The sequence below is a fragment of the Rhodohalobacter sulfatireducens genome (genome assembly GCF_022012475.1).
Taxonomy (GTDB): Bacteria; Bacteroidota; Rhodothermia; order Balneolales; family Balneolaceae; genus Rhodohalobacter; species Rhodohalobacter sulfatireducens.
Window position 1 is genome coordinate 1 of sequence record NZ_JAKLWS010000020.1, and the last position, 81,056, is coordinate 81,056.

The following is an 81,056-nucleotide window of genomic DNA, read 5'->3' on the forward strand; positions in this document are numbered from 1 at the left end:
CGAGTAGACGGCCGTGAGCAATAAGCCCACGGTGCGCCTCTCCCACCACCGTACATACGGGTCGCGTATACGGCGGTTTGCTACGTTGACCTGATCTGGTGATAGAGTTCCAACATAGCAATATAGCCCCGTTTCTTCAGTCCGGCCAAGGTGATGGTCGTTTTCAGGGTGGGGCTTTGTGCGACTCGCCAGCCTCCCATCCTGACAGCTGTCGGGACTCCATGCATAGCGTCTTAAGGATTTACTCCCGGGCGCATCAGGTTCTTCCGTTTGCATTCCGATTTCTTCTCCCGAGGCCTCCCGAACCAGATGCAGTAGGTCGTATGCTGAATGTGGCTGATCCGTTCTGCCCGTTTGCGTATGAAATGGTTTCGCAGTCGCATTCGATATCCGAATACGATTGGATAACAAAGCAACTCAACCTGGCACCGCCTTGCTTATTCGAATGATTCTGATAGATTGAGACATCACCCTTTATCAACTAAATTGACAACTGTGCCGGTTATTTTCGAAACTGTTTGAGAAAAAAAGTAAATAGATCCCTCATAAATCTGATTACTTAAACTCTCAACTAGAAGCTCAGTAAGCTTACTCAAAATTAGATCACAAACAAGTTACTATTTGGTTAGATTTAAGGAATAAAGCAGCTCCTGGAAATTACAACGTATACAATAAAGCCAAGTTCAATTAATGCTGTCAGTTGTAAAAGATTTTATCATAAGAAATAGCATAAAGCATTTGAGGCATAACGCCGGGCCGTAATTGAACTTTAAAATTTTTCAAACCTTTAGCTTTCTAAAAATGATTCATTGAAGTAAACTAAGGGTCTATTCCTATTTTAAGATGAATCGGCTTTATTCATGCTACTATTGAATTTTTAGTAGTAACATGAATAAAACTTGTTCAACTACAAAAATGATCAAAAAAGGCTGTAAGCATGAAAATCTTAGAACTGCTATTCATTATTTTGAGCTTTAGCCTTTTATCAGCATGTGGGGATAACAGCACGGGTGTAGATGATGGAGAAGAAGATGAAAAAAAGGAAGAAAAATACGAGGCCATTATTGAAGATTTTGATGGCCCCACATATTCTGATAATTATACACCGGTTGCTTCCTGGGGAAACCGAACACAATGGAACCTGGCAAATGTGCATGATCCAACTGTAGTAAAGGATGGTGAGTATTATTACATGTATCAAACAAACGCCTCCTATGGTAATGAGCATGAAGGGCACGGAAACTATCCCTATCGCCGATCCAAAGATTTAGTGAATTGGGAGTATTTAGGTGCAGCATTTCAGGATGTTCAGTCATGGGTAAAGGACTCTTTAAATAACATCAGAGCAGAAGTGGAACCGCCATTGTCACCAATTGAAAATCCCGACTACGGGTTTTGGGCGCCACACATTACAAAGGTTAATGATACATACAGGTTGTATTATAGTGTTGTAATCACGAATCCAATCGTCGGTTCGAATAGTAACAGATACTGGACAGAACGGGCCTTTATCGGACTTGCAGAATCAACGGATCTTTCTGGAAATCATTGGGAAGACAAAGGAATGGTGATCCATTCTGTAGCGGATCGCAAAGAAACCTACCAACGCGATGGGGATTCGGACTGGAGTGCTTATTTCAAGTATAACACGATCGACCCGTCATATGTGGCCACTCCGGAAGGGGAACATTGGCTGGTGTATGGTTCATGGCATTCGGGGATTGCTGCTGTACAACTTGATCCTGAAACCGGTAAAACCTTTGAACTGAATGATCTGGGAGACTATGGTGTACGAATAGCCGGACGCGGAGATGTACATTCCAACAGGTGGCAGGCTCTTGAAGCGCCCGAAATTATTTATAACGAGAACACCGGTTACTACTACCTGTTTTTGGCCTATGACGAGTTGTCGATAGCTTACAATACCCGTGTAGCGAGATCCAAAAATATCACCGGTCCGTATTATGGAATTGACGGGGGAAATGTGACGGATGGCGCAGAAGCATGGCCTGTTCTAACCCATCCATACAGGTTTAACGGTCACTAAGGATGGGTTGGAATTTCGCACTGCTCGGTTTTTCAGGACACGGAGACGGGTCAATGGTACTACTCCTCACAAGGGCGTTTACCTCCGGATGCAGGAGGGATCAATGCCTCAAATGCTGTAATGATGGGCCATATACGTGAAATTTACTGGACAGAAAGTGGATGGCCGGTTCTTGCCCCCGAACGCTATGCCGGTACTCCCGATATTACCATAACGAAAGAGGATATTGTGGGCACATGGGAGGAAATCACATTGAGATACGAATATCAAACCATGCAAACATCTTATACAGTTGTTTTCAACGAAGATCAAACAGTAGGTGGTTTTTTGAACGGCACATGGTCATTTGATGTGGATTCTCAAACACTAACCGTTAATGATACCGAATTGATTATAGACACCGCCTGGGACTGGGAAGCTTCACCACGGCGTGCAACCATAACCTATGCCGGCCTTACGGATTCCGGGCGGTCTGTTTGGGGTAAAAAGGTGAAATAATATGAGTATTCTAAATAGGAAAATTTCAAGGGCTGTGAATACATTCCTTGAGGGCTTTGCAAAACCCTTTTGGTCATTCTGAATTTTGCCCTGGGCATCCCAATGGGGGAATTCAGGATCTCCATTTTTGGGTTCTCAGCAGGATTTGGAGATTCCGGATCAAAGCCTGTCCCGACTACTGTCGGGGTCCGGAATGACGGAATCACGGGGTTTTGCAAAGCCTTCCCCTTTTCAAATCAATTATTCGATGCCATTTAATGTATATGCTGAGTTGTGACCGATACCCTCCAAGGCTTCACTGCCTTTGATAACCATTGTGCACCTTCATGCCGCATCTCTTTATTTGCACGATTTAGATAAAGACCGGTAGTATCTTTTGATCGTTCCACGACCAATTTGTATATACTCTGCTCGTTGGTACAGCAGCTTTTCTGTTTGATAATTTACTGCCGGGTGGGTGTCAATTGCATTAGAGAATAAAATAGTGCTGTTTAATAGAAAAGTGTAGATAACATTGTATCAACATCATTAAAATGACAGCTTACACTGAACGCTATCATTCCTTATTATAAAGATCAACAGTTGCAAAGTGGACCCCGAAGACTCAAGGCCGATTCAACCACTGACTATTAACTCCTCCCCTGAAATGAAACATATAGCCCTCAAAAAAACTGACCACCGCCCCTGGCCGCTTCCGGATAAACCCTGGAGATGGCGGCAATCATGGTGTGATCTTCTTTTTGCCCACTGGCCTATCCCCGCTGCTGACCTCAGACCATATGTACCGGAAACACTAAGCATCCAGGAGTTTGACGGGACTTCGTGGGTAGGAATTGTGCCCTTTCGAATGGAAGGTGTGATGCGCCGTCCATTTCCTGATTTGCCCTGGATTTCTGCGTTTCCGGAATTGAATGTACGTCTTTATGTAGAGTATGAAGAGAAACCGGGAGTTTGGTTTCTAAGTCTCGATGCAACGAATCCATTAGCGGTCTGGGCTGCTCGAAAATTTTTTTATCTGCCTTACTACAGAGCGCAGATGAGCCTTAAGAAACGCGGGAATATCTATAAGTATCATTCACAAAGAGAAGGTGAAAATGGGATTGAATTCGAAGCAACTTATCAGCCAGCCTCTGACACCTATGAAGCTAAAACAGGTTCATTGGAACACTGGTTAACGGAGCGCTACTGTCTGTATGCTCAAAATTCCAATGCAGATCTGTACAGGACAGAGGTGCATCATCTGCCCTGGCCTCTTCAAAAAGCAGAGGTTGAAATTATGACAAACAATATGCTTTCACCATTTGATATACAACTTCCGGATTCCCCTCCGTTGTTTCACTTTTCATCCCGCGTTGATGTCGTAATTTGGCCTCCTGAAAAATTAGAAACTTCAACGAATTGATAATCCTCCAGATCTGAAGTAAAACCGTTTAATCACAGGTCCACAAGTCTTTATATTACCCTTTAAATTATGTCGCAAATAGAGATCTTCATTACCAAAGAGACAGGCGATGATGATTGACTCAGAAAAAGAGATAAAAAACTTGTACAGCACTGCTATTATTTGCCATCACCAACGGTGTTTATTTAATCAAACCAACTAAGAAATGAAACATCTGAACACAGCTTTTGTAGTATTGGCAGCTCTGTTCTGGGGGTTATCCGGCGGAATCGGCGGGATACTCATTGAAAATGGCTGGGATGCATTCGTGGTTTCATTTTACCGGGGTGGAATTGGATTACTGTTTGTTTTCATTTGGCTTCTACTGCGTCCTCAAAGGAGTGGTTTGTCAAATTACCGTTTATGGTTTTGGTCGGCAATTGCGGGCTTGGGTGTGGCCGGCAACTTCGCATTCTATTTCATAAGTATTTCGGAAGGAGGAGTGGCTGTTGCGGCTTCGTTGATGTACACCGCACCTGTGTTCGTATACCTGGCCTCGTTCACACTAAAGCTGGAAAAATCTACTCCGCTTAAGTGGGCTGCTGTTATTCTCGTAATTATGGGTATTATTTTACTCACAGAGGTATATGATATCAATGCGAGCAGTTTGACTCCAATGGGTGTTCTTGCCGGGTTACTTGCAGGATTCTCGTATGCAGTATTTATCTTCGGTTTTAAGTTTGCAGCACCACACGGCAGTCCGCAGGCGATCCTGTCAATAGCGTTTACAGTGCTTGCCGCAATTCTTGTCTGGCCAAGTGACGGGAACCAGATCGTTGCAGTACTCAGTACGCAGGATTGGTTGCTTTTTGCAATATTAGGCGTCCTTGGAGCAGGACTATCTTTTATAATTTATATCATCGGGTTGAAGAACACCGCCCCCGCTGTGGCTTCTGTTGTAGCCATGGCAGAACCGGTTACTGCATCTCTGTTTGGTGTCTTTATTTTGAATGAAAACCTGGCCGGTTTTCAAATCCTCGGTGTGGGCCTGATATTGATCACAGTAACTACACTGAGCATTCAGTCGGGACCGATGTTGGTAGATTCACAATCTAAGTAGTACCGGTTGACAAAATCTCGGCATTTCCTTTTTGTTTGTGAGTACAGCCATTTGGGGTGTACCCAATCAGGGGCGCTGCTTTTAACAATCCTTTCGCATTCAATTACTTCCTTGAGGTGGATCTAATGATGCTTATTCTTCGTCCCGCGCCATAAAGTAGGATACACCACCTGTAATAAAGACCAAAATCCCCAACCACGGTGCCCAATTTGCAGCGTATGACGTTGAACCTATATCGGTCAAAAAGCTAAATAATATGATAAAAATCCCCGACAACAGTAGTACAATTCCTAATGGTTTCATAAGCTCTCCCCTTCCATTCGTTTAAACTATTTACTATAATTTAAGAACAATAAATACAATCTCATACCGGTAATAGTTTTAAAAAGATATCCCGGAGTATTCATTACAAATGAAACAGTATTTTCGCAATACTTTTAAATTTTTGTATTCGATTGTGTCTTGAGAGAATTGAAAAAAAATACAGACTTTTATGTTTTCTAATGCAATTATCCGAAAACCCGGAAAAAGTTTTGAAAATGGGCTGACCTCAGCGGATCTGGGGGCACCTGACCTTGAACTCGCACTCGTTCAACACCAATCGTACCAAAATGCACTTGCAGACTGTGGTTTAGATGTAACAGTATTACCAAAAGATGAAGATTTTCCGGATTCTACATTTGTTGAAGATACAGCTCTTTTGACGCCGGATTGTGCAGTTATTACAAATCCGGGTGCTCCATCCAGGAAAGGTGAAATAGTAAAGATCAGGGAAATAATCAGTGAGTTTTATTCAGAAATCATGGAGATAAAAGACCCCGGCAGGTTAGATGCCGGGGATATATTAACAGTTGGCAACCATCATTATATTGGACTCTCGAAGCGTTCGAACAGGGAGGGTGCAGATCAACTGATCCGTATTTTAAACCAATTTGGAATGACCGGTTCTGTCATTGAAATAGATAAGATTCTTCATCTAAAAACAGGAGTTTCCTACCTGCAAAACAACAACCTTGTTGTTTGTTCAGAATTGGAGCACAAATCAGAGTTTAATAATTTTCATAAAATCGTAGTTTCGGAAAAGGAGGCCTATGCTGCCAACTGTGTCTGGATCAACGAGTATGTACTTGTTCCCGCCGGTTATCCAACTACAACTCAAAAAATATCGGAGTTAGGATATCCGGTGATTGAACTTGAAATGTCTGAATTTCAAAAAATGGACGGTGGTTTGAGTTGTTTATCGCTACGCTTTTAAATATGAAACACCTAATCATTGTTTTAGAACTTTGGCATGACCTAATAAGTTGAATAACTAGTAGATATTTTTACCCTTTGATCCCACACCTATGTGGTATAAAAACGTAAGAGCACAAAATATTTTGATTCTTGCCCTCTCATTCATTGGTTTGATGGGCTCGGTATATGTTTTTAATCTGAATTGGGAATTAAGTACTAAGGAACGAAACCAAATTGAGGTAGAGGTCTTTTCCAGTTTGGTTGATTACCTGACTTATCACCCTAAAGTAGAGATCGATTATCTGTTTATTGGTACAACCGGTAAAGATCCTTCACCTGAAATTCTAAACAAATTTGAAGACCACATCTCCAATGTTGGACCAATCTCTTCCTCAAGAAAATCGTTTGGTTTTTCAGCCCCTGTTGTTCACAAAGAGGATGTTAATAAGCGTGGTATTCAAATCAACCTGGAAAGCCTGGAGAGAGAATCGAATGGAGATGTGAACGTACGAACGGTTATTTACCAAGACAGAGCTGCTTCAGCTACTTACGTTTTCACGCTTAGTAAATATGATGGAGTATACCGCGTGAACCATGTGAGTTTTCCTGACCGAGGAATTTTTTAAAAGTATAAAACGGCTCAATAATCGAAGGTAATTTAATCAGGAAAAAAGCTTGCTATCCCGCCTGATAGCGAATAAAGATACTGAATCTCTTCAGTACTCAACGCCCGGTCAAACAGAGCCAGTTCATCAAAATAGCCCGTATAGTTATATCCAAGCCAGATAGCTGAGGATTCTTTATCCCAAACCAGAGTTTGTTCTCTGCCACTCAGCGTATCATAATATTCTCCGTTGATATAACAGTCAACCTCTCCATTTTTTTCTCCCGTATTAAAATTTCGAAAAGAAAACGCTATGTGAACCCATTGTTCTCTGCTAAAAATCTTTTCTTCAACCTCTACCATCGGACGCTCTTCCATCGGAATCTCCTGCCAGTTACGAAGTTGCGGATCCCAGATCTCACGCTCAGCAAAGAAAGCGAATCGAAATGTTCGTGGAGTTTTCGTGGTAAAATCAACGTAAAGTGCACCGTCATTCCAGGCACTGTCCGTAAGTTGAATAGGATCTGAATAACCCTCCGTCAAATCTTCATCAGGGGAAAGTCTAAGCCAGAACGAAACCGTTCCCTCCCAATTCATTTCAGAATAGTTGATATTTTCCTTCCCCTGGTAGAAATAGACCGGCCTGTCAGCGTTTTCAATCCACAATGCATCTCCATGTCGCCCGTCACCTTTTTGGATTTGCAGATGATCTCCGCCTGAGTACAATTCCCGGCTCATTTCCCTCTCTTCCCAGCTTGGGGCAACATAAAAATGTGGATCACCTGCTGAGAGTTCAGCTTCAAAACCTTCATCAAATGAAGAAAAAAATGTTAATGATTGTTTTATTTGCAGATCCATTTCCCCACTCGATGATTGTGCACAAATTACCGTATTTCCAACGATCAGGGTGAGTAAACTCAGTGCAAATTTAACGTAATTCATAGTTTCAGTTTTGGTTAAAGAGTTCTAAATCATAACACAAAACAAAATACCATGCCAATTCTTGCTTGAAAGTTTCATAGTTTTAGCTGTCAAAAAAATAATCAACCATCAAAAAATGCTTCGTAAATACTTCGTCCGTAGTTCGTACCACTTTATCATATTTTCTTTGATTTTCTGCGTGAGCTTGTCCGCACAAGAATTGAAGGGAAACCAAAATTCTGAGTTCATAAATCTTTTTAACAGTGCAGATTTAGAAGACGGATGCTATCGAATTCCCGCCCTGATTACAGCATCAAATGGCGACTTAATTGCAGCCATTGACGAACGAGTTGAAAATTGTGGAGACTTGCGAAGCAATCGGGATATCAACATCGTCATTCGAACAAGCTCCGACAATGGAGAGACCTGGTCGGAGATCGAAACTGTGGTTGACTATCCTTTTGGACAATCCGCTTCCGATGCCTCCATGATACTCGATCGGCAAACCGATACCCTATGGATGTTCTATAACTATATGGATCTTGATAACGAGCAAGATATCTACTACCTGAAAGCTGTTTCAAGTAATGATAACGGCAAAACCTGGAGTGATCCTGTTGACCTCACCTCACAAATAACTAAACCGGAATGGCATGACGATTTTAAATTTATCACCTCCGGAAGAGGCATTCAATCGTCAGACGGAACCCTGTTGCACACTCTTGTGAACCTGGACGAGGGAGTATTCCTGTTTGGCAGTAAAGATCATGGACAAAATTGGTTTTTTATTGATTCGCCCATCAATCCCGCGGATGAATCCAAAGTAATAGAATTGAGTGATGGATCCTGGATGGTCAACAGCCGCGTGGCCAACATTGGCATGCGGTACGTTCACACATCTACAGACCATGGAGAGACATGGATAAGTAAACCGGATTCAACTCTTATCGATCCAGGGTCCAATGCCAGTTTGATCCGGTACACCACCCAAGAAGATCAAACTATACTGTTGTTTTCAAATTCAAAAAATCCGGATGAGCGTAAAAACATGACCATCCGCACCAGCCTCGATGAAGGAAAAACCTGGACTGAGGGTACAACTATCTATCCGGGCAGTGCAGCATACTCATCTATGACAATTTTGGAGAATGGAAATATTGGTCTCTTCTTCGAAAAAGATAATTATTCCGAAAACGTGTTTATAACCGTTTCGCTTGATTCACTGACGCCTGGGCAGTGAACATTTTGAATAGATCTGTTTTAAAAATATTTTCAACGGAAGGGATGTAATCATGAATATTATTGATATGAAAATCGTATGACGATCCGACATCAATTTCATCCATCAACGACACTACTTCTCCTTTCATGACCATTCTATTCTTTATTTTAGGATTAGTTTTTCTAATTGTCGGGGCCGAAATTTTAGTTAGTGGAGCTTCAAAAATTGCTGCCGGGCTTGGGATTACTCCTCTGATTATCGGACTTACGGTGGTAGCCTTCGGCACCAGTTCACCCGAGCTTGCTGTTAGCATCAAATCATCCATCGCCGGCCAGGCAGACATTGCACTTGGAAATGTATTAGGAAGCAATATCTTCAACATACTTTTTATCCTGGGACTCTCCTCCATCATTGCCCCTCTTTTTGTATCCAAACAGCTCATACGGTTTGATGTCCCCATTATGGTCCTGCTTTCAGTTGCGGTTTTATTGATCTCATTAGATCAAGTTATCAGCGGATTGGATGGTTGGTTCATGATCATTGGGCTTGTAGTATACCTCGGGACCCTGGCATATTTTAGTTTACGAAAGAAGAAACAGTCCACTTTAACAGAATCATTAGATGAGCCCGAAGAAGTAAAATGGGGTTTAAATATCATCTTTGTTACTGCCGGATTACTTATGTTAATTTTCGGATCAAGATGGCTGGTTAATAGCGCTGTGACCTTTGCCGAACAACTTGGAATCAGTGAACTGATTATAGGACTTACCATCGTTGCTGCAGGTACCTCAATGCCTGAAGTTGTAACCTCCATCATTGCCGCAATTCGGGGAGAACGTGACATAGCAGTAGGAAATGTTGTGGGAAGTAACATTTTTAACATCCTTGCAGTACTTGGTATCTCGAGTGTCCTGGCACCGGCTGGGCTACCGGTTTCTGAAGCGGCAATTGGCTTGGAAATCCCGCTGTTAATTGCTGTTTCAGTGGCCTGCCTGCCCATCTTTTTTACCGGAGGTACAATAGATCGATGGGAAGGGGCTCTTTTCCTGGGCTATTATATTGCTTACACACTGTATCTTATTCTGAATGCTGCACAACATGATCTCCTCCCGGCCTTCAATTATGTGATGTTTTATTTTGTCGTACCAATTACAGTCATTACAATTGGAGTAATTTTCTTCCAGGAGTTCAAAAAACCTACAGACCAAGCTTCACCCTAGCGATCTATTTTTTTTATACTACGGGCTCATTTTTAATTAAATAGATCGAATTCATGAAAAATCTCAGCAAAACTATTCTGATTTCGAGTGGTGCAATAAACGGAATTATCGGCTTTTTCATCACATTTTTGCCACAGGAAACGGGAAAATTTATTGGTACTACAGATATGAACAGTGCTGATCTGGCCCTCATGCAGGTTTTAGGCTCGGCTTTGATAGGAATTGCCATCATCAACTTTATGAGCCGTGGTTTAACAGTTGGCGGTATTTACGGGAAACCTATTCAATTGGGGAATCTTGTATTCCATCTTGCGACCGGGCTGGGATTACTGAAATATGTTTTTAGCTCGGAATCTTGGATTATCTTTGGAATCCCCGCTCTGTTGTACTTGGTTCTCACAGCCGGATTTATCAAACTGAATTTTACTTCGCCGGTTTGAGTAGTACGGATGCTTTTGCCTTCGTCGTATCAATGAAGCAAGAGTTTAAGAATTCATAAAAAGTGTTCAAATTTTCCAGAGTCTCTTTGTCTATTACGGCTCTGGCAAGTCGCGTTACATAGATCGGCTCGCCTTAACACTATATTCACCTCGTTAAACTTGCGTTGTATAAAGAGAAAATCTTTTCTAAAACCCTTCTTAAACGGGGAAAGTGAGCAGAGTGAGCTGGTGTATGACCTGTTGATTATAGATTGGTGCTTTGTATGCAAGTTTTTCAGTGAAACCCCAGTTCTTTTCATCCCCCATTGCCCCCTTCTCCCAAAGGGATCCCGATGGGGGAAAGGGGGACACTCCTCAACTAATATTTATCCTGGTTCAGGTTAGATTAATCTCGAAATCTGGAGAAAACAGAGAAGTAATACAAGATTATGATGTATTGGGCTTTTAAAAAATCAAATGACATTTTTGGAAGTCTGGTACTCTTTTCGCAGATTTTGTATGAATCCATACAAAAGGAGAACAATTCATGGAAGATACTGACAGAAAACCCGGAAATGCCGGTGTATCCTACGATCTCGAGCGTACGTTTAATCAGAGAGATAAGATTGAACCCCTTCGCGTACTGTCAGAAGATGACTGGTCGTTTTGGCAAAAGAACGGTTATCTGATTATTTCTGATGCAGTTCCAAAAGAGAATGTAAAAGCTGCAACTGATTTAATCTGGGAGTTTGAAGAAAAAGAACCCGGTGAACCCTCCAGTTGGTATCGCCCACCCCGGCGTGAGATTGAAATGACCGAATTAGTGAACAGTGGCATGGTGGAAGTGTACAATCACCAGGCTTTGTGGGATAATCGACAACACTCTAAAGTATATCATACATTTGTAGATATTTGGGGAACGGAGAAATTGTGGGTATCAATCGATCGTATGAATTTGAATTTTCCCGTCAGAGAAGGATATGAATTTGAGGGATTTATCCACTGGGATATTGATACTTCCAAGAACCCTCTGCCTGTGAATGTTCAAGGCGTGCTTGCACTTTCCGATACCGATGATGAAACCGGTGGTTTTCAATGCGTGCCCGAACTCTACCGCAATTTTGACGAATGGGTGAAAGATCAACCCGATGACCGTGATCCATTTCAACCAGATATCTCCGGGTTTGATATCAAAAAAGTAAATATGAATGCCGGTGACTTGTTGATATTCAACAGCATGTTACCTCACGGAATACGACCCAATCACTCTGACCGGCCCCGAATTGCACAATATCTTTCGATGACTCCTGCCGAAGAAGACAATGAAGCGTTGAGAGAATGGCGAATTAAATCCTGGCGCGATCGAATTGCACCCCAAGGATATGCGTTTCCCGGTGATCCAAGAAAATGGGAGCAAAAACATGCTAAAACAGCAGAATTGACGGATTTGGGTAAGAAATTACTTGGGTTAAAGGACTGGTGATACGCTAACCCAACAAACACTCTGCGGTCCTCAGCGCTCCCAGTGGTTTATTTGAACCGCGGGGTTCGCAGGGATATGCTGAGAAAAGTTGGCCTAAAAATTCTTTATCCGGATTGAAATTGACGGAATTATATCTTGATGATAGGTTAAGCTACCGTAACTCCGCAGACGCTTAATTCGACCTACCCTACTTTCACACACCACTCAACGCTTGACGAAACAAACATTCTGCGTTACTCAGCGCTCACAGCGGTTTATTTGAACCGCGGGGTACGCAAAGATGCGCTGAGAAAAGTTGGCCTGGAATTCTTTATCCGGATTGAAATTGACGGAATTATATCTTGATGATAGGTTAAGCTACCGGAACTCCGTAGACGCTTAATTCGACCTACCCTATTTCACACACCACTCAACGCTTGACAAAACAAACACTCTGCGTCCCCCAGCGTCCACAGCGGTTAAATTGCGGAGTTCGCAGGGATATGCTGAGAAATTTTGATCGTTCAATTCTCCATTCGGCTCCAATCTTCGATCTCTATATACTTGGTTTTACCGTCGGCAGTTGTAAACACAAGCCGATCCGTAAGTTCAACCCTATCTGAGGTTTGCTCTAAAACGGCAGAGCTTCGAATAATTCTTGCAAAAATAACAACTCCTGTTTCTGTTGTGTCAGTAATCTCAGCGGGAAATGATCTCATTTTTCGATAAACAACATGGGTCGGCTCTGCCCCTTCAGGCCAGCTTTCTGCAACCAACTCGAGATCCGTACCTCTCTCCGGTACACCCGATTGAGTTGCCGGGGCGTCTCTCCAGTGTATGTATTCAGCTTGAATGATGTGAATATCTTTATCGTTCATTAATTTTTCTCCTGATGAGCAAGCCATCAATAAAAGAAAAAATGATAGTATCGTAATAAATGTTGTCCTCATAAGTTTTACTTTTAAACGATAGACTATTTGTAATAGATAACGCTAAAAATACTACCAGATTTTAACGAATATTCTCATGAAAAAAAGATTTCATCTATTTACCACCCTGTTAGTCATTGCCCTAATCTTCTGGGGATGCGATGACAACTCCACCGGATCAAATGTGGAAGAAGCACCTTCCCAAAGACAATTTGTTTGGGAGGCGTTGAATTATTGGTATTTCTGGCAGGCCGATGTCCCGAAACTGGCCGATAACAAAGATTTTTTCGACGGCGAACAAGCCTACCACGATTATTTGATGGATTTCCAGGATGCTGAGGGCGTCTTTGAAGACCTTTTATTTACCCCGGAAAATTTCGGCCAGGGCATTGGCGAAGATGATTTCTCATTTTTTATAGATGATTATGAAGAGTTCCTTCAGTCAAGGCAAGGTATTTCTCAAGATTTTGGGTTTGAATATGGCCTTGTTCAACTTGATAGAAATAGCAGCGACATATTTGGATACGTACAATATGTTTTGGAAGATACTCCAGCAGATGAGGCCGGTTTAACACGCGGTAATATCTTTACGGGTATCAACGGCACAGCCTTAACAGTGAATAACTTCCGATCTCTACTCGCAAACAATCCAATTGAACTTAACTTAGCTGAGTCTATAGGTGGTGAAATCACGGAAACGGGCGAAACGGTGACTGTAAATGCCACTCAAATCCAGGAAAACCCGATCTATCTGTCGAAAGTGATTGACACAGGAACTTCTAAAGTTGGGTATTTGCTCTACAACTCTTTTCAAACAAACTCTCACCAAGATCTAAATGATGTTTTTGGGAATTTTATGTCTGAAGGAATTGATGAACTCGTTTTAGATCTTCGATATAATGGCGGGGGTGCAGTAATCACAAGCGCCACACTTTCCAGCATGATTTCCGGACTTGGAGAATCAGAAACTTTTGCCGAGTACACGTTTAATGAAAAACGATCTCAGCAAGGCACGAAAGTTCCGTTCCAGGATGATTTGAGGATATATAACGAAGCCGGTGAAGAAACTGATCAAATCACTATGAATAAACTTTCCTCATTGGACAGGTTATTTGTTCTAACAGGATTTAGTACGGCCTCTGCAAGCGAATCTGTAATTAATGGTTTGATGCCATTTATGGAGGTAGCCTATATCGGCCGCCAAACCGTTGGAAAAGATGATGCTTCCCTGACACTCTATGACGCTCCGGCTCCTTACACCGACAGAGAACAAGCAAATCCATCTCATGAATATGCCATTCAACCTATTATTCTGAAAATTAGAAATACAAACGGGCAATCGAATGGCGAAGGTTTTCTCCCTGAAGGTGATAATTTTATAAGAGAACTCGATTATTTAGATAACCTTCCTCCGCTTGGAGATGTAAACGACCCTCTTCTCGCGAGAGCATTGGAACTGATCTCCGGAGAACCTGTAGCGAAACAACTCGCCGCCCCAGTACCCTATAGGGGAGATATCTTCAAAGATAGTCGAGACCTGGAACAGTTCGGTAAAGATATGTACATCCTTCCGGGAGAAGCAAAAGATCTTGGGTTGACTCCCAGCCAATAAAAGTAGTAGAAACATGGGCTTCAAGCATATATTTTAGAAATTTTGGGCCATTTTATTCCTGTTTTTTGTAATATGGAATTACGGAGTCGTTCTAATTGCAATCAAATGAGAGGGAATAGAACATGCCGAGACCAAAAACAAAGGAGCAGCTTTTTAAACTCAGCCGGGGGAATTACAAGAAGCTGATTGATCTGATCGACTCTTTACCGGTTGAAGAGCAGCGAGCTGATTTTCCGGAAGGCACGATGAATCGCAACATCAGTGATGTGCTTGCCCACCTGCATCACTGGCACCTGATGTTCCTGGATTGGTATTATGTGGGAATGAAAGATGAAAAACCGGAGATGCCCGCATCAGGGTATTCATGGAAATCACTTCCAGATCTCAATAAGAAGATTTGGGAAGATTACAAGGATATGGAGTTGGATGATGCTCGAAAATTACTGAGAGAATCATTTGACGAGGTTCAAAAAATCATTCAACGCCACACCGAAAAAGAACTTTTTGAGAAAAAAAGATACCGCTGGACCGGTTCCACGTCATTAGGTGCATACCTTGTGTCAGCCACATCCAGCCATTACGACTGGGCATATAAACTGATCAAAAAAGCCACTAAGTCTTCACCATTTGTGACATAATTTCTTAGTATAACGACTTCTGTTCGATGTAAAAACTTTGAGAATCATCAGTTTGTGCGCAACTCTTATGAGAAATAGAATTCTCAATACTGGCGCAAGTTTGTAACTTGTACCATTTACAATCACTTCTTTAGCGCAGGCGGGCTTGTCCTCCGTAGCCTTGGCGCAGGCGGACTTGTCCTCCGTAGCCTTAGCGCAGGCGGACTCAATGTGACGTATTCAATCTATTTAATTCATCATTGTATCGAACTGACGTAAATATAGATCCAAGGAATCACCTCCCTACTCAAAAAGGATTCTCCTTAAACCCGGAACGACAGCCACCACAACACCATTTTCTCCCTGGTCCAGGAACCTAAGTGTCTCCTCAGCTTTCTGATGATCGTACTCAAAGCTTCCATCCTGAAGCTTATTTCTTACAATATTTGAAATCTCTGCCAATTGTTCTGAAAGCTTTTCAACATCCTGCAATTTTTCTGAATCCTCAAAGTGTGGATCAAGTTGCTCGAGGATGATTGCCCAGGATTCGAGGTGTGAAAGTATCTGTTCTTTTTTTTCTTCTGACGGCTCCTCAATAAAACTGTTCACCAGGTTGTTAAATTCTCTCGCTTTCATACTCTCCGGGTATGCTGCATCTGCAATATTGCGGAGCTCTAAGTCCGGCAAGTACACTTCATCAAATTCCATCAAAAATTGAAGCCTGTTGTAGTATTTTGCCTCTTCTAAAATAGATACGAGTTCTTTCAAAGGTTCGTAAGCATCATCCCCAATCTCTTTCAGAATGGGGATTCGGTATGATCTGTGCTTCAAACCCAAATCCTCTAACTGCCCAGATACAAATTCGAGCCGCCTGTACATATCTTCAACATCTGCAGTCAACTCCCGGGGTGACCAGAGTTTCTCAGCTATTGCCGCAGTTCTGGGCCATATTCTGGAGTCGATTGTTTCGGCAGATACCACCTCGGTCCACATAGCTGCCTCACCCCCTAATATCCTGCCCTTCTCTGCTTCAGTCAGCGGCTCCATAACTTCTACCTGCGGCATCTCGGTTCCCGGCATTTCATGGCCACCTGAAAGATGTCCGTTTGCAGAAAAACTCAACGGACCCAACGAAATCGATCCGTCTAATGAATCATCAATTAACTCGGCATTAAAAGACAGGTTGCCAATATTCCCGGCTTCAAATTCAAATGAAAGTTCATTTCCATTAATGGACCCCCCGGTGAAGCCGGATCTCTGATCAAACATGGCAAAAAAACCGTAGACATCCTCCGGGTTTCGATCAAACAATACCATCTTCGTTTCAGTCTGATTACCCGGAACATCCAGTGCTACATCATACATTTTCCAGTGAGATGTATCCGGTTCAATCTCTACGGCGCCGGGTAAAACGTGCGGATCGACAGCGTAATGAGTGCCTGCATGAAGTTTGTGATCGAGATAAAGCCCGGCTGAAAGAATTCCATAGTAACCCGATTGAACCGCTTCAAATAAAGATTTCTGATTAATCCAGGACTGAACCACAACATTCTCCGGCAGATCTGGTGAAAGAATCTCCTCCCAACCGACCATTTTCTTCCCATGATCAGCTAAAATTCGGTTGATTCTCTTGTTGAAGTAGAGTTGAAGCTCGTGGGCTGTCTCAAGGTCATTCTCTTCCATAAACGCCCGGATGCGATCACTCTCTTCCCAGTATTTGGGATTCACCTCGTCACCGCCGATGTGCATATATGGATCGGGAAACAGGCTTGCCATCTGCGCAAAAAATGCATCCAAAAATTCGTAAGTATCTTCGCTGGTTGGATCCATCGGAACAGAGAATATCTCATCTCCTTGTTTCCTGCCGAAGGTAAATTCCTTTTCAACCGAGGCATACTGTGGATAAGCAATCAGCCAGCTTTTAGTATGTCCAGGCACATCGAACTCAGGAATAATTCGAATTCCACGATCTGCCGCATACTGAATGATATCCTTTATATCCTCCTGCGTAAAATATTTTCCATTGCTTCCTACTTCATGAAGTCTCGGAAACGTTTTGGACTCGACACGAAATCCCTGGTCGTCTGACAGATGCAGATGAAGTACATTCATTTTCAAAGCGGCCATCGCATCCAGGTTTCGAAGAATGACCTCTTTCGGTATCCAGTGCCGGCTCACATCAATCATCAAGCCCCGCCAGGAAAATCTCGGTTGGTCCTCAAGTGTAAGTGTTGGAATGGATGAACCCTCAACCAATTGAAGCATTGTTTCCAGTCCATGAATGGCTCCATAGTCTGAATTGGAATGAAGCTCCATTCCCGATTCGGTCACACTTAGTTCATAGAATTCTTCTTCCTCTCCAACAGGAATCGGGTTACCGACGCTTTCATTGATGATTGTCATTTTCGCAGGTTGAATCCCCTCACTAAAATTGATCCCTGATTTTCGAGCTAATTTTGCTTTGAATCGATCAATCGCCCGGCTTAGTTTCTCACTCGATTCCCCCTGAACCGAAACGCTAAAATCCTGTTCGATCTGAAACCGTCCGCCTGTAAATTCCATTTTGGCGGGCAGAGGCATCACATTCAGATACTTTCGGTCTTCCTGAGAGATAAGCGGCGGTTCATAGATTACAAAACGGTAGTATCCATATCCTCCAATGAGCAAAATCACAAACAAGAAAAGTAGACCCAACAATACTTTTTTTAACATATTCTCCCGGATGGTTCTCTTCGTTCAATTCTAAATATTTTGTAATCAGATGATATTGTAAAATAGAAAAATCTCAAGATGATGTTCGTTCAATTATTACCCTTCTGCACCTAAAAAATGTAAAATCTATCTATAATACTCATATCTTTATAGATAGAAGGATTTTGGGGAGGCCAAAAAAAATCAGGGAGAACTTCTATGAAAAATAATATCACCAAAGAGGGGAAAGTAGTTGTTGTTATCACCGGGGCGAACAATGGCATCGGATATTACCTGGCTAAATCACTTTTGGAAGAAGGTTATTATGTGGCGGGATTAGACTTGGAATGTGAACATCTGAAGGATTTGCAGAAATCATTTCATGATACACTTTTGGTTTGTCAAACGGATGTTACCCGGGATGAAGATATCCAGCGGGCGATTCAGTCCACTCTTCAAAAATGGAATAAAATCGATATTCTTGTAAATAATGCCTGCCTGGCCCTGTTTTCTCCTTTTGATGAGAAGTCCCTCCAAGAGTTCTACAAAGAGTTTGAAGTCAATTATTTCGGCTACGTTCGCATGATCCGTTTAGTATTACCTGCGATGAAGGAAAGAGGTCGTGGTACAATTCACAATGTCGGTTCCGGAGTGGGAATTACCGGTTTTAACGGACTCACAGGATATTCATCGTCTAAAGGTGCGATTGAAGCCTTATCAAAAACACTGGCGTATGAACTTGAAAAATATGGAATCACCGTCCATACCATACATCCACCTTTAACAAACACAAAATCCGCTTCTCCTCTCGGTATCCCGGTTGATGCGATGGAAGATCCGGAGAAGATCGGACGGCAGATTGCCTGCAAGATTCAATCTAAAAAGAGAATAATCACCCCGAATATTCTAACAGCATTCTACCTTTTCTTAGCCCGGCGGTTCCCGGATGCCATCGGCAGATTGATGGGAAAAATGACTGAGAATAAACGAATTTAACATTAACTCTGATAGTGGAATTAGATTCAAATTCATTCGAATTGAGTAGTTTTATTGGTTCATATCCCTTTTATTACCCATTGAAAAAAACAGCTTAAAACAATGAAAAAATTTATTCTATTACTTGGCTGCCTGATCTTATCCATCAACACGGCATTCAGCCAACAAATAATCCCATTATGGCATGATGGTGTTCCGAATTCACAGCCAACAGAAGTAACAGAGATCCATGAAACCGAAAGAATTTTATGGATTGAACAGGTTCAAAAACCAACCCTGGAGATCTATCTGCCGGCCAAAGCACATGCAACAGGCAGAGCTGTTTTGATTTTACCGGGCGGAGGATACCGGGGACTCGCTTATGACTGGGAAGGAACGGACTTTGCCAAGTGGTTCAACTCCAATGGAATTACGGCATTTGTACTTAAATACCGGCTGCCGATTTCAGATTCAGTCGTTGAATCGCATAAAGCTCCATTGCAGGATGCAAAACGAGCCATTCGAACCATCCGGGCAAATTCCAAAAACTGGAATCTTTCAGAAGATCAAATTGGGGTGATGGGTTTCTCCGCCGGCGGTCATCTTGCCTCTACCCTGGGAACACACTTCGACCATGAAGAGGTCATTGAAGCCGATTCCATCAATACACTCAGTGCCCGTCCTGATTTTATGATTTTGATCTACCCTGTCATAACAATGAAAGAGCCTTACGGCCACGATGGTTCAAGAAATAATCTGCTGGGTGAAAATCCAGATGAAGCCATGATTGAATACTATTCGAACGAAACACAGGTTTCCGAAAATACACCCCCGACATTTCTGCTTCATGCAACCGATGATGATGCGGTTCCCGTAGAAAACAGCCTGATGTTCTACAAGGCACTCAAAGAAAAAGGTCATCAACCGGAGATGCATATCTACCCCGAAGGCGGACACGGTTTTGCACTGGCAATTGGGCATGATCATCTCGAAGGATGGACCGAACGATTATATGATTGGCTGGAAACCCTGGATTGAATTGTTCGTAATCACCTGATAGGTATTCTACTTCTTCTAGGTGTATTAAAAGCAGGATTGTGAAATGAATAAAATCTGGTTATGAAATTAAAAAAACCGATTTTCCGGTTCTGTACTGTTTTGTTAATTGCCTTTACTACAACGGCATGCTCAAGTTCAAATGTGAGTGGCAATGAAGATATCATTCGAGATCAGGCCGGAACTCTTCGATGGGGCGGCGCACCGGCAGTTGATGGCGTTGGAATGCTCTTTATCGTTGATGAGGCGGAATACGGTGCTCCCGGTACACCTGATGACTATCCCGAATTTTTTGAAGAGAATATTTATGAAGTTGAAGTTCGGGCTGATTTTAAACTAACAGGCGAAGAGTCCGTACGGGGCTGGGGTGCCACTTTTCCCGCCATTGAGTTCATCAAAATTGAGAAATTGTGATTCTACTTTGCGGGTGATTCAGATGAGTTTATATTAAATAAATTCATTCATATTTGTCTGATAGTTCAAGATACTCGCTCCGATGGCACTTGCAATACATCTTCTTCTCATACAACTTGCTCTGCATTCGAGCGATGATTTAGATTCAACTGAACTACTTCGATCCATTAAAAACGGGGATCATGATGCATTCAGGAAATTCTTCGACCGTCATCATAAGCATCTCTATTATTTCCTGCTGAAGAAGGGCATGTCGGAGCAGGTTGCGGAAGATCTCATCCAACAAGCATTCTTAATGATCTGGGAGAGACGGAAACAGATTGATGAAACCAAATCCCTGCGGGCCTATCTTTTCAGGATTGCATATACGCGCATGCTAAACCACATCCGCGATCACAAAAAATTTAGTGACTCTGCTGAAGCGGACAGTGTTGTAACCTTAACCCCGGATTCAACACTTATAAACGAGGAGCTCAAGGAGCAGATCGATCGTGCCATTGAGTCCATGCCTGATAAACGCCAAACAGTGTTCCGGTTGTGTTTTCTGCAGGGGTTCAGTTATAAAGAAACGGCGAGTACCTTGGATATATCACCCAAAACCGTAGAGAATCATATGGGATTGGCCCTGAAAGATCTCCGGGAAGCACTTAAATCGTTCATGGAGTAGAAAATATTTTTCTTTTTAATTCATTTAATTGAGGTAAATAATTGCCAATCAACAGATTATTGAATTTAAAATAGTCGTTGGGGGAAACCGAAAAGTGATGTGTACATAGAGTGCAAATGGATAACAACCCATAATAAACACTCAAACATCATGAAAACTTACATTCAACTGAACCTGTACACAACTATCTTACTCATCCTTCTGTTTTCGGGATGCTCATCTGTAACAAGCGATGATACTGAAAATCAAATAACACAAGAAGATCTCGAGATCGCAGCCGAAGTGGTCGGTGAGTCATTATCTGATCAAAATTCAGGAGCCATGTCGAGCTTGTATGATGCATTGTCAACAGTAGATGCTACCGGCATACGATATCGAAATCAAGGATCATCAAGAGCCAAACAGGAGTTTGGACGAGGATCGGAAACAGATTACGAATATCAATACGACCCTGAAACCGGAACCCATACAATCGACTTTACACGGAGTGTAGACCGACCCAACTTTTCAAAATCAGTAGAGGGTCACTTGGAATATATTTTTGCGGACCCCGAAGGAACATTCGTTGTTTTGCCGAGAGCTCATAAAGACTCTGTTGAAACCGTTGATTATAAAGGAATGCGCGAAGGTGAAAGTTCAGGATTAAGATTTGAATCATATTTTACCCGGGTTGATACATTCTTTCTCTCCGGCCTTCATGAAACAAGTGAGTTCTTCCGGTTCAATGGCACTCACCTTGGAGAGGGAACCCGTATCAGAAAACCTGCAGAGCGACCCGAATTTACAACTGAATATGAGGTAAATTTTGATTTTATCGACATTAACATAGATAAAGCCATTGTTGAGGCAAACGGTACGCTTGAAGAGGGAGTGACCGGAACTGTAAATTATTCCCTGCTTTTCACAGGCACAAATGGTAATCAAAATCGAGATAAAGATGTTGAAGGAACCATAGAATTTACGGGAGACGGAACCGGGCTGCTGCGATTTAAAAAATTCGCCAAAATATTCAGGTTAAGCCTGGATGATGGTGAAGTCACAGAAGAGTAGTATTACCCCTAAAGACAAATGAAAAGCAGGTAATTGAAGTTACCTGCTTTTCCTTAATTCCACCGGATGAATAATTACACTAATTTAATGCCACTGGCATTCTTCTCTTCTTGTGACTGGTTCAAGTTTGCAACTTGGACCTTAAAGAACAAGATTCTAATATACGTGAGACCATAAGATATCACCTCAAATCATGTGATAATTTTAGAACTTAACCGTTTAATCTGATCTCAATGTCACCCGACAATCCCTTACCGGAAAATGATCGTGATCTGCAACTGGCTCGAACCATTGAAAATGCAGAGAAAACTGGGGGATCTCCTGAAGAAATTGATGATCCATTGATGCCACTTTTACTTCAGTATAGAGAGGCGGACCGCGAAGAATTCAGGCATACATCACCCAATTCTTCATCTATTTGGGCTGGAATCGAACCCGGCCTTCAAGAGGATAGCACACCCATTTATAGGCTCTTAACCGGTTCCGACATGGTGCGCTGGATTGCAGCGGCCGCAGTTGTAATACTCACCTTATCTATGTTTTTCTGGCTTTTTGAGAGAAGTCAGCCCGAACTCATTGCTTCAAGTCAGAATGTAATTTCTACTGTTACTCTTAAGGACGGAAGTATCGTTACCCTCCGCCCCTATTCGTCTCTTTACGAAGTATCCAACAGATCAACGAAACAGGTGTACTCAGTCAATGGAGAAGCTTACTTTGAGGTAGCCAATAACCCAAATCGAACATTTGTGACAGAGACAGAAGAGGGACGAGTGAGTGTTCTCGGTACTAAATTTATGATTCAAAACTGGAACGGCCGAACCTCCGTTTTCCTGGAGGAGGGACAAATACGCTTTGAAACGAATGACCAATCGTCATCTATAATACTTGATCCGGGTGAATACAGTACCATTACCGACAACACAATCTCGCAGCCTGAGCCTGAAAACAGCCGGGTATTTAAAGATTGGCTCGATAATATATTGGTTCTTGAAAATCAGCAGGCGCGGTTGGTACTAGCAGAAATCGAACAACATTTCAACGTTTCTATTGATGCCCGATATGCGCCTGATGAAACTCTTGGTGGATCATTGCAGCTCGATAACCTTGAACAAGTTCTGATGGATCTCGGAGTAGTCCTCGGCGGACGATTTGAGCAGACTGGGGCTGATCAATATGAATTTTTACCTGAAAACTAAATCCAAATGAGACGATTATTCCTGACAGGATTGCTGCTTTTGTCTTTATCTTTTTTTAAAAATGCCTGCGCCCAGGAATTTGATTATTTGGATGAACCATTATTGGACCTTCTAACGGATCTTGAAAAGAGTACCCCATATCGTTTCTTATACCGTGAACCGTTAGTTGAAGATATAAACGTAAAATTCTCTGCTGATGCTGAAGATCTTTTTGAAAAGCTGGAGCAAGCACTCAACCTGAATAATATTGGAATACGGGTTGATTCTGCTCGTCACCAGGTTCTAATTTTCGAACAAAAACCGGAAAGTTCAGAGCAGATCACTGCAATCAGTGGATTTGTGGTTGACCATCAAACCGGAGAACGCCTCCCCTATGCTACAATACGATGGCTTGAAAATGGCACCCAAAGTGGAATAACAGCAAATCAAACCGGTGCATTTTCACTGAACCAAAATTTTGAAGATAGTCGAATTTCTCTCCAGGTTTCCTATGTGGGTTATCAAGAAGAAACTCTATACCTGGATCTTGATGAAAAACAGAACTGGACAGGAATAACAGTTCGATTAGAACCCGAACTCTTCAGCTCGCCCGAAATCATCGTCAATGGGGTTACCTACTTTAATCCGGCCGATACGGTATTTAGCGGTTTGATGGAGATTGGAAATTTTAGTCCGCTCGGGGAGGATAACTCCGTGCGAGCCCTGCAAACTTTACCGGCGGTGAATGTTACCAATGCTCTGAATGATGGAATAAACATTCGGGGAAGCTCCGTCGACGGCTTTAACGTTTTACTGGATGGCGTTTCAGTTTATAATCAAAGTCACCTTTTTGGATTGGTGGACAGTTTTAACCCGGATGTGCTGCAAAACCGGGGATTTTTTTATGATGTGGCCCCCGCTCAATTTGAGTCCCCATCCGGTGGAACGCTCGCCCTGATTACCAAAACCGGTTCACTCCGTGAATATAAAGCCACCCTTGGCACCAGCAATACAGCCTACCGGGCCACAATCCAGGGTCCCATTGAAAAGGGACGTTCCAGTTTTTTGGTCTCGGGTCGTCATTCCTACATGAACACCATCAACTGGATGAATAACCGGGACCTGATCAAATTCGGGCTGAATATCGATCGTCCATCATCAAGTAATGATATTGAGCAAACATCCTTAAATGATTTTTTGATTCGCACCGGGAATTACGATGCCGCTTTTTACGACCTACATGCTAAACTCTACTTTGAGGGGAAAAATGGAAATCGATTCCAGGTAAGTGGTTATCTCGGCGAGGATCAAACCGAGCAATTCTACGAGCGCTGTTTTATTCGATCATCCGACAACCTCTGCCCTATCCGATTTAGTAACGTCAATCAAAATTTTTTCAGGTTACAGGAACTTGAAACCAAGAATAACTGGGGAAATCGACTGGCCTCTGCAAGTTATCAATTTCAACTGGGCAAACGTGGATTCGCCGAATCGCTTGCCGGGTTCAGTGATTACAATACCTCTTACTACAAAGACGATTTTACTTATCAAAGAAATGGCAACGGAAGACGGGAAACTTTTCTGAGGCCATACGGCATTGAAAATACACTCACGGAGTTTAAGCTGAGACAATCGTTTAATTATTCATGGCCTTCTGTGAATTTTTATTCCGGCCTTACATACTTCAATTATGAACTTGAGTATTTTGAAGATTCCTTCAGGCGCCTCAATTATTTTGACAAAACGACTGTTTCGCAAATTGACCTGGCTACCCAGGTTGATCTTACACATCTCGAAAATTTAAATGTCTATTTGGGCAGTCGGCTTCATTATACCAGCAGTGGGGAATATTTCCGGTGGTCGCCCGGAGTGAAACTTCATGCTTATCCATCTCAGCCGATCTCTTTTAGTTTAGGTTTTTCAAGAACTCACCAGTTTTTAAATCAGATTGGATTATCCAATATCAATACGGAGGATATCTGGATTGCCACGACAGAGAACCAGCCTCCCACACAATCCGACCTTTTTTCTGCGGGTTTGTATCTCAAACTAACGCCTGCAACATACATTCGAGTAGAAGCTTACCTAAAACAGATTGAGAATATGCGACTTCACGAATCTCAAACACGTTTTATCCCTGCCACTCTTGAGTCGGAAGTACCCTGGTATTATCAAAACCAGCTTTCTGCCCGGGGTATTGAGTTCCTGTTTCGTCAGATACTGGGACCGGTTTCGCTGTCACAATCTTATACTATATCATCAGTGGAAATTGAAAATTCACGTATCAATAGCGGAAAGCCATTTCACCCGGACTGGGATCGCCGGCATCAACTCTACTCCCTCATTGAATTTAAACTGTCTGATAACCTACAACTGCATGCTTCCTCAACTTTTGCAACCGGTACACCTAATCAACTTTTTAAAATCCTTGAGGCAACTCAAAATCCTTCAAACATTGGAGTAACTGAACGCCTCAACAACTACCATCGGCTGGATTTTAGCCTGGTATTTCAAACCACGGCCATCGGTGATAAAGCAGAAGCGAAAATTTTTCTCTTTAACGTACTGGATCGACAAAATGAGTGGTATCGTGAATTTGGTGTATTTGTTGAGGAAAACACAAATGCACCGGCCAGAGATCGATTTTCAACCATCGGTTTACCCGTTTCTATTTATGATCTTGGATTTCAACCGTCATTTAACCTGAAACTTGAGTTTTGAGGGAGATCAATCCTTTATCCGTTCATAAAAAATTCGCCAATTCAAAGACCAAGTTTCACCTCCGTCTGTTGACGATTCCCAGTCCCATGTCATTGAATTTTCAGTGATGTCATAAAACACCATACGCTGGGTAAAACTGCTTCCATCCTCCCGCTCAAAAACATCTGTTTGAAAGATTCTTTTCTCTCCGTCTACCATTCCGCTAAAATCATAATATCCTCCGGAATTATCTGCCCACGCCTGCTTCCAACAGTCAAATTTTGGTCGATAAACTGAAATGCTTGTGCCTTTAAAACCGGCATTTTGACCCTCCAATATTCTGAAATTTTCCTGGATTACATTTCCATCCAGGATTGTTTCGATGTGATTGGTGCCTCGTCCCATTTCTTCTCCCTCTTCCCAGCTGACCTCCCATTCTCCAACCCAAAAATCGAAGTATTCACCGGGTTCGAGATTTTCGATACTTTCCTGAGAAAAGGAGGTAAATGGTATAAAAAGGAGAATTATAAAGACAGATATTATACCAGTAATTGCTTTGCAGAGATTATTTTCTGAGATCATATTTATCGATTAGATTCATTCTTTATTCCCGGATATTGAAATTTATCACCGTGTAATAGATATCGGTATTTCTACTTTCACCATCCGATCCTCGTCTCATTTCTAATACTACCGTATCCTCCCCGGTGAAGCCGGGTTTGGGACGATACCTGTATTTAACGACTGCTGTTCCATTGAAATCATAAAAAAGCTCGCTAATCGAGGCGTTCCGGCTGTCTTCCTTGATAGTTGCCTGCTCCTCATCTCCCAAAGCTCCGAGATTGTGGATATATTCTTCACCGGGCACGATCTCAGTATTTACTACATCAAAATCTTTGACGACGGTATGCTCATCCTCTGATTCAAAGATGTTACAACCGGCAGAAAGGGCCAATAAAAACAATATTGCACTCAATTTTCTCATAACTTTCTAACGATATAATTTCCGGGTAAAGCTGAATTGTAAAAAAGAAGAAAAGTCGATTGTAAGCTGTATCTCTTTTCATGTAATGTATACACTTAGATGAATTGGATGACCTATGAAACCACAAATTAAAATATGCTGTATCTCTTCAATAGAAGAAGCGAAAATGGCAATCAATCATGGAGCTTCTGCGTTAGGATTGGTAGGTGAGATGCCCAGCGGTCCCGGCCCGATTGATGATGATCTTATTCAAAAAATTGCAAAAGAGATCCCGCCACCTATTGCAACTTTCCTGTTGACAAGCGAGAAGTCCGGTGAAGCTATTCTGGATCATCATAAACGAACTCAAACCAATACCATCCAAATTGTAGACCGCCCTGATGAGGGAACTCATAAATATCTGCAAAAGGAGTTGCCCAATGTAAAACGAGTGCAGGTTATTCATGTAACCGGTGATAACTCCATAGATGAAGCGCTATTCTATACCGAAAAAGCGGACTTACTTCTGTTGGACAGCGGGAACACCAACCTGGATGTAAAAGAGTTGGGCGGTACCGGCCGGACACACAACTGGGATATCAGTCGTGAAATTGTTAAACAATCCCCAATTCCCGTTTTCCTGGCCGGCGGTTTAGATGCAGACAATGTAAAAAAAGCCCTCGATACCGTTCAGCCGTTTGGCATAGATGTTTGCAGTGGTGTACGTACCAATGGAAACTTGGACCCGAAAAAGTTAAAAACTTTTATTAAAGCTTCAGGCTTCTCAAATATTTAGATCATCAGGGTGATATTTAAAATAACCACCTTTTTAATATGAACGCTGAATAATAATATATGGTGGTGAATTCCCGATAACATATTTTTCGGCATCAAAAACATAAATATCATAGTCAATCATGACCGTATCAACCTTTCCACTTTCTCTATTTTCAAGGTCACTATTCTCTAATTTTTGTACTGTTAAACGTAAAGATTCACCCTCCTCGACAAGATGAATACGTCTTTCTTCATTTTCGGGGCCAGTATTAACTGAATCGATATCAGCAAATAATTCATCATTGAGTTCAAAATAAGTTCCCATGTCTAAAGGAAATGAGAACAGCATATCCGAGCCCGTAACTTCCCAAGTTATTGTATCCCCTTCTTCCACAGTCCAGGATCCTTGATTATTGCCGCGGTTATCGTAAATACGCCACTCCCCATCATCATCTTCTCTTACTGTAACTTCAGTTGGAGTACATGAAAACATACCACAACTACTCATCAGTGCTAAAACAACTACCATAAGGCCAAAGAACTTTGTTTTCTTAATCATATTATTATGTTTTGGTTTATTGTTAACCCACCATAACTCCGGTAAGGATGTAATGATTATTCTTGGTTTAAAAGCTCTTCTTTAAGATTAATATACTCGGGATCTTCAACCATGGACTTTAAGTCTGGTATCCACTCAATCTGGGATATAATATCAGGCCGAACCCATCTTAAGGCCTCTTCTCTCATGCCTAAATTCTCATATGTACTAATTGCATTCACAATAAATACTTGATTTTCGCTATTCAGATTAATCGCCTGATTTATATATGACAGTGCTTGATCTCGATTATTCAAATCTGCGTGGAAGGCAGCAATACTTGATAGCAGAACAGCATCATTCGGATTGACCTCTAATTGTTGCTCTGCTTTTTCAATTGCAGTGTAATACAATTCCTCCTCTCCATCCAAATTCTCACTCCATTCGACGGCAGATGCATAATTTGCCCATATTTCATATCGATTTCTGAATGACTCATTTTCAAGTACTAATTTATACATATCGGCAGCCTCTGTATAATTTCCATTCCGATAATAAATCGTGGCTAAGTTTACTGCAGAAAGAGGATTTTTTTCGATTGCCATAGATCGTTCAAACATGATCCTGGCACTGTCTACTTTATTCTGCCAGAAGTATACTGCACCAAGGTTGGAATAAAGACTACTATTTTGAGAAGTAAGATTGATTGCTTTTTTAAAATTATCAATCGCCTGATCCCAATTCCCTTCATCTAGATGATATAGAGCCAGTTCATTGTATCCTATCCAAAAATCGGGTTCCTTTTCAATAATTCTTTCATAAATCTTTAGCGCTTCTTCTTTTTCCCCTAAATTGTAGTAAGCTCTCGCCATTATCCGGTGTGCTCTTGTATACTCTGGGTTCAAATTAAGTGCATTTTCAAAGTGCTGAATCGCTTCTTCATAATTATTTTGACCGTTCTCAATTAACCCCATCAGAAACTGAACTGCCGGTAAATTTTTATCGATGGATTGAGCCTCATCGAGTGCATCTTTCGCCTGGTTAACCAGATCAATATTTTGTGTGATCACGAATTTTCTCCAGTAGGCTTCGCCTGTTCCTGCATATGCGAGTGCAAAATTGGGATCTATATTCAATGCATTTTCAAAATGCTGAATAGCACTGTCAAGCTTATCAAGATTTACCGGTTCCTGTAAATTTGCCCTGCCTTTAAGGTAGTGTTCATAAGCTTCCGGGTTATTCGGTTCGCCACGACTAATCGTTTCTATCATCACTGGCTGAACTTCTATTCTCAGCATATTTAACATAGCCTGAACACTCTTTTTCTCTAGTTGTGCCAGGTTGTTTGAATGGACCGTAACCTGCGCAGTTTCGATACTAACTATATTCTCAGCGTCAATAAGATCAAGGATAAGTCTGGTTGAGTCTTGGATTGATTGTATTGTGGAGCGAATAGCAATGTTAACACCAAACTGTTCATATGCTTCTGAAGCACTTTTTACATTTCTACTTCGAATTTCACTGGCCGGCGTTACCCAATACTCATCCTCATATTGTTCAAGGTCTGATAATCTATAGGAAAGTGTTTCTGTGAGTCCGGCTGAAATATAGGCTAAATCGGGGTCTTCACTGATATTTTCAATAGGCAAAACAGCCATATGTTTCTTCGCCGGTATATTTCCCATCAGAACAAAATCATTCTCCCACCAAAAGATGAAAAGCGTGAGCAAAATCGTGAATACCGCGGCACCAATTACCAGGTAAATATTTCTTTTTGATGAAGCTGTATCTTCTTCTTTTGTGGATTGCTCAGCAGCTTTTTGCCCCTCCTTTATATCATCTAAAACTCCGGAGAGGTCCTGGTAGCGTTCTTCCGGGTTTTTCTCCAGGCACCGGTTAATAATCTGACGAATATATTCCGGAATTTCTGAGCTTTCAGAATCAATAGGCAGAGGATCTTCTTCAGTAATGGAATACATAATGGCCGCTTCGTGCATCCCCTGGAATGGAAGCTTGCCTGTAAACAGTTCATAGAGAACCACACCATATGACCAAATATCCGACCGTGCATCGGCTTCTTCACCCCGTAACTGTTCCGGCGACATATACGCCGTAGTTCCTGCTGTTGTATTACTGCTTTTGGGTTGATCGCTTCCTTCTAATTGGGCCAGACCAAAATCCATAATCTTAACCCCATTTGAGGAATCGACCATAATATTTCGCGATTTGATATCACGGTGAGTGATCCCCTTTTGGTGAGCCGCTTTAATTCCTTCGGCAATATCAGCAGAGATTTTAACTTTCTCTTCAGTATTTAGGTCATCCCCATCAATAATGTCCTTGAGCTCCTGGCCCTCAACGTATTCAAGAACAATACATAGCTCTCCGTTTGCCTCTTCAATGGCAAAAACCTGTGCAATATTTCTGTGGTTCAACCCTGCCGCAGCCTGAGCCTCAATCCGAAAACGATCATGTTTGGATTGATCTTTTGATATCTGCTTTGGTAGGAATTTGAGTGCAACTTTTCGATTCAGACGTGTGTCTTGAGCCAAATAAACAACACCCATTCCTCCTTCGCCAATCTTCTTTCTTAATTCATAATGCAAAAAATTGGAAGCCATTTTTTACACCTATCCGAAAGTTTAAATTAAAACCCCATGCCTCCCTATACTTTAAATTCGACTATATGTTACTGATAAATTTTTATTATTTAAAAATATCAACTACGATATAGTTTATTTTAGCATACAGGAAAAAATTAATCTCTCTTTCATTTTAAAATTTCTCTTTAACTTCGAATAGAATTATAGATTTTGTAGGCAGTCATAAAATTCAAAAGTCCCCTTTTTTTCCGGGGACTCTATTAAAAAATCTACTACTGAATGATCATCCTCGGGGCTGAACTTCCCTGGACAAATTTCCTTTCGCTTATTACAAACACCTCATAGATTAACTCTCCCCTGGGAGCATCTTCCTTAATTGTTACACGAAGGTTTTCATTTGCACCAACAACCTGAGATCGACCGTCTTCAAAAAGATTTCCACTAAATTCGAAGTATTCTACAACGTCTTCAGCAAATGTAAAGATTACCTCTCCTTCACTCCGATTTTGCCATTGAACCTGGTCGTTCGATGCTGCGTTGAGGGTCCCCCTGTTGTTGCCATTCAGGTCCCGAACTCTCCATACATCTTCACTGTCTTTTTCAATCCTTACGTTCAATTGTGCATATGTACTTTCCATGTCCACATTTATATAAATCATTCCCGAAGAAATTATAAATAGTGCAACCATAGATAGTATTAAACTGGCTTTTTTTGTCATCTGTTTTATGTTTTGTGTTATTGGTTATCCCTCTTTCAAACCCAACCAGAAAAAGGATTAGTTATTCGCTTGGTTCACAAGTTGATTTTTAAGTGCCAAAAATGCCGGGTCTTCAGCTAAATTCTGTAGCTCCGGCTGACTTTCAATATCCTCAATCATCTCTGCAGAAACCCACTGAAGGGCCATTTCTCTCATATTCAACTTTTCGTAAATCGATACTGCGCGTAATCTTATAAATACATTTTGATCGTTAATTTCCAGTGCTCGGTTAATATAATTCCTGGCTTCACTTACATTATTTAAATCTGAATAATAAGCCCCGATATCTGCCAAAATTAATGGATCATTTGGGTTCACTTCGCTCTGTTTTTTTGCTTTCTCAATAGCTGTTCTGTAGAGATCCCTGGCTTCAAGAGAATCTCCGTTCAAATCAACAGCTGCTGCATAATTCCCCCAAACATCATACCGATTGGGATATTCATCCAAAACGATCATATACATCTCTGCCGCTTCACTGTACATTTCATCTACAAAATAGATGCCGGCCAGGTTGTTTGCTGTTAAAGGATTTTCATCGAGTTCCAGTGATTTTTCAAACATCTCACGAGCCCTGTCATTATCTCCCTTATAGAAGTAAGCAATTCCCAAATTTGAAAATGCAATGCTATTATTGGGTGTAATCTCAACAACCTCTTCAAAGTTTTGGATTGCCCCGTCAAAATTACCGTTGCTAAGATGGTAAACCCCCAGATCTTTATAACCCTCCCAGTAATCCGGTTTTAATTCAATAACTTGTTGATAGGTATCCAGTGCCCTGGCCGTATTGCCAATTTCATTATACACGTTCGCCATTTCGCGGTAAGATGCTGTAAATTTTGGGTCTATTTCCAGGGACCGTTCAAAGTAGCTGATCGACTCCTCATAATCTCCTGTTCCGCTTTTTACCAATCCATATAGATGCTGTACAGGTGCCAGTTGATCGTTGATGGAGTTGGCACGGTTCAAAGCAGTTTCAGCCAGCCCTACAAATTCTACATCACCGGTTACTTCATACTGTCTCCAGTAACCTTCCCCCAACCCGGCATACCCAAGGGCAAACTGCGGATCTAAAATCACAGCTTGTTCAAAAAAGTCAATTGCTTCATTTAAATCATCTAAATTCATCTCTTTTTGGAGACTTGCTCTACCCTTCAGATAAAATTCATACGCTTTAGGGTCTGAAGGTACGTCATCAAAAATAGCTTGCTCCATTTTGGGGCGAATATCAATTTCCAGCATCTTTATCAATTCCCTGATTGCGTTCGTTTCAAGCATTGCCAGATCATCCGAATGCACCGTAATCTGCCGGGTACTCAGTCGACGAACATTATCGGCATCGACCAACTCTAAGATCATTCTTGTTGAGTCCTGAACGGTTTGAATGCTTGCAGATATCGCTAAATTTACACCAAATATTCGATTTGCCTGTGACGCACTAAACACATTTTCCTTTCTAATTTCGCTTGCCGGTGTCACCCAGTAGAAATCTTCATATTGTTCCAGTTCAGACAATCGATAGGAAAAAGTTTCAGCCAGTCCATCACAAATGGCCTGCATATCCGGATTTCCCCCGATATTTTCGATAGGTAGTACGGCGAGGTATCGCTTATCCGGAAAATCTTCACCTAAACTACTCACTCCATCAAGCAGAAAGTAAAAGGCTACAATCAAGAGGCTGACAACCGCAATTCCGGCGGTTAAATACTTCGTTGTCTTCGGCGACACCCGGGAGGGAGACGCATGAACCTCTGATGAGTCCATAGTTGCAGAACTCGCCGTAGCAGTATTCAAATTAGCGGTGTTTACATGTTGGGACTTCAAGTCAGCTAAAATCTCCGCAACACTCTGATAACGCTCATCAGGATTTTTCGCCAGGCATCGTGTTATTATCGTTTTTATATATTCCGGAACACTCTCATCTTCCGGATCCAGGGGATGTGGAGGATCTTCTGTAATGGAGTACATCACGGCGGGTTCGTGCAATCCCCGGAATGGCATCTCTCCGGAAAAAAGTTCATAGAGCACAACTCCAAACGACCAAATATCAGACCGAACATCTGCCCCTCTTCCCCTCAACTGTTCAGGAGACATATAAGCAGTGGTTCCAATAGTTGTACCTGTTTTTGTAATAGGATCGGTTCCCTCAAGTCGAGCCAGGCCAAAATCCATAATTTTGACACTCCCGGAAGTGTCAACCATTATATTTCGCGTCTTTATATCCCTGTGGATGACTCCTTTTTGATGAGCCGCATACATTCCCGATGCTATTTGCGAAACAATCTCTAATTTATCATCGGTACTCAGTGTCCCCTCTTCGATAATATCTTTGAGTTCCTGCCCATCTACATACTCCAGGGCGATAAATAACTCATCGTCAACCTCTTCAATGGCATAGACTTGTGCTATATTGGTATGACTTAAACCGGCTGCGGCCCGGGCCTCAATCTCAAAACGTTGGCGTTCAACTTCATTTTTTGCGATATGCGGGGGTAAAAATTTAAGCGCAACATTTCTGTGTAATCGTGTATCTTTTGCAAGATATACAATTCCCATCCCGCCTTGCCCGAGTTTTCTTTGAATATCGTAATGTAAGTAAGATGACGGCATGCCAAGTACGTATTGTTCAAATTTTTACCCCCCTCTTCTTGAAAAAAATCTACTTTTTTTTTGTAAGAATGTCTAAGGATATTAAACATAAATAAGGTCTTAACACAAAAAATCTATAGCTTAGTGTTGATTATTTCATATTATTTAGTAGTCACTACAGGTTCATTGAGTTATTTTGAATCAATTCTGTTGAACAAATAAGCGTTCCAATAAATGTCGAATGTCGAAAAACTTCAAGCCGAAAACAGGCAACTTCAGCTTGCAATTAACGAGCTAAAAATCCTAAATGATGTTGCAACAACTATTTCGTCTGTTCAGTCTGTAGATGAGATCATCAACCAGATTGTGATGAAATGTATCAAGCATATGGGGGTTGAAGAGGGCACTGTGAACCTGCTGGAGCGAAGTACTGAAGGTGAGAATTTCCATACAATGGTACGTCACAGAGATACTTCAGGCGTAAAAGTACCCTTTCGGATGGATACAGGATTAAAAGGATGGATGCTAAAAAACCGTACTTCATTTTTAAGTAATGATATCCGCAATGATGACCGCTTTCAATTTCTCTCTGACGATGAATATCCCTTCGAATCCATCCTTTGCGTACCGCTGATTGTTAAAGGCGAAATGATCGGATACCTGGCTGTTTTTAATAAACGGAAGGGTGTCTTTACGGATGAAGACCGCAGGTTACTTTCCATCATTGGATCTCAATCTGCACAAATTATTGAGAATGCTCGTCTGCTTGAAGAGGAAAAGAGATTAATCTCACTCCAGGAAGAGCTCAGTATGGCCTCGGAGATTCAACGCAAACTACTCCCGGATCAACCTCCGGAAATCCCCGGGTACCAACTTTTCGCTACAAATATTCCCGCAAAATCTGTGGGGGGCGACTACTATGATTTTGTACCCCTTTCTGATGATCGCCTTGCATTTTGTCTCGGAGATATAACCGGAAAAGGGATGCCGGCAGCCATGTTGATGTCGAATCTTCAGGCTACTTTCAGGAGTCAGGTTCTAGTAAATGATGATTGTGCCATCTGTATCAGGCGAACCAATAAACTTTTATACAGAAGCACGGAATCAACGAAATTTGCCACGATGATTTATGGCGCCCTGGACCCAAAAACCGGGCAAATAAAATACACCAACGGCGGACATGACTGCCCGATCCTCTTTAAGAAAAATCAAGACCCGATAGAGCTTGAATCCACCGGTTTAATTCTCGGTATTTTTGAAGAATCAGAATACACGCAAGAATCGATTCAACTTGAATCGGGAGACCTTTTATTAATCTTCAGCGATGGTATCACAGAAGCGATGGATTCTGATTTAGAAATGTATGGTACGAATCGGCTTCTTGAACTTGTCCAAACACACGCTGACAAACCTGTTTCAGAGATCGGATCAATCATACTGCAGAGTGTAAGGGAGCACGCAGGCAGTAATACTCAGAGTGATGATATCACATTGATGTTGATCAAAAAAGACTAATCAATTCAAGCCCCCTCACTTACTACAAAATTTAACAACTACTATAATTATGGCTCGAATTGAAGTGTAATTTAATACAATGAAATCGTTACCATTATTGAGTACATTTTGTCATGATTGAATCGATGTGTAGATTCACCTGATCTATAATAAGTATTGATAATTAAAACTAAATTACTGATGGACAATAAATTAGTAACTTTTATATCAAATATTTATAAACTTAAATTTTTTAGGTGGAATGATTTTCCCCGATTTTTCAGGGTATTCTTTTTAAGCTTGTTTTCTATTTTATTTGTTCAAGCTTCTGTTTTCCCCACAAATGTAAAATCACAGCAAAAAAGTATTGACCTGGGAGTAGATAATTGGCATCGAACGGATCGACACGACGGGTACGTAACAGGCAATGGACACATCTATACTGTGGGTGGCTTAGGACAACAACTCACTCGGTCGGGCAAATCTTTTTTACACAATGAATCTGTTTCCCTTACCCGTCTTGCATGGATCAACGGGCCCCTCTACTCTGTCGGAAATCTTGGGTATGGATGGGAACTCATTCCGGACGTAAATGGCAACGCTGAAGTATGGCAATCTGAATCTGTTCTCAGTCCAACTGCAAATCAACCATTTTGGCGAGTGCTATCGAAGAGTGAAAACCTTAAAGCTGAGATCACCGATATTATTGTCCAGGATCAGCCTGTATTATTGCGAAAAGTAAGAGTGACTCTTTCCGAAAATTTTAATGATTCAGATGTTCGCATATTTATACCGGTTTATCCCGATCCCAGAAACAGCGCTCCATTTGAGTCTTGGAATGGTGAGCCCGCCGAACAGCAGAGAACTTCGATAGAAGATGAGAATTTGCTAGAGGTCGATAGGAATGCGAACGCAATAATATTACGAGGTGCCCCCCGTGCCCTGTGGCAAGAGATCTCCACTCCAATACCGACAGATGCAGACTACGAGAAGATGTTCCCACCGAGAGCTTTGGCCACAACTGTCACCTCCAACGACTCATCTGTTGAGGTTGAAGTTGCGGATTCCGGCATTCATGTACATTTGGGGCAATTAGAGCCCGGTATATCCAAAGAGTTCGGTATTTGGCTTGTAACGGCCTCGGACCGGGAAGACAGGGTTAGGTATTCCGTTATAGAGCGTTTAGGGAACTGGACCCAAAGAGATATCAACCAGGTTGCAGATGAAAGTCGATCCTCGCTACCGGAACCTCTGATTCAGCGAATCGATAAACCTGAAGACCCCTTTACCACCATTATTCAATCAACAGCTTCCTTGGCCCGGGCTACCCAGGCGGCCAGTGGTTGTGTACTCGCACAACCCTATATGTACCCGATGTGTTATGTTCGCGATCAACTTGGTTCTTTTAAGGTCTTTCTATCACAAGCCGATTACGACCGCGCCTATCGTGCACTCACATTTTATATCGCCATGCAAAATCGATATGGAATCCAAAACGCGTACGATACCACTCCTACCCCGCCGGATCCCACAATCTGGAATCCTTCAGCTAATAGTATGGATGGACATCACAGTGTTGCCGAAGTTCCAAGCATTATCATTCTCATGGCAAAAGACTTTTACAAGGCAACCGGAGACCTCAGCAAAATTAAACCGTTGTACAACCGGCTTGCCTACAATCTCAGGGTTCAGCAAATCAATGAAAACGGCCTGCTCCCCTCTCCCGGGGATGAATCCTACACAAATTCCGAACAGACAGCACCGAAGTATCGAACCGAGATGACAGACTCCAACCTGTTATTTATCTCAGCCGCTCGTTTTATGAGTGAACTTGCAGATACTCTTGGCTATGCTGATGATGCAGACGAATTTAAAGAGTTGGAAAAAGAGACAATGAAAGCAATGATGGACCGCTTGTGGCTGCCGGAGAAAAACCATTTTGCCTACGCCCGTTCAGATTCTGACAACAATGAGGAAATTGACAAAAGGCCGGCTTTAGATCTGCTTCTCCGATGGTTTTGGTTGGATATGAGTGATCCGCGTGATTCAATTCCACAACAAAATTTGTCCGTTGTTCTAAATAACCTTGTTGATCCCGTTCGAGTAGTACCCGAAGTATATAATTTCACAGCGGGTATGGATCTCGGTTATATACTTCATGCACTGGCACGAAGTCAGCATCCCGCGATGCACGATGCAGCTGAACTGATGGTAAACTATGCATCAAATTCCGGGCTTTTTGCAGAGTACTATGAACATGAAGATGAAGTCATCACGCCATTCAGCGGGACTCTTCGCCCTTGGGAATCCGGAATAAACGCTGCTGCAATGGCCCAGTATCTATTGGGATTTCAACCGGACCTGCCCAACAACTTAATTGCTTTTGAACCCCATTTACCACCAGAATGGCAAGGTTGGGAAACCAGGAAAATCAATTTATATGAGCAGGGTTCCATTCAGGTTGCAATGAAGCGGGAGAATAGTCAAACTGTAAGCATTTCTCTACTACGTTATGATGGAAATACACCCCTGGATGTTAGCTTAAAATTTGGGGGATTTGGTGAATCAATTCTCCTCAAAAATGAAAACTATACAGATCTTTCAGAAGAAGATGGAGTGATTGAAACTGAATTCACACTAAATGAAGAAGAAAAGATCTCATTGCTGCTCCAGCTCGGTAATAATAACAATTAAAAAATTATAAAAGAGCTGACTCGATTTTAAATTATTCCAAAAAATAACTATGATATTAGTGCATCGAGAGAAAGTGATATCAGGAAATTACTATCCTCTTTGGAGCCGGTAGTTATTTGGTTTTATACACCAAATACGGCTCTGTTATCCATCATAAAAGGTTGTTTTTCAACAAAAGTATATTATTAAAAAAACGATCAAAGTATTATCATTGAATACGTTGGATTAAAAGAAATTAACATATTTAGCTGTACAGCTTCCGGCAATCTATAAGGTTTAAAGTCAGATTTTTCATGGAGAAACAGACTATTTTGGTAATTGATGATGAGAAGTCTACCCATGTCATGTTAAAGGCAATGTTGGGTAAAGATTTCAATTTAAAGTTTGCCAATAGTGCGCAGGAGGGAATAGACTTGGCAGCCGAAAATTCCATTAATCTTGTACTTCTCGACATACAAATGCCTGAACTTTCCGGTATTGAACTGCTAGAGTCTATCATGACCGACATTGCACTGAGAAGTGTCCCTGTTATTGTAATGACAGGTAAAGCAACAGAAGATATTGAAGAACAGGCACGTGAAATTGGAGCCACTGAATTCGTATCCAAAGAGTTTCTGTTTTCAAATAAAGATGATTTTAAAAGCCTTCTTAATGAGCACCTCCTGGAGGAAGCAAAACAGTTTAAGCTATCCGATCGCTACAAGCAGGACTTTCGTACCATCATCAAAAAAATACAGACCGAATCTGTTCATGGTGATTTTTTCTCAGCTTGCAGGAAACTGGCCGTTGGTTTAATGAATTCATTTGATATCGACTACATCTCTTTTTGGAAAATACAACGCTCGAAACCAAGCTTGATCCTCTCTATCGGTGATCGACAACCTGAAAATTTTGGCCCTGATGAGCTGATGTCCGAACGTGCTTTTCGAGAGTTGGCACGAACGAAACGTCCCTACATGACGAATAATCCGCGGGCTGAGGAGAACAAGGGAGTATTTGCCGATACTTCTAAAGAACTTGGTTTAAGCTCCGAAGCGGGAATTCCTCTCTTTAAAATCGACAAAGATACCTTTACTAAAAATGGAATGGTCATTCCCGGCAGCACTCCCCTTTTTGGATTCGTTATACTGAAAAGAAACAGGGTTTTTACCACTAAAGAATATAAACTCCTCTCCCGCTTTATTATTCAATGTGGTACAATACTTTGGGGACTATACAGGAAACTCTATTCAAATAATGAATGACAAGCTCCCTTTGTTTTTGGAAAACTATCTCGGATTGATGTAAAGAATACAATAACTGATCTACCTGCTACTGAAAAGATACCTCTTTAGATATTTTAAACCCATAATTCACTTCATGACTTCACTGATTCTAGCTCTTGTCACTCTTCTATCAACATTCAGTGTTGATCCCGAATCCACTTCCTCAAGTCAAAATGAACCTGTAAAAATAGCTGTAGCCGGCTTAACTCACGATCATGTCCATTGGATATTTGGACGCGATAACAGCAGAAATGACATTGAGGTTGTTGGAATCTATGAACCCAATGAGGAGCTCTGGCAACGATATATGGAGATGTACGACCTGGATCAAAATCTGCATTTTGATGATTTGTTTGACATGCTGAATGAAACCCATCCGGAAGCAATTACTGCTTTTGGATCGACTTACGATCACCTGCAACTGGTTGAGACAGCCGCACCTTTGGGAGTTCATGTAATGGTTGAAAAACCGTTGGCGGTAAATCTCGATCATGCACTTAGAATGAAAAAGCTTGCAGATGAAAATGATATACATCTGATCACCAATTACGAAACGACCTGGTATTCCAGCAATCAAGAAGTAAAACGGTTATTTGAACACGATAAGGGGTTTGGAAAGATCAGGAAAGTAACCGTAAACGACGGGCACCAGGGGCCTAAAGAGATCGGCGTGAGCGAGGAGTTCCTGGAATGGCTTACCGACCCGGTTTTAAACGGGGGTGGTGCAATTATGGATTTTGGTTGCTATGGTGCAAATTTGATCACATGGCTAATGGATGGACAGGAACCTACATCCGTCACTGCAGTCACTCAAACTCATAAACCCGGAATCTATCCGCATGTTGATGATGAAGCGACCATTATTTTGACCTATCCCGGCGTTCAGGGAGTTATCCAGGCATCCTGGAACTGGCCATATAACCGAAAAGATATGCAGGTATATGGAGAACACGGATATGCTTTTGCTCAAGACAATCAGAATTTGCAGATTTTAAAAAGAGCTGATGAATCCCCTGAAAATATTTCAATAGATCCAAGAGAGTATCCCTATAACGATCCCTTCAGCTACCTTGCAGCTGTAGTCAACGATGATATCACCGTTCAGGAAACCGACCTTTCATCTCTCTCGAATAATATCACTGTGATGAAAATTTTGGATGCCGCTAAAAAGTCTGCTGAAACCGGTAAAACAATTACATTAACTCCCTGATAATTTAATAAACAGTCATATTATTCTATGAATCAGCCTAAACCAGATGAACCCGTCATCGAAGGGCGAAAACTGATTATTGTTTCACTTTTATCCGGTTTAGTCTGGCTTCTATTGGCAAACCTCATCATCTATTATATACAGGAAACAAAACTGGCAGAACTGTTTTTTGCGGGCTATCATTTTCTTATCCAGTTAGGTATAGGTTTAATTTCAGGAGTGATTTTTGGATTTGCCGGTCTCGGTTTGATTCGGTTGAAAACGTTCAAAAGAATTTTAAACGAGTACGCTATTATTCGCCAGGTGAAGCAGATGGACCTATCTGTGAAAGAGATTGTGTATGTTTCTCTTGTTGCCGGCATATCTGAGGAGATTCTCTTCAGAGGCGCTATTCAGCCGGTGATTGGTATCTGGTGGACCTCCCTATTGTTCATCGGAATTCACGGTTATATTCGATTGAAAACCATTCCCCACATCTTGTATTCCCTCTTTACATTAGCCCTGAGTACAATGCTCGGTGCTCTCTTTATGTACATTGGGCTAATCTCTGCCATGGCTTCCCATTTTATTTACGATGTGGTCGTGCTATATGGTATTAAAAAAAACTTATCTCACCCTGATAACTGAAGGATCAATCCTTGACAATCAAAACCTCCAGCCGCCTCGGCCCATGAACCCCCTCTACCCGGCTCAACTCAATATCCGAGGTAGCAGACGGACCTGAAATAAACGTAATCGGTCTCCCCTCTTTTGTTACGGACGATTCAACCGCAGAAAATCCTTCGGGTATCAACTCTACTATTTGATCTTCCCGAACAATACAGAGGTGATAATCGGGTACCAACGTCAACGCTCGTCTCCCCTGTCCCTCACCGGCATCAAGGATGATCGTTCCTGTTTGGGCCACGGCATGAGCACAAGTTGTAATCACACCATCGGATTGATCCAATACAAGGTGAGTCAGCGGCGAACCAAGGTTATCAAAAAGCGGATCGATATCAACCGGAAGCAATTCTTTATCAAAACCTTCTGGAATCACGAGTTTTGTAACATTCTCTCTTTTACAGCTCTCTGCTATGACCTTCTTTAAATTGCTCTCTTTCACTCGTTGAACCGTCGCCTTATACTCTCCAACCCGCTCTGCAAAGAGTTCTACAATTTCGGACTGAGACAACTTTCCTTTTTGCAGATAATCTCGTTTTAATTCAACATCACCAGGACTTTCCGAATCCGGCACTTCAGACAGGGCTTTTCGAATAGTCGACAGCATTTCTGATTTTGAATCACTCATCGCGCTTCCTCCACCATTCTCTGAATGTTTGATCCGGGATCGGTTTGAGATCTCTCATCGCCGTCCACCCGGAAAGCTGACCCGGCAGTTTTGAAATGGTGCCATCTTTGGTAAATAGTTTTTGGCCTGTTCTCGCCAATTTCTGACCTCGTTCATATCTCGAACGACTTTGAAAAGCACGAGCCATCATTTTCATCCCGATATGCTCCAGGTCAGTTTTTTGTTTAATTCCACCATTCCGTTTCTTCTCATCCACAATCTTTCCCCGAAGATGAACCAATACCTCAGGAATATTGATCTTCACCGGGCAAACTTCATAGCACGCTCCGCAAAGTGAGGAGGCATACGGCAGTGAAGCGACTCCATCATCCTCAATTCCTTTTAGTTGAGGGGTTAATATCGCTCCAATCGGACCGGGATAGACAGAGTTATAGGCATGACCGCCAGTGCGTTCGTATACAGGACAAACATTTAAACACGCACTGCACCGAATGCAATGAAGAGTTTGTCGGCCAACCTCATCTTTCAGAACATTTGTACGCCCATTATCCAGCAATACTAAATGAAATTCCTGCGGGCCATCGCCATCTGTAACACCCGTCCAAAATGAGTTGTAGGGATTCATTCTTTCAGCCGTAGAAGATCTTGGTAAGAGCTGCATAAACACTTCAAAATCCTGCCAGGTCGGGATAATTTTTTCGATTCCCATTACAGTAATCAAAGTGTCAGGTAACGTAGTACACATCCGACCGTTCCCTTCCGATTCTACAACAGCAACCGTTCCTGTTTCAGCAACACCGAAATTCGCTCCGCTGATTCCCACTTTTGCATTCAAAAATTTCTTCCGCAGGTACAATCGGGCTGCTTCAGCCAAATCCTCCGGCCGGTCACTCAACTCTTTTTGATTTAGTTTCTTGCGAAACAACTCGCGGATTTCAGCCCTGTTTTTATGAATCGCAGGAACTAAAATATGCGAGGGTTCATCCTCCGCCAGTTGCACAATCAATTCAGCCAGATCGGTTTCCAGCGCTTGAATTCCTTCTTTCGCTAATGCTTTATTCAGCTTAATCTCATCCGTTGTGATCGATTTAACTTTCACGACCTCTTCAACCTGCTTCTGCTTAACCAAGTCAACAATTATTTGATTGGCTTCCTTTGCATCCCGTGCCCAATGTACATGACCGCCTGCCTTCTTTACGGATTCTTCGAGCTGCAGGAGATATCTGTCCAGATGGCGCATCACCCGGGTCTTGATCTGACTCCCGGCTTCACGAAGTTTTTCCCAATCCGGCATCTCATCGACTGCATCCTTTCGCTTCTCACGGATGGTATGCGTGGCGTGTCCAATATTTTTGCGAAGCTGTGTATTTGAAAGATACGCCTTTGCAGAGGCTTCGAATGTTGGGGTATGCTTAGATTTATTCATGCTTGTTATCCTCAATTAAATTCGTTCCAAAGCTCTCTTTGACCTCGTACCGAAGTTCCTGCTTCGGTACGCCAAACTGAAGCCCCGCTTCCTTACAGACTCAATCAATAAAGAGTTGAAACAGAGTTTCTTCCAAGAGCATGATCCGAAGGAGACCTTCGGATCAAGAAAAAAACGAGAGGTGGGTATACGTACGTGACACCCCTCCGGCTTTCTCAAAAACATATTGAGAAAGCCTGTCTCCCCTCAATGGGAGATTTTTGAATAAGAACCTGCCAGAGTCCAATAGGTCCTGGCAGAGTTCTTCTCTTACAAACCCTATGCTGTCAGCACCGACACTTCGTGAGTACACAGCCAGATCTCAACTAATCCTCAGTCGAGGCCAAAATTTCTGCAATGTGAACCGGTTCCACTCCACTTCGCTGCCGGCTGAGAGCTCCGCCAATATGCATTAAACAAGAATTATCAGCCGCAGAACAAACCTCAGCGCCGGTCTCTTTAACGTGACGAATCTTATCGCCTAACATCGCCATGGATGTATCGGCATTTTTGACTGCAAATGTACCGCCAAAGCCACAACACTCTTCGGCCATCGGCAGCTCTACGAGATCAATCCCCTTCACTTTTCTGAGGAGTTTCAATGGAGCATCACCAATATTTAAAACTCTCAAAGAGTGGCATGTCGGATGATATGTCACTCGATGCGGGTAGTAGGCCCCAACATCTTCAACACCCAATTCCTCAACTAAAAATTGACTCAGTTCAAAAACTTTCGGGACAATTCTTTCAACTTTTTTCATCAACTCTTTGTCTCCGGATCGCTCAGCCACTTTTCCATAAAACTCATGAACCATCCCAACACATGATGCCGATGGTGCCACAATCGCATCTGCATCGGCAAAAACATCCGTAAAGTGCCTCACCAGTGGAATCGCCTCCTCCTGGTAACCGGTGTTATAGTGCATCTGACCACAGCAAGTTTGTTCGAGAGGAAACTCAACTTCATGGCCAAGTCGTTCTAAAAGCCGAACCATCGCCTTTCCAGTCTCCGGGAATAGAGTATCATTAAAGCAGGTTATGAATAGAGAAATTTTCATATATGTCCTAAAGTAGGAGGTATTATCTATGAAGACAATTTAAACCCAAGAATAATTTTTAAGATTAAGATCATCAATTTCATTGATCTTTTTTAAGCCCAACAACTCATTAAAGTCATTGCGATCCCGACCAATGTCTGGATAAGAGATCCTCTTGGTTGAGTCATCAATTTCACTTTGGAATTGCTTCGCTCCGCTGGCAAAAACCGTTCTTTCGTTTAACACCATCGCCGCACCTAAGGCCGAAGCATCCGATAGCTTTGAGGTATAAATCTGTTTATCCGGAAAAAATGTGGCTAAAAGTGAGAGATACAGATCATTCTGGCTAAAGCCTCCTGTAACGATCACTTTTTCCGTATTCATCGATCCCTGAGCGAGCTCAATCGATTTCACCTGTAATGAAACCAAATCCAACATCAATTGGTGATAGGCTTCTTTTGCTGACGAAAAATTACTCACCTGCCAATACCCGGATTGTTTCTGAGGATAGGGTCCCGAATTGTATGACTTTTCAATTAACAATTTTTGTTCCTGCCTTTGGTTGTCTATCAAATCTTTCAATAATTCTAAATCCGGGTTCATCCAGGATCTGTTTACATCTACAGAAAAATGGTTGATAATTTTCTTCTTCTGATGAGAATACTCAGCTCCCAAAAAAAGTCGCGAGGCTTTCACTTGGTTTCCATAAATATCCAAGTAGCAGAGGCAATCTTTTTCTAACTCCTCGTATGTCAACGCTTCTTTATTGAACGGATTTAGGGTGATACTCCATGTACCCGTTGATATCAACATAAATGGCTCGTTTAATCCAATGAGATATGGAGCCAAAGCTGCTGAACTATCGTGAATTCCCGGACCAATACTGATGCCATTGTCCTCAACAACTTTTGTAACGGACTGAGGATTAGGAAGTAAATGTTGAAACTCTTCCTTTCTAACCCAGGGGTGATAATGCATCTCCTCAAAATCCCATAAACCGGTATGACAACCAATGCTGGTCAGTTCTGAAGTTTTCTTTCTTGTAAATAGAAAACCCAGGTAATTTGGCAAGTGAAGTGATGTCTCGATTTCCTCAAAAAGCTCCGGCTTCTGATGCTTCAACCAATAGATCTGTAACCCGGAATTTAGCATCCCCATTGGTGGAGAAGCCGTTTGAATCGAAAATTTCTCTCTGCCACCGACGGTTCTATAAAACTGATTTAACAGTTCCTCCGGAAATTCCTTTAGATAATTATAAAGCGGAGTTACTGCCTCACCATTCTGATTGATATGAACAAAACTGGCACCATACGCGGAAAAATTTAGAGTCTTGACCCGGTAGTTTTCCTGGGCTTTATGGAATTCAGATTTGATCCATAATTCCAGCTGACGGAGATCTTCACATGTATCACCATCATCATCTTCAATCTCTTCTAATTGCGTTTGAGTTTTCTCAATAACAGCGTAATTCTCATCGAACAGAAAGAACTTCTTATTGCTCTTGCCAATATCGAAAATAGCTGTTACTGGTTTTTGTAATGGCATGGTCTAATTTTTTAAATCTCCAATCTTTACTCGTTCCGAAGCTCCGGCTTCGGAATGCCAGTGGGAAGCTCCAGCTTCCACTGATCTTAGACATAAATCTTTATTATGAGTTTAAAGAATAGAAGCATGATCTTCTGAATGTCCGATCCGAAGGAGGACCTTCGGATCGAGTATAAACAGTCGCTTCAATAGAAAAACACTAACAAACCCCTAAATCTCCTCTCAGGAGGGGACTTCTTACTCTCAAAGCCCCGTCGCAATTGTGTCCGACCCCCGTTCGTTAATTAACTCGCTGCGAACATTCAAATCCCTGAATAACCCAATCGGATTAGCTGCAGCACCGGATCGAATTCTAGCCTCACGAAGCAGTGGACGAATATCCGTTTGAAAAGCTTCCTGCAAACATTCCTGTGCGCCTACGGGATCATTGCTTTGCCTGGCTTCAGACAGTTTTTGCCGATCTATCAACAAAGCTTGTGCATATGATTTTTTAATTGCTTCCACAGACTGCAAAAGATCTTCCAATGGATCTTTCACATTGTGACTCGCATCAATCATCCATGAAATATTCTGCTCCAGGTCGTCTTTTCCGCTTGTCCCTTCAACCAGTTCATTAAAAATTAAAAACAGTTGATAAGGTTTGATGGAACCGGTTGTCAGATCATCGTCACCATACTTTGAATCATTAAAATGAAAACCGCCTAACTTCCCTTCCATCAGTAAAATCGATACAATCTGTTCGATATTGGTGTTCGGCAGATGGTGACCTAAATCAACTAATGTTTTAGCTTTTACCCCAAGCTTGTTTGCCAGTAATAATGAGGTTCCCCAATCGGGAATCACCATGGAATAGAAATTTGGTTCGTAGGGCTTGTACTCAATCAAGACTTTCCAGTCATCTGGAAGAGCATTGCAAATCTCTTCGAGGGATTGATAAGTTCGTTCAAGAGCTTTTCTAAAATTTTGCTGACCCGGAAACACAGAACCATCTGCAAGCCAAACTGTCAATGCTTTTGATCCAAGGGCTTCTCCATACTTGATCACTTCAATATTATGATCAATCGCCTGCTTTCTGACCTTTGCATCCGTGTGAGAAAGAGAACCAAATTTGTAGGAGTATTCCTGGTTTGGCTGATCTTGAAATGTGTTGGAATTCACGGCATCAAAAGTAATATTCAAATCTTCAGCCAGCTTATTTATCGCCGCTGCATCTCCGGGGGTATCCCAGGGAATATGAAGTGAAATCGCTCCGCTGGATCTATTCAGAGCATGTATCAAACCCACATCCTCAATCTTTTCCTCAAGATTCCCCGGTTCTCCACCAATGGGAAATCGTCCGAATCGGGTCCCCCCTGCTCCCAACGCCCAGCTCGGAATGGACACTTCGAACGATGCGATTTGGTTGACCAGTACTTCGACGTCGATATTTTGAGATGTCAACTGGTCAGCCAGAAATGAAAATGACTCATTGTGCTCTTTAGACTGCTTCTGATTGTGATCGAGGATTTGTTCTTTCGTTATTCTCATGTGATTAATCCTTTCTTAGACATGGTATTTTTAGTGCTAGCACAATAGTTAGTTTTGATTATTTCATTCTGATCAATCAAATAATGCATTGTCAACAATGAAAAATACCATGTCTTAAAGTATGTCTTTCTTTATTAAAGCTCCTGTTCCTTAATCCAAAATGGTGCTGTGGCGAACCACAAAATCATTCCGATCAGCATAAGTTGCTTGTGAGAATCCAATGAAATATCCTGAATAAATACAAGAACTGATGGAATGATTGTAAGCCCCAACCCGATAACTGATAAAATGATTAATAGAATTTTCATGATCATAAATTTATTAGTTCAAACAACCTGACACCCCGAAACGTCGGGGCTGTCAGCGTTGCGAATATATTGCTTAGAACCCGAACTCTGCGAGGATCACGAAACGCTTCGCAGTGAACTCTCGCAGGTTCTTAATTCATTTACCTCAAAAAGGCCTCTTTCAAACCCCCATCCACGGGTATGATATGCCCGGAAGTATTTTCGAGTTTAGTACTTAGCAACTGAAAAATCGCTTCTGTTTGTTGCTCAAGCGTAATCGGTTTTTTCGTTAAGGTGCGGCTCGCATAAAATTCAGCCAGTTTATCCCGGAGTGATTCTGTGCTTTCTTCATCACTAAACTCAATTCCATACTTAGTGAGAGATGCTTTCACCCTGTCACGCGGAAACATGCTGCTTCCCTCAACGACGGTCGCAGGAGCCACACCATTCACACGGATATTCGGTGCCAGCGAAATTGCCAATTCACGAACCAGGTGATTTGCCGCCGATTTACTTGTATCGTATGCAAAACTTCCGGCTTTTGGAACAACCGCATTGGCACTGGTAGTGATCACCATGCTTCCTTTCAGGTTCTGTGCTTTCCAAATTTTGGATGCCTCATCCGCCACGATAAAATTACCTTTTACATTCACGGAAAAACTTTTATCCCAGGCTGAATCGCTCACATTTCCGGCTTGATCGGGTGTCGGGTAGAGTCCTGCTGTGACTGCAATATTGTCCAGACCACCGTACGCAATCACGATCTCATGCATTGCTTCCTGAACCGACTTACGATCTGTTATATCACATTCTAAGCCAATGATATCACCCGAACCACTGATGCCCGATCCGGCCACACCGATTCCCATTCCGATATCATCTAAAACCTCTTTGGCTGTTCCGTTAGCTGCATCTTCTTTGAGATCTAATGCAATAACAGTTGCCCCTTCATCGATAAGTTTCGGAACTAAATCTTTACCAATTCCACTTCCGGCACCAATCACAGCAATAATTTGTCGTGAGAGTTCAGCTTCGGGTGGCATTCGTTGGAGCTTGGCTTCTTCGAGTGCCCAGTATTCAATATCATAGGCTTCCTGTTTTGAAATAGCTGTGTATTTCGCAACAGATTCCGCTCCTCTCATCACACCAATGGCGGCTGTATAAAACTCGGCCGTTACGCGCGATTCACTTTTGTTTTTGCCCCAAGTGACCATTCCCAGTCCCGGGATCAGAATCACGGTTGGGTTGGGATCACGCATATCCGGCGAATCCTCATCACTGTGATTGTTGTAATAATCCGCATAATCCTCGCGGTATTTTTCCAGGCCGGATGTGATCTCAGATTTCAAATCTTCCAATGAATCTTCCTGCGGATTCCACTCTACATACAACGGTTTGATTTTTGTTCTGAGGAAGTGATCCGGACAGGATGTACCCAATTCAGCCAAATTCGGTGCGTCTTTTGAGTTGATAAATTGCAGTGTTAAATCATCATCCTGAATGGTTCCGATGAATTGATTTTGCTGACTCACCTGACCCCTCAAAAATGGAAGAACTTCAGCTAAAACTGCCCTCCGCTCATCTTTTTTGAGTGATTGATATTTCTCCCCGCCATAAGACTCTTCTCCTTTTTCATGGTTGGAAAGATAATCAGCTGCTTGATTGATCAGCTCGAGACTTAATTCGTAGCACTCTTTATCATCATTCGCCCAGTTGATGAGTCCATGACCTCCCAAAACAATTCCTTTGATTCCGGGATTATTCTCAATTGTTTCCTGGAGTTTGAGTCCCAATTCAAAACCGGGCCGCATCCAATCAACCCAAACGACATCATCGCCATAAATCTCTTTTGTCAACTGCGGACCCTTATTCGCTGTTGCAATTGCAATGACCGGCACAGGATGCGTATGATCCACAAATTTATAAGGAATGAAACTATGGAGCGGCGTATCAATTGATGGTGCACGGGGATTCAAGTTGAAGGTACAGTGCGGGTACATCTCCGTCATGGAATCCTCAGCCGGAGTTTTCAATCCCGTATTTTCTTTGGACTGATAGATATCCTGAAGATTCAGTAACCTTTGTTGATATAAAGAGGCGAAGTTTGGCTTCTTGGCTGTACGAAGATCTCCACCGGAACCTTTCACCCAAACTACTTCCACTTCCTCATCCGTCAGAGGATCCGTTTCTTTCAATTTGCTTGATGTATTTCCACCTCCCGTATTGTTTATGTACGCATCGCTGCCCAATAAATTGGAGCGATACACTAGCCTTTCAAGAAGATCCATATCACTGGCTATCTCATCATCCCACTTGCTTTCGACCGTTCTGAAATAAATTTCCGTTGTGCTTCTACTCATTTCTTTTGATTTCTTTCTTTGATGATTAAAATTCAATTTAAGCAACCTGACACCCCGAAGTGTCGGGGTTCTCAGAGTTGCAATTAACCTTGCCCCGAACTCTGCGAGGATTCCAAAACGCTTCGCTGGAAACTCTCGCAGGTTCTAATTTTAGTCATCGGATGAGTGTATTTGCTGAAATCAACAAATTAATTGGTATCACTCATCCGTTGACTTTTTTAATTCTCATACTGTTTTTAAAACCTCAGTTTTACTAATTCGATTTTGATAATATTTGCTCAATCCGAAGTACAGCAGAATGGCGATAAACCAGCCCGGAAGTCCCAGGAAGAAGATCTCAACTCCCATATAAAAGTTAATAAAGAGACATAAGAGAAGAGTCACAAACCAGGTTAAACCGGCCGACCAATTAAAATCGAGACTGGCCAACTCTGCAATATTGCTCTTCATTCCAATCTTTGGAAAGACCATCACATCCAGGAAAATTACGGCGCCCATTGGCATTAATACCAACCCGTACAGTGCTACAAAATCCAGCAGCAACATCACCAGGGCGGGGAAGCATGCTGCAATGGATGTAACCAATCCGGTAAACAATGTGACTTTCCATCGTTTCCAATTTGGGGTAATTGACTGAAAAGCCAGCCCAGCCCTATAAATTGTTGGATTCGCCGTGGTCCAGCCGGCAATCACTACACAAATGGCGCCGGCAACTCCTGCACTGTTGTATGCAATAATTCCGGGGGCAATAGCTCCGGCAGCGGCTGCCGTCAAAATTCCCGATGCCATCCATGCGATAAAGTGCCCAAAAAACATACCCGTTCCCGAAGAAAAACCCATTTTCCAATTTTTCGCATAGCGCAAAATCGACATATCCGACATTCCAATGTGCATTGCCATATTCGCAAACCAGGCAAAGAACATCACGTGCCAGAATGTAAATTTACTCTGGCCTTCTGCCGGAACTCCGGTCCAAATTCGTTCCTGGGCAACCGGCCAGAAATCAGAAAGAGAATTCACACCCAATTGTGGCAGAACAGCGAGTCCGGCTGCGATAAAAACAAGAATCATCCATGGAAAAGCGATATTGGCGAACCGGGCCACAAAATCGTATCCAAGAATAGCCACAACTGTAATCACCAAACCCACCAGGAAAACAGTTACCACCCACCCGACGCTTGTTGGCAGCCAATCTCCCAACTCCGGCATTGGAATACCAAACGGAAGTCCAACGGCTGTTGCTGAAACTGCGATCATCGATCCCGCCAGAAAACAAAACATGAGGGCATTCACAATATTATAGAGCGTCGATAATTTTGGGCCGCATATTTTTTTGAGTTGTTCGTATAAGGTTAGTTTTGTCTTAACTGCCACAGGAGCACATAAAAAGGCCCAGCTCAAAACGGCCAACACATTTCCGGCAATTAAGCCCCAGATCAAATCAACAGCGGCAACACCATGAGCTACAAACAGAGGTCCGATTACAAACTCTGTACCCGCGGTATGCTCCCCGGCGTACATTCCCAAAAACCCTTTCCAGCCTTTGAGTTTTTTTTCGGGAACCGGTTCTTGTTCATACTCGTCTATGGTATCTAAACGTGCATCTAATTTTTTAAAAAAATTACTCATCGATCCCTATTAAGAGTTATCAACCACTTTTCTTTGTTCAATCATCCTGCGATTCCAATTGAAATGGATTCATTCTGATCACATCCTCATATAATGTCTGCCATGGCACGGTAAATTCATAACTTCCTGAAATAAGTTTATAAAACGCCTCTCCGTTTTCAAAGCCTATGAAATCAACTCCTTCCGACTCGGATGCCGGAGTTCCGTTTTCCATCACGTCTTCTTCAGAAAGAGCCGGGAGATGCAGGGTCGCCGTTGTATTCGCCGGAATTGTAACATTGTAGTGAAGTATACCATTTTGATCATGCCAACCGCTTTCTATTCTTCCGTACATAGAATCATAATATCCGCGGGCATATTTCATAATACCATTCGGGTCCGGGGTGGGTTGCAGGATAATATGCTTGAAACCAGGGGCCTCCGGATCTCTGGAAATGCCCAGTGAATAATTATACATCCAGGCACTCACCGCACCAAATGAATAGTGATTAAATGAGTTCATGCTATTATTCCCGCCAAACCCTTCTTCAAGAGTGTATGAGTTTAACCGTTCCCAGATAGTTGTGGCACCGTTTACAACCGGATATAACCAAGAGGGATAGGTTGTCTGCTGTAGTAACCTGTAAGCCATATCATCATATCCATATTTCGATAGAGCCTCATTAAGAGAGGCTGTACCGATAAAACCGGTCATCAAAGAGTAGCCGGGGCGAACTCTATCTGATGCATCCACATTCTGCCGTCTGACTGCCGTTGCAAGATTTTCCGCAGCATGCGGTTCGTACTCTTCTTTAAAAATATCAAAAGCAAGAGGTACGGCGTAGGATGCCTGAGTATCTACAAACTCGCCTGCTTTTGCACTGCTGCCCGCTCCACCGGGACCAAAACTTGGACTGCCTTCACCTGAATGGATGGTTTTAGTTGTCTCGGGATCAACATAGGTTTCGTTGAAATGTGCTTTTCGTGCTTCATACTGATCCCAAAAATCGGCTGCATCTTCAGGTCGCCCGAGCAACTCTGCCGTTTTGGCCAATATCTCGATATCTCTAATGTGATAGGCAGACCACAGAAGTTTGTTGTCGTTTTTAAAACCTTCCGGGCTCAGCCAATCACCGAGCGGACCCTCCTGCAGAATTCCGGTTTCCGGATCGATCTGGGAATTCAGAAAGTCCACATACTCTTTCATTGCATCATAATGCTCTTCGAGCAATCCCAAATCTCCGTATTGCTGATAGGTCTCCCAGGCAACAATTATACCGGCACTTCCCCACAGAGTCCCACCGAAGCCACCTCCAACCGGTGCTACATCCGGGAATCTCCCTTCCTCATTTTGTAAATCTCGGATCGCCAGCATGTGCCTGTCCATAAATTGGTTAACGTCCGCCAAATAGGTTGCACCTCGTGCAAACACATTAATATCTCCGCCCCAGCCCATACGCTCATTACGCGCGGGTGTATCCGTTGGGATAGAAAGGAAATTCGCCCGCATCGACCAGGTGATGTTTTCCCATAACCTATTCACCAAGTCGTTGGAAGTTTCGTAATTTGAGGCTAACTCATCAACCGAGCTAACGACCAATCCTTTTACATCTTCAAGAGGGATCGGTTTATCAACTCCTGTCACTTCAAGGTATCGATATCCGTGAAAAGTAAATCGTGGTTGATAGACCTCTTCCTCAGCTCCCTTCATGATATACCGGTCCTGCGTCAATGCCGCTCGAATATTCTCCATCATCACCATCCCTACATTTTCGCTGTACTCTTCCAGGTTGGGATACCGTACTTCAGCATACCGCATCATCAATGTATCGCCGGGAGTTGTATTCGAAAGTGTAATATTGGGAAAGCCAACCATATTCTGTCCCATATCATAGACAAAAACATTCGGACGTACTTCTTCGACAGCTTTTGCCGTAAGCGTTTCTACCACACTGGGACTTGTTCCAATCTGAGCAATAATCCGTAGGCTGTCATAGTTGAATGTTTCGGTATCTCCTTCGAATTCTGTAGATGGCCCCATATACGCCGTCCCTTCAAGAGGTATTTCAACCGTCTCCGTCCAGTCCTCATCGTTAAATTCGGGAGTACTCCATCCGGCAATTTCATTTTCGATCCGAGCATCAAACACCTCACCCTGGAAATAGCTGCCGTATAAAATAGGTCCCGCACTGAAATATGACCAGTCGTTGGGATTCGTGGTAATAACATTTTTAGTCCCGTCGGTGTAGGTCACAACCAGCTTGGCAAGCAGAGATTGACGGTCTCCGAAGAAGTTCCAGTTCTCTCCGCTGTAGGTGATGTTCCCGCTCCACCAGCCTTCACTCAGCCAGGCACCGAGAGCATTGTTCCCATTGGAATTCAGCATATCGGTAACATCGTAGGTTTGATACATGTGATGACGATTGTATTGCGTCAGGCCGGGTGTAAAATATCGGTCGCCAACTCTTTCGCCATTCAGATACATCTCATAAATACCCCGTGCAGTGGCATAAAGCCGTGCTTTTTCGATCTGCTTGTTTTCAGTGTTAAATTCTGTCCGAAGCATTGGAGCAGAGTTCCGGGTCGGATCGGCGATGATCTTTGTCCCAGCATTTCCGCCCTGAACTAAGTAGGACTCATCCTCAATAGAAAAACCTGAACCACTTCTATCTGCAAAATTTTCAAATATACCATCGTAGGGGGAGTCGGTAAGCTCCTCCGAAAACATAGCATTGGATGGATAACGGTAATTCAATATTTCTAAATCCGAAAAATGAGCAACCTGATCGGCCTCCGCCCGGAAACCGATCTCAGCCACCATTGGATAGCTAATAAAATTATTACCGGCACCCACAGGGTTGAGATTGACTGATGTATTAGGTCCGCCGAAACCACCCTGCTGTTCCTCTGCATCTTCCGGTGCTGATACGATATTTTCTTCCCGGTCACCATTCACATAAAACGTAATCTCACCAAAATTACTTTCAGCCAGAATTTGGTGTTTTTTATATCTGTTTTCATAGTTGATCAAATTCTGGGGGATATCAAAACTTTCGAGTGGCTCGTCGCGAGAGTCACTGGGTGAATAGCCTACTCTATAGATGTTTAATTTTGCCAAACCATGTTCACTTCCGTCCACGTCAGAAATATCCAGCTCAATTTCTACATATATCTCATCTCTTTCATTGTTAATGCCCATCATGTTCAGAGAACTCTTCATCAAACGCTCTTCATTCGCTCCGAAGATAAATCCGGCCCGGGTACTGTTTGATTCACGATCCAACTGTATGTTATATCGAATTTTATAGACAGAGATATAGTCTGAATAAAAAACCAGGTCCTCATCTGTCCCTCCTATCCATGTAGCCCCATCCCAAGCTGAGAGACCCTGATCCGGATTCATTAAACCCGTTTCAAACAAAGATGAATTTGAAACGGTGTTACCATCCTGATCCCAAACGATGACTTCCCATTCATACCGAGTTGTAGGGTCCAGCGATTCACCGGCATATTTTATATGAACCGAGATATTGCTGTCAACTCGTCCCGAATCCCATACCTCGTCTCCATCTTCATTCGTTACAACAATTCGATAGGCATTTTGAGAATACCCATGACCGCCTTCAGGCGCACTCATCTGCCAGCTAAATCGCGGATGTTCTACATCAATCCCCAGCGGTCTATCCGTGTATTCAGTCTGCAGCTTGGTTAAAGAAAAATGCAAGCCTTGGTTCTCTTGAATCGTTCGCCATTCCGAAGCTAAGCTGATGGATGTAAAACAAAACGCCATCAACATTGAAATCGACACCCTGAGAAATGTCCAGTTAGCTACATTTTCTTTCATGTGCTCGAGATTTGATCTTGCTATAGTAACATTTGCAGCATGCAATTCCCCTATGAAAACTCGAGGCTGCGACTGATTCAAAAAACAATCTTTATGAACATATGTGCAAGAATGAATTTTTGTTCCTGCAATATACAGCTTCGGCTCTAAAGCTCAAATAATTCAAAAAATTTCCAGGCTGATAACGTGTCAGTCAACCTCAACTCAACTTACTGAGCTGCATTAAACTGGATATTTGAAAGAATAAATGTTCCACCTGCGTCTTCCTCCCGTTGACTAACTATATATAAGTCATTCTTACCATTCTCAACTAAGGAGGATAAACTGAATGTTAGATTATAGCCTAAAAATCCTTGTGGGGTTTGAAATTCTCCTCCCGGTTCATAGACAGCTTCGCCGATTTTTTCTCCATCAGGTGAATTTAAGCGTAATTCAAAGCTGATTTTTCCTGATAAAGGTTCTTGCAATCCTGAAATAATTGACACGGATCCTATGTCAGTCAAATCTATATCATTAATGCTGAATGACCCTCTGCCATCAGGTACCATCATCAGGAAATTGCCGTCATAGGTCATCGTTGTGTACTCTTCCAGGTTTGAAGCCTGTTCAAAAGACATGGTATTGTTTCGCAGGTAAATACTGGTACTTCCTGTCAATGGCTTCACATTTCGTCCGCCATTATCCGTGAAACTTGCGGTAAGAATCAACATACCATTTGGAACCGGCTGGCTACCAAGTGTTGGATCAATCGTACCTTCAGCCGGCAGGGATTCGTTACCATCTGTTTCCTCATCGTTTAACGACTGAATCCATTCAACAATCATTTCAGCATCTTCTTCGCTGAGATTAATATGACCGGGCATCACGGTTTCTCCCCAAACCCCGGAACCACCGTTTATAATCTTATTTACGAGATAGGACGTCACGTCAGAAGAGTCCTCGTAGAATTCAGCCACTGCAGTATATGAAGGGCCTATCGATTCCGCATCAATCCCATGACATGCCTGGCAATTCAGGGTTTCAATCATGGTTCTGGCGGTATTTACATTGGCCATCACCTGGTGACCCTGGTCGGCCTGAACCATGTCGCTACCCTCAATATAATCCGCTGATACATAAAGGCCAGTCAGATCCTCTGAGGCTGTTGGATCATCCGGGTCGTTTACGTTCACCGTATATGAAACCGGTGTACCAGGGAAGTAGAATGTACTATTCCCGTTAATTTCTATATCGACTAAAGGAGCAGCATTTCCGGCATAAACGGAAACGGGCTGACCGGTCCCCGTAAGACCATCCGGATCCCGAACCTCTACAGATATGCTATACTCACCAATCTCATCATACGTAACATCGGCTTGAGGTTGGCTGGTCTCTTCTGTTTCCCCGTTACCAAAATCCCAGATATACGTCAATTCAGTGTCTTCAGGATCGGTTGCAGCTGCTGAAACATTTACGGTCAATGGCAATGTGCCTGATGTCTTATCCACAAGAATATCGCCGACAACAGGAGGACGGTTTCCTGCATTAAAATCAACTCTTGAAAGTCCTGCATCTGGATTTTTTGAAAACCATCCGCTGCCATATTCAAGCAAATAAAGCCTGCCATCGGGTCCGATTTCCATGTCAATTAAGGAGTTTAATTCTGTAGAGGGCATAAAGGGTTCTATCTTTGAAAAATCTCCATTCGGCCACATGGTTACTGCTTTTATCCAACCGCGAACCCAATCATAAATAAAAAGTTTTCCGTCGTAATAGTCAGGCATTCTGGTATCTTCAGGATACAGATCCGAATAGAATACCGGACCTGCCATAGCATTTCTGCCACCAGATCCCATATCACCAAATTCTTCCGACGTTCCATATGGATACCAGATAAATGCCGGTTGAGCCGGGGGAAGCTGTTCGACTCCCGTGTTCAGTTCATAATCATTTACGGGATTTACAGGATCAAAAGCCTCGCCTGATTCTCCTGTTGCATAATTAAACCGTACATATGGATAGTTATCCCCCACAAACATCGGCCAGCCAAAATTCCCCGCCTCACGAGCCTGGTTCACTTCATCATAACCCCTTGGCCCTCTCGTTTGAAGGCTGTCATTACTTGCATCCGGCCCCACTTCACCCCAATAGAGATAATTGGTTTTTTGATCCACGGATATTCGATATGGATTTCGATTACCCTGAACATAAATTTCTGGCTTGGTTCCCTCTTGTCCCTCCGGGTAGAGGTTTCCTTCGGGGATGTTATAACTACCATCCTCATTCACACGAATTCGGATGATTTTTCCGCGGAGGTCATTTGGATTACCCGATGTTCTCATAGCGTTATACTGCTCATACCCGGATCGATTGTCAATCGGCGCGTAACCATTCAAAACATACTCACTGTCCTGCTGATTAAATGGTGTGGAGTTATCACCCGTTGAAACGTAAAGCAGCCCGTCGCTGTCAAAGACAATAGAACCACCGGTATGGCAACAGATATCCCGCTGCGAATAAAATTCAAGAACTGTAGTTTCTGTTTCCATGTCGAGCTTTTCTCCATCAAAGACAAACCTGGAAAGTCGATTGACAGAGGTATCTGCCGGACTGTAAAAAACGAAAACGTGATTATTCTCTTCGAAATTGGGATCGGCCTGGATTCCCATCAAGCCTTCTTCAGCATTTACACCTTCTGCATCACTATGGTGATACACATCCAATTCTGCAGCTGTACTCAGTGATGAATCCTGATGATTAAAATATAAAATTTCACCTCGGCGCTGAGCAATCAATACATCCAGGTTCGGTAAGATTGTCATCTCGGTCGGTTCATAAAACTCCCCCTGAACAATTGGAGTTTTGGTAAACCGATTTTCAGCCGGCCGACGCTTAGTTGTAGCTTCATCATAATCCAACAATTCATTTTCCCCGATAGCATATTGTATTCCCGCCAACACATGCTTCAAGAACAGATCTTCGGTAAAAGATTCACTGGTATGGCCGAGCCCGGTGTAAAACACCCGCCCGCCATCATAGTTATGATACCACGCCATCGGATGAAAACCCATATCAGCGCCACCCTGGTAACTGTCTTCATCGAGTGAGAGAAGTACATTCACCTCTTCATTAACATTCTTGTAACTGTACCATTCATCTGTTCGGGTCCAGTCTTCCGGTAAAAATTCTGTGGATGAATGAGTGGCATCTTCCACATGAAGAGTTCCCTCCTGCACATTCGGGTGTGGATCATTAATCCCGGGATGATCCAAGAAATATCCACCGACCATTCGCCCATACCAACCCCAACGGTATTCGGTGTCAGCAGCTGCATGTATTCCCACATATCCGCCGCCCGACTGGATGTATCGTTCAAAATCGGCTTCCTGGTCGTGATCCAAAACATCACCGGTTGTACTCAGGAAAACTACGGCCGAATATTGTTCGAGTGAATCTTCTGTAAACATCGCTGAATTTGTAGTTGTGTCAACTTCAAAACCGTTTTCATCACCAAGCTGTTGAATAGCGCGTATTCCGTCCGGTATCGATTGATGGTAATACCCGGCTGTTTTACTAAATACAAGTACTTTTGGGGAACCAGAACGTTTGTTTGAGCATGCCTGGAAAATAAAAGCAGTAACAACCACCAGGCAAATGGCCTGCACTGAGCGTAAATAAAACTTCATAAATCTATTTATTAATAAATGTATAGCAAATCAGGTAATACAGAGGACAACTTAAAAAAATGACCGCCCTATATTCGTTATTTATACTAATGAATAAAAGCGCTTTTTATTTTTTTACAGAATTTAGAATTAACAAGAGATTAATCAGCAAGATCATTCAATTCATTTTGAATTTTTTTAATTGTGCCTTCATCAATTTTTAACCCTTTGGGCAAAGCAAGACTGGCATATTCCAGATTATAACCCATCACCTGGCTGAGCCATGGTGATTGCATTAAGTCTGGTAACTCTTTATTCAGAATATCTCTGGATTGCTGATTTGCAATGAGTTTGGCCAGAGAATCATCAGCATGAACAGAATAGGATTCACCGAATTCAATTGTTGAGAAGTCACTATCTATCTGATTCAAAACCTCTGAGGTTAGTTGATCCGGGTAGGTTTCTGCAAGATCTGTAAGCGATGCATTTCCGAACTGGTTCCACGCAACACTTTCAATCATTGCAGGAATATAATTTTCAAGGATCGAACGGGTTTGATCGTTTTCAAGTAAATCAGCGACAGGTGTCGACAGATTCATTTCGGAGGCTAATCCGGAAGCAAGCTTTCCGGCCGGATATGAAAACAGGTAATGCCCCGATCCTACCTTAACTTCCACACCCTCTTCTCTCTGAGAAATATTTATGACACCTTTAGGTCCATCTCTTAAATTTTCACCATTTTCAGTTACCTGTTCTTCCATAGCTTCGGGTAAAAATACAGTTGCAGTGGTATTTTCCGGAATTTCAACAGAAATAGTAAATGTCTCCCGATCCAAGTTCCATGATGTTTCTATTTTTCCATAAGATGAATTGAGAACCCCCCGGGAATGTTCCAACTTCCCACCTATCACCGGGTGGATGGAGATCTCTTTGTAACCCGGTGCTTTTTGATCAATTCCAGCTACAGATTTATAGAGCCATTCACCAATTGCCCCATAAGCGTAATGGTTGAACGAGTTCATCCCCGGATTTTGGAAGGTACTGTCAGGTTTCATTCCATCCCATCTTTCCCAAATTGTGGTGGCCCCTTTGGTCACCGGATAAAGCCAAGAGGGATACTCTTTTCGAAGCATTAACTCGTAAGCTTCTTCTGAATACCCAAACTGTGTTAAAATGGGGTTAAGGTGAGGAGTCCCTAAAAAACCTGTTGTCAAATGACCGCGTTCATTTACTCTGGAAATAAGATATTCAGCTGCTTTAGATTCCATTTCGTCACTTAAAAGATCGAACTGAAGCGCCAGAAGGTAAGCTGTCTGAGTATTTGACATGATTCTGCCGCTTGGGGTTAAATATTCATGTTGGAATGCATCTTTAATATTCTCAAACAGATCTTCATAGTCTTCAGCGTCGGAATCTTTCCCAAGGACCCGTGCCGAACGTGCCAGTAAATCGGTAGAATGTCCGAAAAATGCGGTTGAGATCAACGCTTTATCCGTATATGCACCGGGATAGTCAGATGCGGTGCTGTTGAATGAGAGCCAATCCCCAAATGTAAAGTTGTTATCCCAAAGATACGTGGTGCTGTCCATGGCTGAACGCTCCTTCATGAAGTCGACCCACCCTTTCATACTCTCATATTGAGTTTCCAGGATTTGTTTATCCCCGTAGGCCTGGTAAAGAGTCCACGGAACTACCACACTGGCATCCCCCCACCCGGATGAACCTACTGCTTGTTCGCCAAGCACATTCGGAACCACGTATGGAACACTACCGCTTTCATTCTGATCAGCCTCAACATCCCGAAGCCATTTCGTTAAAAAACCGGATGCATCCATATTAAAACATGCTGTTGATGCAAAAACCTGGATATCACCGGTCCAACCCAAACGTTCATCCCGTTGTGGACAATCAGTTGGAATGTCAAGGAAATTACCTTTCTGACCCCATACTATATTGTGCTGAAGTTGATTCAGTAAATCATTTGACGTCTGAAAGTGACCTGTTGGATCCATATCCGAATGTAATACCACTCCTGTCAAATCATCCAATGTTAGCTCACCGGGATAGCCCTCCACTTTCACATATCGGAATCCCTGAAACGTGAATGAGGGCTCCCATACCTCAACTCCCTCCCCTTTCATGATATAAGTATTCAGTTGTTCAGCTGCCCGGATATTTGCCATATAAAAATTCCCCTCTTTATCGAGTACTTCTGCGTGTTCAAGTGTAATTTCTGTTCCGCGAGGTCCTTCTGCTGAAAGTTGAACCCAACCGACCATGTTTTGTCCAAAATCTACAACAGTGTCTCCTTCTGGAGTTTGTAAGATCTGTTTTGGTCTGATGGTCTGAATTTTTCGAACCGGTGGGCCTTCAGGTGCAATCAAATGGTCTTTGGAATGATTAGCGACTGTCACCACCGACCAATCACTTTCATCATAACCGGACTCTGACCAACCACGATTTTCAAGCCGGGCATCATATGTCTCACCATTGTAGATATCCGACGCCAGTATAGCACCGGTAGATGAAGTCCAGCTTTTATCGGTACCGATCGTTTCTGTTGAACCGTCTTTATACGTCACTTCAATTTGCGCCAGAACACCCAATGTGGATCCGTAATGATTACGGGCATCTCCCCATACCAGGTATCCGCTGTACCATCCATCCCCGAGTGTAACACCGACTGCGTTATCTCCGGTTTCCAGAAAATCGGTAATATCGTAGGTTTGGTACTGCAGCCGGTTGTTATAGCTTGTCCATCCAGGTGTAAAAAACCGGTCCCCCACTCTTTTACCGTTAATCTCCATCTCGTACACACCATGGCTCGTTACATACACCCGGGCAGAAGCAACCTCCCTGTCAATTTTAAACTCATTTCGAAACATTGGACTGGGAGACGAAACTGTAGAATCTTGCTCAAAACCGGCTTCGATCCATCTTGCCTGCCAATCATTTTCATTCAAGAGGCCCATCTCCCAAAATGCCGGTTCACTCCATCCAGACCGGTTGCCATGATTATCCCAAACCCGGTTTCTCCAGTAATATCTTTCGCGAGATTCCAGTTTAGGCCCCTCATAACGAACGTGTAAGGATTGATCAGAATTAACTACACCCGTATCCCAAACAACCTCAGAAAAATCAGAACTTTTGGATACCTGTACCTGGTAAGCTCTTTGAATTGTATTTCTCTGATCACTTTCAATTTTCCAAGAAAGGCGCGGATTGGAATCATCAATCCCAACCGGATTTGTAAAATATTCTACCTCCAGATCATAAACACTTAAATCAGATCCATTTTGAGCCAATACAAGTTGTAATGGATAAAAAAGAATGACGATAATGAGAAAACGATTGATGAATTTGACAGAAATTTCTCTTAAGGACATGCTGGTGGAATTGTGTGAAAGGTTAGAGGCTCAAAATATATTTTTGAACATTTGTTCATTATTGTAAATTTGACTTATTCAATTTTAAGAATGGATCAATGAAAATCAATAAGATTTATTTTTAAAGATAATCTCCGGCAGAATTTTAATCCTTATACAGTGACTTATGCCCCGACCCAAAGATCCTATTAACCTTCGATTGCTTAGCAAAATCAGTTCTATGTATTATGAGCAGGATTTTAATCAACAGGAGATCGCTGATCGTTTACACCTATCCAGGCCCAAAGTATCCAGAATGTTGGACCAAGCTCGAAAACAGGGAATTGTACAGATCTCCATAGTCACTCCTAATGGTAACTTCGTTGAACTTGAGCATGCACTGGAGAAAAAGTTTGGAATGAAAGAGGTGATTTTAGTGGAATCGGATGAAGGAATGTCTGCCAGTATGATTAAGCGCCAGATTGGATCGGCGGCGGCGAATTACCTGGTACGAACCGCTCATGAAGGAGATGTAATCGGTGTAACATGGGGAACCACTTTGCAAGCGATGGCGGACTCTTTACAACCCACACCCATTGACGATCTCCACATCGTACAAGCACTGGGTGGGGTTGGGCCGCCCGAGGCCAAAGCTCACGCAGCGGATATATCCAGGCGTCTTTCACAGTTGATGCAAGCCAAATTAACTTTACTTCCTGCACCCGGAATTGTTGGAAGTGTAGAGGCGAAAGATGTCCTCATGGCGGATGGCAGCGTCAAAAATGCTCTTGAACTCATTTCGAAAATGAATACACTGTTTGTCGGAATCGGGGCGCTGGAAACGAATCCTGTATTACATAAAGACAATGAAGAGATTCCTGATAAACTGCGACGTGAAATTTTTGAATCCAAAGCCATTGGTGATATTGCCCTTCGCTTTTTTGATTCCAACGGAAAAGAAGTTGATACTACTCTGAAGGATTTAGTGATCGGCGTTTCACCGGAAGAGATGATGCAGATCGACACAGTTGTGGGAATCGCCGGCGGGGTTGAGAAAGCTGAAGTGATTCACGGAGCACTCACCGGGAAAAACATCAATGTATTGATTTCCGATAGTATGACTGCAGAAAAAATTCTGGAGGTGGAGTAGAAACTTCAGTTTCGGCTGGCGATTGCAGTTTTCACCTGCCAAATCCACGTGGCTGGCAATCCCCTCCTGTACTGAGCTTTGTATAATAATTCCTCTCAAGAGGGGATTTTCTACAACCCTGCCTTTTCTTTTTGTTCAATGACAACGGTTTCAATGGCTCTCAATACATTGTCTATATCGTGGTAGATTTCTTCGTCCCTGAAACGCAAGAGCCGAATTCCCAGTTCACATAACCGTTTCTCTTTTTCCAGATCTTTTTCTGATGTTTTGTCCAGAAAATGAGTATATCCATCAAGCTCAATAGCCAGGTAAAGTTCGCAACAGAAAAAATCGACAATAAACTGATAGACCGGCCGCTGGCGGTGGAAATCGAATCCATGCATCTGTTTTCCCTTCAGATAAGCCCACAGCTTAACTTCACTCAGAGTGCTGTTGTTGCGAAGCTGCCTGGCTTTTTTCTTTAATGCCGGATTTTATGGGATGATGGGGCGTTTCATACTACTTGTATGAACCGTAAATACCAAATTCCTTACAATTTTTTAGAAAAAAAATGTAACAATCCCCTCTCGAGAGGGGACAGACCGAATCACGTTCAGGGATTCGTTCAGGGGTGTGTTGAGGGACGTTGATACGGCGGGATGGCGGGATTGGCAGCCGGAGCCTTCGAACACACCCCTGCTTTGGCAAATCCGGCTGCGCCGTTTTGCCTCCACCGGTCCCCTCTCAAGAGGGGATTTTCCACTATTCGCCTGTCACTTCAAACTCATAGGTGCCCGAATTCAAATCGAGCACTACAAAACCATCTGCCTCTCTCCCACTGAAAATTTCTGTACTGTTATCAACAATTTGTCCATCTTCCCAAAAAGCCTCCCCACCTTCTGAAATCTCAACGTCATCCCAGTCTCTTTTTGGAATACTGACCTTACCGGTTGTATTCGGCGGTAGCGTAACATTCAGAATGAGGCCATCATCCGTCTTCTCCCACCTTGATGAAACGGTTCCCCGAACCGTTTCAATTGTTGCCTCTGCCCAGTCCACATCATCAGGAATGTATGGTTTGATGTGGATTTCTTTATATCCAACTGCAGTGCCTTCATTTGTCGGAGCCTGAATTCCTGCCAGGTATTTATAAAGGTATTCGTTAACCGTTCCAAACATTTGATGATTGTGGGAACTCTCTGCGTTCCAGGATTCCCAAAGCGTGGTGGCTCCGTTTTCTATCCAATACCCCCAACTTGGGAAAGTTGTTTTAGTTACAATGTTATGCAGCAAATCTTCTCTGCCCTCTTCCGGGAGAACATTCACCAGGTGTTTGGTTCCCAGTATCCCGGTTCCGAGATGACCGTCGCTCGTCACCTCAATATCATGAAGCAAGTTATCTAAAACGGCCTCACGGTGTTCCTCAGGTACCAGGTCTCCATTTAATGCAAAAAGTAAGTAACCCTGGTACGGTTCTTCAGTTCCATAAAGATTTGAATCCTCAAGAAAGAATTTTTCATTGAAAGCTTTTTTGATGGAATCAGAGAGAGATAAATAACTTCGGCGATCATCCTCTTTTCCTAATATTCCTGCTATATCCGCAAACGTCAGGGTATTTAAATACCAATAATAGGTGTTAGTAAGAGGGTTGACGGGCCCTGTACGATCCCGAACCGGTGCTTCCCATTCGCCAAGGGAATCCCAGTAACCGCCAAATTCATTGATGATATATTCTTCATCAGGATTCTCATCAAATTCACCCGCCAGGTTTTCGAGATACGTCATATATTTCTTCATATTGGGGTAATGCTCCTCAAGAAGCCGAGTGTCTTCGTAGTACTGATACATCCACAGGGGAATTAAAATGTAGGCACTTCCCCAGGCGATTCCGCCGCCTACTCCGCCCAGCATTAATGGCGAAGTATTTGGAATACGGCCGTTATCATACTGCGAATCCTTCATATCTTTCAGCCATTTTTCATAAAGCGCATGCATATCAAAGTCGTGCATAGAGGTTTCAGCGATGACCTGACCGTCTCCATTATAACCCCCTTTCTCCCGATGCGGGCAATCCTCGGGATAGCCATGCAGATTTCCCCGTTGTGACCAAATCGCCGCTTCACAAATTTGATTCAACAATGAGTTAGATGAACTGAATGAGCTGGTTCGTTTCAGGTCTGAATGTACAACCCGCCCGTCTATTTCCAGTGATTCGATCGCCTCTGGATCATCCACCTGAACTTCGATATATCGAAACCCGGAATAGAAAAATCGCGGCTCATAAGTTTCAATGCCATCTCCATTCAATATATAAGTCGTCCAGACATTTGCATGATATTGATGTTTGGTGCTGAGACTGTTGCCTTCCTCAAGTGGCTTAGGGAAAAGTTCATTGTTCAGCGTTTCCGCTCCCCGAATTTTAATTTCCGTTCCACCCTCACCTTCAACCTGTAATCTCCACCAACCGGCAATATTTTGCTCCAGATCGTACAAATATTTTCCGGGTTCAGGATTTGTTTGCGTAACCGGTTCGATGGTTTCTATCACACGAATCGGCGGCATCACTTGCGAGTCCATGATGACAGCAACATCTTCAACTATCTCAACAGAATTCCAATCTGAATCATCAAATCCAACGGAGTTCCAGCCTTCCTGTTCAAGCCGGGCATCATAATCTTCCCCGCCGTACACATTATTGTAGATGATTGGACTTAAACTCGACTTCCATGATTCATCGCTGCCTACGATCTCTTCCGAACCATCTGCATATTGAATGTGAAGCTGCATAATTCCCATTGGCGTTCCATATTGGTTGTTCATCCCATACCAGGTCCATCGGCCCTCTTCGGCTTTTAACCGAAAGGCACCGTTTCCAAGCCAGAATCCGGCTGCGTTATTTCCCTCTTGAAGTTGACCGGATACATCATAGGTTTCATAGAGAATCCGATCTCTGAAATCCGTCATGCCCGGGTCGAGAAAATGATCTCCCACTTTCTCACCATTCAGATAGAATTCGTAGTAACCCACACCGGTTACAAATACGGTAGCAGATTCGATCTCTTTTTCAATTGTAAATTCATTTCGTAACAGCGGCGATGAAATAGTGGTATCAGGCGTGGTGATCCACTTAGCTTGCCAATCATCCGGATTCAATAATCCCATATGAAAACGGTGAGTTTCACTCCAATCTGCCTCTTCTTCATCTTGATCCCAAACCCTTACTTTCCAGTAATATTTGTTGCCACTTTCTAATGGGGCTCCATCATATTCAACATGAACAGTATTTGAGCTTGAGACTTTCCCTGTATCAAACAGATCACCCTCCTCATTTTCAAGATTTTCGGGGTTTCCGGATACGATTATTCGATATGCAGTTTGAGAAGCCCCTCTTGTATTATCATCATAAATCCAGGAGAAACGGGGATTTTCTTCATCCAGCCCATAAGGATTTGTGAGGTATTCGACTTTTAGATCTCGAACATTTGAGAGGTTGTCATTCTCTGAGCAGCTTGTTTGTAATAAACTGATCAAAAGAGATATTATGATGAGACTTAAAACAGATTTATTCATTAGAGTGACGATAGTTTTAATTAACTGCTGAGGGTACACTGAGTAGCGCTGAGAAAAGTTTAAAAAAATATTTTTTTAAAGTGGCTATTTACACCTCTCTCAGTATCTCTGCGTTGCTCAGCAATCACAGCGGTTCTATTTTAATCGCAAAGATTCGCTGAGGCTTTGAAATTTATTGAACAAATCTTACCAAACTTTGCGGTTTATAAAATTTTTTAGTTTCAAGCCTCCATTACACTTTAAAAGAGAGTGCCGAAAATCTTTTCTACTATGAATAAAAACCGGTCAAGAGTTTAGTTTATCTCACTCCCGTTTATTTTAAACACCCAGGCTGTACTCAAATTCTCAGCATTCGTAACCTCGTCCGGAATTTGAATGCTCAAGCCGTTTTCTTCATCGAACTCCCAATTTAACGGATCTTCATATCCAAGAAGCATCACTTCAGATCCTTCATCAGGTTGCAGGTAGCTGAATTGAGCTGTTTGACCAGGTTCCTCCAATAAAATTCCATAATACACAGGTTCTCCTTTTTTCTTCGTGTATCGAATGGATTCTCCCTCACTGAAATGATTTTGAAGTCGATCCGTCTCATAAATAGCTTCCCCGTTGATATCCATCCAGTCGCCCATATCGGCCAGCCGTTCAACGCTTGCATCGGGAATTATCCCCTCTGCAGTCGGCCCCACATTCAACAGGTAATTTCCACCTTTTGCGGCAATATCCACGAGATTGTGAATCAATGTTTCGGATGATTTCCAGTTATCATCATGCTCTTTGTATCCCCAGGTATCATTCATAGTCATACAAGCTTCCCAATCAAAGTTGCTGGTACTTTCCAGGATCTCTTGCTCGGGTGTGCCAAAATCTCCAAGATAATCACCCCCTTCTTCATTCATCCCCTGCATGCCTTGCCTGCCAACGTCAACGCGATTATTGATGATTAGTTCAGGGTCCATTTGACGCAGCATCACGTACATATCCTCGGCATGTTCATGCGTCCATTCGGGAATCCACTCGCCATCAAACCACATGACAGCCGGATCATATTCCTCCACCAGCTCCCTCACTTGGGGCTTGAGATAATTCTCCACGTAGCGATCAAAATTTGGATTCATTTTCTCACTGGTATTGTAATCGGGATAGTGCGGGGCTTGTGCATCCGGGTGATGCCAATCCATGATAGAGTGATAAAATCCAAGTTCTATACCGTGTTTGTCGGCAGCCACTTTCAGCTCATCCAGCAAGTCCTTTTCTATCTGTGCAAAATCAACTGAGTTGTAATTCCCAACTTCAGAATCCCATAAAGCAAATCCATCATGATGTTTGGAGGTGATGATGATATACTTCATTCCGGCATCTTTCGCGATCTGTACCCACTCGTCAGCATCATACTCGGTTGGGTTAAACTGCCGGGAGTATTCTTCATATTCCTCAACCGGAATTTCTGCCCGTTCCATAATCCACTCACCAATTCCCTCGAGACGTTCTCCATTATGAACGCCGGCAGGAACTGCATATGGGCCCCAATGAATAAAGAGGCCGAACTTGGCATCACGCCACCACTCCATTCGTTCGTCAAACGCTTCTTCGGATTCATTGAGAATCTCCTCCCGGGATAGCGTGTTTTCCGTTGTCGATTCTGAGGTTTCTGAACTCTGGCAAGCGAAAGAAAGAGTTATAAGAAGTATTGAAAGTAGGGTGAGTATAGTCTTTTTCATTATAATCAGGATTAAATGTTCAGAAAAAGTCGTTGCGAGAAAGTGCAAACCAACACAGGAATGAATAACTGATTCTAACTTGTAACTTCTACTTCAAAATCCCAGCTTTTAAAAGCTTAAACCCGTCGCATAATTCGCGAAAAGGCATTCCCTTGCGGCAACACTTCATGCATTGCGTTTTTTCGTTTACAAAGACAATGTTATGCTCTTTCAAAAAAATCGGATGATACTGTAAATCGCAGCTAACAATATTGCAACAACACTCACCCAAAAAGAGATATCATAAAATTTCCCCGGTTTTAATTCCGGTTTCAATTGTCTATACCTGAAATGTATAGCTGCAAAAACTACAATCAAAAGTAAAACTGATGTAAAAAACCCGCCGATGATAATCATCAATACCGGGAGCTGAACAAAAAGAAACATCAGTGCCCATAACATTGGAAATACCCATGCAAAAATGGCAATTGCTTTCCGCCGTTGCTCAATATCATGAAAATCAAGGAAACCAAGTTTTCCGAATGCATCTGAAAAAATACGGGTCCAGCTTGCCAGAGCGCTGAAAAGCGTTGAAAAGAGAACCACTACAGCACAAATCAAAAATATAGTTCTTGCCCCGGGGCCCAGTGTTTCTGTGTACATCCCCGATAAGGTTTCAATCATTTGATATCCTTCCGGAATCCGGTCCTGCACATGCAGAACTGAAGCTCCCAATATGTAGAATGCGGCAGTCACCAGTGTATACACCACCATCGATAAGACTGCATCCCAATACATCACTTTTGTCCACCCTTTGGCTCTTGCAACCCACTCTTTGGTTTGATCTGCAGGACCCGTGTAAGCTGCATACCCCTTTTCGATACACCAATAGTGATAGTACATGATCTCATCACCGCCAACTCCTGTAAGACCGAACGCTGCAATTGCAACCCCGACTGTTGCCGCAGGCAAATTGAACTCCAGTCCGTAGGCGATATCCTGCCAGCTGTAGGCAAAATCAGTGAATTGCAGGAAATAGACAGATAAAAAAGTGAGAATCGTAAAAAATGCGATCATCACCAGTGAAAACCGTTCTACAAAAGAATAATAGCCGCGAAAAACTAATAGTGATGCTAATATTGCAGTTATCATTGTCCAAAGCGTCACATTCACTGAGGGAAAAAAAATGTTCATGGTAATGGCCACACCACCAACAATTCCACCAACCTGCAACAGTTTAAAGAGTTGTATAAATAGCCAGGTCCAGATCGTCCAGTTGATCTCCCTGAAATTCCAGCCCGGCAATCGGTTGAAAGCGCTCATCACTGTTTCTCCATTACTGATGGCGTGCTTCCCAAACTCGAGTTGCAAGGTGACTTTAATCAGGCAACTCAAAATAATCACCCAAAATGTTACAAAACCGGCACGCGCACCGAGTGTAGTCGTTGCAATCAGTTCGCCGGACCCAACGATAGCAGCCGACATCACAAACCCCGGGCCTAAGTGCTTCAAAGTTTCCCAAAAAGTGGTTGGTGGATCTTTGATATCATCCCTTGTGAGCAGATAGGGATCTTTTGGGCGATCTTTATTTACATCTTCCATGAAAATAAAATTTAATATGGTAGAATCGTGTGGGGAAAGGTTTGAGCTGTATCAACTTAGACATCCCCTTTTGCTCACAAATAGTAGCTTTTTTTAATCGACAAGACAAGTCATGTTCACGGTTTGAGGTTTGAGGTTCAAAGTAACCATGCTCTGATGTCGCAAATGTCTCGTTTGTGCCATCAGATAATGTAGGAGTCGACCTGGGGTACTGGTGTGATCTCGGAAAACGGATGAATTGAGAAAAACGATCTTCCCCGTATTTGCATTTATCCCGCACAACTCAGCGAACCGTGAACCATGCATCCTGATTCCTGCATCTTCTACCCTGCTACTTGTTCTTCTCCTCAATCCACCGGCTCATGAACTTTGTACTGTTCATGGTGTGGTGCCGTAACATTGAACCGATAAAATTTTTTCTCCGGTGAGACTCCAGGTTCATCCGGATTTCCTCAATTTTAGTGAGAAGTGACTCATCGAATTTCTTCAGATCAAACCGTTTTTTGAGAAGTTCATAACCTGCCTGTTGCGATCTCTCCCAAAATTCTTTGTTTTGATAAAGTTGAACGGCGGCGTTTGCAAACTGTTCGGGATCGTTACTGATTACACCATTCCATTTACATCCGAGTTCAATGCCTTCAGATCCAATCGAAGTGGTTACGCTTGGTGTACCGCTCAAAGCTGCATCGACCAATTTCCCTTTTAAACCGGCTCCAAATCTCAACGGTGCCAACAGAACTTTGGCTTTGCTTATGACGGAGAGAGCATCACTTGCACGGCCTTTGATGAGAAATCCATCATCCGGATTACTCAGCTGAAATACTTTTTTGGAAGGGTATGAACCGTAAGCATAGAACTTTGCTTCCGGCAGTTGCTTTTTGATCAGTGGCCAGATCTCCTCTTTTAACCAAAGAACTGCATTCCAGTTTGGCTCATGTTTGAAGTTCCCAATGGAAATAAATCCATTTCGATCGTCAAAAGTCGGAGGATCTTTCACTATCGAATTTGTTTCAAAATCCAACAGGTAGGGAAGATAAAAGAGAAGGTTTTCATCTACTTCAAAAATCTCTTTGAGAATTTTCATCTCTGCGTCTGATATAATCAGCGACAGATCACATCTCAAAATACTGGCAATCTCTCGCTTTGCAGTATCCTCAAGAAGCAGGTTCCCTACATGAAATTCTTCTTCGTTATTGTATGCATTTTGTCGAGCAATTCTTAGACTGTGAAGATCAATGGTATCAAGGATACGAATCGTTTCCGGGCAGTTCTCTGCAACCCGCCAGCCGAACTGTTCTTCAATCATAAACCGATCAAACAAAACCATATTTGGTTTTAAATCTCTTATGAACTCATCGAATGATGAATCATTAATTTTGATCGGTTGTTCGGTAACACCTATTCCATCCAGATCGAAAGAATATTCACTGTTGGAAGCGGAACTTGAAAATGTAATCTGCCAACCGGCATCCAGAAAAAGCTGAATTAGCTGCACCATTCGACTGCCCGCAGCTGAAGATTTTGGCTCCGGCCACACTTTCCCGATGATGAGTAGAGTTGGGCTATTTGGCATGATTTAATTTTTCAGTGGTTTGTCAATTCGGTGGAATGTACAACAGATAGCTTGTCCATTCCCTGAAAAAACCACTTCAATATGGTGATTACGGCAACCAATATCTCGTCTTTCAAAGAGTAAAATTTTTTAAGATTTTAAGTGCCGGACAGGCTGTCCGACGTACGTACAACGGGCAGCTTGCCCGTTACCCAAAATATATACATACACTTCGTATGGTGTTCAGGGCACAAGATATCATTTCACTCTGAGGACAAAAGTTTTTATAGATTCAGTGGTGCCGGACAGGCTGTCCGGCGTACAAATTAATAGAATCTCCCGGTGTTGCTTACAAACGCAATTTTCTTACTATCCGGCGACCAACTTGGGACGTTGATGGTTCCCTGTCCACCATATAAATACGCTATTATTTCTGGTTCTCCCCCATCAACCGGCATCATGCGGAGCGTTACATTTTTGTAGAATGGATGATCTCCCGATGCCACATCCGTACCGTAACTGATGAAAACCATCTTCTCACCATCGGGCGAAATATGTGGAAACCAATCGTTGAAATTTTCATCGAAAGTGAGTTGAGTCTGGTTGCTTCCATCAGCATCCATTCGCCAAATCTGCATCGTACCGGTGCGGTTTGAGTTAAAATAGATATACTCTCCATCGGGCGAGTATTCCGATCCATCATCCAAATGCGGTGTATCGGTAAGTTGTGTTTCCTCCATCGTATTCACGTCGGATGCGTAAATATCGTACTGACCATTCCTGTTACCCGTAAAAATCACAGTTTGATTATCGGGTGATATTCCATGCAGGTACGATGCCCCGACTCCGGATTGAGTCACCTGTTTTGGATTGTCGCTGCCTTCAACCGGGAGTGTATAAATTGTGGAGTTACCGTTGTCAGCCTCGTTATGATGACTGATCGCGAGCATCGTTCCATCAAAAGACAGTACGTGATCATTGTTATTATTCGTTGCAAAACCTGTGTTCAGATGTGTGATTTTTCCATCATCAAGCCAGTAATTATACAGGTATCCATTAGAATTAAAGATCAATCTCTCGTCGTCTACCGTCCAATTAGGAGCCTGTATGGACCGTTCAGAAGTATGCAAAACTTTTTGAGTACCCGCCTCTATATCCAATACTTCAAGCCGACTCCCTAAATATTGTTGATACTGAACTAAGTCGGACGGAGCCGGTTTGGTAATTCTTACATTTTTAAAGACCGCCGTTTCCACCACATCTTCGTTGTGGGCACTAACATAAATTCCTGCAAATACCTGATTATTCAACTCAACATCCGCAACCTCAACAGTTGTAAATGGCTCGCCCTTCTTAGTTGTTTTCATGATATAAGTCCCGTCAACCCGAGACAACTCAACAATATTCGGTAAACTATCAGAAGAAGTGCTCTCCAACGTTTCGGCCCCTTCCGACTGCCGGTATTGAAGGGAGGTTAGTCCGTCTCCATGAACTGCCGCGTTGACCATCGCAGAATTCGCAGTCAATGTATTCCGTACTGTCCATCCAATTTTTCGATGCGGATCAACACCATCACCCAAAAATTTAATCTCGGCCCGAAGAATAAAATCTCCCTGGACGGTGGTCCAAAGGTATCGGAATTCATCATTATCAGACCACATGTTCTCACCGGAACCTGTTAAAGTATACTCACCGGTTTGAGCGTTGTAGGATGCGTTCCCTTCATGTTTTACATCCCCAATATCGAGGGTATTATCAAAGATTCCCAGATTTTGATTGTTTTGAGCGGTCATGGATAGAGCAAAACCAATAATCAAACTGATTAAAACGGGGAATGTGTAGCGAAAAATTAGTGCAGACATAGATATTTTGATTTATCAATTTTTGATAGGTAGCTGTCTATGAAAGTTGAACATTTTTAGACTTTAAAACTAATCATACCTGGGCGACGGAATGTAGATGGTATTCTCAAGTGATTTGTAATATTCCAGATCGTGTTCAGGTTTTTCAAATTGATCGGGAATTGGCCTCTCAGAAAACGTTTGAAAGTAAAGCACACAGGAATCTCTCCATCGAACAGCATCTTTCTCCTGGATTTCGAGTAACGCCTTCACACGTTCAAATCGCTGCTGATCGATCAGTCCTTCAATTGAATTCCACTGATCCTGCATCCGTCGAACTTGTTCAACCCCTTTATAATAGTTGTGAACTAACTCCTCCCAGAGAGTTCGACCGGAGTCCATTTCATAATCCCAATCTACATGGTGGAACCACAGTAAATAATCCTCGGGGGTTGTTTCAATATTTCTAAATTTACTTTCCAACGGTTCATGGTACTGTTCGATAGCATTTGAGCCGGTTTCAGTCCGATCAAAGCCAATTCCTTCTTCATCTGCTTTATGATAATAGACAGCTGTCCAATCAGAACGCGGAAGGTCTGATGTCCACGGCGCCGGACCGTAATGGTGTCCCTGCGCATACAGATGTGTTAAACCCAATGGCGACCGATAGTTCACGCCGGCTTCGCGTGATTCCATCATCACATCTCCAATCGGATCTATGAATTGTTCGTTATTCGTGAACGTCATTTTCATCCATTCATCTGCAATCTCATCTGCTGAAAGTGTATAATCCCAGGCCAAACGACCATACGCGTACCAATTGGACTGAACGAACGGGTGTCCCGTCCAATTTCTGTAATTCCCAATATTCAAAACCCCGGCCATACCGGTATGTTTATAATCAAACACTTCCCCTGAAATCACATCTCCCACCGTTGATCCTTCTCCCTTTGCATAGGTATCTGCATCAAGTGCCTCCTCAAAAAGAGTTCCCTGGTACGCTAAGTGATAGGAAAAACCGAAATATTCCTGTGTGATCTGAAGTTCAAGCATAGTGTTTGTTTCTTCCATCGCGCCAAAAAGTGGAGAGAAAGGCTCACGAGGCTGGAAGTCGATCGGGCCGTTTTTTACCTGGAGGATTACGTTGTCTTTAAAATCCCCATCCAGGGGTACAAACTCATCATAGGCTTCACGAAACCTATCCTCCTGTTCCGGACTGTAGACAAAAGCTCTCCAGATAACCACCCCTCCATGAGATTCAACCGCTTCCGCCAACACGTTCGCACCTTCAGCGTGATTTCGGTCATACGCAAACGGACCCGGTTGGCCTTCGGAATCCGCCTTCACCAAAAATCCACCAAAATCAGGAATCATCTCATAAATCTGATCGGCTTTATCTGCCCACCACTTTCGAACTTCGGGATCAAGCGGATCGGCCGTATCCAATCCCCCAACTGAGATGGGTGCCTGGTAATTGATAGAGATAAACACCTGTATTCCATAAGGCCGAAACATATCCGCCAGAACTACCAGCTTCTCTAAAAATTGATCGGTCAACATTCGCGGATCGGCATTCACATTATTTACAGCCGTCGCATTGATCCCGATGGAAGCGTTCAACCTGGCATAATCGGTGTACCTTGGATCTTTATATTCAGGAAGCGTTCCCCAATCCCAAATGGAAAGCCCGGCATATCCCCGTTCCACTAAACGGCTCAAATTATCCCAATGATTCACCATTCGATACTCCACTTTTGGCGCACTGTGAATTGAGATATCTGAAATATCCTCGTAGGTCTGAAGCTGCCTCATTAAATCAAAAACACCGTATAGAAGTCCAATGTTGCTATTTGCAGCAATAACTATTGTCTCATATCCATCTATACCTGCATTTTCAATCACATATCCCTCATCCCCGACTGTTTCTAATTTATTCGCAAAATCTAAACCGGCAATCTCTTCGGAAGTTTCCGGTGTACCGATCACCAGTGTCCCATTTACCTGTATATTATTATGAAATGGAACCTCCATATCTAAAAGCCCGGTTATTGCTTGCTTCAGTTCAACCTCAATGGCCCGGGTTGTTTCAGAATTGCCTCTCAAAACAACCGCTCTTACCAATTCCTTGTATTCATATAAGAGCTCATCATCCTCCACATTTTCGTATCTGAGCCATGCCCTGTAGCCATCTTCGCTGGTATTTTGAGCCGTTAAATAAACGGGGTGGATAAGGAGCAAAAGAAGTAAAAATATGGATAAAGATAAGCCGGATAATCTCATGTTCGGAAAAGGTTGAATTTCATTTTAGCATTTTATCATATCTCAATCAGTTTATAAAAAAAAAAAGCCTGATTCTTCAACCAGGCTTTAATTCTTATAGAAAGTCTTTCTGATTAATTGGAAATATTAACCCGTATGCCGGCCCCGATTACCACTTGCCCGTCATCATTAGGAATATCTCGTCCAATAATGTACTTAACCTCACCAAACGCACGTCCAACACCGATGTTTACTTCAGCACCTCCACCGGCATTTAGACCTGTGTATGTTTCTGATTCTGAGATATCTCCCACAGAAACTTTGGCATAAAGTACGTTCAAGCCCGTAAGTCCATACAGGCTTACTGCTTCTGAGTCAACTAACATTAAGTGTACATTCGCATTTCCATCGATTTGTGTGAGGTTGTCTTCAGGTTTTGAGTAACCTACATCCCCGCCAATTCTCAGTGGTAAGCTTGGCAATTTGTAATAAGCATTCACCTGAAAATTAAAATCTTCAGATTTACTCCCATAGCCTACACCGCCTCCCACTGAAATAGACTGGGCTTTAACGGAAATTGTACTTATTAAAAACAATCCCAATGATAATAGTAATGTGTATTTAAGTTTTCTCATTTTTGTGCTCTTAGAAAATTAGTTTTTATATGACTTGAGAAATATGAAGATCAATTTTAAAATTTCAAAAAATATCTGGGGGATACTTTTTCATATGATTGACAGTTCCAAAAAATCTTAATTTTTTAAAAAATCTTACACAGTTATGATTGCTTTCAGATCTGTTTTTTAGTATCAATAGAGAAACAATTAAAAAACCTGAGATGCTGTTATGATGAATGCCCCTATAAAAATTATTGCAATCGCTTTTTTCGCTCTTTTTTTAGTAGTTCAACCCCCTGCTGAAAATAACAATAATTTAGTTCTACTCTCAAAATCAGAAACTGCAGAGAACACTATCACCTCTAAAAATATCCAGGAATATCCTGAAAGATTAGTTTCTCTGATTGAATATTTCGATTCCAAAGATCTTGATTTAGAGTCGCTTTTGGATGAGCCCGAATTCGAGATTTATGATGGAATTGGAGATCGTTTTCGAAAATCAGCTGAGCGTAAAATTGGAAGTCTTGAAGACTATTTGCGCGTGCTCGGTTATGAGAATAAGAAAGGAAGAATTGGTGATTTCATGGATACCTACTCAGCCGCTCTGCAACAGGCTGAACAAACCTATGACATCCCAAAGTATGTGATTGCAGCTATTATCGGCATAGAATCTGATTTTGGACAAAATATCGGAAGCTTCAATCCTCTCAATGTGTACGTCTCAATGTATACTGAAGATTATCGTGCAGATTTTGCGAAAGCACAGTTAGAAGAACTGTTGCTTTTTACCAATCGAAACAATATCGATGTGTTTGAGCTGAAATCCAGCTATGCCGGTGCAATGTCATACGGTCAGTTTATTCCATACTCTATCAACAGGTGGTTTGTTGGAGATGACATTTTTGACATGGAGAACAACATCCAGTCGATAGGAAATTACCTGGCTCACTTTCACGATGTAACTGGATCGCTTGAAGGTGCAGTTTTCCGATACAATCCAAGCAGTTTATACAGGGATGCGGTTCTGACTTTAGCAGATGCTGCAGAACAATCTTACAGCATATCGGAATAACTTTCCGGGAACCTTTCAATTATTTCCGGTACAGATGGTTTGAATTCAAATCATCAAAGGATGAGCAACCAAGAAGTGTCAGGATGTATCTGGCTTGTTTTTGCCAAATTCCGAACAGGTCATCCAGCTTCTTGTATCCTCCATCCATGATTGCTTTAATTACGGGTTGAGCGGTCGCAGTAAAATCGGCTCCGAGTGCTATTGCTTTCACAATATCGAATGAGCTTCTGATACCTCCTGATGCAATAAGTTCAAATGTCTTTTTACTTTTCAGAGGTATGATCTGATTAATGCAGTCAACAGTTGGGATGCCCCATTCATCAAACTCATGGAGTGGATCTGTTTGATTGGATCGAAGGTTCTCTACTTTTGACCAGCTTGTTCCCCCGGCTCCCGCCACATCAATCACTGTAACACCAATACCTAAAAGTCTTTCTGCAACAGATTTGGATATCCCTGCTCCCGTCTCTTTCACAATTATAGGGCATTCTACTTTATTCGCGAGATTTTCAATTCCTTTCTCAACTCCTTTAAAGTTTCGGTCTCCCTCCTGCTGTACTAATTCCTGCAGTGGGTTGAGATGTACAATCACGGCATTAGCATCAATACTCTCAATCATGCGGCGAATTTTTTCATCCGAAAGACCATCGATCAACTGTGCTCCGCCTATATTTGCTGCGATGAAAGCGGTGGGTGCATAGGATCTCACAACTGAAAAGGATTCCTCCTCGGCGGGATCCTCCAGCATCACACGCTGACTACCCACACCAAAAGGCAGATTATTATTTTCACAGAATTCAGCAATAATTGTATTGACCGCCCCTGCTTCGGAATACCCCCCGGTCATAGAGGATATAAACAATGGAAATGAGAAATCCCTCTCAAAAAGCGAAGCTGAAAGACGTACTTCAGTACTATTAATTTCGGGTAGTGCATTGTGGACAAAATCAAGCTCATCAAACCCGGTAGTTTTTTGGTAGTTCACATCTCTGTTGATACTTAATTCAACATGTTCCTTCTTTCTTTTTTGAATGGACATAATTTTGAAAGCAAGTTTCTTATTTTGGGTAGTCAATTCATTCGCATATGTACAAATTATTTGATCAATATATTCATTCCCTATGAGTTCTTTTGGTTCAACTAACAAACTTTATTTAATACCAACACCGATTTCCAAACAAAAAGAGAATCGGGTTCTGCCTGAGCACACTGTACAACTAATACAAAATCTGACCTGTTTCGTGGTTGAGAAAGCTCAAACAGCACAAAGCTTCTTACAGTGGATTGACCACCCGACTCCCCTTCATGAAATTACTTTCCGCGTTCTAAACAAGAAAACACCCGAACATGAAGTTCTCAGTTTTATAAAGTTATTGGAAAATCAATCTGTGGGGCTCATGTCTGAAGCCGGTGCGCCCGGCGTGGCTGACCCGGGATCATTATTGGTAAAACTGGCCCATGAAAAAGGAATACAGGTTGTACCCCTGGTTGGTCCTTCATCCATATTGCTTGCCCTTATGGCATCCGGATTAAATGGTCAACATTTTACATTTCATGGCTACCTGCCGATCAATGAATCTAAACGCTCAAAAAAGATCCAGGAGCTCGAAAAAGACTCACTAAAATCGGGTTGTACTCATATTTTTATGGAAACCCCTCATCGAAATAAAAATTTATTCGATCAGCTATCCGGCAAATTACGCCCGGCAACAAAATTGTGTATCGCAGCGGGCATCACATCAGACAGCGAATTTATTGAGACTAAAAACATCAAAGCATGGAGGAGCACAAGCCGGCCGGAACTTGAAAAAAAGCCTGCATTGTTTTTAATCAATGCAAAATAAACATTCAATCTCTTATAGCATTTTTTACACACTTGCGTAATTTCTCAATCACTCTCGATTTTTTGGTCCTGAAGTTACCGTGACTCATATTGAGTTTCTTCGCCACATCTTTGTCTTTTTCATTGATATACTTTAAAACCTGCAGAAAAAAGGTCCGCCTACCTTTCTTCAGTTTTTTGATACAAAATTCAAGGAGCTTCTCTTTTTCTTCCGAATAGATAGACCCGATTATTTCATCGCCGCTAGAACCAATAACTTCCGAAAAGTATGAATACTCACTTGGTACTTCTACCTTATCATTTCTCAATATCATGAGGTACTCATTCCTGGCTGACCTTACCAAGTAACCAAAGACATCATTGATCTCGGTAACCGCCCCGTCAACGATTTTTTTATAGACTTTTTCAAAAGCCTGCTGAGCACAATCTTTTGCTGTTTCTTCGTCTGACTTCATAACAGTGACCAGATACAAAGCCATTCTTTTTATAAATAAATTTGAGATACGATTTATCTCAGAATAATCAGCCGACGTTATGAGTTCGTAAAATTCTTTACTCGAAATGTTTTCTTGTTCCAAAAAAGTGATAACTGCCTGATTCTTTTTACTTTAAAAGATTAATTTTTTCTTAAAAATGATTTGCAGAAAGTCAACGTATATGAATATATTTATAAAACAATATATAATTATTGTATAAAATTATTTTATAAAAACTAATTTAAAATATATTCTAATATCTATATTTTTTCTGTAACAAAACGGTTTCTCGTGCATCCTACTACTGTATAGTATATCAAAAATTTTTGCCTTCGAATGGCAAATTTCAAATAATTTTCACTAATACTAAATCAACAGACACTACTATGAAAGCTTTACACAACCTCCGACTGTTAACTGCCACTGTAATTATCGCCCTGTTTGCCGGATGTGCCGGAATCACCGAGGCCAACCTCTCCGAGACCAACGCCCCGGATGCGCCTGCCGTATCGGCCGAATC

General features: G+C 42.4%; 58 protein-coding genes and 1 pseudogene. 28 read left to right on the forward strand and 31 right to left on the reverse strand.

The window, feature by feature from the left end; all coding sequences use genetic code 11:
- Positions 1-937: 937 nt before the first annotated feature.
- The 4 genes from L6773_RS14035 to L6773_RS14050 all read left to right on the forward strand — a co-directional run bounded on the left by L6773_RS14035 (position 938) and on the right by L6773_RS14050 (position 5,046).
- Positions 938-2,047, forward strand: a complete 1,110-nt coding sequence (locus tag L6773_RS14035) for an arabinan endo-1,5-alpha-L-arabinosidase (RefSeq protein ID WP_237855068.1) — start codon at positions 938-940, stop codon at positions 2,045-2,047.
- A 120-nt stretch (positions 2,048-2,167) separates the two neighbouring features.
- Positions 2,168-2,545, forward strand: a complete 378-nt coding sequence (locus L6773_RS14040) for a lipocalin-like domain-containing protein (RefSeq protein WP_237855069.1) — start codon at positions 2,168-2,170, stop codon at positions 2,543-2,545.
- A gap of 589 nt (positions 2,546-3,134) precedes the next feature.
- Positions 3,135-3,947 carry a YqjF family protein gene (locus L6773_RS14045; RefSeq protein WP_237855070.1) on the forward strand — a complete coding sequence of 271 codons (813 nt, stop codon included), beginning with the start codon at positions 3,135-3,137 and terminating at the stop codon, positions 3,945-3,947.
- Positions 3,948-4,152: 205 nt separating this feature from the next.
- Entirely contained in the window at positions 4,153-5,046 is an 894-nt protein-coding gene (locus L6773_RS14050; RefSeq protein ID WP_237855071.1) for a DMT family transporter, read from the forward strand.
- Positions 5,047-5,178: 132 nt separating this feature from the next.
- Here the strand turns inward: L6773_RS14050 and L6773_RS14055 are convergent, their stop codons facing one another.
- A complete protein-coding gene (locus L6773_RS14055) occupies positions 5,179-5,349 on the reverse strand; it encodes a hypothetical protein (RefSeq protein WP_237855072.1) in 171 nt (56 codons plus the stop codon).
- A gap of 190 nt (positions 5,350-5,539) precedes the next feature.
- Between L6773_RS14055 and L6773_RS14060 the strand changes: the two genes are divergently transcribed.
- On the forward strand, positions 5,540-6,301 hold the full coding sequence (locus tag L6773_RS14060; RefSeq protein ID WP_237855073.1) for a dimethylarginine dimethylaminohydrolase family protein: 762 nt from the start codon (positions 5,540-5,542) through the stop codon (positions 6,299-6,301).
- A gap of 91 nt (positions 6,302-6,392) precedes the next feature.
- The gene (locus tag L6773_RS14065; protein ID WP_237855074.1) at positions 6,393-6,908 is read left to right on the forward strand and encodes a hypothetical protein; all 516 of its coding nucleotides are present in this window, start codon (positions 6,393-6,395) and stop codon (positions 6,906-6,908) included.
- Between the two features lie 32 nt (positions 6,909-6,940).
- On the opposite strand, the gene L6773_RS14070 is transcribed toward L6773_RS14065, so the two are convergent.
- The gene (locus L6773_RS14070; RefSeq protein WP_237855075.1) at positions 6,941-7,828 is read right to left on the reverse strand and encodes a LamG-like jellyroll fold domain-containing protein; all 888 of its coding nucleotides are present in this window, start codon (positions 7,826-7,828) and stop codon (positions 6,941-6,943) included.
- Positions 7,829-8,012: 184 nt separating this feature from the next.
- Between L6773_RS14070 and L6773_RS14075 the strand changes: the two genes are divergently transcribed.
- The 4 genes from L6773_RS14075 (at position 8,013) to L6773_RS14090 (ending at position 12,151) form a co-directional block, all read left to right on the forward strand.
- Positions 8,013-9,047 carry a sialidase family protein gene (locus L6773_RS14075; protein ID WP_237855076.1) on the forward strand — a complete coding sequence of 345 codons (1,035 nt, stop codon included), beginning with the start codon at positions 8,013-8,015 and terminating at the stop codon, positions 9,045-9,047.
- 128 nt (positions 9,048-9,175) lie between these two features.
- Positions 9,176-10,249 carry a calcium/sodium antiporter gene (locus L6773_RS14080; protein WP_237855077.1) on the forward strand — a complete coding sequence of 358 codons (1,074 nt, stop codon included), beginning with the start codon at positions 9,176-9,178 and terminating at the stop codon, positions 10,247-10,249.
- Positions 10,250-10,302: 53 nt separating this feature from the next.
- A complete protein-coding gene (locus tag L6773_RS14085; protein ID WP_237855078.1) occupies positions 10,303-10,689 on the forward strand; it encodes a hypothetical protein in 387 nt (128 codons plus the stop codon).
- A 526-nt stretch (positions 10,690-11,215) separates the two neighbouring features.
- Positions 11,216-12,151, forward strand: a complete 936-nt coding sequence (locus tag L6773_RS14090; protein ID WP_237855079.1) for a phytanoyl-CoA dioxygenase family protein — start codon at positions 11,216-11,218, stop codon at positions 12,149-12,151.
- Between the two features lie 503 nt (positions 12,152-12,654).
- Here the strand turns inward: L6773_RS14090 and L6773_RS14095 are convergent.
- Complete coding sequence (locus tag L6773_RS14095) at positions 12,655-13,008, reverse strand: hypothetical protein (RefSeq protein WP_237855080.1); 354 nt, start codon at positions 13,006-13,008, stop codon at positions 12,655-12,657.
- A gap of 148 nt (positions 13,009-13,156) precedes the next feature.
- Between L6773_RS14095 and L6773_RS14100 the strand changes: the two genes are divergently transcribed.
- Together L6773_RS14100 and L6773_RS14105 are read left to right on the forward strand one after the other, a co-directional pair.
- Positions 13,157-14,671 (forward strand): GFO_1087 family putative carboxy terminal peptidase, encoded by a 1,515-nt coding sequence (locus L6773_RS14100; RefSeq protein ID WP_237855081.1) that lies wholly within the window; start codon positions 13,157-13,159, stop codon positions 14,669-14,671.
- A 122-nt stretch (positions 14,672-14,793) separates the two neighbouring features.
- On the forward strand, positions 14,794-15,309 hold the full coding sequence (locus L6773_RS14105; protein WP_237855082.1) for a ClbS/DfsB family four-helix bundle protein: 516 nt from the start codon (positions 14,794-14,796) through the stop codon (positions 15,307-15,309).
- Between the two features lie 282 nt (positions 15,310-15,591).
- Here L6773_RS14105 and L6773_RS14110 read toward each other — a convergent pair whose 3' ends face one another.
- Positions 15,592-18,000: a beta-N-acetylhexosaminidase gene (locus tag L6773_RS14110; protein WP_237855083.1), complete on the reverse strand. Its 2,409-nt coding sequence runs from the start codon at positions 17,998-18,000 to the stop codon at positions 15,592-15,594.
- A gap of 198 nt (positions 18,001-18,198) precedes the next feature.
- Between L6773_RS14110 and L6773_RS14115 the strand changes: the two genes are divergently transcribed.
- From L6773_RS14115 to L6773_RS14145, 7 genes are all read left to right on the forward strand, one after another.
- The gene (locus tag L6773_RS14115; protein ID WP_237855084.1) at positions 18,199-18,975 is read left to right on the forward strand and encodes an SDR family NAD(P)-dependent oxidoreductase; all 777 of its coding nucleotides are present in this window, start codon (positions 18,199-18,201) and stop codon (positions 18,973-18,975) included.
- 102 nt (positions 18,976-19,077) lie between these two features.
- Positions 19,078-19,992, forward strand: coding sequence for an alpha/beta hydrolase (locus tag L6773_RS14120; protein WP_237855085.1), 915 nt, complete (start codon positions 19,078-19,080; stop codon positions 19,990-19,992).
- A gap of 81 nt (positions 19,993-20,073) precedes the next feature.
- The gene (locus tag L6773_RS14125) at positions 20,074-20,424 is read left to right on the forward strand and encodes a hypothetical protein (protein ID WP_237855086.1); all 351 of its coding nucleotides are present in this window, start codon (positions 20,074-20,076) and stop codon (positions 20,422-20,424) included.
- A gap of 82 nt (positions 20,425-20,506) precedes the next feature.
- Positions 20,507-21,091 (forward strand): RNA polymerase sigma factor, encoded by a 585-nt coding sequence (locus L6773_RS14130; RefSeq protein WP_237855087.1) that lies wholly within the window; start codon positions 20,507-20,509, stop codon positions 21,089-21,091.
- A 150-nt stretch (positions 21,092-21,241) separates the two neighbouring features.
- On the forward strand, positions 21,242-22,141 hold the full coding sequence (locus tag L6773_RS14135; RefSeq protein ID WP_237855088.1) for a hypothetical protein: 900 nt from the start codon (positions 21,242-21,244) through the stop codon (positions 22,139-22,141).
- Positions 22,142-22,374: 233 nt separating this feature from the next.
- Complete coding sequence (locus L6773_RS14140; protein ID WP_237855089.1) at positions 22,375-23,337, forward strand: FecR family protein; 963 nt, start codon at positions 22,375-22,377, stop codon at positions 23,335-23,337.
- Positions 23,338-23,343: 6 nt separating this feature from the next.
- On the forward strand, positions 23,344-26,037 hold the full coding sequence (locus L6773_RS14145; RefSeq protein ID WP_237855090.1) for a TonB-dependent receptor: 2,694 nt from the start codon (positions 23,344-23,346) through the stop codon (positions 26,035-26,037).
- Between the two features lie 6 nt (positions 26,038-26,043).
- Here the strand turns inward: L6773_RS14145 and L6773_RS14150 are convergent, their stop codons facing one another.
- Together L6773_RS14150 and L6773_RS14155 are read right to left on the reverse strand one after the other, a co-directional pair.
- The gene (locus L6773_RS14150; protein WP_237855091.1) at positions 26,044-26,598 is read right to left on the reverse strand and encodes a hypothetical protein; all 555 of its coding nucleotides are present in this window, start codon (positions 26,596-26,598) and stop codon (positions 26,044-26,046) included.
- Positions 26,599-26,620: 22 nt separating this feature from the next.
- A complete protein-coding gene (locus L6773_RS14155) occupies positions 26,621-27,001 on the reverse strand; it encodes a hypothetical protein (RefSeq protein ID WP_237855092.1) in 381 nt (126 codons plus the stop codon).
- A 115-nt stretch (positions 27,002-27,116) separates the two neighbouring features.
- On the opposite strand from L6773_RS14155, the gene L6773_RS14160 reads away from it, so the two are divergent.
- Positions 27,117-27,776 carry a phosphoribosylanthranilate isomerase gene (locus L6773_RS14160; RefSeq protein ID WP_237855093.1) on the forward strand — a complete coding sequence of 220 codons (660 nt, stop codon included), beginning with the start codon at positions 27,117-27,119 and terminating at the stop codon, positions 27,774-27,776.
- Between the two features lie 33 nt (positions 27,777-27,809).
- Here L6773_RS14160 and L6773_RS14165 read toward each other — a convergent pair whose 3' ends face one another.
- The 4 genes from L6773_RS14165 to L6773_RS14180 form a co-directional block, all read right to left on the reverse strand.
- Complete coding sequence (locus L6773_RS14165) at positions 27,810-28,316, reverse strand: hypothetical protein (protein ID WP_237855094.1); 507 nt, start codon at positions 28,314-28,316, stop codon at positions 27,810-27,812.
- A gap of 56 nt (positions 28,317-28,372) precedes the next feature.
- On the reverse strand, positions 28,373-30,916 hold the full coding sequence (locus L6773_RS14170) for a serine/threonine-protein kinase (protein WP_237855095.1): 2,544 nt from the start codon (positions 30,914-30,916) through the stop codon (positions 28,373-28,375).
- A gap of 254 nt (positions 30,917-31,170) precedes the next feature.
- A complete protein-coding gene (locus tag L6773_RS14175; protein ID WP_237855096.1) occupies positions 31,171-31,617 on the reverse strand; it encodes a hypothetical protein in 447 nt (148 codons plus the stop codon).
- 57 nt (positions 31,618-31,674) lie between these two features.
- Complete coding sequence (locus L6773_RS14180; RefSeq protein ID WP_237855097.1) at positions 31,675-34,263, reverse strand: serine/threonine-protein kinase; 2,589 nt, start codon at positions 34,261-34,263, stop codon at positions 31,675-31,677.
- A gap of 213 nt (positions 34,264-34,476) precedes the next feature.
- On the opposite strand from L6773_RS14180, the gene L6773_RS14185 reads away from it, so the two are divergent.
- The 5 genes from L6773_RS14185 (at position 34,477) to L6773_RS14205 (ending at position 41,532) form a co-directional block, all read left to right on the forward strand.
- Complete coding sequence (locus tag L6773_RS14185) at positions 34,477-35,757, forward strand: PP2C family protein-serine/threonine phosphatase (protein ID WP_237855098.1); 1,281 nt, start codon at positions 34,477-34,479, stop codon at positions 35,755-35,757.
- Between the two features lie 180 nt (positions 35,758-35,937).
- Positions 35,938-38,430 (forward strand): alpha-L-rhamnosidase-related protein, encoded by a 2,493-nt coding sequence (locus L6773_RS14190; RefSeq protein WP_237855099.1) that lies wholly within the window; start codon positions 35,938-35,940, stop codon positions 38,428-38,430.
- 293 nt (positions 38,431-38,723) lie between these two features.
- A complete protein-coding gene (locus L6773_RS14195) occupies positions 38,724-39,674 on the forward strand; it encodes a response regulator (protein WP_237855100.1) in 951 nt (316 codons plus the stop codon).
- Between the two features lie 115 nt (positions 39,675-39,789).
- The gene (locus L6773_RS14200; RefSeq protein ID WP_237855101.1) at positions 39,790-40,905 is read left to right on the forward strand and encodes a Gfo/Idh/MocA family protein; all 1,116 of its coding nucleotides are present in this window, start codon (positions 39,790-39,792) and stop codon (positions 40,903-40,905) included.
- A gap of 27 nt (positions 40,906-40,932) precedes the next feature.
- On the forward strand, positions 40,933-41,532 hold the full coding sequence (locus L6773_RS14205; RefSeq protein ID WP_237855102.1) for a CPBP family intramembrane glutamic endopeptidase: 600 nt from the start codon (positions 40,933-40,935) through the stop codon (positions 41,530-41,532).
- Positions 41,533-41,536: 4 nt separating this feature from the next.
- Here L6773_RS14205 and L6773_RS14210 read toward each other — a convergent pair whose 3' ends face one another.
- The 11 genes from L6773_RS14210 to L6773_RS14260 form a co-directional block, all read right to left on the reverse strand.
- The gene (locus L6773_RS14210; RefSeq protein WP_237855103.1) at positions 41,537-42,196 is read right to left on the reverse strand and encodes a LutC/YkgG family protein; all 660 of its coding nucleotides are present in this window, start codon (positions 42,194-42,196) and stop codon (positions 41,537-41,539) included.
- Positions 42,189-43,622, reverse strand: coding sequence for a LutB/LldF family L-lactate oxidation iron-sulfur protein (locus L6773_RS14215; protein ID WP_237855104.1), 1,434 nt, complete (start codon positions 43,620-43,622; stop codon positions 42,189-42,191). The genes L6773_RS14210 and L6773_RS14215 overlap by 8 nt, the downstream gene beginning before the upstream one ends.
- A gap of 365 nt (positions 43,623-43,987) precedes the next feature.
- Entirely contained in the window at positions 43,988-44,719 is a 732-nt protein-coding gene (locus L6773_RS14220) for a (Fe-S)-binding protein (protein WP_237855105.1), read from the reverse strand.
- 39 nt (positions 44,720-44,758) lie between these two features.
- A complete protein-coding gene (locus L6773_RS14225; protein WP_237855106.1) occupies positions 44,759-46,243 on the reverse strand; it encodes an FGGY-family carbohydrate kinase in 1,485 nt (494 codons plus the stop codon).
- A gap of 243 nt (positions 46,244-46,486) precedes the next feature.
- Complete coding sequence (locus tag L6773_RS14230) at positions 46,487-47,770, reverse strand: sugar isomerase (protein ID WP_237855107.1); 1,284 nt, start codon at positions 47,768-47,770, stop codon at positions 46,487-46,489.
- Between the two features lie 134 nt (positions 47,771-47,904).
- Positions 47,905-48,078: a hypothetical protein gene (locus L6773_RS14235; protein ID WP_237855108.1), complete on the reverse strand. Its 174-nt coding sequence runs from the start codon at positions 48,076-48,078 to the stop codon at positions 47,905-47,907.
- A 140-nt stretch (positions 48,079-48,218) separates the two neighbouring features.
- A complete protein-coding gene (locus L6773_RS14240) occupies positions 48,219-50,417 on the reverse strand; it encodes a bifunctional rhamnulose-1-phosphate aldolase/short-chain dehydrogenase (RefSeq protein ID WP_237855109.1) in 2,199 nt (732 codons plus the stop codon).
- A 225-nt stretch (positions 50,418-50,642) separates the two neighbouring features.
- Positions 50,643-52,046, reverse strand: coding sequence for a purine-cytosine permease family protein (locus L6773_RS14245; protein ID WP_237855110.1), 1,404 nt, complete (start codon positions 52,044-52,046; stop codon positions 50,643-50,645).
- A 37-nt stretch (positions 52,047-52,083) separates the two neighbouring features.
- Positions 52,084-55,869 (reverse strand): family 78 glycoside hydrolase catalytic domain, encoded by a 3,786-nt coding sequence (locus tag L6773_RS14250; RefSeq protein WP_237855111.1) that lies wholly within the window; start codon positions 55,867-55,869, stop codon positions 52,084-52,086.
- 209 nt (positions 55,870-56,078) lie between these two features.
- Positions 56,079-59,534: a ThuA domain-containing protein gene (locus tag L6773_RS14255; RefSeq protein ID WP_237855112.1), complete on the reverse strand. Its 3,456-nt coding sequence runs from the start codon at positions 59,532-59,534 to the stop codon at positions 56,079-56,081.
- 140 nt (positions 59,535-59,674) lie between these two features.
- Positions 59,675-62,899 (reverse strand): alpha-L-rhamnosidase, encoded by a 3,225-nt coding sequence (locus L6773_RS14260; protein ID WP_237855113.1) that lies wholly within the window; start codon positions 62,897-62,899, stop codon positions 59,675-59,677.
- A 166-nt stretch (positions 62,900-63,065) separates the two neighbouring features.
- Here L6773_RS14260 and L6773_RS14265 point away from each other — a divergent pair, with 166 nt between their 5' ends.
- Positions 63,066-64,028, forward strand: coding sequence for a sugar-binding transcriptional regulator (locus L6773_RS14265; RefSeq protein ID WP_237855114.1), 963 nt, complete (start codon positions 63,066-63,068; stop codon positions 64,026-64,028).
- Positions 64,029-64,138: 110 nt separating this feature from the next.
- Here the strand turns inward: L6773_RS14265 and L6773_RS14270 are convergent.
- From L6773_RS14270 to L6773_RS14305, 8 genes and pseudogenes are all read right to left on the reverse strand, one after another.
- Positions 64,139-64,480: pseudogene (locus L6773_RS14270) on the reverse strand (endonuclease domain-containing protein); the annotation flags it as partial.
- Between the two features lie 289 nt (positions 64,481-64,769).
- Positions 64,770-67,577: a family 78 glycoside hydrolase catalytic domain gene (locus L6773_RS14275; protein ID WP_237855115.1), complete on the reverse strand. Its 2,808-nt coding sequence runs from the start codon at positions 67,575-67,577 to the stop codon at positions 64,770-64,772.
- Positions 67,578-67,870: 293 nt separating this feature from the next.
- Positions 67,871-69,295: an alpha-L-fucosidase gene (locus tag L6773_RS14280; RefSeq protein ID WP_237855116.1), complete on the reverse strand. Its 1,425-nt coding sequence runs from the start codon at positions 69,293-69,295 to the stop codon at positions 67,871-67,873.
- 210 nt (positions 69,296-69,505) lie between these two features.
- Positions 69,506-70,876, reverse strand: a complete 1,371-nt coding sequence (locus L6773_RS14285) for an Nramp family divalent metal transporter (RefSeq protein ID WP_237855117.1) — start codon at positions 70,874-70,876, stop codon at positions 69,506-69,508.
- A 331-nt stretch (positions 70,877-71,207) separates the two neighbouring features.
- A complete protein-coding gene (locus tag L6773_RS14290; RefSeq protein WP_237855118.1) occupies positions 71,208-72,449 on the reverse strand; it encodes a glycosyltransferase in 1,242 nt (413 codons plus the stop codon).
- Between the two features lie 305 nt (positions 72,450-72,754).
- A complete protein-coding gene (locus L6773_RS14295; protein ID WP_237855119.1) occupies positions 72,755-74,290 on the reverse strand; it encodes a TolB family protein in 1,536 nt (511 codons plus the stop codon).
- Positions 74,291-74,359: 69 nt separating this feature from the next.
- On the reverse strand, positions 74,360-76,549 hold the full coding sequence (locus L6773_RS14300) for an alpha-glucuronidase family glycosyl hydrolase (protein WP_237855120.1): 2,190 nt from the start codon (positions 76,547-76,549) through the stop codon (positions 74,360-74,362).
- Positions 76,550-76,662: 113 nt separating this feature from the next.
- A complete protein-coding gene (locus L6773_RS14305) occupies positions 76,663-77,163 on the reverse strand; it encodes an outer membrane beta-barrel protein (RefSeq protein ID WP_237855121.1) in 501 nt (166 codons plus the stop codon).
- Positions 77,164-77,374: 211 nt separating this feature from the next.
- Here L6773_RS14305 and L6773_RS14310 point away from each other — a divergent pair, with 211 nt between their 5' ends.
- Positions 77,375-78,217, forward strand: a complete 843-nt coding sequence (locus L6773_RS14310; RefSeq protein ID WP_237855122.1) for a lytic murein transglycosylase — start codon at positions 77,375-77,377, stop codon at positions 78,215-78,217.
- A gap of 19 nt (positions 78,218-78,236) precedes the next feature.
- Here the strand turns inward: L6773_RS14310 and fni are convergent, their stop codons facing one another.
- Positions 78,237-79,256 carry a type 2 isopentenyl-diphosphate Delta-isomerase gene (gene fni, locus L6773_RS14315; RefSeq protein WP_237855123.1) on the reverse strand — a complete coding sequence of 340 codons (1,020 nt, stop codon included), beginning with the start codon at positions 79,254-79,256 and terminating at the stop codon, positions 78,237-78,239.
- 82 nt (positions 79,257-79,338) lie between these two features.
- On the opposite strand from fni, the gene L6773_RS14320 reads away from it, so the two are divergent.
- Entirely contained in the window at positions 79,339-80,061 is a 723-nt protein-coding gene (locus L6773_RS14320; RefSeq protein WP_237855124.1) for an SAM-dependent methyltransferase, read from the forward strand.
- A gap of 4 nt (positions 80,062-80,065) precedes the next feature.
- Here the strand turns inward: L6773_RS14320 and L6773_RS14325 are convergent, their stop codons facing one another.
- The gene (locus L6773_RS14325) at positions 80,066-80,515 is read right to left on the reverse strand and encodes an RNA polymerase sigma factor (RefSeq protein ID WP_237855125.1); all 450 of its coding nucleotides are present in this window, start codon (positions 80,513-80,515) and stop codon (positions 80,066-80,068) included.
- Between the last annotated feature and the right edge of the window lie 541 nt (positions 80,516-81,056).

Bases quoted from the DNA above. Each gene is read 5' to 3' on its own strand.
- L6773_RS14240 (WP_237855109.1), bottom strand. From the start codon at position 50,417: ATGAGTAGAAGCACAACGGAAATTTATTTCAGAACGGTCGAAAGCAAG.
- L6773_RS14170 (WP_237855095.1), bottom strand. From the start codon at position 30,916: ATGGCTTCCAATTTTTTGCATTATGAATTAAGAAAGAAGATTGGCGAA.
- L6773_RS14195 (WP_237855100.1), top strand. From the start codon at position 38,724: ATGGAGAAACAGACTATTTTGGTAATTGATGATGAGAAGTCTACCCAT.
- L6773_RS14110 (WP_237855083.1), bottom strand. From the start codon at position 18,000: ATGTTAAAAAAAGTATTGTTGGGTCTACTTTTCTTGTTTGTGATTTTG.
- L6773_RS14220 (WP_237855105.1), bottom strand. From the start codon at position 44,719: ATGAAAATTTCTCTATTCATAACCTGCTTTAATGATACTCTATTCCCG.
- L6773_RS14140 (WP_237855089.1), top strand. From the start codon at position 22,375: ATGTCACCCGACAATCCCTTACCGGAAAATGATCGTGATCTGCAACTG.
- L6773_RS14215 (WP_237855104.1), bottom strand. From the start codon at position 43,622: ATGAATAAATCTAAGCATACCCCAACATTCGAAGCCTCTGCAAAGGCG.
- L6773_RS14150 (WP_237855091.1), bottom strand. From the start codon at position 26,598: ATGATCTCAGAAAATAATCTCTGCAAAGCAATTACTGGTATAATATCT.
- L6773_RS14120 (WP_237855085.1), top strand. From the start codon at position 19,078: ATGAAAAAATTTATTCTATTACTTGGCTGCCTGATCTTATCCATCAAC.
- L6773_RS14040 (WP_237855069.1), top strand. From the start codon at position 2,168: ATGATGGGCCATATACGTGAAATTTACTGGACAGAAAGTGGATGGCCG.
- L6773_RS14090 (WP_237855079.1), top strand. From the start codon at position 11,216: ATGGAAGATACTGACAGAAAACCCGGAAATGCCGGTGTATCCTACGAT.
- L6773_RS14265 (WP_237855114.1), top strand. From the start codon at position 63,066: ATGCCCCGACCCAAAGATCCTATTAACCTTCGATTGCTTAGCAAAATC.
- L6773_RS14275 (WP_237855115.1), bottom strand. From the start codon at position 67,577: ATGAATAAATCTGTTTTAAGTCTCATCATAATATCTCTTTTGATCAGT.
- L6773_RS14210 (WP_237855103.1), bottom strand. From the start codon at position 42,196: ATGAGTGATTCAAAATCAGAAATGCTGTCGACTATTCGAAAAGCCCTG.
- L6773_RS14255 (WP_237855112.1), bottom strand. From the start codon at position 59,534: ATGAAGTTTTATTTACGCTCAGTGCAGGCCATTTGCCTGGTGGTTGTT.
- L6773_RS14260 (WP_237855113.1), bottom strand. From the start codon at position 62,899: ATGTCCTTAAGAGAAATTTCTGTCAAATTCATCAATCGTTTTCTCATT.
- L6773_RS14145 (WP_237855090.1), top strand. From the start codon at position 23,344: ATGAGACGATTATTCCTGACAGGATTGCTGCTTTTGTCTTTATCTTTT.
- L6773_RS14115 (WP_237855084.1), top strand. From the start codon at position 18,199: ATGAAAAATAATATCACCAAAGAGGGGAAAGTAGTTGTTGTTATCACC.
- L6773_RS14295 (WP_237855119.1), bottom strand. From the start codon at position 74,290: ATGTCTGCACTAATTTTTCGCTACACATTCCCCGTTTTAATCAGTTTG.
- L6773_RS14050 (WP_237855071.1), top strand. From the start codon at position 4,153: ATGAAACATCTGAACACAGCTTTTGTAGTATTGGCAGCTCTGTTCTGG.
- L6773_RS14200 (WP_237855101.1), top strand. From the start codon at position 39,790: ATGACTTCACTGATTCTAGCTCTTGTCACTCTTCTATCAACATTCAGT.
- L6773_RS14155 (WP_237855092.1), bottom strand. From the start codon at position 27,001: ATGAGAAAATTGAGTGCAATATTGTTTTTATTGGCCCTTTCTGCCGGT.
- L6773_RS14305 (WP_237855121.1), bottom strand. From the start codon at position 77,163: ATGAGAAAACTTAAATACACATTACTATTATCATTGGGATTGTTTTTA.
- fni (WP_237855123.1), bottom strand. From the start codon at position 79,256: ATGTCCATTCAAAAAAGAAAGAAGGAACATGTTGAATTAAGTATCAAC.
- L6773_RS14190 (WP_237855099.1), top strand. From the start codon at position 35,938: ATGGACAATAAATTAGTAACTTTTATATCAAATATTTATAAACTTAAA.
- L6773_RS14235 (WP_237855108.1), bottom strand. From the start codon at position 48,078: ATGAAAATTCTATTAATCATTTTATCAGTTATCGGGTTGGGGCTTACA.
- L6773_RS14250 (WP_237855111.1), bottom strand. From the start codon at position 55,869: ATGAAAGAAAATGTAGCTAACTGGACATTTCTCAGGGTGTCGATTTCA.
- L6773_RS14060 (WP_237855073.1), top strand. From the start codon at position 5,540: ATGTTTTCTAATGCAATTATCCGAAAACCCGGAAAAAGTTTTGAAAAT.
- L6773_RS14055 (WP_237855072.1), bottom strand. From the start codon at position 5,349: ATGAAACCATTAGGAATTGTACTACTGTTGTCGGGGATTTTTATCATA.
- L6773_RS14035 (WP_237855068.1), top strand. From the start codon at position 938: ATGAAAATCTTAGAACTGCTATTCATTATTTTGAGCTTTAGCCTTTTA.
- L6773_RS14175 (WP_237855096.1), bottom strand. From the start codon at position 31,617: ATGACAAAAAAAGCCAGTTTAATACTATCTATGGTTGCACTATTTATA.
- L6773_RS14095 (WP_237855080.1), bottom strand. From the start codon at position 13,008: ATGAACGATAAAGATATTCACATCATTCAAGCTGAATACATACACTGG.
- L6773_RS14070 (WP_237855075.1), bottom strand. From the start codon at position 7,828: ATGAATTACGTTAAATTTGCACTGAGTTTACTCACCCTGATCGTTGGA.
- L6773_RS14325 (WP_237855125.1), bottom strand. From the start codon at position 80,515: ATGAAGTCAGACGAAGAAACAGCAAAAGATTGTGCTCAGCAGGCTTTT.
- L6773_RS14310 (WP_237855122.1), top strand. From the start codon at position 77,375: ATGATGAATGCCCCTATAAAAATTATTGCAATCGCTTTTTTCGCTCTT.
- L6773_RS14290 (WP_237855118.1), bottom strand. From the start codon at position 72,449: ATGCCAAATAGCCCAACTCTACTCATCATCGGGAAAGTGTGGCCGGAG.
- L6773_RS14065 (WP_237855074.1), top strand. From the start codon at position 6,393: ATGTGGTATAAAAACGTAAGAGCACAAAATATTTTGATTCTTGCCCTC.
- L6773_RS14165 (WP_237855094.1), bottom strand. From the start codon at position 28,316: ATGATTAAGAAAACAAAGTTCTTTGGCCTTATGGTAGTTGTTTTAGCA.
- L6773_RS14130 (WP_237855087.1), top strand. From the start codon at position 20,507: ATGGCACTTGCAATACATCTTCTTCTCATACAACTTGCTCTGCATTCG.
- L6773_RS14100 (WP_237855081.1), top strand. From the start codon at position 13,157: ATGAAAAAAAGATTTCATCTATTTACCACCCTGTTAGTCATTGCCCTA.
- L6773_RS14135 (WP_237855088.1), top strand. From the start codon at position 21,242: ATGAAAACTTACATTCAACTGAACCTGTACACAACTATCTTACTCATC.
- L6773_RS14180 (WP_237855097.1), bottom strand. From the start codon at position 34,263: ATGCCGTCATCTTACTTACATTACGATATTCAAAGAAAACTCGGGCAA.
- L6773_RS14320 (WP_237855124.1), top strand. From the start codon at position 79,339: ATGAGTTCTTTTGGTTCAACTAACAAACTTTATTTAATACCAACACCG.
- L6773_RS14080 (WP_237855077.1), top strand. From the start codon at position 9,176: ATGACCATTCTATTCTTTATTTTAGGATTAGTTTTTCTAATTGTCGGG.
- L6773_RS14300 (WP_237855120.1), bottom strand. From the start codon at position 76,549: ATGAGATTATCCGGCTTATCTTTATCCATATTTTTACTTCTTTTGCTC.
- L6773_RS14225 (WP_237855106.1), bottom strand. From the start codon at position 46,243: ATGCCATTACAAAAACCAGTAACAGCTATTTTCGATATTGGCAAGAGC.
- L6773_RS14185 (WP_237855098.1), top strand. From the start codon at position 34,477: ATGTCGAATGTCGAAAAACTTCAAGCCGAAAACAGGCAACTTCAGCTT.
- L6773_RS14280 (WP_237855116.1), bottom strand. From the start codon at position 69,295: ATGAAAAAGACTATACTCACCCTACTTTCAATACTTCTTATAACTCTT.
- L6773_RS14285 (WP_237855117.1), bottom strand. From the start codon at position 70,876: ATGGAAGATGTAAATAAAGATCGCCCAAAAGATCCCTATCTGCTCACA.
- L6773_RS14245 (WP_237855110.1), bottom strand. From the start codon at position 52,046: ATGAGTAATTTTTTTAAAAAATTAGATGCACGTTTAGATACCATAGAC.
- L6773_RS14160 (WP_237855093.1), top strand. From the start codon at position 27,117: ATGAAACCACAAATTAAAATATGCTGTATCTCTTCAATAGAAGAAGCG.
- L6773_RS14125 (WP_237855086.1), top strand. From the start codon at position 20,074: ATGAAATTAAAAAAACCGATTTTCCGGTTCTGTACTGTTTTGTTAATT.
- L6773_RS14085 (WP_237855078.1), top strand. From the start codon at position 10,303: ATGAAAAATCTCAGCAAAACTATTCTGATTTCGAGTGGTGCAATAAAC.
- L6773_RS14205 (WP_237855102.1), top strand. From the start codon at position 40,933: ATGAATCAGCCTAAACCAGATGAACCCGTCATCGAAGGGCGAAAACTG.
- L6773_RS14230 (WP_237855107.1), bottom strand. From the start codon at position 47,770: ATGAGAATAACGAAAGAACAAATCCTCGATCACAATCAGAAGCAGTCT.
- L6773_RS14105 (WP_237855082.1), top strand. From the start codon at position 14,794: ATGCCGAGACCAAAAACAAAGGAGCAGCTTTTTAAACTCAGCCGGGGG.